A 96,684-nucleotide genomic window follows, 5' to 3' on the forward strand; every position below is an offset into this window, starting at 1 on the left:
ATCTACCCTGTGTATTCCACCAGGTCTCCCATTTTGTTAGTTGCGCATCTCTTTTCTGTATCTCTTCTCTCAAGTTTCTAATTATTCCCCTCAACTGATGATTCTCTTCAGTTAATTCTGTCATAACATCTTTTTTCTGATAAGGAAATCTTCTGTCATAGAATAACATTGTTTACCTCCCTGTTAGAATTTAAAAAAGATTGATTTTCAGTGTGACAAACATACCCAAAAAAGTGTGCCAAAAGTGTGCTGATTTTTAAATTTCTGTCGTTTTATGAGGGTGGTCCACGTAAATAATAAAAACCGTTGAAATCATTGATAATCAAGGGTTTCAGAAAATCTGGAGTGGAAGAGGACTTCCTGAGAAATTTGTATTGAAGGAACTTAGGATCCAGTGGGGTTTCCCATGGGGGTTCAACTCCCCCCCCTCGCAAGTCCTGAATTATATCCTGGGCCAGCGGTAGATCTTACTGCCTATCTTTCGTCCCACTATCTTATTCTTTATCCTTCTTGTAATCTTCTTAGGGTTTCCACTGGCTAATGTTTCAATATCATTTACAGTTCTTGCCAGTTGATAAAGAAATTTTGTCAGTTTACTCATTGTCTTCTCCAGAAGAAAGTTTATCCAGAGATTCTATAAATGTCAAACGCAATATATTGAAGATGGAAAAGTATTGAGGTATTATAATGAAAAAGAGGTGAAAAATGATAAATGCAGGAGAATTAAAAACAGGGGTTATAATAAAAAAAGAAGGGAAATTATATAAGGTAATAGAGGTAGAAACAAAAGCAAGGACAGCACAATTCTCAAGTTACACCCATCTTAAACTACAGGACTTAAAAACAGGTCACATCCATGATATAAGGGTCTCCCCTGATGAAAAAATTGAAGATATTGAGATAGAAGAGATACAGATGGAGTACAGTTATACAGATGGGAGAAATTTTTATTTTATCCATCCAGAAACATTTGAAATAGTAGAACTTCCTTTACACTCTATAGGTGAATTTAAGAGTTTTTTAAAGGAAGGAGTAAAATTGTCTGTCCAGATATACGAAGGAGAACCTATAAGTGTTATTGTACCTGAATATGTGGAGTTAAAGATAGTAAGAACAGGTGAAGGTATAAGAGGTAATACAGATAGTACATGGAAAAGCGCTATCCTTGAAAACGGAATGGAAATTATGGTGCCTCAGTTTATAAAAGAAGGTGATATTGTAAGAGTATCAACAAAGACAAAAGAGTATCTGGAAAGAATCCATAAGTAATTTAAGGTTTATTAACAACCCGAATATTAATGATAAAAATTTTTAAAATTAACCAGTTAAGAAAATGAAAACAGAAATAGTATGCACAATAGGTCCTGTGTCAGATAGCGTGAAAATATTGAAAGAACTTGTAGATGCAGGAATGTCAATGGCGAGAGTGAATTTTTCGCATGGTGACCGTAAAGAAATCATAAGAAAGGTAAGAAATATAATGCAAGTAAGAAGCATAAAAGGGAAGAAATTACCTATTCTTGCTGACCTACAGGGACCTAAAATAAGGATAGGACATTTCAAAAAAACAAAGATTTATTTAAAAACAGGACAGCGGTTTATTATCACAACAAGAAAAATTACAGGAACAATAAAAAGTGTAAGTGTGGATTATGAAAATTTACATAAATATGTCATGAAAGATGACAGCATATTTCTTGATGACGGCAAAATTGAATTAAAAATAGACAGAGTAAAAAATACTGATATTGTATGTGAAGTCATAGTTGGTGGAGAATTATCTTCAAGAAAAGGAATCTCTGTTGTTGGTAAAACGTTACCACTTCCTGGAATAACTGAACAGGACTACAGAGATGCTGAATTTGCTGTGTCTTTAGGTATTACATATTTCGCTCAGTCGTTTGTAAGAAAAGCAGATGATGTAGTTAAACTGAAAGAGTTTCTTATCAGATGTAATCCCGCAAACAGGTATTTTGTTATTGCAAAGATTGAGGACTATAATGGATATAAAAATATAGACAGTATAATAGAAGTAAGTGATGGAATAATGGTAGCGAGGGGAGACCTCGGAGTAAGTGTCCAGAGAGCACTGGTTCCCCTGATACAGAAAGAGATTATTGAGAAATGTAATAAAGCAAACAAACTGGATATTGTAGCAACCCAGATGCTTGATTCAATGACAGAAAATCCTTATCCCACCCGTGCTGAAGTGAACGATGTTGCAGTGGCAGTTATGCAGGGAGCGGATTATCTCTTATTATCTTCTGAAACTGCAGCAGGAAAGTATCCTGTACTCGCTACAAGAGAGATGAAAAAAATTATAAACACAATTGAAAGATATATAAATAAAAACCCTCTCCCCATTTAAAATGAGGAGAGGGTACAGAGAAAATAACTGTTTTATACTTCAACTTCTCTGGTCTCTGTGGTTATTAGAGTCCCATTTCTGTAATACTTAACTGTTACTGTTCTTACATTACCTTTGAGTTCTCCTGGAGTGGCTATAATATCTTCAGTGATTCCATCTTCTGTTACTCTTGAATATTTTACCGTAGAGTTGAGTGTTGCCGCATCTTTTGCTGCTTTGCTTACAACATCTTCATCTGCTTTAGCCGTTGCTTCTTTTTCTTCTAATTTATACCCAACCCATCCACCTGCAGCAGCACCAACAGCAGATCCGATAATAGCCCCTCTCCAGGGATTACTTGAATCAACAATTGCTCCAAGAATTCCACCTGCTACCGCGCCTATTGCAGCACCTTTCTTTGTTCCTGTAGAAAGAGAATCTATGGTCTTACATCCCGTTAATGTTATACCCACCAATAACACTACCACTATCCATTTTCTCATTTCTACCTCTCTGTTTAATCTTTATTCAGCAACTGCAAAACTTACCTTTCTAACAAATGGCCAGGCGGACTTTTCTGCCTCAACTTCTCCGGCTGCTTTAGTAATCAACCTATTTGCATCTACCCCTTCCTTTACCAGAGCGTCTTTTACTGCATTCACCCTGCGCTCTGAAAGTTTAAGATTATACTCAGACGTCCCCTCAGGAGAAGCAGAACCAACAATCGCTATCTTTATACCAGGATTTGCCTTAATAACAGCCGCATTTTCTTTGATTGTCTGTGCAGCAAGTGGAGTGATTTTGGCACTGTCATAGTTGAAATATACATCTTTAAGATTGAGTACTAAAACCTTACCCGGAACTTTTACTATTTTCTCAACCGGTTTTTCTACCACTTTTACTTTCTCGCATACTTTTACGGGTGGTTCTACCTTCTTTTCAACTATTGGTACGACCTTTTCCTTTGCAGTCCCTACAAAAACATAACCTCTATTGCCCCACTGTTGATTTTCCATACCAGCAGGAATCTGGGTCGGCATCCACCAGTATCCACCTTTTTCTGCATCATACACTGGTTGTTTTGTTGCGCCGGACTCTCCGTACCATGAGAATTTCTCAGGCAATGTCTGTGCCATTGTCTTACCTGCTGATAAAACAAAGCAGGCAATCATTAACATCAGCAACAATTTTGTTGCTTTTTCCATCTCCTTCCTCCTTTCCCCTTTATGGGATGAAAATCTCTTTTTCCTGTTTATATAATACCTTTTATTCTTGAATTGTCAAATTTTTCGGCTATTTACCCCAGGAAGGACTGAAAGAATTCTTTTTTCCTGTATTGAGTATCCTTTTTTCACCACTTACAATATCTAATATAACAAGGGAAGATGATTTTGAACGGCTGTTTGTATATATAATATGTCTGCTATCAGGTGCCCATGAAACATCTTCACATCCCAAACCTTCTCCTATTACCTTTGTTTCACCTGTGGATACATCATATATTGCCAGTCCAAAACCATCTCTTTGAAACACATAGGCAATATAATTACCATCAGGTGAGTATACTGGTGAGGTAGAATAACCGGACAGATAACTAATCCTTTTAACCCGTTGACCATCCTTTGTCATTGTATATATCTGGGGTGAGCCATATCTATCAGAAACAAATGCAATTGTATTGCCATCCGGAGAAAAAGATGGAGAGGCATCTGTTGAATTAGCCGCTGTTAACTGCCTTTTTATCCTGCCATTGAAATCAACAACATAAATATCAGGTCTGCCACTTCTGCTCAATACCACCGCAATCTCTCCTGTATTCAGAGATGGAGATGCACAGGCATTTAATCCTGGTTCAGCGAGGAGTGTTTTCTTCTCTCCTGTTTTCAAATCCATCTTTACAAGTTTAGGCCAGCCACCTTCATAGGAGATATGTACAATTTCCTGGTTCGGTATTAACCATCTCGGATAATGTACCATATAATCAGTATTAGTTAGTTGTTTCAGATTTTCTCCATCATAGTCAATACAGTAAATCTCATATTTCCCTGAAGCGTTAGAAACAAACAATATCTTACTTCTTGCAATTCCAGGTTTTCCGGTGAGATGTAACACTAAATCATCATTAACAGTATGAGCAAGATAGGAAGCGTTAACATCTGTTCTATAATATCTTTCAAAAAGTATTTTCTCTTCCAGATTATCTTCTACAACTATTTTTATACCATCAGATGTCTTTATACCCTGAAGTGTAATCTGTGTTGTATATCTTTTTTTTGCTACTTCTGGACTTTCAACGAATATCGCTTCCTCCACATTAAAATAACCGGAATAGTAAAGGTCTCTTTTTAATGTTGATAAAAATATATTCCAGTAGTTATCATTTTCTGTTCCTAAAAGAATAACAATATCTGCTTTTTCCTGCAGATTTTTTGTTATTTGAAGGAAAACAGTGGAACATTGAACTTTTATTATTGTAAGTAATATAAAACAAACGAAAACAAATCTTTTCATATTCTATCCCTCCGTTTTAAACTCAATTACTATATCAAGATAGTTATGTGGTATCTCTGCAGGAAAAGGTGAGACCTGTCTTGTTGACAATACTGCTTCCATAACTGACCGGTCAAAACGTGTATTCCCGGAACTTTTTTCAAGTGCTATATTCTCTATCCTGCCATCTCTATAAACCCTGAAGGAAACAAAAGCATTCCTTTCTCCAATTATATTGTCCGTTCTCCAATTTTCTTTTATCTTTTTATGAATTGTTGATAGATACCAGTCAGGAATACTCATCAAACTTGATATATTTATTTCTGTTGTTGCACTTTCTATCTTTTCTACATTTACAGATTCAGGCATTTTTTGTATTGATGTTTTATCAGGGGTAGAGGGTTGAGAAATACCTGTTTTTGCAATCAGTGATTCTTTAAATTTTTCTGCAGAAAAAACAGGAATTTCTTTTTGAGGTATTTGCTGTTTTTCTATAGTTTTTTCTTCTTTTATAACTGGTTTTTCCTTAGATGTCTTTTGTTCAGTTTTAAGTTGTTGTTTAACTGGTAATTTTTCTAATGATGGGGATGATACAATTTCAGGTACAGGAATATCAATAATATGTACAGTAAAAATTTCTTTTGTAGCAATCTGTTTTTTCATAGGAGAGATAAGCAAAAAAGATATACCTACCATATGGATAAATAAAGAAATTTCTGTACTTCTCTTACCTATCCTTTCTATTCCATTTCTGCCTGAGTAGCCAGTCCTATGGTCTCTATATTGCATTTTTTTGATATATCCAGAACCTTAACAATGTTTTTATACAGAACAGATTCATCGCCTTTTATGACTATCGCAAGATTTTCATTAATCCTTTTCTTTTCCTTGAGTATATTATACATCTCCCTGAGTGTAACCTTTCTGTCATCTATATAATAAACATCTCCTGTTGCTACCGTTATTATAGTACTATTTTCTACCTGAATCTTCCCCGGTGATGATGCTGGAAGTTTTACCTCTATCCCCTGTTCAAGAAAAGGAGAAATAATGAGAAGTATTATAACAAGAGTCAGTGCTACATCCACAAGATTTGTTATATTGACCTGTGCGAATGTAAGATCTCCATTATTTTTTCTGATAGGTCTCATCCTACATCTTCCTTTTTTATCACTTCCTGTCAGAATAGGACTTTATATAATCCAGAATATACGGGAAAATAAATTCCATCTTTTCAAGGATATTGTTAAGCCGTTCCCTGTAATAGTTATACCCAACTGCAGCAGGTATTGCAACGATTAATCCTACAACAGTAGTTATTAAAGCAGTATAAACCCCTCCTGCAACAAACCTTACAGAAGAAGAGCCAGCAGCAGCAATCCCCTGAAAAGATAAAAGAAGTCCCCATACAGTCCCTAAAAGTCCTAAAAAAGGTGATATTGTAGCAATAGTAGCAAGGGATATAAGCTTAACTTCAAGTTTGCCTTCCTCTCTTATAAATGCTTTCTCAAGATGTTCCTTCAGGTCTTCCATATTTTCCCTTTCTCTTATTTCAATACCATAATTAAGGATACTGCTTAATGGACAGTTTAATAACCTTACATTCCCACCCTTTTTTATCTGTTTCTCAAATATCCTGTGTTTTTTCTCTATATTCCTAAAAATAAAAAATTTCTCAAGGATAATCTTCCAGGAATAGAAGGAGAGAAATACAAGAACTACAATAATAAATCTCCCCACTACATCTGATTGTTTCCACGAGGCAATCCAGATATTTTCCATTTTTATCTTACATTTACAGATTCAGACATTTTTTTCATCGTTTCTGTCATATCCATATACTTTACATCCGCAGGTATATCAAGTTTAAAGACAGAATCAGAAAAGGGTTCTGTACTGAGGCCTAAAATATCAATCCACATAGCAGGTGTATCTGTATCTCCATAAAATTCAATTTTCTCAGGAAGTAAAGATGATGGATTTACCCACATAAGCATTTTATTAAACATCTGCTGTGTACTCTGAACACCAAATGTAGAAGAAATGTTTCCTGTATTGCTTATGTCACGTATACTGATAAGGTAAAATGATTTACCATCTTTAATTTTTTCTTCCACAGATATTTTATCTATCATCTGATAAAGTTGGCTTATACTGTCACTGTTCATTATAAATCCCTGGTTATTTTTCATCTGCTGTTTCATATTCTCTGGCAGTTTTTCTAAATCAAAAGTAAATACTGTTTTCAACATCTTTTGATACTGAATCATTTTCTGTCCATCCATTAGCATATATATTTCCATTGGTTGAGGCATACCCGGATTGCTCATTATCATATCCATCCGCATCTTATTGCCTTTCTGCCAGAAATTTACAGGTATTTTCATTATGTTACCCATCATAGACATATTAATTTCATACTTACCACTTATACACTCCACATTGCTGTTCTTCTGTAACATCCGGGCAAAAAACTCTTCTTTATTTACCTCTGCACGTAAAGAAAATACTATCCCTACCAGTACTGCTACTAAAAACATTCTTCTCATCTTTCCTCCTTCCCCTATCTTTCTTATTCCAAAGGAAGTTAAGGGTATAATTTATAATATCCCATTTTTCACTTTAATGCAATAAATATTAGACATTTAAGGTGTGAAATTGTATTATTATAATCAGGAATTTACGCAAAATAATAAATATGAAGCAAAAAACTTTAATTATCTTCTTACTATCTCTAACACCTCTTATATTTTTCCCATATCTCAGCAGTGCTTTTTATTTGGTTAAACTTGTCTGGATTTTTCTGATAACTGTTTTTTTACTTACATATGGTATAAAAGAAAGATTATTTATATATAGGAATATTTTTATCTTGCCAATCTTTTTATTTTTCATATGGACACTTATAACTCTTAACCGTTGTACCAATATTTTTGCAGGGCTCTACAATATTTTAGTACTCCTTCTTTTTGTTACGCTTTATATTTCTTTAGAGAATCTTGTTGTAAGGGACACCATACTAATAGATATTTTTATAAAGTATGTGGTTTTTATATCCATAGTTGTTTCTATCTATGGATTGGTGCAGGTATTTGGTATTGATTTTATTAAGTGGCAGGGTGTAAGGAGTGCATTAAGTACATTAGGCAGACGGAACTTTGCTGGTGAGTATCTTGTTATGGTTATTCCATATGTTTATTATTTATTATATAAGGAGAAGAAGTGGTATTTATATATAATTTTACTACTCTTAATTTCCCACCTTGTTTTTACATTCACCCGTGCCAGTTATATTGCTTTCTTCATTTCCAGTATAGTATTTTTCATACTTGCAGGTAAGGAAATTTCTCTAAAGTGGAGGGTAGTATTTTTAATTTGTATATTGTTTTTCGCAGGCGAATGTTTTCCCGGGATAGCCACATTTGAAAAAGGGACATTAAAAAGCAGGTTTCTTATTTGGAATATAACTCTTAAGATGATAAAGAAAAATCCTTTAATGGGTGTAGGTCCTGGAAACTTTGTTGTTATGTATCCTTACTATGCAATAGGAGAGGAAGAGGCATTAAAAGGGACATCATTGCTTGTTGACAGGGCACATAATGACTATTTAGAAATCTGTGCAGAGTTAGGCATACCCGGCTTTATTCTATTCCTTTATTTTTTATATTGTTTTTTCAAGATATGTTCTGTTTTGTATAAAGAAGGAGGAAAAGAAAGGAGATTATTAACAGCGGGTATTGTTTCTTCCGTAGTTGCAATATGTATAAATGCATTAGCATCCTTCCCTTTTGGTAATCCAACCACCTTACTTCTTTTCTGGGCAAATGTTTCCTTTGCTGGTGGTATGTACAGGAAAGATATAGGAAATGGAAATATAACAGTAAAAAAGGAAATACCATATATACTATTAAAAATATATCTCTTGATTTTTATTGCTGGAGGGTTTGTTTTAAGTGTTATGGGTATTAGAGCAAGCAGATACATATATATAGCAAGAAACACATATGGTATGGTATCACTAAAATCTGCAGAAAAAGCTGTTAAGAATAATCCCTTTTCATTTGAATGTCCATTTATATCTGCTATGATTGCAACACGACAGGGTGAATATGAAAAAGCATACAGATTTATCCTTATGGCAAAACGGCTATATCCTCATAGTGTTAATGTTTACAACAACTTAGGATTGATATGTTTCCAACTGGGAAGATTTAATGAAGCAGAAGAGAGTTATCTTTATGCTTTAAAACTCAATCCTTCCGCACCGCGTATATATAGTAATCTCGGAGTTCTCTATATGAATACAGATAGGTATGACGAGGCAATAACTTGTTTCAAAAAGTCAATTTTTCTTAAACCTGACTTTGACCTTGCATATTTTAATCTGGGACTAACATACTATTTAAAAAATGATTATAAAAATGCAGAGATTTATTTTAAAAAAACACTGGATATAAATCCTGAATTTAACGATGCAAGAGAATTATTGTCAAAATTAGGGAAGTAGATTTTATTGAGTTATGGGAAGTGAAAAAATTATTGGTATAGATGCGCATGCTATAGGATTAAAACAGGGGGGGAATGAAACATACATAATCGGTTTACTTTATGGACTTTCTCAAATAGAACATCCAGATTTTAGTTATGTTGTTTTTCTCTCAAAGGGTATTCCTGTTCCTGATTTTTTACTTAATGATAAACAGTTTTCAATTGAAAGAGTTTCACAACGGGCATCTTTAAGATTTTTGAGAGATATCCCTGTTAGAACCTATACTGAAAAGTTAGATTTATTACACACTCAATATCACACACCATTAATAAGTCATTGTCATAGTGTTATTACCCTGCATGATGTATCTTTTATTAGATATCCTGAATTTTTCCCAGAAGATATATACTTGAGGTTAAAACTTTCACTTTTATATAGCGTAAGAAAAGCAAAGAAAATTATCACTGTTTCTGAATTTTCCAAAAGAGAGATATTGAAATTTTATAAAATAGATGAAGAAAAGATTGAGGTTGTTTACAATGGAGTTTCAGAGAAATTCAGACCTATTGATACGACGAAGTGTGATAAAGTGCTTGAGAATTACAGTGTAAAAAAGCCCTATATCCTTTCCGTATCTAATCTTCAACCGAGAAAAAATCTGTCCCGACTTATAAAGGCATTTATATCCATTATAAAAAATAATCCAGCATTCCCATATAATCTTGTAATAGTGGGTAAAAAATTATGGCTTTACAATGAGATGTTTGATGAAATAAGAAATTCTAATTTTGTAGAAAGGATAGTTCTGACAGATTATGTGCCTGAAGAAGACCTTGTATATCTTTATAATGGTGCAGATGTTTTTATTTATCCTTCCATTTATGAGGGCTTTGGATTACCTGTTCTTGAAGCAATGTCTTGTGGTTGTGCTGTGGTAACTTCTAATACTTCTTCTTTACCAGAAGTTGCCGGTAATGCCTGTGTTCTTGTTGACCCTTATAATGTAGAGGAGATAGCCAGAGCAATACAAAATGTAATTAGAAATCCTGATTTAAAAATGAGATTAAAAATGGAAGGATTAAAACAATCTCAAAAATTTTCATGGAAACGTAGTGGAGAAATGACCTTAAAAATATACGAAAAAGTTCTCTATAATTTATAGATTATAAAGTCAATAGTAAAGATAAATAATCTATTTTCTATAATTTTACAGTCAATAATACCTGCCTCTTTTAACATTTCTTCCAATTCTTTTCTGGAACAAAGTCGCATATATGTTCCTGTAGCCCATTCCTTACCCATTATTCTTAATAAAATATCAAACCATTTTTTAGGAAGGAGGAAATGGAATAGAGGGATTTTAGTATGAACCTCTACAGGGAAGAATTTGTTAGGTGTGGTGATGAAAAATGAACGACAAACACGATTGATTTCTCTTAAAAAATACATCTGTGCATCTCTATCACCCACATGTTCTAAAACAGCATTGGACCATCCAATATCAAATACTTTATTTTCAAAAGGGAAGTTAATACCATTATATCTGACTACTTTTACTTTTGGATATTTTTTTATAAAATTTGTGGGGTCTTCTATCCCGAGAGCAGTTATTTTTTCTGGGTATGGATAATTCTTTTCAATATAATTGTCAGTATCACTGTATTCTGTAGATGCATATCCAATATCAAGTATTTTTATATTTTCATCTATCTTGAAAATATCGGTAAATATTCTCCATTTTCTTTTTCTATTCCATGCCGAAATTCTATAGACAAATTTCATTATTCTATTATAGCAATGTCATATATATTCATCAATAATTCTAAAAAATATAGCAGTTGCGATTTTAAATAGTCAGGGTGTATAATAAAACAATGAAAGTAGCAATAGTGGGAACAAGAGGAATACCTGCGAGATACGGTGGATTTGAGACATGTGCAGAGGAATTGAGTTTAGGACTTATTAAAAAAGGTCATAGGGTTCTTGTTTCATGTAGAAGATACCTCTATCCTGAAAAACCTGCATTATACAAAGAGGTGGAACTTTGTTATCCTTTTAGCATCCCTGGTAAAATAACCGATACTTTCTCCCATACATTTTTCAGTATTTTACGGGTTCTTATATGGTCTCCTGATGTAATCCTTATATTCAATTCAGCCAATAGTCCACTTGCTATCATTCCTGTAATATTCAGGAAAAAGGTTATAATAAATGTAGATGGACTTGAGTGGAAGAGGGCTAAATGGGGAAAAATCGCAAAAATATATTATAAGTTCTCTGAACTTTTTTCATCTTTTATTGCTGATGTGGTGGTCTCTGATGCTAAGGCAATACAGGAATATTATCTTAGAAAATATAGAAGAGAGAGTATTTATATCCCCTATGGTGCACCTGAAATTGAAAGTAGAAATCCTGAAATTCTTGAAAGATATGGGCTGAAACCCTATGGTTATTTTTTTATTGGTAGTCGCCTTGAACCAGAAAACCATCAGGATATTGCAGTGGAGGCATTCCAGCAGGTAAAAACAGAAAAATTTCTTGTTATTGCAGGTGGTGCTAACTGGAACAGTCCTTATGTAAAAAAATTAAAAATGGTAAAAGATAGTAGAATAAAACTTCTTGGACCTATATATATCCAGAACCACATAGAAGAACTCCATGTCAATGCCTATGCTTATATCCACGGGAATGAAGTTGGTGGAACAAACCCTGCACTGCTTAAAGCAATGGGAAGTAGTAACTGTATAATTGCGTTTGATGTACCTTTTAATAGGGAAGTTTTAGGCGATGCAGGACTATATTTTAAAGATGCAGATGAATTGAAGAAATGCATAGTTTTTCTTCTTGAACATAAGGAAGTTGTGAATAATTTCAGACAGAAAGCAAGAGAACGTGCTAAAAAATTTTATAGATGGGAAGATGTGATAGATAGATATGAAAAGGTCTGTACAGAATTGAAATATGGGAAAAAGAAAATTCCTGATATTCATTGATGGGTCTATTATTTTTGCATCTTTTATATTAGGTTATTATTTCAGATTCCACTCAGGACTATTTGTATATAAAGGGATACCATCCATACATTTTTATCTTAATATCACTCTGTTTGCAGTTATCATATATCTTATTGTACTTACATCTTTTGGTGTATACACAGAGAAGATATTTCCTAATTTTATAAAGGAGTTTGCGCTGCTTATTCAATCTACATTCTGGATGTTAATAATCCTTACAGCAGGGACATTTTTCTATAGGGGCTTTGCCTATTCTCGTCTGGCTATTGGTTTTTCAGTTATCTTTGCTTTTCTACTTCTTTGGATTTCTCATTATATATCTGTTAAGATTGGGGGCAATACAAAGAAAAAGATTCTTGTGATAGGGGAGGGCAGACAAATAAATTCTCTGGTTAAAAGAATACTTCTCAGGTATCCTGCAATAAAAATGGATATTTTACCAGAAACAGGTGATATACAAAAAAGATTAATGGAAAACTCTTATTCTTTTATTATCGCCACCACAAAGAATTATTCAGAAAACCTTTATCTCCTTCATATAGCAGAGAAATATAAGATTCATCTATATCTTATACCTGAGATATACCAGTTCCTATATTCAGAAATAATAGAAGATATTGATGGACTACCCCTTTTATCAACAGGTAGGATTCCTGTTGAGAAATTTACTAATAAAGTATTAAAAAGTGTTTTTGACATAATAGCAGGATATATAATTTTCCTCCTGTTCTGTATAGTCCTCCCATTTATTTCTCTTATTATTATTGCTGATTCTAATGGAGGTGTTTTTTTCCGACAGGAACGGATAGGATATAGAGGAAAGTTATTCAAGATCTATAAGTTTAGAACTATGAAAAATATATCAGGAAATACCAGGCCTTTTACAATCCTTTATGATGAAAGAGTTACAAGGGTAGGAAGATTCCTAAGAAGATATAATTTTGATGAAATCCCACAGATATTCAATATCCTCAACGGTGATATGTCTCTTGTGGGACCAAGGCCAATATCAAAGGATGATAGGTTTATGATTGAACAGGACTATTTCAATCTACGGTTGAAGGTAAAACCAGGTCTTACTGGATGGGCACAGATTCATGGTTTAAGAGGAGGACATATTGAACCGGAAGAAAGATTTCAGTATGATATTTATTATATTGAAAACTGGAGTATCTGGCTGGATATAGCAATAATACTACTTTCTCCTGGTGCCATAAGAAATGCATTTTAATCATTACTTGCGAGGAAGCAGAGAAGAGGGGAAGAATGGCTACAAAAAAACAGAATAATAAAAAGATGTGGGATATACATAAACTATATAAATTTCTGGCACTTTTTATTTTTTTATTTATTGGTCCTCTTATACTATTTAAACCTTCCTATGACTATACAACAATCAAAAATCTTACAGGTTGTTTGTTCTGTATTATTCTTTCTGCTGATTTCATTATAAAAAAGCAAGAATTTACTTTAGAATCAACCTCTTTTGTTTCGTTGTTACTATTTTCAATATATCTTCTTATTTCCTCTTTTATTGCACCTTTTGGATATGGCGCAGGAAAATCAATGGAGGACTATCTTTTATATATTTTAATTTTCCTTATTGCGATGAATATAAAATTAGAAAAAGAAGATTTTTATCTATGGACATTATCAGGGTTTATCGCATCTCTGATTGCTTTAGGGAACTTTATAGGACCGAGAAAATATGTGGTCTCAACATTTGGAAACCCTAACTTTTTTGCAGGACATATATTGATGGTTCTTACAATTACATATGCACTTTTTCTTTATAAAAGTAATAAAGAAACTGAACGATATTTTCTACTTTTCTGTACTATTTTATCCTTTGGGACCATACTTGCTACGAAATCAAGGGCAGCAATTATTGCTTCAATATTCGGTCTTTCCACTGTGATGTTTTTAAATTATAAGAAGCATAATATAAAGAAATGGGGGGGCTATATAGTTATTGGGGTATCTTCAATATTCCTCTCATTACATTTCTACAACTGGTTACTAAAAAATATAAGGTGGTATATATGGCGGGGAACTTTGAGAATGATAAAATTAAAACCCATTACTGGCTGGGGATTGGGAAACTACCCCTTTTTCTATCCCTATTACAGAATAAGAGAATATTTTTTACAGGTGGAATCAACACCTGTAACAACACAGGTACATAATGAATATTTACATATCTGGGTAGAAACAGGACTGATAGGACTCCTTCTTTTTTTATGTTTGATTTCTGTCATTATTATTAAAAGCATTCAAAATAAAGAAAACAATCTGGATTTTGATAATATATGCCTTAATGGATGTATAGCAGGGATTTCAGCAGTACTTGTTGATAATATCTTTTCAACAAACTTAAGAAATCCCTCAACAGCAATGTATTTCTGGTTTCTCTTAGGAATATCTACCGGATATATTAAAAGTAAAAAAAGATTTAATTTCAATATCTCCAAATATCTCTGGTATACTACAGCAACAGTATCTTTCATCATGGGTATATTTATTTCCTATTATAGAATTGTACCTGATATTTATTTTAAAAAAGGGGTCTGGGCAAAAGAGGATGGTAACTTTAGAGAAGCAATAGACAACTACTTGGTAGTATGTATAATGAATCCATACCATTATGAAGCATGGTATAAACTGGCTTTTGTATATGGAGAATCAGGTGATTTAGATAAGGCAGAGAAAATATATTTAAAGATAAATAATTATCTTTTCCCTCACTATGCGAAAACGGATTATAATCTTGGGGTGATATATATGAGAAAAGGTGATTATAATAAAGCTTTCTATTATTATAAAAATGCAGAATGGTTAAATCCCTATGATATAGATGTTCTCTGTACACTGGCTTCAATAAACATTATGTTTCTAAATAACATCCCTGAAGCAGTATCTTATCTTAACAGGGTCTTGACAATAGACCCCAAAAACGAGTATGCTAATAGAGTTAAAATTTTATTAAAAAAAGAAGGAAAAATATAAGGAGATACTTATGGGTAGAGTATGTGAGATATGTGGGAAGAAAAGCAGAGCGGGGAACAGTAAAAGCCACTCAAACGTAAAGACACGACGGGTATGGAAACCTAATATCCAGACCGTTCTTGTTGCTTTAGGAAATAAAAGAAAACGGATAAATGTATGTACAAAATGTCTAAAAGCAGGTAAAGTTAAAAAAGCCATCCCTGTTGAAACTCAAAGAGCAGAGGTATCGGGAAATTAAAACATCAAGAATAAATACTTTCCGATTAGAAAACTTTCTTTATTTTTAGTATTATCCGGTACAAATTACTCTGTTTACGTATATAGGGTGTATAAAGAATATTTTGCTTTTCAACTAACAGATAAGAACCACCTTGAAAAACTGCTTCATATATGGCATTATCTTTTTTTACCCAGAACAGTATATTGCTTTCACTATTCCTCATAGATACTTTCTTAAAATAAACATCATCGCAAAGAAATACCGGTTCAGGATTCCCTTTACCAAATGGTTCTAAATAGTTATTTATCTCTTCTATTACAGATGGGCTAATCTCTCTTATATCAAGATAGCAATCATATCTTTCTTTCTTATTATCTGCTTTCCATTTTATACTTTCCCAAAAACTTTTTATTTCAGGAATATGGGTTACAGAGCACTTAAATCCCATTGCTTGTCTATGTCCTCCCATTGAAACCATATATTTCCCTACTGGTTTAAGTTTTTCATAGAGATTACAATTCTCAGGTGCTCTTATAGACCCCTTCAAAAAGTTGTTTGAGAGATGTCCTACAACAAAAGGCCTGTGATACTCTCCTGACAACCGAGAAGCAACAATCCCACATATTCCAGGTGATATATTCTCTGAAATAATGAACCCCTTTTCTATATCATTTTCATTTATCATTCTCCTTGCTTCTACCACCATTTTATACCTTTCCCTATCCATCTGTTTTATTTCTCTCACTATCTCTTTGATACGACTATCTCTGCTTTCCATTAATAGATTTAATGAAACCTCTGGTTTTCCCAATCGACCAGGTGAATTGATACAGGAGATTATTCTCATTGAAATATCCTGAAGACGAAGTGGTATCTTCAAATTCTGGCTTTCTATAAGAAACGCTAACCCTTTTATTTTTGTAAAAGGCATCCTACGAAGACCTTCCTTTACAAATATTCTGTTTTCTCCTGTTAAAGGAAGAGAATCAGCAATAATAGATAATGCCACTATTTCAGTAAAACCACAAACCATTTCTTCTCTTATTCCGGGAAGTAGAATTCCCATACCTTCTATAAATTTATACACAATACCAGTCCCACTAAGATTTTCAGTTCTATCAGACCACTTTTCTTTAAGCCAGGGATTTACATATATATGGTGAGATGGGAGTTTTGATATATCTCCTATGTGATGGTCAAGAACTATGACTTTTATACCATAATTAGTTGCCTGTTTAAGTGCAGCATAAGAAGAAATTCCACAATCCACAGATAGAAGAAGAGAATACCCCTCTTTTGCAATTTCCTGTATAAGATATTCCTCTATTTCATAATCCTCATCTAATCTATGGGTAAGGCGGAATGAAAAATCTGCACCAACTGCTTTAAGTAGATTTAAAAGTAGAAAAGAGGCACATATACCATCAGTATCACCATCTCCATAGACAAATATCTTTTCTTTTTTAGATATGGCTTTTTTAAGGATCAAACACGCCTCTCGTAAATTTGGGATAAGAAATGGTTCAGATAAACTGGAAAATCCGTTGTAAAGAAAATCAGTTATTAATTTTTCTGTTTTATAACCTCTCGCTGTAAGGATTTTTTTTACCAGTGGTGGTATGGCATGTCTTTCCATCAATAAGTTAAAATTAGATATAAATTTATGTCAATTTTACCTTTACTTCCTACTTGTTACCGGGGTTATATATACGGATTTTAACTTCTGCCTCTTTCAAAAGGTCACCTGATATTTTATCAGGATATTCACTTTTTATTATAATCTCTCCTATACCTGCATTTATAATCATTTTTGCACATACACTACAGGGATGGCAGGTAATATATAAAACACTCCCTTTAATAGAGACCCCATGATAAGCCGCCTGTATAATAGCATTCTGCTCTGCATGCAAACCTCTACATAATTCATGTCTTTCACCAGATGGAATTTTTAACTTCTCTCGTATACAACCTATATCTCCACAATGAGATATTTTAGAAGGTGCTCCATTATAACCAGTCGCGAGGATTCTCTTTTCTTTTACCAGAACGGCTCCGACATGTCTTCTCATACAGGTGGAGCGAGTACTTACCAGTTCAGCAATTCTTATAAAATACTCATCCCATTCAGGACGATGGATAGATGGGGAATTCATGTGCAAATCTCCTTATCTTTCTTGCAATATCTTTTAAAATACTCTCATTATCTCTATTTTTCAATGTCTCGTCCATCCACTCAGCAATAAGTTCCATATCATCTTCTTTCATTCCTCTACTTGTAACAAGTGGGGTACCAAGTCGTATTCCACTTGTAATTGATGGTGGTTGAGGGTCATATGGAATAAGATTTTTGTTTGTTATTATTCCAACTCTTTCAAGCAGTTTTTCATATTCATTACCATTTATACCTTTGTTCCGAAGGTCTATGGTAAACAGGTGGTTATCTGTTCCACCACTTACAACTCTATAATTTCTTTTTTTAAACTCCTCACACAATTTTTTACAGTTTTTTACTATTTGCTGCTGATATGTAAAGAAAACAGGACTCATTGCTTCTTTGAAAGAGAGTGCTTTAGCCGCTATTATATGCATAAGCGGACCACCTTGAATACCGGGAATTATGGAACTATCAAGTTTATTACTATATTCCTTCTTGCAAAGTATAAGCCCTCCTCTCGGACCTCGTAATGTCTTATGTGTCGTAGAAGTAACAAAATCAGCGAGATGGATTGGAGAAGGATGGAGATTTGCTACAATAAGTCCTGCAATATGTGCTATATCAGCAAGAAGATATGCCCCTGTTTCCTTTGCTATACTGTGAAATTCATTAAAATCAATAGTTCTTGAATATGAACTTGCACCGCAGACAATCATCTTTGGTTTTTCTTTTAATGCAATCTCTCTTACTTTTTGATAATCTATTGTTTCTGTATCTTTGTCTACATTATAAAAAACAGATTGATAAAATATCCCTGAAAAATTAACTTTAAGTCCATGTGTAAGATGTCCACCTGCAAGAATATCCATAGCAAGGATTTTATCTCCCGGTTTCAGGACAGAAAAATAAGCCGCCATATTTGCCTGACTTCCTGAGTGCGGTTGTACATTTGCATGATCTGCACCAAACAACATACATGCTCTTTTAATGGCTAAACTTTCAATCTCATCAATAAATCTACATCCCCCATAATATCTTCTTCCTGGATATCCTTCTGCATATTTATTTGTAAATATAGAACCCATAAGTTTTAGCACATTTTTGCTAACTATATTTTCTGAAGGAATAAGACATATTGTATTTTTCTGCTTTTCCTGTTCACATATGAGAGCATTATATACCTCTCTATCAATATCTTTAAGCATCTTCAACCTCCACAATCGGTATTAAAGAAAAATCCGCAAAAAGGAGAAATAGATCGTTTATTTTTTTTAATAAAGAAAGACGATTTCTACATTGTCTTTCATCGTCACACATGACAAGAATATCATCAAAAAACTTATCAATGATTTCACGCCACATGCCTAACTGTTTAAGAAAATCATTATAGTTCCTGCTTTGCTCAATAAGTAGTTTTGATATTGATTCATTCTTCTTATAAAAAGAATATAGTTCTTTCTCTGTTTTTTCTGTAAGTAGTGCTTCTTCAAAATTATCAAAAACTATATTTTTCTCCTCCGCCTGTTTCAAAATATTAGCAACACGGATGAATGGGACAAGAACATTTTTGGCAGCCCCTGTTCTGAAAAAATTCTTAATGGCATCTATCTTTTCTCTTAAAACCACTATATCCTCACTATTCACCGCCATAACTGCCTTTCTTATTCCAGGGGAAATTCCTTCTCCTGCAAAAAGGTTATCAACTCTCTGTAAAATAAAATCCATTATTCTATTTTCTGCATTCAAGGAATAAGAACCTAAAATCTCTAATGTTTTCTTGATAACTTCCCTTAATGGGAAAATTATCTTTCTGTCCCATATTATCTCAATTAAACCATTGGCTATTTTTTTAAGTCCATATGGATCTCCACTACCTTTTATACCAAATTCATCTGTAAGGAAAGCACAGAGTGTCTCAATACGCACTATAATAGAAGATATAGCAGATTCTTTCGTCTGGGGAAGCATATCTCCACTATATCTGGGCAAGTAATGTTGTTCAATTCCTGATGCTACTATTCTATTATATCCATTTTTCTCTGCATAAATTCTACCTATAACTCCTTCAAGAGAAGGAAATTCTGAAACCATTAATGTTGGCAGGTCATTTTTACAGAGAGAAATTATAATATAAATATTTTTTTTCTCTTCATCATTTAAGGACAGATATTCAGTTAATATATTATATATCTTTTTAAATCGCTCAACTCTATCATACATGCTTCCCCATTTAGGATGATATGCGATATTTTTAAGGTCATCTGTATAACTGGCAAAGTCCCTCTTTAAATCCTTCCTTATAAAAAATATAGCGTCTTCCATCTTTGCGTATAAGACATCCTGATAATTATTCTTTATCGTATCTCCGCCTACACCATCAAAAACAGATATATAACTGCTACTTAAATATCCGTTCCTATCCAATAATGGGATACCATTGAGTTTCATTATTACTGCTCTTATTATTTCTGGCGGTATTTCTTTATATTCTTCTTTCAATTTACACACCTCAACAACAGGATATTCTACTAAATATACTATTTTTTTAAGATGCTCTTCATCTACAATAAAATTCTTAATGCCGGTTTTTCTTGATATTTCTGCTTTAATAAATTCAAAGCGCACGTCTGGGTCAAACATAACAAATCTTTTAAGAATTTTATCCATATAATCTGACGGGCTTGAAATCTTAAATCTATAAGGAGCAAGGGTTCTGTGCCCATATGAAAACCTTCCACTTTTTACTCCCCCGAGTAATATCTTTATAACTTTTTTGCCATAGAGTGCTGTTATCCATCTGATGGGTCTTAAAAATTTAAAATTTCCACCATCCCACTTCATCCCTCTCGGTATTTCTATCCTCCTGATACTTTCTACTAAAATATCTCCAAATATCTCGGTTATCTGTTTCCCTCTTTCATATTTAACCAGAGCAAGAACTTTCTTGCCTTTTCTTTCTTGGATAAAAAGGTCTTTAAGCCTCACATTGTGAGAGATTGCAAACTTTTCTGCTGCCTGTGTAAAATTTTTATTTTCATCGAGGGCTATTTCAGCGGGAGGACCATATATTTCGGTTGTCATATCCTGTTGCTTTGCACCTACATTTTTAATATACAGGATAATTCTTCTTAAGGTACAAAAAAGTTTTATCTCTCCATGTTCAAGACGATATTCTTTAAATAATTCAACAAGGACAGGTATCCACTCTTCTTTAAAATAATCTCCTGTCCAGGGAGGAAGGTCTTCACATCCAATTTCTACTAACAGGTCTTTTTTCTTCATCGCCATAAAATTATTCTATATTCAATATCAACCTATATGGATTGTTTATTATTTATCTCTTGTAGCTCTTACATTATACATAATTTTGCTCTTCTCCTCAACCAGAAAAAGTATACCACGACTGAAATAACAAGCAGGATATGAACAAGCCAAACTCCAAGAAATGTGGGTATTTTCCCATTTTTAGCAAGGGTAAGTCCGGAAGAATATATACCGTAACATATAAAAGAAAGGAATATAGAAAGTCCTAATACAAATACCCTTGAAATTTTATGTTTTATATAAAAGAAAGGAACCAGTATAAACAGTAAAAACATGTTCAAAAGTGGATAAGCAAATCTTTCCTGATAAGCACCTTTAAGATAAATAGAGATTATATTGAGTTTTTTAAATTCATAAAGCATATTTCGTATATCTTTGTAGGATAGTTCATTTATATCTCTTGAGGTCTCAACAATAATATCTGGTTCAATCAAAATGGACATTATCTTACTGTCAAAACTCTCAGAGTTTTTTAGAAAACCTTTACTATCAAAATACCAGAATTTCCCTTGTTTGAAAAGCCATATATTACTTCCTATATATACAGCACTAGCTGCGTTTATTGTAATAATCTCATTATTTTCAAGTATCTCTGAAAATTGAATTCTTATAAAATCAGAAGGAGGAACAAACCTTTCACTATAGAGAAAATATCTATCCGTTGAAAAACTTAATATCCCTATTTCCTGTTTTTCACCTATTTTACGGAGAAGTTGTGGTGATATAAAGTTTTTAATATAAAAGACAAATGCAGATATGATAAATCCACAGATAAATAACATTTTTAATATGCTTATAGGTCTTATACCGGAAAATTCCAGAACTCTTATCTCTCCATATTTTACCATTTCACCGAGTAAGAACATACTACTTAGAAATGTTATAATTGGTGAGATTTCCACAAAAATAGACGGTAGTTTATAGAGAGAATTTAAAATACTAAATCTACCTCCATGTTTTAAGATAGAATAGAGATTATCAATAATTTCTATAAAAAAGAAAAGGAGAATGAAAGAGATACTAACAAGAAAAAACAATTTTAAGAAGGTAGATATGGTATATCTTGTCTTTATCATTTTAAAAAACCCCATCCAATAATAAAAATAAAAACAGGTAACCATACAAATATTGGTAAATCTGTCTTGTATGACAGGACCTCACCAAAAACAATCATCTGAAGGAAAAGAAGTGCTATACCTCCACCAATCCCTATATGAAGTAACTTACTTTCTTGCTGTAATCTTATACCGAGAGAAGTTCCTATAAGAACAAAAACAATCGGGATAACTGAAAAAACAACTCTTTTCTGAACTTCTATTTTTTCTTTTATATCAGGGGAGGAAAGTAATTCAGATATACGCATCTCTGAAACTTTCGGTTTTATAGAACCTATATTTATAAAATTTTTAGGTAGTGGCAGTGTAAATTTATAACTAAGAAAGTCCAATTTTGATATTGTCTGAACAGAGTCATACACAATAAGGAAACCTTTATGCAAAACAAATATCATTTGATTGGTAACATGATTGTAGGTTACTGTTCCACTCTCTGCTTTCAAGAAATGTGTTTTATCCATTTCTTTATAGGTTATAGAAACATTTTTTATTTTCTTTATTTTATAAGAGGGGGGCATCCTTTCAATATAAATAGTAATTCCAGGTATATCTGTAGTTGTACTTTTCTCCTGTAAAAGAGAAAGTGGATTTTTAAACTGAAGGCGGTATATCATTTCACGTTTTTTATAACTTATTTCAGGGAGAAGATAGAAATTGAAAAATAGAAGGATAAATGTCCCTATAAAAGCAGCAATGATAATAATACCCATCAATCTATACGGGTTTATTCCCGATGAAGAGAATATAAGTATCTCCCTGTCCATAGTAAGACGAGAGAAAAGAGAAGAGGCCGAATAAAGAAAACAGAGAGGAATAATATATAAAAAAGAAGAAAACAGAGTAAGAGAAAAAATATATAAAACAATCAAAGGGTAAAAAGTACCTTTTACAAGAACTTCAATTATCTGGAACAAAGCATCCAGTGAAAAGATAAAAAGGGTTACACCTAATGCAAAAATAAAATTCATAAAAAATTCATGGTTTATATACCGGGTTTTAATTTTCGTTTCCATTACCATTATTGTAAAATATTAACTGAATTATGTCTATCTATAGAATTATTAGTTTTTTTAGGAGAACCTGTTGTATAGGATGTGGAGAAACTTCCCTGCTTAACAGATATGGATTCTGTGAAGAATGTGAAGATAAATTAATCTATATCTCACCATCTACTGAATCAGAAATTTTTCATCTTTTTAGATATGAAGGTCCCTTAAAAGAAGCAATACATAAGTTTAAATACAAAAGAAAAAAACACTATGGTAAAAAGTTTGCTCTAATGCTAAAGGACTTTATAATTGATAACAAAATATATGATTTTGAAATAATCATACCTGTTCCTCTTCACTGGAAAAAAGAGTTTTTTAGAGGATTTAACCAGTGTGCTATTATCGCTTTTAATCTTTCAAAATTACTTGGGAAGCAATATCTTTCAGGAGTGCTGGTTAAATGCAAAAATACACCTTCGCAGATAGCACTGGATAAAACTGATAGGCAGGAAAATGTAAAAGGGAGTTTTACCGTTAAAAGAAAACACTTAATAGAAAACAAAAAGATACTTCTAATTGATGATGTTTATACATCAGGGGCAACAACACAGGAAGCGAAAAAAGTATTACTGAATAATGGTGCAGAAAAAGTGATAATTTTGACTATAGTAAAGGTATAGATTCATATAAAAAATTTGTTTGATTGTTTTTTTTAAATAGGTTATAATAGTTATTCAAACCTTGTTAATATAAACAAAGGAGGAAAGAATGGTTAGAATAGGAGTTAATGGTTTTGGAAGGATAGGGAGATTGGTTTTGAGGGCTGCAATAGAAAAAAATTTCCCCGAGATAGAATTTGTAGCGTTTAACGATATAACGGATGCAAAGACACTTGCTCATCTTTTCAAATATGATTCAAACTATGGTGTGTATCCTGGAAAGGTTGAGGCAAAAGATGGAGCTATTTTAGTAGATGGTAAAGAGTATAAAGTTCTTGCGGAAAAAGACCCGAAAAATCTACCATGGAAAGCACTTGGTGTAGATATTGTAGTGGAATCTACCGGGCTTTTTACTGAAGCAGCAAAAGCATCAGCACATATTGAAGCAGGGGCAAAAAAAGTCATCATCTCTGCACCAGCAAAAGGAGAGGATGTAACCATTGTAATGGGAGTTAATGAGGATATATATGATCCTAAAAAACACAATATACTATCTAATGCTTCATGTACAACAAATTGTCTCGCTCCTATGGCAAAGGTTCTTGACGACAATTTTGGTGTTAAAAGAGGTCTTATGACCACAATACATGCCTATACAAATGACCAGAGAGTTATGGATGCTCCTCATAAGGACCTGCGCAGAGCAAGGGCTGCTGCACTTTCTATGATTCCAACCACAACAGGAGCTGCAAAAGCAATTGGTAAAGTCATCCCTTCTCTTAACGGAAAAATGAATGGTCTCGCAATTAGAGTTCCAACCTCTTCTGTATCTCTCGTTGACCTTGTAGCAGAACTGGAAAAGCCAGTAGATGAAAAAGCAATAAATGATGCCTTTAAATCAGCGAGTGAAGGTAAACTTAAAGGAATCCTTCAGTACTGTGATGAACCACTTGTATCAAAGGATTTCTTCAAAAACGAACACTCCTGTATCTTTGATGCTCTCTGTACTTACATTATTGAAGGAACAATGGTAAAAGTAATGGGCTGGTATGATAATGAGTGGGCTTATAGTTGCAGGGTGGTTGACCTTATAAGATATATGGTACAGAAATAAAAAGGAGGAGGAGCATGGAACTTCAGACAATTGAAGATAAGAATTATAAAAATAAACGAGTATTCTTAAGGGTTGACTTTAATGTTCCTGTAGAGAATGGAAAAATTATAGATGATACAAGAATAAAATCAGCACTACCAACAATAGAATATCTTTTAAAACAGGGGGCTTCTCTTATCATCTCTTCCCATCTCGGTAGACCAAAAGGTAAAGTGGTTCCTGAAATGAGTTTAGGAATAGTAGCAAAAAGATTGAGTGAGTTAACAAACAGGGAAGTAAAATTTGTTCCTGACTGTGTTGGTACTGAAGTTAAAAAGGCAAGTGAATCCCTTAAACCAGGAGACATCCTACTTCTTGAAAATTTGAGGTTCCATAAAGAGGAAGAAGAAGGAAGTGATGATTTTGCTAAAGAACTTGCTTCTCTGGCGGACTCTTATGTAAATGATGCATTTGGAACATGCCATAGAAAACATGCCTCTGTCTATGGAATAACCAAATTTTTTAAAGATATAGCGGCAGGTTATCTTATAGAAAAAGAAACATCATCTCTTTCAAAACTTCTGGAAAAACCAGAGAAACCATTTCTTTTAATTCTCGGAGGGGCTAAGGTTGCAGATAAAATAGGAATAATAAAAAATCTCCTTGATAAAATAGATACTCTTATCACAGGTGGGGTTATGGCTTATACCTTCATAAAAGCCAAAAACTGGGAAATAGGTAACTCAAAAGTAGAAAATGATGCCATTCCTCTCGCAAAAGAAATTATTAAAGAGGTTAATAAGCGGCATCTGGAATTTCATACCCCACTGGACCATATCATTGCTGATAAAATAGCACCGGATGCACACTATTTTGCTACGGAAAGAGGAACAGTACCCCCAAACTGGATAGGAGTAGATATTGGACCTCAGGCAATTGAGGAATATACCGACTGTATCAAAAGAGCAAAGACAATTTTCTGGAATGGTCCTATGGGTATATATGAAATAGAGGAATTTGCAAAAGGGACTGTAGAGATAGCAAAAGCAATAGGTCAGCAGGAAGGTATCTTCTCGGTAATAGGTGGCGGAGATTCTGCTGCTGCTGTAAATAAAGCAGGTGTTGTAGATAAGATATCTCACGTTTGTACAGGAGGCGGAGCTTCTCTTGAATTCCTTGAAAAAGGAACTTTACCAGGTATAGAAGTTTTGAAAAAATAAAAGTAGGAGAATATAATGAAAAAGAATCTGGTAGCAGGAAACTGGAAGATGTATAAAACACCTCAGGAGTCAATCTCTTTTGCAAAAAATTTAAAAGAAGGTATTAAAACATATAATGATAGAGATATTTTAATATGTCCTCCGTTTACATCTCTTTTCCCAGTTTATGATGTATTAAGAGGAACTCCAATAAAATTGGGAGCACAGAATGTATATTTTGAGGAAGAAGGAGCATTTACAGGAGAAATATCCACTCGTATGCTAAAAGAATCAGGAGTATCTTATGTCATATGTGGACATTCAGAAAGAAGGAATATATTTATGGAGACAGATGAAGTGATAAATAAAAAAATTAAAAAAACTATCTCTGATGGTATGACAGCCATTCTATGTATAGGAGAGAAGTTAGAAGAAAGAGAGAATGGAGAGACATTTAATATAATTAAAAAACAGATTTATGGCTGTCTTAATGGAATTAACCACATAGAAAATATTGTAATTGCCTATGAACCTGTCTGGGCTATAGGAACAGGGAAAAATGCAACTCCAGAGCAAGCAGAAGAAGTGCATTTTTTCATAAGGGAATTAATTGAAAAATCTTTTGGAAAAGAATCGGCTGAAAAAATACTTATACTTTATGGAGGAAGTGTTAAACCAGAAAACATAGATTCGTTAATGGCTCAAAAAGATATTGATGGCGTTCTTGTCGGTGGTGCCAGTTTGAAGATAGAATCGTTCTTAAGAATAATTGACTATAATACGTCAAAAATATAGTTTTTAATTTTAAAAAGGGGAAAAAATGTATATGTTTCTACTTATTTTTCACATTATTGTTTCGCTCCTTCTTATAGGAGTGGTTCTTTTACAGTCAGGTAAGGGAGCTTCGCTTTCAAACATATTCGGTGGAGGAGGTATGGAGACCGTTTTTGGTGCAGAAACATCTGCTATATTAAACAGAATTACATCTATTCTTGCAATTATATTCATAATCAACTCAATTCTTCTTGCTACTATTCCCGGAAAGTTAACTACTAAAAGTATTCTAAAGCAAGAACTACAAAAAGAACAAACCCTTCCATTGCCAGTGTCTCCTGATTCTTCTCCAAAGTAAGTCATATTATATGGATAAGATAATAGAACTTCCTCAAGAAGGAAAAGTGGTCTTTTTAGGTGATACTCATGGGGACTACAAAACTACAAAAATGGTAATAAATAGTTTTATTAATAAAAAAAATTATTATATTGTTATGCTCGGTGATTATGTTGACAGGGGAGAGGACTCAAAAACCAATATAGATTTTTTACTTACAATACGTGAAAAATATCCGAATCTTATAATGTTGGCAGGTAATCATGAAATGTTTTTCTTAAGAGAATGTAGTCCTTCAAATTTCTGGGATTCTATTTCAAAAGAGGAATCTGAGTATTACAAAGATATTTTCTTAAAACTACCTCTTGCTATATCAGGAAACGGTTTTCTTGCACTTCATGGAGCCCTTCCTGATATAGAAAAGATAGAAGATATTGAAAATATACAGCCAGGTGATGAAAACTGGATAAAAGTTATATGGGGGGATTTTAGAGATAAACCAGGAGAATATTTAGGAAACTTCTTAGGAAGACCTAAATATGGAAAGGACTATTTTCTAAAAGTAATGGACAGGTTAGGTAAAAATGTTCTTATCCGTGGACATGACCCACTTGTCCCTGAAAGGATATTTGACAATAGATGTTTAACACTTTTTACATCATCTTCTTATGGAAATAGGAAAATAGCTATAGTTGACTTACAACAAGAAGTTAAAAATATAGATGATATTGAGATAATTCCTCTGGACCCTTCTGATATTGAGTTATAAAATCTACTAATTATTAGGGGTAAAAAATGAGAAGACAGGACTTCGGTGGATATAGAATAGAAGAAATTATAGGTGGTGGAATGTACACTAAAGTATACAGGGCACATTCCACTCTCGCCAGGTCTGTTTACGGAGATACAGTAGCAATAAAAATTCTTTACTTGAAAGGTAGTTTTCGTGAACGTGCAAAACTTATAAATCAATTTGAGAGAGAGGCAGAGATAGCAATAGGATTAGACCATCCTAACATTGTTAAGGTCTATAATTTCGGTAAATATCATAATCAATATGCAATAATCATGGAGTATATAAACGGAACAAATCTTAAGGAAATACTGTACCAGAGAAATAAATTTCCTCTGAATATTCTTGTCAGAATACTCTATGAAGCAGGACAGGGACTTGCTCACATACATAAAAACAATATTGTTCATAAAGATGTAAAACCGGATAATATACTTGTTTCAGAAGACCTGTCTGTTGTTAAAATAACTGATTTTGGAATAGCAAAACTTCCTGGGAAGTTATGGCAGAAAGATATATTTCCTAAAGGTGGAACTGTTACAAAATATGGGACTATATCCTATGTTGCTCCTGAACAAGTACAGGGAAATGCCAATTTTTGCTCTGATATATATAGTTTCGGTATTACTATTGATGAAGTAATTACAGCGAAGGTTGAAGTCCCTGATGAAATGGAGAAAAATCAAGAGGACTATTTCAGAAGGATCGATATAAGAAGTTATAGAAAAAACACAGGAAAACAGATGATTTTATGTGAGGACTTAAATATACCTGAGGAATTGAAGGAAATTATAAAAAAGGCAACAAAACAGGAACCATTTTTAAGATACCAATTAATGGATGAGTTACTTGATGAGTTAAAAAAATTTTTATAATAATGAAAAAGTGCATAATATTTCTATTTATCATCTTTCTCACAGGATGTCATACTACTCCTTATATTAGAAAATCAGGTAAGGATACACTTGTACTTTCTACCTCTTCTGACCCTAAGTCATTTAATCCTATTATAGCAAAAGAAACCAGCACAACCACTATAACTCAATTTATTTTTGAAGGACTGATAGCCATTGATGGAATTACTCTTGAGGTTAAGCCAGCACTTGCTAAGAAATGGGAAGTTGATAGCACAGGAAAGATATGGAGATTCTTCCTGCGAGAAGATGTAAAATGGAATGATGGACATCCTTTTACAGCAGATGATGTTGTATTTACATATAATAACCTTATATACAACTCAGAGATTCCCACAAGCAGTAGAGATATTCTGAGTATAGATGGTAAAGCATTTAAGGTAAGAAAAGTTGATAGATATGTTGTAGAATTTATACTTCCTGAAAAATTTGCTCCTTTTCTACAACTTATGACTCAGGAGATACTTCCTGCACATAAAATTGCTCCTTTTATTGAAAAAAAGATATTTACCAGTTGGTGGGGAGTAGATGAAAAAACAGAAAATATCGTAGGTACAGGACCTTTCAAAATTATGGAATATAGACCCGCTGAATGGATAATCCTTGAAAAAAATCCTTATTACTGGAAAAAAGATGCAAAAGGTGAAAAACTACCATATCTCCAGAGAATTGTATTTCTCATCATATCCGATGCGAATATGTCTTTACTTAAATTTAAAACAGGAGAGATAGATATTGTTTCAGTAAGGGGACAGGACTATCCTTTATTGGAACCATTACAGAAAGAACAGAACTTTACTATATATAAAATCGGTCCTTCTCTCGGTTCAGAATTTATTACCTTAAATCAGAATGAAAAATCACCCTTACCCGGTTATAAAAAGGAATGGTTTAGGAATAAAAACTTCCGTCAGGCAATTGCATATGCTATTGATAAAGATAATATAATAAAGAATGTCTATGGTGGATTTGCAACACCACAGGATGGACCTCTTAATATCTCCTGCGGTTTTTTTTATAACCCTTATGTTAATAAGTATCCATATGATATAAAAAAAGCAGAACAGATATTGAAAAGAGAAGGATTTACAAAACATAATGGAGTCCTTTTTGATAAGCATAACCATCCTGTTGAATTTACAATTCTTACAAACAGTAATAATTATGAAAGAATACAGATTGCTAGTATAGTCCAGGATGACCTTAAAAAATTAGGTATGAAGGTAAATCTTCTTCCTGTAGAGTTCAATACACTGGTAACAAAAATCAGTGTTACAAAGGACTGGGAAGCAGTTATAATAGGACTTACAGGAGGGATAGAACCCCATGGAGGTAAAAATGTATGGCATTCAAAGGGACAATTACACCTATGGAATTTAAATGCAGATAGAAATGACCTTACTGAATGGGAGAGGAAAATTGATGTTATTTTTGAAGAAGGAGCAAAAGAGTTAAGATTATTTAAGAGAAAAGCGTTGTATGATAAATGGCAAATTATTGTTTCTGAAGAATTACCATTGATATATACAGTAAATCCAACAGTGATGACTGCAGTAAGAAATAGATTTGAAAATCTTAAACCCAGTGTATATGGTGGTGTATTACATAACATAGAAGAAATAAAGACCATACTGGATAATACACAGTGATATTATTTATTTTAATTATTGAATTATAATTATGTATCGTCTAAGGGTATTTTACCGGAAAGAAGGTATGGGAAGGTTTATTTCTGAAAAAAATCTTCATAGAAATATTGAACGTATATTAAGAAGAATGGAACTGCCATTGAAATTTACGGAAGGATTTAGTCCTCATCCTAAGATAAGTTTTGGCTCTCCTTTACCTGTAGGAATTACAGGAGTTAATGAGCGATTTGATGTCTTCCTCGTAAAATCTATAGACACTGCCTCATTTCTGGAAAATAGTAAAGATTTTTTACCGGAAGGTATAATCTTCACTGCTACAGAATGGATAGATATTACGGCTCCTTCAATAACTTCTATGGAAACATCTGCTATATATACTATTGAAACATCTAAAGACATTGATATTGAATATTTCAATAATACAGGAAAAGTCCTTGAATACACAGATAAAAAGATAGTTGTTTTGTTCAAAATAAATAAATTAAGCCATAAAAAACTAATAGAATTATTAGTCAATGGGAATATAATAAGTATAACAAGAGAGATATTATAGTTATAAAGAATTTTATAAACTTTTATGGAATGACTTGATATTTCAAATATTAAAGGAGGATACTTTAAGTGAAAGGGAATTACAGGTTATTAATAAATAACGAAGGTTTTTTAACCCGTGTAGCATTGATGAGTGATAACCATGTGGAATATCTCTTTATAAACAGACCTGATATATTGTCCGTTGGGAATATATATAAAGGTAAAGTAGAACGGGTTGTAACTGGACTTAATGCAGCATTTGTCAATATCGGAGAGTTTAAGAATGGCTTTCTTCCTTTTGAAAAGGAAGAGATGATATACCAGCCATATGAAGTTGAAGAACAGGCACTCCAGAGTATAAAAAAACCATTCAGGACAGGAGATGATGTTATTGTCCAGGTCACAAGACCAGGCACAGCAGAAAAAGGTGTAAAACTAACAACAAAAATATCTATACCGGGAAGATTTCTTATACTTATACCTGATTCAAATATCAGAACCATTTCCAAAAAGATAACTGATAGGAAAGAAAGGGAACGACTTTTAACTATTTTCAATAGAAGAATTACAGGAAATATGGGATTTATTATAAGAACTGCTTCCGAGGGTATCTCTGAAAGATATATTGTAAGAGAGATAAAAATTTTACTTTTAACCTGGAATAGAATAAAAAGATACGCACGTGTAAAGAGAGCACCTACCTTATTATGGCAGGAACTTCCACTATATATAAATGTTATAAGAGATTATGTCACACCTGAATTTAAAGAGATTATAGTGGATGATGAAAAAACATATAGAGAGGTAAAGAGATATGTAAATCTATTTATTCCTGATATATATAGGAAGATTACATTACATAAAGACGTTTCATATCCGCTTTTTATGAAATATGGTATTGAAAAAAAGATAGAAGGATTTTTATCTGACCGTATATCTCTACCTTCTGGTGGTTCATTAATCATAGAAGAATGTGAAACACTTACTGCTATAGATGTAAATACAGGGAGTAGTGAGAAGAAAACATTTAAAGAGACCGTATTTACCACAAATATGGAAGCAGCAGAAGAAATACCGAGACAGATAAGAGGTAGAAACCTTGCAGGACTTATAGTAGTGGATTTTATAGATATGAAAGATTCAAAAGAAAGAAGTAAGGTTTTCAAAACATTAAATGAAAATCTTGAGATAGACAAAGCAAAGACAAGCATACTATCAATATCAAAATTAGGAGTTGTGGAAATGAGTAGAGAAAAGACCGATTTTAAATTATCTGATATCCTGATGGATGTATGTGATAAATGTAATGGTAAGGGATATATTAAAAATCTTTACTATTCTGCCTTAAAATTCAAAAATGAGGTGATGGCTCAAATAATGAAAAAACCAGATAAAAAGATATCTGTAGATGTCTCTGAAAAACTTTATGATTTTATTTACAACCATAGACCTTTATATGAAATCCTGAGAAGGTACAATATTACCTGTCGTGAAAGTTCTGTGTTACGTAATTACGAATTTAAAATTAATGTATAAGATTTATTGACGGGTATTTCATTAAACTGTATAATCTATAACCATCGGGACATAACTTCCCGGCAAAAAAAATCCTGATATTTTAAAAGGGTATAGTAAGATATGGCAAAGAGATATAAAGTAAACGATTTTCAGGGGTATCAAAAAATAGTAAGCCCTGAAAATTCTGACCTTAAAAACATACATCTTGCTGTGATAAGAAATCCATCTGGTACAAGATTTGATGGTAATACAGGTGATGAAGAAAATGTGTTTATAATAACTGAAGGGAACATAAAATTTTTTCTGGAAGATAAATTACTTGCAGAACTCTCAAGGGAAGATGTATTTCAAGAACCACCTTCTGCTATCTATCTACCACCCCATTCAAATTACTATATTGAATTTATTGAAAAAAGTGAGATATGTATAGCAGGGTGTATAGCTACAGGTAGATTTAAACCACAGGCCGTTTATAAGGGGCATATACGTATTAAAAGAGTAGGGGAGGAGATTTTCTTCCGAAACATTATAGAAATAATTCCCGAAGATTTTCCAGCAGAAAATCTCATTGTAGGTGAGACAATTACAGACCCTGGGAACTGGGCAAGTTATCCTCCACATAAGCATGATACAGATAATCCTCCAGAAGAAACAGCACTTGAAGAGTTATATTTCTTTAAGATCAGACCTGAAACCGGTTTTGGTTCAATACGGATATTTAACAACCCAGAGGATTACATATTTCTTATAAAAAATAATGAGGTTATTACAATTCCTAAGGGATACCATCCTGTGAGTGTTGCGCCAAAACATCAACTTTATTATTTATGGATTATGGCAGGAAATACGAGAAAGGTACTATCTACGGTTCATCCTGCCTATAAGTTCATCAATAAAAATTTCAATAGGGGGTAAAGATGGAATACTTAGTAAAAATGTTTTCCCTTGAGGGCAAAAAAGCAGTGATTACAGGAGGTGGAGGAGTACTTGGTTCAGAGATAGCGAGAGTACTCGGGATGGCAGGTGCTTATATATTCATATGTGACATTAAAAACTATAATGAAACAGCAGAAATGTTAAGGAAGGAAGGGATTAGGGCAGAAGGTTATTTTATGAATGTTCTGGAAAAAAATGTTATAAAAGATACTGCAGACAAAATACTGAAAAATGGAAAGATAAATATACTTGTGAATGCAGCGGGCGGTAATGTAAAAGAAGCAACTACCTCTGACACCATGTCCTTTTTTGACCTACCTCTTGAAGGACTTGAAAAAGTGATTGCCCTCAATCTCTATGGAGGGGCAATATTACCATCTCAGATATTTGGTAAAGCAATGGCAGAAAATTCTGAAGGTGGCTCCATTATTAACATTTCCTCAATGAATGCCTTCAGACCACTTACACGAATCCCTGGATATTCAGCGGCTAAAGCAGCAGTAAGTAATTTTACTCAATGGCTTGCCGTGCATCTCGCTCAGGAATATAACACAAAATTAAGGGTAAATGCTATAGCCCCAGGATTTTTTCTTACACAGCAGAATAGATATTTACTAATGGATGAAAAAGGTACTTTAACAGCACGGGGACAGTCAATCATATCCCACACACCTATGAAAAGATTTGGAGAACCGGACGATTTAGCAGGTATTGTGATATATCTTGCTTCAGATGCTTCTAAATTTGTTACAGGAACAGTAATACCTGTAGATGGGGGATTCAACGCTTTTGCTGGAGTGTAAAAAAATAAAAAAGGAGGAGAGGAAATGAAAGTAAAAGCAGATATTGGTGTAATAGGAATGGAAGTTATGGGAAAAAATCTTGCCCTGAATATGGAGAGTAAGGGCTATACCGTAGCTGTATTTAACAGAACAGAGGCAAAAACAAAGGACTTTGCAGAAGGACCTGCAAAAGGGAAAAATATCATCCCTACTTATGAACTTCAGAACTTTGTAGATGCCCTTAAAAAACCGAGAAAGATTATGTTAATGGTGAAAGAAGGTGCACCTGTAGACGGTTTTATTGAGCAATTGATTCCACTGCTTGATAAGGGAGACCTTATAATAGATGGAGGAAACTCATTCTTTAAAGATACTATAAGAAGGAATACAGAACTTCAAGGGAAAGGTATCCTATTTATAGGAACAGGTGTTTCTGGTGGAGAAGAAGGTGCTCTTAAAGGTCCTGCCATCATGCCTGGAGGACAGTTAGAAGCATATAAACTTGTAGAGAATATTTTTATTGATATTTCAGCGAAAGCAGAAGATGGAGAACCCTGTGTAACCTATATAGGACCGGATGGAGCAGGGCACTTTGTTAAGACGACTCATAATGGTATTGAATATGGAGATATGCAACTGATTGGTGAATGTGCCTGGTTTTTCAAAAAAGGACTCGGTATGAGTTCTGGGGAAATAGCAGATATTATGGCTGAATGGAACGGGAAAAACGACATTCTTCGTTCATATCTCATAGAGATAACGGCTGATAGTATGAAAGAAAAACACAAAGCAGGAGATGGTTATCTTGTAGATATAGTAGCAGATATCACAAGGATGAAAGGTACAGGAACATGGACTGTTCAGAGTGCACTTGAATTACTTGTACCTGTCCCTACTATTGCTTCTGCTGTCTTCTCACGTGAAATGTCCCAGGATAAAGATATCCGTCTGAAAATGTCAAAGATATTAAATATCCCTGCAGGTGAAAAATTCACCGGTAATAAAAAAGATGTTATAGATATAGCCCATGATGCACTCTACATTGCTAAAATATCTTCTTATGCTCAGGGATTGGCATTACTACAGGCAGCATCAAAGGTATATAATTTTAATTTAAATTTAGGAGAAATAGCGAAGATATGGAGAGGAGGATGTATTATAAGAGCACAGTTCCTTGATGAGATTACAAAATCATATAAAGAAAACCCTGAACTGCCCAATCTCCTTTCTGCTCCAAGATTTTCCTCCTTTGTTAATAAAAATCTATGGAAATTAGGGAAATTTATAGAGATTGCTCACAATGCAGGAACTCCTGTTCTCGGTATGGCATCCTCATATGACTATATCCTTCAAATTGCATCACCTGTAATGTTCTCAGCACAGGTAGCAGCACTACAACGTGATTATTTTGGTGCTCATGGTTATTTCAAGATAGGTGGAGAAAACAAACCAGAAATAATCACCACATCTGATGGTAAGATAAGAGAATTCCATACCGAATGGCTTGTGAAAGGAAGGCCAGAAAAAGAAATAACAAAATAACTTTTACTCATTACTTATACCCTCTCCTCAAAAAGGAGAGGGTATAAGTAGTAAAAAAGCAGAGAAAAAATGTACAGAGGCAAAGGGAGTAAAATAGAACCGGTAAGTATAAAAGAGTTATATAAAATTGTAGAAGATGTCCTTTACGGAGTAAAAAACTTTTCAAATAAAAATGTTCTTGTTGTTATTCCTGATACAACCCGTTCAGGACCTACAGATATTATTTTTAAATATATACATATGGTTCTTACTCCTGTAGTGAAAAAAGTTGATTTTCTTATAGCCCTCGGGACCCATCCCCCAATGCCTGAAGAGAAGGTAAATGCATTTTTAAAGATAACAGAAAAAGATAGAAAGACAATTTATAAAGATACATCTATTTTACAGCATGAATGGGATAAACCTGAAGGGTTAGCACATATAGGAACCATATCTGCGGAGGACATGAAAGAAATTTCTGGTGGGCTAATGTCAGAAGATATCCCTGTTACTATAAACAAAAAAGTTCTTGACTATGACGAAGTTATTCTTGCAGGTCCTGTATTCCCTCACGAAGTTGTTGGATTTTCTGGAGGATATAAATATCTTTTCCCTGGTATATCAGGTCCTGATTTTCTCCATAAATTTCACTGGCTCGGGGCACTTATAACCAATCCAAAAATCAATGGAACAAAAGATACACCTGTAAGAAGGGCGTTGAATAAAGCAGCATCGTTATTAAGAGTTCCTATAACACTTTTATGTTATGTGGTTAAAGAAGGAGATATATATGGTTTTTATGGAGGTGATGTTGAAGCATGGTCAGAAGCAGCAGACCTATCTTCTGATTTGAATATAAAGTATGTTGAAAGACCTTACAGAACAGTGCTTTCTATCGCTCCGGATATGTATGAAGATATCTGGACTGCAGGAAAGTGTATGTATAAACTTGAACCGGTAGTGGCTGATGGAGGAACACTTATTATATATGCTCCTCATGTGAAAGATGTTTCTCACACACATGGTAAAGAGATAGAGAAGGTTGGTTATCACACGAGAGATTATTTTTTAAAACAGATGGATAAATTTAAAAATGTTTCTGGCTGTATCCTTGCCCATTCAACCCATGTAAAGGGTATAGGTACATTTATAGATGGAGTTGAAAAACCCAGAATAGAGGTGGTGCTTGCAACAGGTATACCAGAAGATATATGTAAAAAGATTAATCTCGGATATATGGACTACAGAACGATTAATATGGAGAGATATAAACAAGATATAGATACCCTTGTAGTAGAAAAGGCAGGTGAAGTACTTTACAGATTGAAGGATGGTACTGTCCCGGATATAGATAAACTTTATGGAAAATTTTAAAAAATCTTATCCTGACTTTAGAATATATGAAAATTCTATAAATGAAGCAGGTAATAAATATATCTTTCTTGTTTCAAAGGATAATAGTAAATTTATAGTCATTGGAAAAACAGATTTCAAATTTCTTCCTGCGAGTGAGAATGTAGATATTCTTCTTGAAAATTTTCCTTTTTTAAAACCTACTACCTGTGGATTAAAAAGGTCTTTTGGCTTTGGTGACCGACTTGGAATTTCTACACCAGGACATATAAGAGCAGTTAAGGATTATCCCTTTTTTCCTTTATTTGCACAGCAGTCAGTAAGGGAATTAGAAAGAACAGGAAGAACTTTCAAAGATGTAAGGAACTCTGCTGTATTAGGATGTTTCCAGGAGGGATATAAAGATGGATTTGGGGCAGACGCAGACCATATAAAAGAGATTAAATATCTCAAACAGGCAGCAGATGCTGGCTTTACATTCTTCACAATAGACCCATCAGATAAGATACACAACCCTGCTGTTATGTCTGAAGAACAAAAAAAATATATTCTCGGTGGATATATATCTGCTTTTGAACAAAATTATCTTAACAGGAGATATCATATTAAAAAAACTTCATATCTAATAGATAGGGATGCCCTTGAAGAACTTGTTATTACCTATGGAGAGGCAATAGACCATATTGAAGAATGTTATAAGTTTTTGAAAAATCACTGTAAAACATTTGACTTTGAGGTCTCTGTAGATGAGACATCTATACCTACAACTCCTTTAGCACATATCTTTATTGTTGAAGAATTACAGAGAAGAAATATCAATTTCCAGAGTATTGCATTTAGATTTCCCGGACATTTTGAAAAAGGAATCGATTATAATGGAGATATAAATGTCCTGAAAGAAACATTTATAGCACATCAGACAATACGTGAAAAGATGGGAAATTATAAAATTTCATTACATTCAGGTAGTGATAAACTTTCTATATATACACTATTCAAGGATATATTTGGGGATAAAATCCATATAAAAACATCAGGTACAAGCTGGATTGAAGCCGTAAAACTCATTGCTATGAAGGACTTTGGACTTTTTCTTGAGATACTTAAAAATTGTCTTAAAGATTTTAAGGAAAATTCCGCTTCTTATGAGATATCAGCAAAACCAGAAAAAATAGATTTAGAAGAGATAAAAGATATTTCTGTAGAAGATTTATTTAGAGATAATAATATCAGACAGATTATACATATAAGTTATGGAAGCATACTCGGTAAAAGTAATAGTAAAGAAGTCAAAGAAAGGTTTTTAAAGATTTTATATAAATATGAAGAAGAATATCATACATTGCTTAAATCACATCTTGATAATCATTTGAGATTGATATAGTAAAGGTTTTACCTCAGACGGTTAGACCACCTTGGTTTTGTCCATTTGACTACAGTTAATTCTCCTGAACCACCACCTGTATCTCCAGGTACATCTTCATCACTAAGAGCAACATCATAATATACTCGTACATTTCCCGTTAGATTTAAAGTATTAGAAACTATACTTCCACGAAAACGTGTGCTATTTGCAACAGTAACAGTTGCTGTAGGGGCATAAACTACTGCATATACATCAGCATCTCCTGTTCCACTTAAATTCACAGTATTAGTTGATGCCGAGTATATAGCTAAATTGGATGGTTTTCCATTAAGGTTCATTTTAGCACTATTAGCAATTGTAAAATTGGCATTCTGTCCAAGATATATGGTAACTTTAGCTCCACTTGCTAAATTAAATCTACAGTTATTAGTTAAATTTAAGTTACCTGTTATGTATAAACGTACATTCCCATTTAGAGTTAGTTGTGCATCGCTATCTAAAGTAAAATTATTAAATTTAAAATCTCCATTAGAAATAGAAGCAGTTCTTGGCCATTGACTCATAGTAAAGTTATTACTCGTAATTTGATAATTTCCTGAAAGCCCAGGTGCACCATATTGAGTATAAGGACGATTAAGTAGTTCAGATGGTATAGATACAGGATTTAATGTACGGGGTTCAGCGTTATAAGTTATATCTCCTCTAATTGCATCAGTTATAGCTCTCCATGTTGGAATAGATATCTGTCCCCCTGAAGCTACACTGGCATCTCCAAATATAGTACCAGTAGATGTTATTTGAATAAGAAGGTCGCTACCTACTAATGCATCCTGAGTAGTCCCATTTCTGGAGTCATAGCCAAGTATTTGAGAACTGCCATCAATATATACTCTTGTTTTTCCAAATATCCCGTTCCCAAATGTTCTTCTCTGTCCTCCACCTTCTAAATATAGTTCTACCTGTTCAGTTATTCCACGAACATTTCCTGTTGAACGTATTACTCTTTGATTATTTATATTACTAAGATTCACAATAAAAGTTCCATCTCCTAATTGTAATTCTGTGCTCTCTGGTACCCAATTTATATTTTCTTTTAGATGCGCATATGCTCTGTAAGCACCTGCTTCAGCAAGATAAAATGCTTTTTCCCTGTTCAAACGTTTCTTCATACTAATCCGTTCTAACGTACCGAGGTAAAGAATCCCCATACCAACAATGAGTATAATAAATATAAATACTACTCCCATTGGAAGTAGAAAACCTTCTTTATAACGTCTCATATTTCTATCACCTTCCTATCTATTCCTTACTTTTACAGAAAATCTATTAGTAAAGTTTTTCCCGAATTTGGACACTGTTAACTCTACATTTATGGTATTTGTTAACCCTGTATCTTGCAAATTGACATCAGAAAATTTTATATCCTGAAGTGTGTTTATGACAGGGTAACTACTTCCGTTTTTAATATCCTGCATAATAAGTTTATTTTCGCTACGATAAAACTTCTTTTCCCAGATATTCACTCCATTTTGAGTATATCGTGTATAGATTTGTCTTCCCGTTGGAGGAGAACTACCTGTAATTATATCCTGTATTTCATAATAGTTTGCTTCTTCAAGAATTGCTTTTATATTTAGCCCTGCTACATCCATATCTTCTTGAAGTTCTTTTATTCCTTTATTTATATACCAGTCCTTCCATGATACATATAAAAAACTTACAATTGCAACCAATCCTATTGCTACAATAACAACAGCAATAAGTAATTCAATAAGTGTAATACCCTTTTTCATTGTTTTGGTAGATAGGTATAGAAAGATATTTCGTTATTTCCAGTCCATCTTACTCTAACTTGTACTTTCCATACTAAAGCATCATTTTCATCTTCAGATATAGACACTATTCTTTCTGCAGATATATTATATTCTCCCAGTGTTATATTTTCTGTTATCGTCCCTGCCTGTACTGAACTCTTCCCTTTAATTTCCTCAATCTTTTTTATTGCTGACCATGTAGCATATCTTTCAAGGCGAGCACTATAAAGGTTTTTTCTATTGGTATAAAAAAATACAGAACCCGCGATAAATCCAAGTGCAATTATTACAGTTGCTAAAAGAACCTCAAGCAGGGTAAATCCGTTCTTACCTCTCTTCATTCTTTTTTTCTTGTTCCTCCATTCTTTTCTTTTCCTGCTCTGCTATAACTTTTGCTTCTTCACCTGTAATAATCCTTGGAATAAGAAACATTACAAGGTCTGTTTTTCCTTTCTGTTTATCTTTTCTGCTAAAGAGAAATGGAAATATATCGCCGAGGACAGGAACCTTTGATTTCTTTTCAATAGTATCCTGTCTTAAAAGTCCACCTATAACAAGTGTTTCTCCACTTTTTATCATTACCTTTGTTTTTGCTGTTCTTTCATTTGTGTCCACAGCATCTTTAAATACAGATGATTGAGTTGCTGAACTTACTGTTGGTTCAACATCAAGTATAATAACACCCTCTGCATTTACATGGGGGACAACCTTCAAGCTTACACCCACATCTCTATATTCATACTCCGTAGTAATCCTTCCCCCTTCCATACTTTCAGTAATTTTGGGTGCTACAGCCATATTTTTCGTAATTTTTATTGTTGCAGGAGAGTCATTCAATGTTGTAATCCGTGGATTAGCGAGTATATTTGCCTGTCCTTTATCTTCAAGAATCTTCAAATTTGCAGTAAGTTCTGCAAATGAAAGAGTACCTAGTGTAAATTGCGGTGATTGTGTTGCTGTAGTCATAGTACCTCGCCTCGGACTAACAATCTCTCTTGAATAACTTTCCTCCCATGGAAAAGAAGTATCTATTGCTGGACCAAACCAGCTTCCTTCCACATTCCACTTAATCCCGAGATATTTTAAACTATCTGTAGCCATTTCTACAAGAATTGCTTCTATCGCTACCTGTGGTACGGTCTTATCAAGAGATATTATTATTTTTCTAATATCTTCAAAAAGTTCAGGAGTTTCTCTTATAGTTATACTATTGGTTCTTGAGTCAATAACCATCTGTCCATTACTACTTATTAGAGTAGATAGAACCTTTCCGAGGTCCTCCGCTTTTGCATATTGAAGAAAGAACGTCTCACTTTTAAGAGGGGATACTGTCTCTCCTGACACCTTAACCATATAGATATCTGTTCCTGAAATTTTTTCCCTATAAAGTCCATTTGCTTTAAGTATTGAATCAACTGCTTCTTCGCTTGATACATCTTCAAGATAGGCACTTATTGGCTTCTCAGCAAGTTCAGCACTTGTTATCAGTTTTATCCCTGTGAGCTTACTTAAACTCTGCAGGACAAGTCCTAACTTTGCTTGATTATATGTAACGGTGATATTTTTTGCCATTATACTTATAGATATAAGGAAAATTAGTATACTCAGGATTTTAAATACTTTAAGATGCTTGGTCATTTTATCATCTCCTTTTATTGTATATAAAGTGGGACTACATCCTTCCCTTCTTTAAGTAAAACCCTATCACTTAGTATCTTATAAACCTGGATACTCCCTATAAATTCTCCTTCCTTTTTTACATCATCATTTATAATAGCCATTGATATCCTTCCATCGGTAATAATTCCAGACAGTGTCAATTCTAAAAGTTTTTGTTCTTCAAATTTTTTATTAGAAATAGTAAGGGGGATAAAGGGGTCTTTTTTTAAATGGATTGACGTACTAGTTCTATCTTTATCTATTAATTGAATACTCTCTTTTAGTTTTTCTATCCCTTGTTCAATAGTATTTACATCAATCACTACTGATATTGATTTTCTCCCTTCTGCAAATAAAAATGTACTTATTATCAAAAGAAAAATATAAATATATTTATTCATTTTCACCCTTCTTTTCATCTAATGCTTCTTTCTTAATTCCAAAAATTCGCATTTCATAAATGACTAATATATTGTTAGATATAAGTTCTCTTTCTTTTGTTACAGATATTTCTTTCACTATTAAAAATTTATTATTTTGTTCTATGTCATTTATAAAAGAAACGACTTCAGGAAATCTACCTGTAATTTTCACTTTCCATTTATAGTATAATTGGTCTTCTTTTGTCATCCTTCCTGCAGTACTTTCTTCTTTCGTAATCTCTATTATTTCTATGCCTCTATATTTTGTAAGATTATATAGATAGTTATATAATGCAAGACCAGGGTCAATTTCTGTTAGATCAAGCCATAAGAAATCCGTTAATTTCTCATGTCCGACTCTTACTGTGCTTTCTATAGAATTGAGGAATGTTGGAGTTGTGGTTACTTTCATATAAGTATATTCTATCCTTGATTTTTTAGTTTTATATTCCTGTAATATTTTCCCCTGAGGTATGAGAATAAATCCATATATAATAAATCCTATAAAGATATATGACAATATCATCCATATGGAATATTTCTTAATTAGATGTTTCAATGGCATTTTTACCTTTCTTTCCTTTTATTTCACACTCTATTAAAAAAGAGATCACTTCTGTATTTTCAACAATAATTTTTTTAACTTCTTTTAGATAAACATCTTTAAAACCATTGAAGGCAGTCAGATTTTTTACAAATTTATCTATAGATTCCCTTTCATTCATTATCTCTCTAAAGACATACCCTGAAATTAAAATTACTGTAGATTTCTCTCCTCTATCTCCTGTAGATTGAGGTCTATTATCTACTTCTTTACTATAAAACCTTTCCAGCCATATCCCTGAAGGGACATTTTCTCCTACAAAATTTAGAATAGGTGCCCACTCTATTCTCTTTTCTTTTTCATTAATAAAAAAATTAATGCTTTTCAACATCTCCTGAGATTCAACATCTTTTTGTTTAATAAAATCAAACTTTTCTTTATCAGATATAATTTTCTGCTGTATATTTTCTATTTCATTGCTTGTTTTACTGATAATACTCCTATTGGACAAAAAAACTATCAATAAAAATCCTAAAAGGAAGAAAAGTCCTGCAAAATAAATCAGAAAAAGGTTAAATACCATATGTCTATTTTTAAATCTTTCAAGACGTGTCCTAATTATGTTGATTTCAATCATTTTATTTTTCTCAATATAAGCCCAAGAGAAATAGAAAAAATTGTTCCTGTTTCTTTTATATCTATAGGAATTGGTATCTCTGTCTCTATCTCTTCCAGTGGATTCCAAACATTAGTAGGAATATTCATATCCTTCTCTAAAGATTCTTTCAATCCAGGTAGAAAGGCGCCACCGCCAGTTAAGAATAATGATTGAGCTGTCTTTTCAGTAATTTTTTTGAAATAATCTATACTTACTCTTGTTTCTGTAATAAGATCTGAAATAACTACGGGTATCATTTTTTTTATTTCATTTTTGTTCTCTCCCTTCTTTATATATATCTCTGCTTCTTCTGAAGATATATTTTTTTCCAAAGCAATAGTATCTATCACATTTTTACTACCAAAAGGGAGGTCTCTTACAAGAATAAATTTGTCTTTTTCTGCAATAACAAGATTAGTCGTTTTATATCCAACATTAAGAATAAATATTATTCCTTCATATTCAGCATGTAAATAAGTAAAACTATTTAAAATGGCCAATCCATCATAATCCATAACGAGTGGTTTAATACCAGCCATCTGCATTGTTGAAATAATAAAATCACACTTATCTTTATGGTAGCCGATAAAAAGAATTGTTTTTTTATTCCCGTTGGGAAGAAAAACGTAATCATATTCAAGATTTCTTATTCCCCCAGGAACTACCTGCATCATTTCAAGTTGTACAGCAGATTCTATTTCTCCCGGTGGTAAGTCGGGTATATTAAAATAATGTATTACAGTTCCTGTACCACTTATACTCAAAATCCCTGTTTTAGTTGATATGGTATGCTGAGATAAGAAATTTTTTAGTGCTTTAACAAATACATCCTGTTCTCTTTCATTTAAATTGTCTTTAAAATTAGTGAATGGAGAAGGAAAATAACCTATACGTCGTAATATTATACGTCCATTTCTTATACATCCTTCAGATACCTTTACATAATAAGACCCCACATCTATACCTAATAACCATTTCATAATTTTTATAGACAGAGAGGGAAATTTTCCCCCTCTGTCTATTCCTTGAATTAATTATATACCGCTATATGAGATTGTTGAACCTGCTGCATTTGTGTATGTCAGTGTTACAGTAATCCCTGCCGCATCACCGGTCCCTGTTGTCTGAGCAGTAAATCCGTTTGCATCAGCAGCTGTTATAGCATAGGATGTAAAATATCTATTCCCTGTAGCAGAGATATTTAAATTATTAGAATCAGTGGTGTATGTATTGTGTTCTGCATAATATATCTTCTGTGCTGTAAGAACTGAACCGAGTAGTGCTGCGCCTTCTGCTGCCATTGCTTTTCTCACCTGTGCCCTGTATATAGGAATAGATATGGCAGCCAGTACACCAACGATAATAACAACCGCCATTAACTCTATCAGGGTAAACCCCTTCTTCCCTTTTGTTTTCATTTCTCTGCTGTTATTAATTATAACATATTCTCAAAAGTTTATCAAGTTAACAAATTTTATTTTATCTCATTGAACCTGCTAAGTTAAATATAGGAAGATAAATAGCAATTACTATTGTACCTACAATAACAGCAAGTCCAATTATCAAAATTGGCTCGAGAATTGAAGTTAATACATTCAAAGTAGCATCTACTTCATCCTTGAAAAATTTCGCTGTTCTTCTTAACATCTCTTCTATATTACCGGTTTCTTCTCCTACCATAACCATCCTGGTAAGCAAGATAGGAAATATTTTATACTTTTTCATTTCCTCACCCATAAGAGCACCTTGTAATACTCCTTTACGTACTTTAAGTACTGCATTTTCTACTATTTTATTCTCCACAGTTTTAGATACGATATCAAGAGCTGATACGATAGGAACTCCTCCTGCAAGTAATGTTGCAAGTGAATTTGAAAATCGTGAAAGAGATACTTTAAGAATTAAAGGACCAAATATAGGTGTTCTTAATTTCATTCTATCAATCTTTTCTCTACCAGCAGGGGTCCTATTAAATATAAAAAAGGAAATAAAACAAATAAAAAAGAAAGGGAGTATAAAAGGTAAGGCGGAAATAAAAAATTCACTTATACCTAATATTACAAGAGTAAATTTTGGAAGCTGGGCATTAAAACTTTTAAAAATTTCATTGAATTTTGGCAGTAGAAATAAAAACACAAAGAATACTACAGCAATAAAAAATATAAGAACAACTATAGGATAACTTAATGCTTGTTTAACTTTGCTCTTTAAAATAAGCTGTTCTTCAAAATCAGAAGCAATTTCTTTCATTACTTCAGCGGTATTACCGCTTTCTTCTCCGGATTTAATTAAAGCAATATAAAGGGGAGAAAACACTTTAGGATGTTTTGAAAGTGCAGATGAAAAACTATCTCCCTCTTGAATGTTGGACTTAATATTTTGTAGAACATTAGAAAAGTATTTATTAGACGTTTGTGTACTTAAATCGTCAAGAGTATCTGTTATAGAAACACCTGCAGCAAGCATTGTAGACGCCTGTCTGGTAAACAGAGCAAGCTCTTTAAGATTTACCCGTCCTTTCTTTAGCTTTTGCTGTTTTTGTTTAGATAATAAAAGTCCTTTTTCTTCAGCGATCTGTATATTTACAGGAAAAAGATTTTGATTTCTCAGTCGGGTTACAACTGCAATATTTGAAGGTGCTTCTAAAAGACCTTCTATGCGATTTCCTTTTGTATCTCTCGCTACATAATAATATCTCGCCATTTTACATTTATGTAAGTGTCTTACTTAAAAGTTCTTCTACAGTAGTTATTCCCGCAAAAACTTTTTTTAACGCTGCTTGCTTAAGAGTTGTAAATCCATATTTAATACACAGTTCTCGTAGTGCTTCCTCATCAGTATCCTTAAGTATCTGTTTTTTTATATCTCCTTTATTGAGGTTTAGAACTTCAAAAATGGCAATCATTCCTTTATAACCGGTAGAATTACATTCTCCACAACCTCTACCTTTATATATTTTATTCTCTACTTTAATTCCCATATTTTTTAGAATTTCAGTGCCTTCTATATCCTCCTGTAAACAATTTTGACATATTCTTCTTACAAGACGTTGTGCCATAATAAGATGGACTGCATCAACTATAAGATAGTTAGGAATACCCATATAATTTAAACGGGCTACTGTTGAAATAGTATCATTTGTATGCAAAGTACTTATTACAAGATGGCCTGTAAGTGCTGATTGAATAGATATCTGTGCTGTCTCAAGGTCCCTTATTTCTCCCACCATTATTACATCAGGGTCCTGTCTCAATATACTTCTTAAAACCTCTGCAAATGTAAGTCCTATTTTTGGTTTTACCTGAACCTGGTTAATTCCTGCAAGTTCATATTCTACTGGATCTTCAATAGTTATAATATTCTTCTCAGGAGTATTTATAAAATTAAGTCCTGAATATAAAGTAGTTGTTTTTCCTGACCCAGTTGGTCCTGTCACGATAATCATTCCATATGGTTTTTTTAAAGAAGAACGGTAAATATTTGCCTCTTCTTCTTCCATTCCAAGTGTATCGAGTGTCTTTACAAGTGATTGTTTATGTAAAAGCCGTAAAACAATTTTTTCTCCATATATAGTAGGTAAAGTTGAAACCCTTACATCTATTTCTCTTGGACCTATCCTGAATTTTGTCCTTCCATCCTGTGGTAAACGCCTTTCTCCTATATCAAGGTTTGAAAGTATTTTCAATCTCGTAACAATACCAGAATAAGCCCCTCTTGGAGGTGGAGGCATATGGTATAGTGCCCCATCTATCCTGAAACGTAAAGAGATTTTATCTTCTTGTGGTTCAAGATGTATATCAGTAGCCCTTTTCTCAGTCGCTTCTAAAAAGAGAGAATTAACAAATTTAACTATGGGTGGGTCTTCAGCAGCTACTTTTAATTGTTGAACATTTACAACTTCTGTATCAGTTCCTGTCTCTTCTAATTCAGATGTTGTTCGGGATAGGTCTGTATTAACTCCATAGTATTTTTCAACAAACTCTTCTATCTGACTTTTTTCTGCTCTTACTATCCTTAACTGCTTATTGGTATTTCGTCTTACTGTGTCTATAGCCACTATATCCGTAGGATCAGCCATAGCAATAGTTAATTTATCCTTTTCAAGAGCTATTGCAATAAGATTATATCTCCTTGCAATATTTTCAGGAATCAGATTTACAACTTCTGCTTTTATACCTCTAATTTTTGAAAGGTCAACAAAACTAGATTTCTTTTGGTCTGTTAGACACTCAATAATCTGCTCTTTTGTAACAATTCTTTGTTCAATCAGAATCTCCCCTAGGAATTTTTTTTCTAAGGTCTGCTTGAGGAGTGCATCTTCAAGTTGTTCCTGAGTAATAAGCCCTTTTTCTAACAATATCTGACCCAGCTCTTTCCTTTCCATTGGTAAATTAGTTAATCATACATAACCTTTTTTGTCAATTTTCCCAATGAAAGGGTATAATTTTAATATATGGAAAAACCAAAGGTAAAAAAAAGGATTGATGAACTGGTAGAGAAAATTAATTATTATAATCATATGTATTATGTAGAAAATAACCCTGTTATCACTGACTATGAATATGATCTTCTTTATCGGGAACTTCTAGAATTAGAAAATAAATATCCTCAGTATAAAAGAAGTGATTCTCCTACACTCAAGGTTGGGGGTAAACCACTGAAGGAATTTGCTACGGTCTCTCATAAGATCCCTATGTTAAGTATGGACAATACATACTCAGAGGGAGAACTTATTGATTTTGACAGAAGGATTAAAAAGGCAGTAGGTACGTCAGATGTGGACTATGTTGTTGAACTGAAGTATGATGGTGTTGCTGTTTCTCTTACTTACGAAAATGGAAAATTTATAAGAGGGGCAAGTAGAGGAGATGGATGGACAGGAGATGATATCACAGAAAATCTAAAGACAATAAAAACACTGCCACTCATTATTCCTTATAAAAACCCGATAGAGGTTCGTGGAGAGGTATATATGAGAAAAGATACCTTCCATAAGATAAATGAAGAAAGAAAAAAAACAGGGGAAGTATTATTTGCCAATCCGAGAAATGCTACTGCTGGTTCGTTAAAACTTCTTGCCCCTGAAACAGTTGCAAAAAGGAATCTACAGTTATTTATATATCAGGGTATTCTTGAAGGATTTGAGACACACTGGGAAATTCTTGAATTCCTTAAAACACTTCATTTTCCTGTCAGTCCTCACAGAAAACTTGCAGTGGATATAAATGAGGTAATTACATACTGTAATGAATGGGAGAAAAAAAGGAATGGACTTCCATATAATATAGATGGGATGGTAATAAAGGTAAATTCTATCTCTCTACAGAAAATTTTAGGGACAACTTCAAAATCTCCGAGATGGGCTGTTGCATATAAATTTCCTGCACAACAGGGTGAGACAACACTTAAAGACGTAATAGTACAGGTAGGTAGAACAGGAATTCTTACACCTGTTGCTATACTGGAACCAGTGCAGTTAAGCGGAACAACTGTTTCAAGGGCAACTCTCCATAACTTTGATGAGGTGAAACGGCTGGGTATTAAAATAATGGACAGGGTATTTGTAGAAAAAAGCGGTGAGATTATACCTCAGATAGTTAAAGCGATACCTGAAAAAAGAACAGGGAATGAAGAAGAGATAGTAATTCCTGAAGAATGTCCTGTATGCCATAGTAAAGTTGTGAAGGATGAAGAAGAGGTGGCTATAAGATGTCCCAACGTCAGATGTCCTGCACAGGTAAAAGAGAGAATAATACATTTTGCTTCAAGGGATGCAATGGACATAGAAGGACTTGGGGAGAAATGGGTAAATATCTTTGTGGATACAGGCATTATTTCTGACTATGGAGATATATACGAAAAAATCACCTATGAGAAACTTATTAATCTTGAAAGGACAGGAGAGAAATCAATCAAGAACCTACTCTCCGCTATTGAAAGAAGTAAAGATAGACCACTGGCAAACCTTATATTTGCACTCGGTATAAGACATGTAGGGATACATACAGCGGAGGTTATTGCTGAAAATTTCAGTTCTATTGATGAACTTGCACAGGCAGACATTGAAACTCTATCATCTATAAGAGAAATAGGTCCTGTAGTAGCAAAAAGTATAGTTGATTTTTTCAGTAATAAAGAAAATCTAAACGTTATTGAGAAACTTAAAAAAGCAGGGGTTAAAACAAAACAGGAAGTTTCATCAGGAAAGAGTGATAAATTAGCAGGTCTTACATTTGTTATCACAGGGACACTTAAAAGCTACACGAGAGATGAGATAACAGGTTTAATTAAAAAACATGGTGGTAAAGTAACAGAATCGGTATCTGGAAAAACAAACTATCTTATATGCGGGGACGAACCAGGTTCAAAACTTGATAAGGCAAAATCTCTCAAGATAAAAATTATTGGAGAGGATGAATTCAAACAACTTATCGGGGAATAAATGACATATAAAGAAATCCTGAATGATTTTCTTAACCATATAGAGATTGAAAGAAACCTTTCAAAGAATACTGTTGCTGCATACAGAGTAGACCTTGAAAAATTCGGAGAATTTTTAAATATAAACAACTATAAACTTCAAGAAATTGACAGTGAAAAAATCACAATATATATTCTCTTTCTCAAGAAAAAAGGGCTTTCTTCATCTTCCATAGTAAGGACACTCTCTGCTGTAAGAAGTTTTTACAGGTTTATAGCAGGGCAGGGGATAGTGAAAAGTTCTAATGCTTCTGGCTTTGAATCTATGAAGTTTCAGAGGACACTACCTGAGGTGTTAAGTAGAGAAGAGATAGATATCCTGATAAAGAACATATCAGAACATGATAAATTGAGAAATCTTGCTATTATTGAACTTATATATGGAGCAGGTCTACGTGTTTCTGAAGTAACAGACATAAAGTTAGAGGATATAAACTTTGAAAAAAAATATATAAAGATAAGAGGAAAAGGCAATAGAGAACGGATTGTGCTTATCAACCAATGCGCTCTTTCCTCTATAAAGAATTATCTTGAAAAACGGACTAACGGTAAGATATCCACATCCATCTGGTTATTTCCTAATAGGAGTGGTAAAAAAATATCCAGGCAGAGTATATGGAAGTTAATTAAAAAAATTTCTGTATATCTTCCATCAGAAAAAAGAATAACCCCGCATACATTCCGCCACTCATTTGCAACACATCTTCTTGAAGGGGGATTGGATTTAAGAATTGTTCAGGAACTACTCGGACATAAAACACTTGCTACCACAGAGATATATACACATCTTAATAGAAAACATATACACTCTATTTATAAGAAGTTCCATCCAAGAGCATAAAAAGATTACCGTAAAAGAAAATCAACAGATTTTAAAATCAGAAATTTATAAATGGTTTTCTATAGCAGCACCTATATATTCCATTAACTGAATAAAATTTGGAAAGGTTACACTTACTGCCTCTGCAGTGGTTATTCTGGTAGTACCTTTAGCAACAAGTCCTGCGAGTGTTAAAGACATTACCACTCTATGGTCATAGTGTCCATTCACTTCTGCACCTTTCAAATTACTATGGTGAATTATTAAACCATCGGGGATTTCTTCTATTCTTGCTCCCATCTTTGAAAGTTCCTCTGCCATAACTTTTATCCTGTCTGTCTCTTTGATCCTCGCATGGGCCACATTATATATCTTCGTAGTTCCCTCAGCAATACAACCGGCTACTGCCATTGCAGGTAAAGCATCAGGAGTACTATTCAAATCAATCTCTACCCCTTTTAATTCACTTCCTTTAACTCTAATACCTCCCTCTTCTATTTTTATATCTGCTCCCATACTTTTAAGATACTCAACTACCATCTTATCTCCCTGAACATCATCTACATCCAGCCCTTTCAATAGAATATCTGCACCCTTTACAATAGCGCCTGCAACGAGAAAGAATGTTGCAGAACTCCAGTCCGCAGGAACTACTTTCTCAAAGGCATTATATTTTTGTTCTCCCTTTATCCTAAAACTTGTATAGTCATTATTTCTCTCATAAACAATCCCTCTTTCATCAAGCCATTTAAGAGTCATTTCTATATAAGGAACTTCTCGAATATTTATAACCTCTATCTCTGTATCTCCTTCTGTTAGAGGCGTAGATATGAGTAAAGATGATACGAATTGCGAACTTATACCATTAACCTGAGTTTTACCTCCCTTTATCCGCCCTTTTATCTTTACAGGAGGTTTTCCATTATTCATCAAAGAAATAGCAGAAGCACCTAATTGATTTAAAGCATCTAACAGTGGTTGTACAGGCCTTGTTCTTAAAGATGCATCCCCATCCAAAACAACCTCAAAATTGCCGAGTGAAGCCACCCCTGTTAGAAGATTTAAAGATGTACCAGAATTTGCAAGATAAAGAGGTCCTTCTGGTCTGCTTATTTTCCCTGCAACTCCTTTTACAATCCAGTCCTTACCAGAAGTATCTATCTCTGCACCGAGTTTTATACATCCACGGACAGAAGCGAGTGTATCTTCTGATACCAGAGGGTTTATAAGTTTTGTTATACCTTCCGATAGGGTGCCTATAACTACACCTCTTATAGTATGTGACTTTGACCCTGGAATAACCACTTCTCCTTTTAATCTTTCCGTTGTTCTAACAATTATATCCATATTTTGAAATTATAACATTTACTGTATTTCTTGTTAACAGACCGTTTTTGAGATATAATTGAATTTATGAAAAAAATCAGGATAAACCTTAAAGAGAATAGTTATTTTATTTATGCCGGGTACCCTTTGAACGATATAAAAAAGATATTAATTCCTGAAAAGTATGGAAGAAAAGTGCTTCTATTAAGTGATAATAAAGTATTCCCTTTATATGGACAGCCATTACTGTCCTCTATTGCAAAAGAGAGAGAAGTTATTAAACATATTGTAACATCAGGAGAAAAAGTAAAAACATTAAAAAACGCATTTAACCTTATCAGGAAATGTGCTGAAAACAATATGGAGAGACGTGATACTATCTTAACTTTCGGTGGTGGAGTAATAAGTGATTTAGGTGGTTTTGTTGCCTCAATATATATGAGGGGTATAAATTTTGTTGCAGTACCAACAACACTTCTTGCTCAGGTAGATGCTGCTATCGGTGGAAAAACAGGTGTAAATCTACCTTTAGGAAAAAATCTTGTAGGTACTTTCTATCAACCATCTTTTGTATATATGGACTATAATACACTGTCAACCTTACCGGAGAGAGAAATAAAACAGGGACTTGCAGAAATAATAAAATATGGAGTGATAAAGAGCAAAAAAATCCTTAATCTTTTACAAGAGAAAAACATAGATAAAATAGAAAGATACCTGCCTTCTTTGATTGAGGAGAGCGTAAGAATAAAAAAAGATGTAGTGGAGAAGGACGAGAAAGAAAAAACAGGACTGCGAGAGATTTTGAACTTTGGACATACACTTGGACATGCTATAGAAATTTCTCATCTTTCAAAATTTTCTCATGGAGAGTGTGTATCTCTGGGGATAGCGGGCGAGACATATATATCATGGAAGTTAAATTTCTGTAAAAAAGACACATATTACACAATAAAGGATATATTAAAAAGATACCATCTCCCTTATGATTTTTCTTCCATTAAGACAGATGAAATTTTTGACTATCTTAAATATGATAAAAAAGTTAGAGATGGCAACTTAAGATTTGTTCTTGTTAAGGATATCGGGAAGGTAAAAAGTGGTGTGGTTGTAAAAATGGAAGATGTGAATAAAATTTTGAAGGAGATGATAGAAAATGAAAAATATAGATGAGATACGGAAAAAGATAGATGAGATAGATAGAAATATCCTGGAGATGCTTAACTTGCGGGCTGAAATTGTAAAAGAGATATCTGCTCTTAAAAAAGAAAACAACCTTCCTCCTTTTGACCCATCAAGAGAAAGAAGAATAATAGAAGAACTTTCTCGCAGAAATAAAGGACCACTGACAGATAAAGATATTGAAATAATTATGGGAACTATATTCAAAATATACAGAGGAATGTTCAGACCTCTTCGTATTTCCTATCTCGGTCCTGAAGGAACATTCACCCATCAGGCAGCACTTAAAAAATTTGGAGAAAAAAGTGAATTTATTCCCTGTAAAACCATAGATAACATATTTAGAGAGGTTGAAAAGGACAGGGCTGACTATGGTGTTGTGCCTATAGAAAATTCTATAGAGGGTGTTGTAACCCATACACTTGATATGTTTGTAGAAAGTAATTTAAATATCACGGCAGAGGTATTGCTTGATGTACATCATTTTCTCCTTTCAAAAGAGAAGTCAATCAAAGACATAAAAAAGGTCTATTCACACCCTCAGGCAATAAGTCAGTGCTGGAACTGGATTGTAGAAAATATACCTGATACTGCATTGATAGAGACCGAAAGTACAGCCACAGCGGTAAAAATGGCAAAAAAAGAAAGAAATGCTGCTGCTATTGGTTCAATTACTGCTGCAGATATTTACAATATAGAGGTTCTCGCTGAAAAGATAGAGGACTATAGCGAGAATATTACGAGATTCTTAGTAATAGGGAAAAATTTTTCCGGCAAAACAGGCAAGGATAAAACATCTATACTTGTTTCCATTAAGGATAGAGTGGGAGCACTTCATGATATTTTATTACACTTTAAGAAAAACTGCATAAATCTTACAAGAATTGAATCAAGACCCAGTAAAAAGAGGGCGTGGGACTATATCTTCTTCTTTGATTTTATCGGTCATAAAGATGATATTAATGTTAAGAATGCATTGAAAAAAATAGAGAAAGAGAGTGTTTTCCTCAAAATATTAGGTTCTTATCCAATAGGTGGGAAAAATGTTTAATGATATGAAATTTGGAGGTTGATATGGCTGACATAATTATAATGAGTTCTTCGGCAACAAAGAAGCAGATAGATAATGTGGTAAAAAGAATAAAGAGTTTGGGTTTTAATGTAAATATCAGCAAAGGAGCAGAGAAAACCATAATTGGAATTATAGGTGATACAAGAGGTATATCTGATGAGGTATTCAAAATCCTGCCAGGGGTAGGGGAAGTAATAAGTATATTAAAGGACTATAAATTAGCAAGTAGAGAGTTTCATCCTGCTGACAGTGTCATAAAAATAGGTGATATTGAAATAGGAAGTAAAACGATGGTTGTAATTGCCGGTCCCTGTTCTGTGGAAAATGAAAAGCAACTTTTAAGAACGGCTGAGTTTATTAAAAAATGTGGGGGGAAAATACTCAGAGGTGGGGCTTTTAAACCGAGAACTTCCCCATATTCTTTCTCTGGCCTTGGATTGGAAGGTTTAAAGATATTAAAAAATGTAAAGAAAGCAACAGGACTACCTATCATAACAGAAGTTCTTTCTCCTGAAGATGTTGAGAGTACTATGGAAGTCGCAGATATACTTCAAATAGGAGCAAGAAATATGTTTAATTACCGTCTTTTACAGAAAGTAGGGCGGATAGATAAACCCGTCCTTCTTAAAAGAGCTTTTTCTGCAACAATCACTGAGTTTCTTAACTGTGCCGAATATATTCTTAAAGAAGGAAATAAAAAAGTTATATTATGTGAAAGAGGTATAAGGTCTTTTGATTCTACTTTCACAAGAAATACCCTTGACCTTTCTGCTGTTGCTGTTTTAAAAAAAGAGACCCATCTACCTGTATTTGTTGACCCCAGTCATGGAACAGGGAGAAGAGACCTTGTAATTCCAATGAGTAAGGCATCCATTGCAACAGGGGCAGATGGACTGATGATAGAAGTCCATCCTAAACCGGAAGAAGCACTATCAGATGGATTTCAATCATTAACACTTGAAATGTTCTCTCATCTTATGGAAGAGATAATACCAATATCTAAAGTAATGGGAAGAAGAATATAGGGAAGGAGTGTAATATGGGCAAAGTAAGAGTAGGACTTATCGGAGCAGGTGGAATAATACAGCGCCTGCATATCCCTTCTCTAAAAAAAATTGAAGGAGTGGAGATTGCAGGTATATCAGATGTGAATAAAGAAAAAATTAAATATGTGGCAGAAAAATTTGAAATTAGAAATACCTTCACTGAATGGGAAAAGTTAATTGAAACAGATATAGATGCTGTGGTTATCGCTTCTCCAAATGTTTTTCACGCCAAACAATCCATCAAAGCAATGGAAGCAGGTAAGGACGTCCTCTGTGAAAAACCAGTATGTCTTACCTCAAAAGAAGCGGAGGATATTTTCAACGTAGCAGCGAAGACAAAAAGGATATTTATGGCTGCTTTCCCCAGAAGATTTTCTGGAGAGGTAAAGGTATTAAAACCAATGATAGATAGAGGAGAATTTGGAGAGATATATTATGTAAAAACAGCATGGTTGAGAAGACGTGGTATTCCTGGACTTGGGACATGGTTTACAGATAAAAAACTTGCAGGTGGCGGTCCAATGATGGATATAGGTGTCCATATGCTTGACCTTGTTATGTATCTTATAGGAGCACCCGAACCAAAAATAGTTATGGGTTCTACCTATGAGAAATTCAAAGACAGGGCAACTGATGGTGGATGGCCACCTCTGGAAACGAGGGTAGGAGATAAGGCAGAAGGGAAAATGGAGGTAGAAGACCTTGCCTGTGGTTTTGTGAAACTATCTACAGGGGCTACATTATTTGTTGAAGCAAGCTGGGCAGGTAATTCTGACACTGGATTGAAAACAGAACTTTTGGGTACACTCGCAGGCGTCTGTATGCCAGACCCGAATGACCCCAAAAATCCCATAAGAATATTTTCTGAAAACAAGGGGATTATTACAGATATAATACCACAACTTCCACATTCTGAAATGGACTATGAAGAAGTAAAACACTTTATTGAATGTGTAAGGGAACGAAAAGAACCCATAACAACAAAACAGGAGATTCTCTCGGTGGTAAAAATAGTAGAGGGTATCTATAAATCAGCAGAAACAGGGAAACCAGTTATTTTTTAATGGCAGTTAACATCCATAATCAATAAGTGAAAAAAGAAAAATACAACTTACTGAAAACTAATAAATCAGGACTGGAAAAGGGTCTTGTTCAGATATATACAGGAGAAGGTAAAGGAAAGACAACAGCAGCAGTAGGACTGGCTTTAAGAGCAGCAGGGGCAGGACTGAAGGTAGGTTTTTTCCAGTTTTTCAAAAAACCGATTTCTGGTGAAATTACATCCCTTCGGAATATAAAAAATATAGCTATCTATCATCCTGTACCTTATCATCCTGCGTTCAAGTATATTTCATCAACGGAGTTGGATAGACAGAAGAGAAATTTCCGTAGGATATGGAAAGAAAAAGTTATTGACACTATAAAGAAAAAAAATTACGATGTGATAGTTCTCGATGAAATCCTCATTGCTATCCGTGATGGTTTTTTAGATGAAAAAGAACTTATCCTTTTTATTGATGAAAGAAGGAGCAATACTGAGATTGTTCTAACAGGAAGATATATAACAGATGGACTTATAGATAAAGCAGATATTATTACAGAGATGAAAAAGATAAAACATCCTTTCCCCGAAATTAAAGCAAGAAAAGGGATAGAATATTGAAAAATGAAAAGGATAGATAATAGACAGAGTATATATTTTCTTCTAAAAGGAAGGAGAAAAACATATGGAAAAAATAACCGCAGAAGTATTAAAAATTTTGAAAGAGCGAAGAAGTATAAGGAAATACCAGAAAAAAGAAATTCCTGAAGAAATAATTAAGGATATTATTGACTGCGCGAGGTTTGCACCCACAGCCAGAAACATACAGCCATGGAAATTCGTGGTAGTTAAAAATGCCCCTTTAAGGAATAAAATAGCAGAGATATGCGATTATGGGAAATTTATAGCGGAAGCACCTGTCTGTATAGGAGTTTTCTGTGAAGATACAAAATATTATCTTGAGGATGGTTCTGCTGCAACTACATATATACTTCTTGCAGCAAAGGCATATGGACTGGGAAGTTGCTGGGTAGCAGGAGATAAAAAAGCATATGCAGACACAATAAGAGAATTATTAAATATACCTGCTAGTTATAAATTAGTAAGTTTAATCTCCATTGGCTATCCTGAAGGTTCTATATCATCCCCTACTAAAAAATCACTAAAAGAAGTTCTGTATAATACATTATAAAATTTATTGTTTTTTCTCCAGATTGTACCAGTCAATCTTCCTCGTTAGATACATAAATACCGCTAAGATGATAAACATTCCAATACTGCCTATAAGGAGAGCATAATCCTGCAACTGGAGAAGGATAAAGAAAAACGTATAAAATATAGTCAGTATAAGAGCAATCAGAAGTGTAAACCATTTATTTCTTAATATACTTCTTGTATACGCAGTAATCAGGAAGATTGTACTTACACTTGCGATTAGATATGCCCTGTTAAATGATAAATGCTCTGCAATAGAAAGAAGGAGAGTGTAAAATATAACCAGTGCAATACCTATAAGAAGATACTGGATAGGGTGGAGCATCTTATTGTTTAATAGTTCTATGATGAAAAAAGAAAGAAATGTTAGTATAATAAACATACTTGCATACTTAGTAGTTCTTTCAGATTTTTGATATTCATCAACCGGTAATAAAAGAGATACACCGAAAGAAGATGACTGTAACTGGGTTCTATATGTATCACCTATCCATTTCTGTGGATAATCCCTGTTGAAATTAAGTACTTTCCATTCTGCAGTAAATCCGCTCTTATTAACTTCTCTTTTCTCCGGTAAAAACACTCCTGTAAAACTCGGATTATTCCAGGAAGAAGCCATTTTTACAGTTGTCTTTTTGCCAACAGGTACAAAATTGATGGACTTTCCACCGTTTAGTATTATATCCATTGAGAACTTAAATTCAGGAGAAGTTCCCTTTACTTCTGGCTGTACACTAATACCTCCTGCAAGTATCTCATTGTTTCCAACACCTGGCTCAGCAACCAATTTCTCTTCATTCCATCTAATTGTTATCGCTTCCTTAACACCTTTCAGATTACTCAGTCCCAGTATAAGGCGAGCATCTCGCCATAAAACATTTTCCTGAGGAATAGAAAAACTATCAAAAGATGGTTTTAAAAAATAACCATCCAGATGTAGTTTTGCATTATATACTACAACCTTATAAATCCCTCTATACCTTATCTCAGGAATAATCTCACTACTGACAGATAATTCTTCAGGAAGAAAATAGATATTCTGGGTAATGGTTGTTATCGCTCCTTTTTCATCTTTAACCTTCTTGTTAAAAGGGACAATCAGAATAGGCCCTGTAATTACCTGTTCTCCACCCCAGGTATTAATTATCTCTCCAACAACTTCCGTATGTCTGTTTTTCCGTTCCAATATAAGAGCCCTTATCGCAGTGGAGGGAATTAAAAGAATAAAGGTTAAAACCGCTATTCCAATCAACTTTAGTCCTGCTGAATTTTTAGGTCTGTTTTCATTTTCCATTTTTCCCCCTTTTCTATTTCACCCTATTTTAATCATCTGCCCCATTCGGATAGAGACAGGATATATCTTAAAACCTCAACTGCCTTTTCATCATCATTAGAAGAAAAAACCAGTGTGGTATTGTCTCCTTTCCCTGACATAGTTCCATAAAGATATTTAACATCTATATTTTCTTCTTTCAGTTTCTCTGAAACCTTTTGTAAAGCACCTGGACGATTCTCCAGAGCCATTACTACAACTTCTCTTTCTTCTACCTTATATCCCTTATCAACAAATATCTTCGCAATTTTCCCATTATCTGATGTAACAAGATAGAATATGGCATCTCCACCTATTGTATAAACACATATATTCTCTATATTTACTCCTTTTTCAGATATCAATTTTGAAATATCTGCAATAGCTCCAACTCTATCTTTTGTTATAACCTTTAACTCACTCCTTTTTTCTACTTTCTCCATAATTCCCCCTTTCAATTGTTTTTATTTTACCCTTTCTGCTATATACTATACAATAGACATAGAAAACACTGCTCACTTTATAAAAATAGTGAGAGGAGGATATATGTACTGCAGAAATTGTGGTAAGGAAGTGGATAACAAAGCATCTGTCTGTATTGGTTGTGGAGTGGTACCGAAAAGTGGAAATAGATATTGCCAGAACTGCGGTGCACCTACTGATGTGAATGCAGAGATATGTATAAAATGTGGGGCGAGATTAACATCATCTGAAGGGAAGGACTGGACAATTACACTTATACTCTCAATACTTGTAGGACAGTTTGGGATAGATAGATTTTATACTGGATACACCGGACTTGGTGTTCTAAAACTGCTTACAGCAGGTGGCTGTGGTATCTGGTGGCTCATAGATGTTATTCTTATTGCCACAGGGAAATATAGGGATAGTGATGGTAACCTGCTTGTAAAGAAATAAAGGATGAAAAAAGAAGTAAAGATGTTTATTAAAATGGTTGTTTTATATATTCTTCTTCCTTTTTTATTATTTCTTATTCACCCATCTTACCTTAATAATCTTCCTTCTATCTGCATTTACAAAAACTTTTTTGGTATAGAATGCCCTGGATGTGGAATAACCAGAGCAGTTTTATATCTTCTCCATTTCCGTTTCACCGAAGCCCTTGCCTGCAACAAACTTATAATTCTAGTTTTCCCTCTTCTTATCTTTATATTCATTAGAAATCTTATTGCAGACACAAAGCATTATCGCAGTAATAGATGACTTGCAAATAAGAACAAATTGCCTTACAATGTTATATTGTGAGGAGGGTTGCAATGGAAAGAAAAATAGCATGGGAAACATGGGATGAAAAAACGAAAAAACAGGCAATAGATTTCTGTGAGGGATATAAAGAATTTCTTTCTGAAAACAAGACAGAAAGGAAATTTGTAAAGGGTTCTCTTGATAAGGGAAGACAATATGATGTCAAATTGCTTGATAGATATAAAAAGATTAAAACAGGAGATGTTTTTTATAAAATTAATAAAGAAAAAGTGTTAGTGATGGGAAGATTGGGCAAGAGACCTCTTACAGATGGTTGCAGGTTTATTGTTTCTCATATAGATACTCCACGTCTTGACCTAAAAACAACCCCTCTATACGAGGATGAAAATATATGCCTCCTTAAAACATACTATTATGGAGGAATTAAAAAGTACCAGTGGCTTACTATACCTCTTGCAATGCATGGTACAGTTGTATTAAAAGATGGGACAAAAAAAGAGATCGTAATAGGAGAAAAAGATACTGACCCTGTATTTAATATAACGGACCTGCTACCACATCTGGGGAAGGACCAGGCAAAAAAGACCATAGAAGACGGTTTTCCTGGTGAAAATCTCAATGTATTTGTAGGCAGTATTCCATTGAAAGAGAAGGATAAAGAAAAGGTCAAAGGTAATATCCTTAAAATTTTGAAAGACACCTACGGGATAGATGAAGATGACTTTATCAGTAGCGAGTTCCAGTTTGTTCCCGCTGGTAGAATGAGAGATGCAGGGCTTGATAAAAGTATGCTTTTAGGATACGGACAGGATGACAGGGTATGCGCCTATACAAGTATGTTGGCGTTTCTTGATGTTGAAAAACCGGATTACTCAATCTTCTGTGTTATGGTGGACCAGGAAGAAATTGGAAGTAGAGGTGCTACTTCTGCACAGTCGGAATTTTTAAAGTATGTCTTAGAGGATATTATTGAAAAAACAGGAGGTAGTACTTCTGATTTCCGTAAAGTTATTCAAAACTCAAAAGCAATATCTGCAGATGTGGATACAGCTCTTGACCCCAACTATAAAGAGGTCTATGACCCTCGTAATACAGCAAGGTTAGGATGTGGAGTTGTGCTCACCCGAATTACAGGAGGTAGAGGGAAAGGACACAGTATAGAACCATCTGCTGAATATCTTGCCTATATTAGAGATGTTTTTGATAGAAACAGTGTTTTATGGCAGCCAGGAGAGATAGGGAAGATAGAACAAGGAGGAGGCGGAACAATAGCAACATATATAGCAAGATATAATATTGACACAGTAGATTGTGGAACAGGTGTTCTTTCCATGCATGCCCCTTATGAATTAACCAGTAAGGCAGATGTGTATTCCACCTATCTTGCATATAAAAGTTTTTATTCATCTGAGAAATAATGGAAGAGAAATATAAAAATCCTATCCCTACGGTTGATATTATCATAGAATTAGATGGTGGTATTGTATTGATAAAAAGGAAGAACTATCCTTATGGATGGGCATTACCGGGTGGTTTTGTGGAGTATGGAGAGACACTTGAAAATGCAGTGTTAAGAGAAGCGAAGGAAGAGACAGGACTGAATATAGTTGATTTGAAACAGTTTCATACTTATTCGGCACCGGATAGAGACCCGAGACACCATACAATCTCCACAGTTTTTATCGGAAAGGGGAGGGGAATTTTGAAAGGGGATGATGATGCAGAAGATGCAAAAATTTTTACAGAGGAAAATCTTCCTGAAGAGATTGTTTTTGACCATAGAAAGATACTTAATGACTATTTTGAATATAAAAAGAAGTTATGAACTTATGGAGTTAAGAACTTATGAATAAAAATATATTAAGCGGAATGAGACCTACAGGACCTTTACACATAGGACATCTTTTTGGCGCACTGAAAAATTGGAAAAAATTTCAGAATGATGGGTATAACTGTTTTTATATGATAGCGGACTATCACGCATTGAGTACTGAATATGCTTCAACCAGTGAGATAAAGCAGTTTGTAGAAGAAGTGGCTATGGACTTTATAGCATGTGGACTTGACCCTCATAAATCCACTATATTTGTTCAGTCAATGGTCCCAGAACATACAGAACTACATCTTATATTTTCAATGATAGTCCCTACATCATGGCTGGAAAGAAACCCTGTATACAAGGAACAAAAGAAACAACTTATATCAAAAGACCTTAATACATATGGTTTTCTGGGTTATCCTGTTTTGCAGGCAGCAGATATATTGATATACAAAGCAAGGTATGTTCCCATCGGTATGGACCAACTGCCACATCTTGAATTAACAAGGGAAATTGCACAGAGATTTAATTATCTTTATGGTGAAACTTTTCCTCTCCCTGAGGCACTTTTAACAGAAACCCCAAAGATACCGGGAACTGATAATAGAAAGATGAGTAAGTCATATAATAATTGCATATATCTTAAAGATACCTCTGAGGTGATAAAAGACAAAATCAGTAAGATGTTCACTGACCCTAAACGGATATACAGGAAAGACCCGGGGCATCCCAGAACCTGTCCTGCCTTTACTTATCATAAACTTTTTAATACTGATGTTAGAGTAGGGGAGATAGAGAAGGAATGTAAAGGTGCTATTATTGGATGTATTGATTGTAAAAAAGAACTTGGGATAGCAACAGTTGAATATCTTAAAGAGATTCAGGATAGAAGAAGAACTTTAGAAAAAGACAGAAAAAAGTTGTGGAATATACTGAAAAAAGGTGCTGAAGAAGCTCATAAAGTCGCTAATGAAACTATGGATGAAGTAAGAACAAGAACAGGACTAAAATATGAATAAAATAGAAAAATTAGTAAGAGATGATATAAAGAAAATTGCTCCTTATGTTCCGGGAAAACCAATAGAAGAACTACAGAGGGCATACGGACTTGATATAGAAAAGATTGTTAAACTTGCTTCAAACGAAAATCCTCTGGGCCCTTCTCCTAAAGCGGTTGAAGCACTAAAAAATTGTGCTGAAAAGATTTCAAGGTATCCTGAAAGTTCAGGATATTATTTGAAAAACAAGATCTCAGAGGTATTTAATCAACCACAGGAAAACATCATTCTCGGAAGTGGTTCCAGTGAAATAATCTCTATGGGAATGGAACTTTTCTTAAATCCGGATGATGAAGTAATATTTCCTACTCCATCTTTTCTTATATATAAGATTCTTGCCTATAAAATTGGAGCCATACCTGTAGAAATACCTCTTAAAGAGGACTTTTCATATAACCTGAATATGTTCCTTGAGAGAATTACACCAAAAACAAAAGTTATAATACTCTGTAATCCTAATAATCCTACAGGAACTATTATATACAGAGAACAGATAGATGAATTTATAGAGCAAGTTCCCGACGATATTCTTATCATCTCTGATGAAGCATATATAGAATATGTAGATATAGACGATTTTGGTACTGCTTATCCTTATCTTTATAAAAAGAATATTATTATAACCAGAACCCTTTCAAAAATATACGGGCTTGCAGGTCTCAGGATAGGATTTGGAATAGCCAGTAAAGATATCATAGAATTTATGGAAAGAATACGGCCTCCTTTTAATACTACAATCCCTGCACAGGAAGCAGGAATTGCAGCACTTGATGACCAGGATTATGTTAAAAAGTCCTTTGAAAATAATGTTACGGGTAAATCCTATCTGTATGACGCTTTTAATTATCTTAAAATAGATTACATTCCTACCTATGCAAATTTTATCCTCTGCAGGATTCCCAACGCTTCCAGAGTAGTAAACGAACTTGAAAAGAAAGGTATAATTATACGTGGGATGTTTGGAATGGGACCTGAGTATGTAAGAATTACCATAGGAACACCGGAAGAAAACAAACTGCTAATAAAGAACCTTCGGGAAATACTGGGAGATAAATTATGAAATTAGGCGTAAATATAGACCATATTGCAACCTTAAGACAGGCAAGACGAGGAGAGAAACCAGAACCTGTATGGGCAGCTGTAATATGTGAACTTGCAGGATGTGATTCTATTGTGTGTCATTTAAGAGAGGATAGAAGACACATACAGGAACGGGATGTATATCTACTAAAAAAAGTTGTAAAGACCAGGCTGAATCTTGAAATGGCACTTTCTGAAGAAATAATAAATATAGCTCTTGATGTAAAACCACATCAGGTTACACTTGTTCCTGAAAAAAGGGAAGAATTGACTACCGAAGGTGGATTGGATGTTATAAAAAACTTTGAAAAAATAAAAAGTAGCATAAAAGAATTCCGAAAGGCAGGTATAAAAGTAAGTTTATTTATTGAGCCAGAAAAAAAACAGATACTTGCAAGTAAAGATACAGGTGCAGATTTTATAGAAATACACACAGGAAGATATGCAGAAGCAACGAGAGAAGAAGAAATACAGATGGAATTAGAAAAAATAATCAGTGCCACAGAATATGCAATCTCTACGGGAATAAGGGTAAATGCAGGACATGGTCTGGATTACCACAATACTGCTGCCATATGTAAAATTAAAGGGATTGAAGAACTCAATATTGGATACAGTATTATTGGTAGAGCCGTATTTGTAGGACTTGAAAGGGCTGTAAAAGAAATGTTAGAGATTATAAGGAGAAATTAAAATGAAAAAAAAGGTAATGGATGCATTAAAAGACCCTTTTAATAGCAGGGAGAATATTATAAACCTTATGATAGGGGGGATTATCACCTTCTTCCCTGTCTTTAATCTTATACCATTGGGATATCTGGGGAAAAAACTTAAAAGAAGTATACAACAGGATAAAACACCTGTTAAATGGGACGAAAATATAAAGGAACTTTTTATAACCGGCATATTTTTGTTTGCTATATTAATATCTTACCTTATAATCCCATTTTTATTGATGTTTTTGGGTGGTAGTTTAATGTTGACCCTTTCAGGAGGAAAAATCTTCTCTTTATTTTATTTCAGGGGCCAGATTCTAAACCTTTTAGGTACAATAACCCTATTAATCGCTATTTATTTCCTTCCTTTTGCAATATGTGTATATCTTGAAGATAATGATATAAAAATGGCTTTTAAACTACAAAAGATTATAGAAAAGATATTTCTTGTTGTCAGAGAATATACTATTACATATTTGATTATAATAGGTCTTATTTTTATCTCTTTTACTATTATTTTTTTACTTATGAACTGGATTGCAGGACTTCTTTTTAGTGGTTTTTTATTTTTTTATGACGGTATTGTTATAGCCGGTATCATAAGCAAAATTTTTCCCAGAAAAGCAGTAACCATATCTCTTCTGGAAATATCTGAATCGTAAATAAAAATTTAAACCGTAAGTTCTTTTATATAAAAACTTTATATAAAAAACGTCGGATAAGAAATATTATGTTAACTTCAGGGGTGAAAGAAAAACAAAAATTCCATTGTTTAGACCACTTCTTATGAATTAATAAAAATTGTTAAATAAATTATATTAAGTCATTTATTTATATAAACTTAATAATAAAAAATATGTGCTGATAGACCATATTATAGATGTTTAAAAAATATACTGGTTATCTTTAAATTGTCTAACTAAGTATCGGAAAAATATAAACTTATAACATATTGCCCCTTTAAAGACGTAAAGGAATTATATAATTCTAAACATATATAAATAAAGAACTTAAAACATACCATTTGATGTATTTTATAAAATTATCTTACAGTATGTTTCCTGGACAGAGTCCTTCTTTCCGGAAAGAACTATACTTATACACTAAAAATTTTTAATCAATGAATCAGATTTTTATCTCTCATAATATAAAGTTATCTTTTCCCCTGGTATGTACAAACAGACCAATATATTTAAACAATAAACCTCATTCTTGTTTGCTTATAGGGATAAACCCTTTTATCTTTTAAAAATCTTTTTATTTTGCTTTTAAAAAGGGTTAAAGAAGTTTAGTAAAATAGCAGATATCGGAATAAAACAGATAAGATTAAAATAACAGATATTATGCTTAACTTGAGGATATGAAGAGAAAAAATTTCATTTAAAATAACCCTTATATTTCTTCTTTCTCTAATTCATACAAAAACAGAGAGGGTAGAGCCCCCTACCCTATTATCTTTGCCAGAGAAAATATAAGACAAAAAAAAGGAGGAAGGATAAAATTATTATATATAATTAAATATCATAAAAATAATTCTATATTCCCTACAGCTGTTCTCATCAATAATAACTAAACACATAACTTAATAACTTCTTAACTTCAGAAGTTATATACTTATACAGTTCAGGACTTCTTACCTTCCTCTACTACTGCCTGCGCAGCAGCAAGGATTGCAATGGGAATTCTGAATGGAGAACAACTCACATAGTTCATACCGGCTCTATGACAGAACTTTACTGATTCTGCTTCACCTCCATGCTCTCCACAGATACCTACCTTCAGATTTGGTCTGGTTGCCCTACCCCTCTGAATACCGATATTAACCAGTTCCCCTATACCTTCCTGGTCAAGTACCTGGAATGGGTCTTCTTTAAGAATTTTATTATCCAGATAGGCAGGAACAAAACCGCCTATATCATCCCTTGAGAAGCCAAACCCCATCTGTGTAAGGTCATTAGTTCCAAAAGAGAAGAATTCTGCTTCCTGAGCAATTTTATTAGCAGTAAGTGCAGCCCTCGGTATCTCTATCATTGTTCCATAAAGATATTCTATTTTATCCAGTCCATATTTCTCACAAACCTCTTTATATACCTTTTCAACTATTTTTTTCTGATGTTTGAGTTCTTCCACAGTACATACCACAGGAACCATAATCTCAGGCAGTGCCTTTTTACCCTCTTTTATAAGTTCAGCAGTTGCTTCAAATATAGCCCTTATCTGCATCTCTGTTACTTCAGGATAGGTAATTCCCAGCCGAACTCCCCTGTGTCCCATCATAGGATTGGTCTCGTGAAGTACATCCGCTCTTTTCTTAAATTCTTCCATTGAAATACCCAAACTATTTGCCAGTTTTGTCTGTTCATCTTCTCTCTTTGGAACAAATTCATGTAATGGTGGGTCAAGCAATCTTATAGTTACAGGAAAGCCATTCATAACCTCTAAAGTTGCCTTAATATCCTTTTTTACATACGGCATCAATTCATCCAGTGCTGCTTTCCTCTCCTCTTCTGTTCTGGATATAATCATCTTTCTTAAACGGAAAAGAGGTTCTTCAGAACCCTTTCCATAAAACATATGTTCTGTTCTGAAAAGCCCTATTCCTTCTGCCCCAAAAGCAATAGCATTTTTAGCATCTTCAGGCGTATCTGCATTTGCTCTTATACCTAATTTTTTTATAGAACGCGCTATATTCATAAACTCTTTAAATCTCGGGTTCTCTGTTGCATCAATCATAGGGAGTTCCCCTGAATAGACATAACCCTTTGTTCCATTGAGTGTAAATATATCACCTTCCTTAAATTCTTTGCCTTCAACTGTAAGTTTTTTGTTATGTACATCTATTTTCAAAGCACCACAGCCCACTATACAACACTTACCCCAGCCCCTCGCTACAAGTGCTGCATGGCTGGTCATTCCTCCTCTACCCGTAAGTATACCCTGTGCTGCTCTCATTCCTTCTACGTCTTCAGGGTTTGTTTCTTCTCTTACAAGGATGACTTTTTTACCATTCTTTGCCCATTTCACTGCGTCATCTGCTGTAAATACAATATGTCCAGAAGCACCGCCAGGACCTGCAGGTAATCCTTTTGCAAGTGGTTTTGTCTTTGCTTCCACTGAAGGGTCAACGAGAGGATGAAGCAGTTCATCTATCTGAGAAGGAGACAATCGCATAATAGCAGTTTTTTCATCTATAAGCCCTTCCGCAAGCATATCCATTGCCATATTCAATGCCGCTGTTCCTGTCCTTTTACCTACACGACACTGCAACATCCATAAACGTCCTTCCTGTATCGTAAACTCTATATCCTGCATATCTTTAAAGTGTCTTTCAAGAGTTGTCCTTATATTGCATAGTTCTTTATAAACATTCGGCATTGCTTCTTCAAGAGATTTCAGGTGTCTGTTCTGTTCATTCTTTGTCTCATTATTTAGCGGATTAGGAGTTCTTATACCTGCTACAACATCTTCTCCCTGTGCATTCACAAGCCATTCTCCATAAAACTTATTTTCTCCTGTTGCTGGGTTTCTTGTAAATGCAACACCAGTAGCAGATGTCTCACCCATATTACCAAAGACCATTGCCTGAACATTAACAGCAGTCCCCCAGTCATCAGGAATACCTTCAATCCTTCTATAGGCAACTGCTCTTTTACCATTCCATGACTGAAATACCGCTTTGATTCCACCCATAAGTTGTTCCCATGCATCATCAGGAAATTCCTCTCCAATAACCTCTTTTACCCTCTTTTTAAACTTCTCACACAGGTCTTTCAGGTCTTCTGCTGTAAGGTCTGTATCTGCCTTATATCCCTTACTTTCTTTTAATTCTTCCATCATTTTATCTAATTGAACTCTTATGCCCTTACCTTCTTCTGGTTCTCTTCCTGCTGCTTTCTCCATAACGACATCTGAATACATCATAATTAACCGTCTATAGGCATCATACACAAATCTCGGATTATTTGTTTTTTTAATGAGCCCTGGAATTGTGGCAGAACAGAGCCCTATATTGAGTACTGTTTCCATCATTCCTGGCATTGATTTTCTTGCACCAGAACGGACAGAAACAAGTAAAGGATTTTTGGGGTCTCCGAATTTAGAACCCATAATATTCTCTATTTCTGATAAGTTTTTCTTTACTTCATCTATCAATCCCTCTGGAAGTTGTTTATTATGCTTATAATAATATGTACAAACTTCTGTTGTAATAGTAAAACCAGCAGGAACAGGTATATTTAGTTTTACCATCTCTGCAAGTCCTGCTCCTTTCCCACCTAAAAGCTCCTTCATACTTCCATCGCCATCTGCCTTACCCCCTCCAAAAAAATATACATATTTCCCCATTTTCTTCCTCCTGTATTGTTTTGACACGAAAACTTTTTTATTTTACTCTTTTTTATAACTTTTTCAAGTATAAAAAAATTTATGGAACTTCTATTAGAAGATTTTGAATTGATAAAACTTCCGATTTCTATATGAATCTGGTTATAATCAGATTTTTACTGTTGCATAGGAATAAAGAAAATATCTATGGGATTTATCAATTGGAAAGAAGGCGAAAAAAAAGCCCCTTTTTAAAGGGGCTCTTTTTTATAAAACATTATTTAATTCAAAATCTATAGATCAATCCCACTGTTATTACAGGATACCACACAAAATCTTCTACATTATCTTCTATTTCTTTTTCTTCCTTTTTCAGATTAGCTAAAAATGTTGGGTCATCAGAAAGAGTACCACCTTTAGAAGAGAGTTTTATATTCGGTGAGCCGTGATATAAAATACCAACATCACCGATAAATCCCCACTGTCTTTCTCCTCCAAAAGAGGTATCCCAACCAATACCTATATACGGTGAAAGAGTATCAAAATCCGCTTTTGCTTTTAGTTTTCCAACATCAGTAGAGGTATATGTTGTACCTCCGATATTTACTCCTCCTGGACCAATCTCTCCTTTACCTGTAATTTCATTTCCATTGTAAAAAACACCTCCAGTTAATCTGAAACCTCTACCTGTTGGATACCAGTCAATAGTTGCTCCTATAGTCATAAGATTCAGTTCTGCTTCATACTTAATACCTTCCTGGGTTGTGTCATAGTCATATGTAAAGTAGTTTAAATTTATCCGCCCACCGAACTTATCAGTAAAAGGTATCGCTACTTCTATACCTGGTCCTGGAGTCCCTAATTTGATTCCAGCACCAAACCCTACAGAACCTTCTTCCTGAGCAAATCCTGCGATACACAGTCCTGCTATGAGCAACATAGATATTTTAACTACCATTTTTTTCATTTTCTTTCACCTCCTTTTTCTTTCTATAGTTATTATAATCACTGTGACTATCAGTGTCAACACCACAGAATATCTCTCTCCTCTTTTTTTCAACAAAAGGTAAGGTTCCCCTTTTCTTCTGAACATTCAAACCTTCGGATATAAAAATAAAAAAGGCACCCTTTTCTAATAATAATAGAAAGAGTGCCTCTTTACTTTGTAAAAAATTAGAGTTTAAATCCCAATCCAAATAGAATCTTAAAGATGTTTAACTCTTCATCCATCATCTCTGTCATAAGATATGATGCTTCCATCTGGATGAATACATTATCTCTTATAAACTGTTTCAGACCTACCTGACCTCCCCAGATGAAGTTTGTATCGCTTTCATCTTCAATATCGTAGAAGAAGAAACCAGCTGCTGCCCCTATATAGGGAACGGTTGCTCCTTCAGTGGCAAAATGAAAGTTAGGTCTGATAAGAACAGCTCCGTATGTATATTCAAGCGATTCATACATTTCACCTTTGGTAGCATTTAAAATCCCTTCCAGCTGGAAGTTGTTAGTCAGGAATTTTCCTAAAGCAATCCTTCCTGTAATATCCCAGCTACTGGTTGCTCCATCAGCGATATCTAAATAACTATATCCTGCATTGAATGTTAGGGTTGTATCTCCCTGTTGAACCGCTGCTGATGCAAATGTAGCCATTCCTATTATCAACCCTGCAACCGCTAAACAGAATAATATCTTTTTCATTCTCTTTCACCTCCTTTCATATATTCTTATATTCTTAATATATTATATGGCTATTTTTACATCTGTCAAGTGTTTCAAATGTCCCTCTTTGTTTTTAGAAAGTGGAACTTTTTAATTATCTCTGTGTCTAAATAACAACAAAGGAGGAGAATGGATATAAGAAAAAATCTTTTAAAGGTAGTAACAGGAATGGTTATTTTCTTTATGGTTGTGTGCTACAGCGCAGAGAGTAAACCAGTTATACAGGTTGCAATTTTACTTGATACAAGTAGTAGTATGGAAGGACTCATTAATCAGGCAAGGGCATATATCTGGAAAATGGTTAATGAATTTGCTAAGGCATCAAAGAATGGAGAAACGCCAGAACTGCAGGTGGCTCTTTTTGAATATGGTAATAACAATCTATCTGCAGAAGAGGGATGGGTACGACTTATTGTCCCATTTACTACAGACATTGATAGAATTGCAGAAGAACTATTTGCATTAACAACCAATGGGGGAACTGAATGTTGTGGATATGTAATAAAAGAAGCAGTAGAAAAACTGCAGTGGAACAAAACAAATGATGATTACAAAGTTATATTTATAGCGGGAAATGAACCATTTACTCAGGGATATATTGACTACAAAGAGTCCTGTAAGAATGCTATAAAGAAAGGAATTATAGTAAATACCATTTACTGTGATGATTATCATACAGGTGTTACCTCTGGTTGGAAAGATGGTGCAGATATTGCAGATGGTGTATATTCCTGTATAGACCAGAATAAATCTATTGTTTCTATTAAAACACCTTATGATGAAAGGATAGCAAAATTCGGACAGGAATTGAATAGTACATATATCGCTTATGGAAAACAGGGAAGTTCAGGAAAGAAAAGGCAGGAAAAACTTGAAATAATAGCAGAGAAAAATTCCAAGGAAGGTTTTTTATCAAGGCAGGTTGCCAAAACATCAGTACATTACAATAATACCGATTGGGACCTTGTAGATGCATACAATCAGCATAATGTGGAGATTGAAAAACTAAATAAGGAAGAACTGCCTGTAGAAATGAGAAATATGAGTATTAAAGAACAGAGAACATATATAGAATCTATAAGCAAACAAAGAGAAGAAATCAAAAAGAAAATAAATGAGATGGGTATACAAAGGGAGAAATACATCGCAGAGGAAATGGCAAGGATATCTGGAGATACTGATACATTTGATAAAGTGCTTATAAAAACAATAAAGACACAGGCAGAGAAAAAACATTTCACGTTTAACTAAAATAAGAGAGGAGGACAACAAGATGAAAAGTAAAATATATGTGTTTGTGATGCTGTTACTTACAGGGATATTAAAAGCAGATGGATTTATAGTTGTTCCTCATCCTAATGAAAAGCAGACCCCCTACCCTCTTGAAGTAAGATACCATAGGGTAATTGTGGATATAAAAAATAACATTGCAAAAACAAGTATTGACCAGGAATTTTATAATCCTACGGGGTCTCGGCTGGAAGGCACATATATATTTCCTGTTCCAGAAGGTGCAATAATCAGTGGTTTTTCAATGGATATTAATGGACAGTAAGTCCCTGCCGAACTTCTACCTGCTGAAAAAGCGAGAGGAATTTATGAAGATATTGTCAGAAAGATGAAAGACCCTGCACTTCTTGAATATGTTAACAGAGATGCTTTTAAGGTAAGGATATTTCCTATAGAACCTTATTCTACCAAGAGAATAAAAATACAGTATGGATAGATGTTAAAAGCAGATGCCAATGTTTTAAGGTATATATATCCACTAAATACAGAAAAATTTTCATCAAAGCCCATAAAGGATGTAAGTATAGAGGTTAATATAGAAACAGAGGAACCAATAAAGATGTTATTCTGTTCTACACATAATGTTGAAATAAAAAGGAAGAGTGATACAAAGGCAGTAGTGCGATTTGAGGACAAGGATGTAATTCCTGATATTGACTTTGTTGTCTATTATTCAACCAATAAAGAAGAGATAGATGCGAGTGTTCTCACGTATAGAGAAGCAGGAGAAGATGGATTTTTTATACTGAATATAACCCCTTCTTTCAGTTTGAAAGAGGAAGAGATACAAAAGAAAGATATTGTGTTTGTTATAGATACATCCGGCAGTATGGCGGGCAAGAAGATAGAACAGGCAAAAAGAGCACTGGATTTTTGTATTACTAACTTAAATAAACAAGACAGATTTGAAGTTATACGGTTCTCAACAGAGGCAGAATCACTTTTCAAAGAATTAAAAACGGCTTATAAGAACAATATAGAATCGGCAAGAAGATTTGTAGCAAGAATACAACCTGCAGGTGATACTAATATAGAAGAAGCACTTTCTCTTGCTTTTTCTGTTTTTGATAGGAAGGAACAAAAGTATGGCAGTATCATATTCATAACAGACGGTAAACCAACTATTGGAATAACAGATGAAAATGAACTGATAAGAACGATTGAAAAGAGAAATAAAAATAATATAAGGATATTTGTTTTTGGTATTGATTACGAATTAAATACTCATCTTCTTGACCGTGTAGCAGAAGTTTCTTATGGATACAGGGACTATGTCACACCTGAAGAAGATATAGAGCTAAAAATAACCTCTTTTTATGAAAAGATAAAGTATCCTGTACTTTCAGATATTCACATTGATTTTAAGGGATTGAGTGCATATAACATCTATCCCAAAAAAGTTCCTGATTTGTTTAAAGGGTCTCAGATAACCATAACCGGTAGATATAAAAAAAGTGGCAGATTAAAAGTCAATCTTGAGGGATACATAGAAGGAAAGAAAAAAAGATTTGAGTATGTATTGAACTTCCCACTCCATTCTCCTTCTGATGTTGCTTCAACTACAGATGGTTTTATACCCCAGATATGGGCTGCACAACACATAGGTTATCTATTAGATGAGATACGGCTGAAAGGAGAGAACGAGGAACTGAAAGATGAAATAATTGCTGTTGCCAATAAGTATGGAATTATTACTCCTTATACGAGTTATTTAATTATAGAGGAAGAACAACATCGTCAATCTACAGGAAAAAATAATATCTCGATTTCTCCTTCTTTGAGAGAGGTGTTAACCACTCCTGTAATGGAAGCTAAAATGAAAGCAGAGATTAAGGGTATGCAGGATAAATCCGGTAAAAAAAGTGTAGTTGCCAGTAAAGAACTTTATGCTTTGAGAAATGCACAGAATTATCAACAGGTCTATCAGGGAAGAGAACGTATGGAGTATAAAGACAGTTCAGGGAAGGTACAGAACCTTACCGGGCAGGTGAAAAATATACAGGGAAGGGCTGTCTATCAGGATGGTAATAGATGGACTGACTCTGCAGTTTATAGTATGAAAAACTTCAAGAAAGTAAGGATACAATTTGGAAGCAAGGATTATTTTGAACTGGTAAAAAATAAACCAGCATCTACTCAATTTCTTGCTCTGGGGAAAAATGTTCAGTTTGTAATAAATGATACAATCTATGATATATATGAATAGTTTTATTTAAAATCCGGAGGTATGACTTTTTCTAAAAGATTATTTATCTTTTCAATATCTTTCCTTATCTGTCTCTGAAGTTGTAATTCATCTTCAAATTTTCTTTGTGCCCTTAGTTTTTTATATAAAAACACACGTAATTTTTGATTGTATATCTTCTTGGTGAAAGGAAAATCTATAAGAAACACTTCAAACTTCTCTGTATTATCATTAAAAGTAGGAGAAATACCTGTTACTATTGCAGATTTATAAATTTTCCTGTTATATAACGTCCAGCCAGCATATACACCATTAGCAATACAAACACTATTCTGAAGAAAGAGATTTGCTGTAGGGAAACCCAGTTTTCTTCCAATACCTTTTCCTTTAATAACTTTACCTGAAATAGAAAAATATCTTCCTAAAAGTTTATTTGCCTTTTCAATTCTACCATCTTTTATCATCTCTCTTATCTTTGAAGCGCTTACTATCTCACCATCTTTCTTAAAAGAAGGTACTACTATAAGAGAAAAATCTTTTTCTTTTGACTTCTTCATTAAAAACTTTACATCTCCTCTTCTCTCTTTACCAAACCGAAAGTTATAACCGATAACTATCGTTTTAACTCCTGCTTCAAGTAATATATCCAGAAAATTTTCAGGCGAGAGATGAGATATCTCATCAAAATTACACCAGATACATACCTTTATCCCCCAGTATCTTAGTAAAGCGAGTTTTTCCTCCCAACTACATAGAAGAAATTCTACTGGAAAATTTTTAAAAGTAATAACTGCGGGTACCCTTCCCTCTTTTTTTGCCTCTTTTACTATCATAGATAAAAGCTTCTGGTGTCCAAGGTGAACACCATCAAACTTCCCTATCCCTAAAACAATCTCTTTATTTATTTCGGTTATTTTTGAGAAGTGAATAAGTTGTTGCATCATATCAGTATGGAAATGTTTCGGTTATTTTAGCATCAGATATCTCTTTTATTATTTCAGCAATTCTGTCAGTTGTCTCATCAAATATTACTTTTCCTTTTTCCGGTGTTGCCTTTTTGGGATTTCCATAACCTGAATTAACAGTAAGTAGATGCCACGGCCTCGGCATCCATACCTCCTGATTTTTTAATGAATTAAGTACGGGTTCTTTTACCTTTCCTTCATCTGCCCATTCAAGATGTACCAACTCTGGACAGAGATACATAAACCACGATGTTTCTGATTCATTCCCATGTTCTCCTGACTTATCATCACAGACCTTTTCTACAATATCCTGTGTTAGTTCCCACCAATTCAGTACAAATATAACAACCCTTGTCTTTCCATATAATTCCCTCGCCATCCATTTAAAATCATTACCCCCATGGCCATTCATAATGATAAGTTTATAGATATTATGTTTTTCAAGACAGTCTATGATATCCTTCAACATAGTCAATTGAGTGGTAGGATTGAAATTTAATACAAGCGGGAATTCCATACCGCTGGTGTTAACACCGATAGGAATGGCAGGCAAAACAACCACTTTTGCTCCTTTTTTTCTTGCCTTCTCTGCGCCTATAAGCCCGATTTTCTCTACTGAAATTGTGTCACACCCATATGGAAGATGTAGATTATGTGGCTCACAAGAACCCCAGGGTAATACAACTACCTCAAAAGGCTGCATCTCTTTTATCTCCTTCAATGTCATCTCAAACAGTTTAACTTTCATTTTTCATCCCTCCTTTACCATGCAATTTCAAATATCTTTTTAAACTCATCTTTACCTATAACCATTTTCATATTCTTCATAGACCTCTGTGTCCCTAAAACAGCAAGGTCTGCAAGTTTTCCTATCTCCTCTTTTTTTATTCCTATATCTCTCAAACGCCATGGAAGTCCAATATCTCTCACAAAATTCTTCAGTTGTTCTGTTTTTCCCCATATACCTTCAAGTTCTTCTATCTCTTTTTCATATCCATTATACTTCAGATATTCAAATACATAGGGTAGAAGAATTGCATTAGCAGTTCCATGGTGAGTGTTATGTGTTATAGTGAGAGTATAGCCCATACCGTGCACAATAATAGTTCCTGTTTTGTTTAAACCAAATCCTGCAATAAGAGAAGCCAGAAAAAGTTTTTCTCTCGCTTCCATAGAGATATTCTTTACTCTCGGGAGATATTCCATAAGTATTTCCAAACTTTCCTTTGCAAACATCTTTGATAAACAATCCGCCTTATTTGAAAGATAACTTTCAGCGGCATGAGAGAAAGCATCCATTCCTGTGGCAACTACGAGATGTTGAGACAATGTTTTTAATACATCCGCATCCAGAATTGATAATTTAGGTATAATTTTTTCACTACTCACTGTCTTTTTTGTATTATGGCTCCTGTCAACTATAACTGCAAATCTTGTAACCTCACTTCCTGTTCCACAGGTTGTAGGTATGGCAATAACAGGAAGTGGTTCATTCTTATATTCCATCTCCCCGAAGTAATCTCTTACAGAACCACCATTGGTAGCAACAACTGCTATGGCTTTCCCTACATCCATAGCACTTCCACCACCAACTGCTAATATACAATCACAACCTTCTTTTATACATAACGCCGCACCATTATCAACATCATCTGTATCTGGTTCTGGATTTGCTCCTGCATAGGAGACGAAACCTATTCCCTCTTTTGAAAGAATTGCTGTAATATTTTCAAAAAGTCCTGACCTGAATATAAAACTTTTCCCACTTACTATAAAAACCTTCCTGCCATATTTTTTTACCTGCTGGAGGTGTTTTTCTATACCTCCCTTTTCAAAATAAACCTTTGCTCCCATATAAAAGTAGATATTCTCCATATAATATCTCCGTATAAAAAGTATTATAACACCCTACTTTAAAAACCTCAATGTATCAGAAAAATAAGGGCGAGACAGAAAAACATACCTGCAACTGGAGTGAAGAACCAGCCAGAGATTACCTTCAGGAGATTTTTTTTATTTACGGTCCGCATCCCCTTAATAATCCCTATACCGAATACCGCTCCTACAATTGCCTGAGAAGAAGAAACAGGAACACCTATGTGGGCATATATATGAAGTGTTATAGAATGTGCTAAAACCGCAATAAAAGCAGAGAAAGCATCAACAGTAATAATCCTCTTACCCACTGTCCACATAACCCCTCTGCTATAAGTAATAGCACCAAGTCCGATGCTTAATCCTCCTATCAATAATGACTGATTTAAGCTAAATGTTCCTGTTTTATAAAACACTCCTGTGACATTTGCTACATTATTAGCACCGAGGGAATAAGCACCATAAATACCACTCAATATTAAAAGATTTCTCATCAATCTATCATATGTTAAGAAATGTAATGATTTTCTACTAATAATTCTGGAACAGATAACATAAAGAATAACTGATATTAAAGATGCTCCTAATGGAGTGGTAATCCAGCATATAACTATTTTAATCAGTGATTCTGTCTCTATATGTTTATTTATAATACCTATACCCATTATAGCACCAACAACTGCCTGTGATGTAGAGACAGGTAAACTCAATAGAGTCATAAGTGTTACAGTTATTGCAGCAGCAAAAGAGATAATCAGCGCTGTCTCATATGTCTGACATGTAAGATTTGAAAGGGTCTCCATACCTTTACTACCGCTAAATAAAGCTCCGAGGAGAACAAATATAGCGGTAAGAAAAACAGCCGTCTTATATCTCACCATATATGAAGAAACCGCTGTCCCAAAGATATTGGCAGTATCATTTGCTCCGAGTGACCATCCCATATATAAAGGTCCAATCAACCTGAAATCCATTTTTTATACCATCCTTTTAGCCACCACTATATTTAACCGGTCTGTTACCTCTTCTGACATATCTGAGATATGCCCTATTTCAATCACAAGGTCCTTAAGAAGTATCTTTTCCCCTGTATCATAAATACCAGAAAATATCTTCCTTATAAGGTCCCGCTCCATCCTGTCAGATGAACTTTCTCTTTTATCCACTTCCTGAACTCTCTCTCTTACATCTTTAAGATTATGAAAGAGTATTCTAAAACCATCTATTGCCATCTCAAATGCAGATATATTATTATGGATTAATTTCAAAAAGTCCTCCTGCAGTTCTTTAGGTATCTTAAGGTTTTCTGTTTCAATCTGATACAATACCGACTGTGCCTTATTCATAACCTCATCAGTTGCTTCAAGAAGTCCTAATATATCTCCTCTGGATTCTGGAATAAGTGACTTTTCATACATCTCTACCTCTATCTCCCGTCTTATGTCATCAGCCATTGATTCAGAAAGATGGGTTGTCTCTATCATCTCTTTAAACTCACAGGATAATCCTGTTTCAAAATACTTTTCTATTGCCTTTTTAAAAAGTTCTGCGGTTTCAAGCATCTTATTGAGATATTTTTCTACCATTTCATATATTCTATTTTTCCTACTGAAAAAAAATTCCATTTATACCTCCCTGTCTACCATATCTCATTCCTATTTTTTTTCACTTTCACCATTCAACTTGCTACATTTTACAACAATTGGAATAAAATTGAAAAAAAGAGAAATTTATAATAGAATAAGTCATTAAATTAATAAAACAGAATTCTAAAAAATGGAAAAATATAACTTTAACGAGATAGAAAAAAAGTGGCAGGAAAAGTGGGAAAAGGAAGGAATATACAGGGCAAAGTTTGTGCCTGATAATAAAAAGTTTTATGTGCTTGAAATGTTTCCTTACACATCTGCTCAGATACATATGGGACATGTAAGGAACTATACTATTGGAGATGTTATTGCCCGCTTTCTTATAATGAACGGATTTAATATCCTCCATCCTATTGGGTATGACGCCTTTGGTATGCCTGCTGAAAATGCTGCAATAAAACAAAAAATTCATCCAAAGGACTGGACATACAAAAATATAGAAACCATCAGAAGACAGTTGAAAAAATTAGGGATATCTTACTGCTGGGAAAGAGAAGTTATAACCTGTGACCCTGATTATTACAGATGGAACCAGTATTTTTTCCTTCAGTTTTATAAGAAAGGGCTCGTCTATAAAAAACTTTCACCTGCAAACTGGTGTCCTTCCTGCAGTACAGTACTTGCAAATGAACAGGTAATAAATGGTGAATGCTGGAGGTGTGGTTCAGCAGTTGAACAGAAAGAACTCTCTCAGTGGTTTGTAAAAATTACTGAATATGCAGATAAACTACTTGATTTTTCAGGAGTTAAAAACTGGCCTGAACGTGTCATAACAATGCAGAAAAACTGGATAGGTAAAAGTTATGGTGCAGAAGTACATTTTGTCATTCCTGACTTGAATAAAGAACTTGTTGTTTTTACTACCAGACCCGATACACTTTTTGGTGCAACATACGTGGTTTTATCACCACGACATCCTCTGATTCAGAATATACTTAAAAAAAGTTCTTTGAAGAATGAAATAGAAAAATTTCTGTCAAAGGTTAAAAGTCAGGGACTCACTGTAGAATCAACCGTTAAAACAGAAAAGGAAGGTGTTTATACAGGGATTGATGCAATAAATCCTGTAAATGGTGAAAAGATACCTGTATGGATAGGCAACTACGTTCTTATGGAATATGGTACAGGTGCTATTATGTCAGTTCCTGCACATGACCAGAGGGACTTTGAATTTGCACAGAAGTATAAACTGCCTATAAAAATTGTTATAAAAAATCCTGAATGGACTGAAGTTCCTGAGACAATTGAATCTGCATATGAAGGAGAAGGAACAATGGTAAATTCAGGACAGTTTAATGGACTTTCAAATAAAGAGTTTATGGATATAATAACAGAATCCCTTGCGAAAGAAGGAAAAGGGAGAAAAGCGGTCTGTTATAGTTTAAGGGACTGGTGTATATCAAGACAGAGATACTGGGGAACACCTATACCTATTATATACTGCAAGAAATGTGGAACTGTTCCAGTTCCAGAAGAGAATCTGCCTGTAACTCTTCCCTATAATGTTAATATTACAGGTCAGGGAGAGTCCCCTCTTAAATATGTTCCTGAATTTTTCAATTGTATATGTCCTCTCTGTGGAAGTGCTGCTGAAAGAGAGACAGATACAATGGATACCTTTATGGACTCCTCATGGTATTTTTTAAGATATGCTTCAGAAGATATAAAAGATAAACCATTTGATAAAAAAGAGGTTAACTACTGGATGCCTGTGGACCAGTATATCGGAGGAATAGAACATGCCATACTCCATCTTTTGTACAGCAGATTTTTTGTAAAGGTTCTTAATGACCTCGGTTATATTGACTTTAAAGAACCATTTGAAAACCTTCTCTGTCAGGGAATGGTTATAAAAGATGGTGCAAAGATGTCAAAATCAAAGGGAAATGTTGTTGACCCTGAAGATATGATAAACAAATATGGAGTAGATACTTTACGACTTTTTATACTTTTTGCTGCTCCTCCTGAACTGGACCTTGAATGGTCAGAGAAAGGAATAGAAGGAGCATGGAGATTTATAAACAGGGTCTGGAACTTAAATAATTATATACTTTCCTACGATGCCAAAGGAATAAATACAGAAGATATTGTTGCAGAGCGGGCTATAAACAAAACAATAAAGGCGATTACTGACGATATAACAAAGGACTTTCATTTTAATACCGCAATAGCAAAAATGATGGAATTTATAAATGACCTTTATAGAATTGTAGAAAAAAAGGAGTGCTCTAAAGAAAAACTTTTAAGTGTATGGCAACGATTTATAAAAATTATGTCTCCTTTTACCCCGCATATCTGTGAAGAGATGTGGAAACTTATTGGAAACAATACCTCTGTATTTATGGAAAGATGGCCTGAAATAGATAAAAATTATCTGATGGATGAAATTATCTCTATTGCAGTTCAGGTAAACGGAAAACTCCGTGGAAGGATAAACATCTCTACAGGTTCTTCTGAAGAAGAAGTTATTAAGTATGCCTTAAAAGAACCACATATATCTCGTTGGCTGGAAAATAAAACAATTATCAAACACATCTATATAAAGGATAAAATTCTCAATATTATAATAAAATAAAAAGGGGAAGTGTAATTTGTTTACCTTCCCCTTTCTACTTATATTATTACTGTGTTGTTTTTTCCTCTTTCTTCTCTTCTTTCTTTTCTTTCTTCTCTTCTATTTTATCTTTTATATCACTTATACCTGCAGCAATTGCTATTACACCGCCTATAAGAAGTAGAAATGGAACTGATGCCATCAATGCCTTTACAAAATAACCCCACCATGCAGCAAGTCCTAATATCCCTAAAACAACCGCTATAATTCCTCCTATCAATGCTCCCATTTTCCCTCCTTGTTTCTTCCAGTGATTTTACAATAACATAGTATCTATCTAACTGTCAAGTATTATATTGCTCTACTGACTTTTTCATAACATCCACAGGCGCTTTAATTCCTGTCCATAATTCAAAAGATACAGCCCCCTGATATATAAGCATTGATAGTCCATTAATAGTAATAATACCTGCTTCTTCTGCTGCCTTTATAAGTTCTGTCTTCCTGTTATATATAAGGTCATATACAAGTTGAAGCGATTTAATAAATCTTTCATCAATAATCAGAGGGTCTGTTTCTCTCATTCCTACAGATGTAGTATTTATAAGTATATCAACCCCTTTCCAGTATCTTTCTTCATTCCTCTTTTCAAAAGGAACGATATAAACATTTTTGAAACTAAATTTTCCTGAAAGATGCTCTTTAAGTACAACAGCCCTCTCTTCTGTCCTGTTGCATATATATATACTTTCTATCTGCTCTTTTATCAGAGCACCTGCTATCGCATAAGTAGAACCACCTGCCCCAAGCAAGAAGATATTTTTTCCGGTTAGAGAGATATTTCTTTCTTTTATGGAGAGTATGAAACCCTGACCATCAGTATTATATCCTCTCAAAACACCATTGTTATTCACAATTGTATTAACCGCTCCAATCATCTCTGCTTCTCCATCAATCTCATCAATATAAGGAATAACAATTTTCTTATGTGGTATGGTAAGATTAATACCTGCAAAATTCATTACCCTTATTCCTTCTATTGCTTTACCAAGATTTTCAGGTGCAATCTCTACGGGGATATAAACATAATCAAGTTCCAGATACTGAAAGGCAGCATTTTGAAATACAGGAGACAGGGAATGTCTTACAGGATAACCAAATACTCCAGTAATTCTTGTTTTACCTGTTATCTTCATAAGAGAGATATTAACATTTTAAAAAATTATTGACAAACCAAGGAAAATGTTTTACATTATTATGAAGTTCATAACTTCATATAATAGGGAGGCAGAATGAGAAAGATAGCGGTAATAAATCAAAAGGGTGGTTCAGGTAAAACAACCACTGTAGTCAATGCAGGTGCTTTTCTTGCAAAACAGAATAAAAAAGTTTTATTAATAGACCTTGACCCTCAATCCCATACAACTATACATCTGGGTTTTGAACCACCGCAGATACAGAGGTCTGTATATGATGTTCTCATTAAAAAAATATCTATAAAAGATGCTATTGTTGAGACATATGAAAAAAATCTTTTTCTTATTCCTGCAAGTATAGAACTTGCAAGTGCAGAGATAGAACTTGTTAATGAAATAGGCAGAGAAATTGTTTTGAGAGATGCTCTTAAAAAGCATAAAAACGGCTTTGACTATATATTAATAGATTGTCCACCATCACTTGGTCTCCTAACAGTCAATGCACTTACTACTGCTAATGAAATTTTTATTCCTATTCAGGCAGAATTTTTTGCTCTTGAAGGACTTACAAAGTTAATACAGACAATAGATATAGTAAAGGACCGATTAAACCCTAATATTGAAATAACAGGAATAATAATTACAATGTTTGATAGTAGAAAAAATATATGCAAAGAAGTGGCAGATAAAGTTCACAAACACTTTAAAGGAAAGGTATTCAGAACAAAAATAAGAGAAAATGTACGGCTTGCAGAAGCGCCTGGTTTTGGGAAAAGTATAAAGGACTTCGCCCCTGGCAGTCATGGATGGGAGGACTACAGGAAACTTTCGGAAGAGATATTAAAACAGGAGAAGAAAAAATGAAAAAAACAGGACTTGGTAGAGACCCATTAAAATGGATACAACCTACCACAGCGGAAAAGAAAGCCATAGAGAAAGAAGTTGAACTCAAAATCTCCCATGAAAAGAAGGAGCGACAGAAAACATCTATTCCAAAATTTCAGACATTTGAAGTACGTCTCACCTCTCTCTTAAGAGAAGACCAGCTTGACTTTCTTGAGAAACTTACGAGAGAAATACAGAAAAACAGAAAACCTGAATTCAGAAAGGAAAGGATAACAAAAAACACTCTGATGAGAGTATTTATAGACGCCTTTATGGAAACAAAGATAAATACGGTAGATATCCCTGATGAAGAGACACTACTTAAAAGAGTAAAAGAAAGAATAAAATAATCCCTTCTATAAAATGAAACCTCATCACTTCCTTTTGCATCTAAAATGACGAGAAAAAAAGAAAAGGAGGTGATGAGTTATGGCAAAATTAGCAAGATGGAATCCCTGGAGGGAGATGGTAGATATAAGGGATGAGTTTGAAAAAATGTTTGATATCTTCAGACCTGACATCCATCTATGGGAAGGGTATCACAAATTTCCGGCAGTGGATGTATATGAAGATGAAGACAATGTATTTGTAAAGGCAGAACTGCCGGGACTTACAAAGGAAGATATAACCCTTACCATAGAGGGAGATACGCTTGTACTGTCAGGCAAGAAGAGTCAAACAAAGGAAGAGAAAAAAGAGAACTATTACAGAAAAGAGATTCGGGAGGGTGCTTTCTCCAGAAGTATTGAGATACCTTATCCTGTGGATAAGGAGAAGGTATCCGCAACCTACAAGGATGGTATTCTGGAGATTGTCCTTCCCAAAACACCTGAAGTTAAGAGAAAAACTATCAAGGTGGACATTAAGTAAAAAAATGGGAGGGGGAAATACCCCTCTCCCTTTATTTTATGAAAAAATATCTACTTATTTTGTTTATTTTTTTATTTGGATGTATCAACCATAAAAGTATATCTGTTCCCTATATCTCAAGAGAAGAACCCGCACTGGGGACATTTATCTCCATTACAACAGAAAAAACTCCGAACTGTGAAATAATACTTGATAACGCCTTTTCTCTTATAAAAGATATTGAAAAAAAATTCAGTAGATTTATCTCTGATAGTGAAATCAGCCGATTGAATAGAAACAAGAAGATAGATGCATCTGAAGACCTTATCTATGTAATTAAAAAAAGTATAGAAATAAGTAGAATAACTGGAGGTGCTTTTGATATAACTGTACTTCCTCTTATTAAACTTTATAAAGAATCTGAGAAAAAAGGGATACCACCCTCTGCTGAGGAAATAAAGCATATATTAAAATACATTGGGTATAAAAAAATAAAAATTAAAGATAAATATATACTCATCCCTGAAGGTACAGAGTTAGATACTGGTGGTATAGCAAAAGGATATATAGTGGATAAGGTAGCCCTGTTCCTTAAACAACAGGGACTTAAAAACGGGCTTATCAATGCAGGAGGGGATATATACTGTTTTGGAAAAAATCCTGATGGAGAAAAATGGAAGATTGGTATAAGAGACCCCTTTAATAAAGAAAAGACCTTAAAGATACTATACTTAAGCAATTGCGGAATTGCTACATCAGGTGATTATGAAAGATACCTTTCCATAAAAGGGAAAAAGTACGGACATATTATCAATCCTTTAACAGGAAAAACAGTCCAGAACTTTCCTGTGTCTGTTACCGTTATTGCTAAAGATACAACCACAGCAGATGGATTTGCTACAGCATTTTTTGTTTTAGGAGTTGAAAAAAGTATAAGATTAGCAAATAATCTTGAAGGGGTGGACACCTTCATAATAGATGGTAATGGCAGATATTATGAGAGTAAAAATTTTTCAAAGTTCACCCTTCCATAAATCTTTGTAGTCCTCTCTTTCTCTTATAATAAAATCTTTATTCCCTTTTATCATTATCTCACATGGTCTTGGTCTGCTGTTGTAGTTTGATGACATACTAAAACAGTATGCTCCTGCACTTCCTATTATAAGAATATCACCCTTTTTTATTCCAGCCGGAACATCCACATCTTTTCCGAGATAATCCCCTGTTTCACATATAGGTCCTACAACATCTGCCTTTATGTATCTTTCTTTTTTCTCCCGCTTATAGGGAAGTATGCTGTGATAACTACCATAAAAAGCAGGTCTTATAAGGTCATTCATTCCTGCATCAGTTATAACGAAGTTTTTATCCTGCCTTTTCTTTACATATAGAACACTGCATAATAAGACAGATGTATTGGCAACAATATATCTGCCGGGTTCAAGAATTAGTAGTTTGACACCTGTATCTTTTATCTTTTCTTTTATTGCTGTTCCAAAATCTTTTATATCCCTTACAACATCTTTTGAAGAATAAGGAACACCAAAACCACCACCTAAATCAATTATTTCTGGTTTAAATGAAATTTCCTCACAGAAATGCTTAACACCTTCAAGTGCCTTAATATAAGGGTGGACATCCTTTAATTGAGAACCGAGATGGAGATGGAATCCTTTTATTTCAACATATCTATTATTTCTGTTTTTCTTTAAAATTCTACTGGCAGATTGTATATCAAGGCCAAACTTCGTTTCTTTCTTTGATGTTTTTATATAATGATGTGTATCAACATCTATATCAAGATTAATCCGTAAATTGCATATTACTTTCTTTCTATATTTTTTTGCATATTTTTCTATATATTCTATCTCCTCTTCATTTTCCACATTAAAACAAAAAATTTTTTTCTTTATTCCCAGTTCTATTTCCTCCTCTTTTTTTCCTACACCCGCAAAAACAATTTTTCCCGGTGGGAAATGTGCAATTATGGCTCTTTGAAGTTCTCCTCCTGATACAACATCTGCACCCAGTCCCTGTTCTTTCATTATTTTCAGGATAGAAAGATTTGAATTTGCTTTAACAGAATAACAAATAAGGTTATTTATACCACTGAATGCATCCTTGAACTTTTCTATTCTTGAAACAAGTGAATTATAACTGTATACATAGCAGGGCGTTCCATATCTTTTTACAATATCCATTACTGCCTTTTCCTCTGCATAGAACCTTCCATCATTCTTATATCCGAAAAATCCATTAAATATCACATCAATATTTTCTTCCATCTATCCAACTCCTTTCTAACAAGTTGAGGAGAAGTCCCACCAGATGATATCTTGCTTTTTACAGAGTTTTCAAAACTCAATATATTTTGAATATCACCTGATATCTTTTGGGAAAACTTCTGCCACTCCTTTATTGTAAGGTCTGAAAAACTTTTATTTTCTTCAAGACAGTACCGCACAATAGCACCACAGATTTTATGTGCCTCTCTGAAAGGAATACCTTTCTTTACAAGATATTCAGCAATATCGGTTGCAAGTGTATACTCAGAAATTTTGACTCTCATTACATCTTTATTAAAAATAACACCTGAAATAAACTTTGTAAGGATATCCACAGAAGAAATAGTATCTTCAAATATACTGAATGCAAGTCGTTTATCCTCCTGCATATCTCTGTTATAAGAAAGTGGTAATCCTTTCATCAGAGCCATAAGACCTGTAAGCATCCCTGTTACTGCTGCTGATTTTCCCCTGATAAGTTCTAATACATCCGGATTTTTTTTCTGTGGCATTATACTTGAGCCCGTACAAAATTTTTCAGGTAATTCAACAAACCCAAACTCATATGTACTCCATAAAATAAGGTCTTCTGAAAAACGAGACATATTTAACATAAGAAGCACACATACAAATGCGCTTTCAATTAAAAAATCCCTGCTGGATACTGTATCTAAACTATTCTTTGATACCTCTGAAAATCCTAAGGTTTCTGCAAGATATTTTCTGTCCACAGGTAAAGATGTCCCACAGCAAGCACATACCCCGGCAGGCAGTATATCCACCCTTCTGTATACGTCTTTCATCCGTAGTTTATCTCTTTCAAACATTTCCACATAGGAAAGGAGGTAATGAGGGAGAAGAACTGGTTGACTCTGCTGGAGATGTGTATAAGCAGGCATTATGGTATGAAAATTCTGCTCTGCTTTTTTTACCAGTTCTTTTTGAAGAGCCATAGTAGAGGATAATAAACTTTTAAGTAAATCTTTTAGATAAAGCATCTCATCAAGAACTATCTGGTCATTTCTTGACCGAGCAGTATGAAGTTTCTCTCCTGTCTTTCCTGTTAGTTCTGTCAGTCGCCTTTCTATCGCTGTATGTATATCTTCGTCAGATGACTTAAATCTAAACTTCCCTTCTTCTATCTCTGTTTTTATCTTTTTTAGTCCAGAGAGAATCTTATCTCCTTCCTCACTTTTTATAATTTTACATTTCACAAGCATCTGTGTATGCCCCATACTTCCTTTAATATCATAAAGTGCAAGTTTTTTATCTATTAAAAGTGAAGAAGTAAAGTTTATTACATCCTCTTCTGTTTTTTCTTTAAACCTTCCTTCCCACATATATTTCATTGTTTTTTCTCCTATATTGTTAACAGATTTTAAAGTTTTTAATCTGTTAATCTCTTGCTCTTTTATAGTTTACAGCATTAAACAAGTATATGCAACATAATTAACAGATATGATATGTTATAATTAAGTATGGTAGGGAATATAGAGAGAGAAAGATTCTACAGAGAATTTTCAAATAGCACAGGACTTAAAAAATTTCAGGTACGGGTGGAAGAAACAGACCTCCTTGTTCTGGCAGAAAAAAATCTCAAAAAAGAGATTGAAACAGAAGTTATAAGACAACGGGAGATTATAAAAAACTATATAAAGTATCACCCTGATTTTTATACCTCTTTTTCTCCTCTTCCATCTGAAAGCGAAGAAACTATTATAAAACTGATGTGTGAATCTTCAATTATGACGGCAACAGGACCTATGGCTTCTGTTGCAGGAGCAATAGCAGAAATCGTCGGAACAAAAATGCTTCAATTCAGTAGCCGGCTCTTTATTGAAAACGGAGGTGATATATTTGTAAAGATGGATAGAGAATTTACTGTAGGAATTTATGCAGGAAATTCTCCTTTATCCTTTAAAATTGGTCTTGTATTTCCTGGGAATTCCAGACCTCTCGGTATTGCAACTTCAAGTGGAACAGTAGGACATTCTTTCAGTTACGGCAAGGCAGATGCTGTTACTGTGGTCTCTGGTTCTGCAGCATTTTCTGACGGTGCTGCCACATATTTTGGAAACCTTATTACAGAAGACACCATTGAAAAATACAAGATAGAATCCGAACTTAAAAAATTCCCATTTATTGAAGGACTACTTATAATAAAAGGTAAAGAGATATTTATATGGGGACAGATAGAATTAAAAACACTTTCTTAAAACTGGCAGACAGAAGAACAACATTTAATATGATTTTTTTCATTGCTGTGGTAATGTTAGGTAAGATGTCTTTTTTATCATTACTTATTGGACTTCCTCTTGTTCTTACAGGTATATTGATAAGGATACTTGCTGCCGGAACTATTAAAAAAAATTTTTATCTTACTACTACCGGACCGTACCATATATGCAGAAACCCTCTCTACTTCGGAAGTTTCTTAATATCATCAGGACTATCCATCATCTCTCAGAACCTTTTTATTTTTTTATTTTTTCTTATTTTCTTTCCACTCACCTATATACCTGCAATTCTGAAAGAAGAAAATTTTCTTACTGAAAAATTTGGAGATGAGTATATAATCTATAAGAAAAATACTCCCTGTTTCATACCGTTTTTTAAAAAAATAGATAGATGGGATTTTTCATGGAAAAATCTTAAAGACAACAGGGAATATATCAACTGGATAATAATATCATTATTAATAGTGGTCCTTTTAATAAAATCCTATTATATATTTTAGTATCAGTCCTAATATACATACCGAAAGAGCGGTAAAATTTGGTAAAATAGTAAGTTTAATCCATCTACCCCACCCTATCTTCCCATGATGATTCTCCATAAATGTATAACCAACAACATTAGCACTTGCACCCACTGGTGTAAAATTACCACCTATATCAAGTCCTAAACTTGCAGACCATATAAGAAGTGTGAAAGAATAGGTAAGTACAGGTGCAAGATTTTTTATCAGATATCCCAAACTTATGGCTTCAGGCACATTATCTATAACTCCACTTGTAAACGCCCCGCCCCAGAATATAATCCCTGCCATTCCCAGTGGATGGTTAGCAAATCCCTTTATTGAAAGTGCAAGTGTACGCATAACACCTGTCTTTTCAAGTGCTCCTACTATAACAAACAGCCCTGTTAGAAAAAGCAATGTTTCTATATCTATCTCTTTGATAACTCCTTTCAGTTTTTCATACTGTCCTTTTATAGCAAGAAGAGTGAAGGGAGGTATTAAACTTGCAAGTGCTATATTAACAGGAAGCAATTTTTTCAGAAAATCTCTTCCGATGAGAAGAATAACGGTTGCAAATAGAGAAATTAATCCTGCCTTCATTAAAAATCTATCCTCTATTGCTTCCTCAGGAACAATCCTTTTGAGTTCTTCTTTTTTTATCCTGTCATTAAGTTTTAAGAGTATCTTTCTATAGAATAGATAAAAAACACCTATGGTAGCCCATGCAGATATAATACTTAAAATCCAGTTATGCTTTAAAAAGTCAGTAAATCCCAGATTAAACATAGAGGCAAGCACTACATTAGGAGGGTCTCCCATAACTGTTCCAGCACCTCCTATATTGGCTAAACAAACTTCTGCTATAATGAAAACCACAGGGTCAAAATATAGAATTTTACTTAAAGCATAAGTAAGTGGGGCAAGAAATGAAATGACTGTGATAGAACCCATAACACTTGAAAGCAAACAGCTTAAAAATGGAAAGAAGATAAAGACCTTCACAGGATTGAAACTAAGTTTTCTGGCAAGAAGTAGTGAAAAATAGTTAAAAAAGCCGGACTTTTCAATAATTTTTACAGTCACAAAAATTCCAAAGAGAAATCCGATGGTCTCCCAGTCCACATACAGGGCAACCTCTTTTGGGGTATATATTTTCAAAAACACAAGTAGGAATGACCCCGCAAGGGCAATATATACCCTCGGTGAATGTTCCACCGCTATTAAAAAATAACATATTATAAAAACCGCTATACTTATAATCGCCTTAGTATCCATTGTACTTAAGATTATATACAGATTTGAAGATTATAATCTTTAAATCTGCAACTATTTTCTATATACTAATCTTTCAGGAATGCGCTGCAAACCTCATTCCTTGAAATATAGCCCAACGGTATATTTTCATTATTAACTACTATAAGACGATGCACATTCTTCCTTTTCATAAGAATTGCTGCCTTAAGCATTGAATCTTCTTCTTTAACAGTTATAACACCTGTCAGCATAATATCCTTAGCAAGCACAAGCGGTGATATATATTCAACCTTTTCAACAACATCTGTAAGGAAATCAGCAAGAAATGAGACCTTTTCAATAACAGATACATCCTCCCTTGAAAAAAGAAGTTCATTTAAAAGTTCTTCTAAACTGACCAGTCCTATAATCTTTCCTGCACTATCTACTACAGGCAGGATATTATGATGTGAACCAGCAAATATATCTATAATTTCTTTTATTGATGACTGTTCTTTTATCACAGGTAAATCTCTTCTTATAAAATCCTTCACCTTTTTCATAAATTTTCCTTTTTTGCATTTTACAACTTTTTAGTTTAAAATACAACAATATGAATTTTTAAAAGAAGTTGACTTTATTTTTTCAGGATGTAAAATATAAATGTTTTTATAAACCTGTAATTTAATTTTTTTTAATCTACAGAAAGGAAAAAGATGGAAATTAATGTAAAGGAACTTTTAGAAAACGGTATATACTTTGGACATCCCACAAGACAGTTTGACCCTCGTATGAAGCCATTTCTGTATGGCAAGAGGCAGGGAATATATATCATAGATATTGAAAAAAGTGCAGAAAAGATAAAAGAAGCCGGTGAATTTTTAAAAAAAGCAGCAGAAAACAATAAGGTAATACTTTTTGTGGGGACTAAAAAACAGGCAGAAGAGCCAGTAAAAGAAGCGGCAGAAAAGTGTGGTATGCCATATGTAAACTATAAATGGGTAGGTGGAACTCTTACCAATTTTAATGAGATAAGGAAGAGGATTATCCGTCTGGAAGAAATAGAAGAAATGGAAAAAACAGGAAAACTCTCTGCCTACACTAAAAAAGAAGTAGCCCTTCTGATAAAAGAAAAAGAGAAACTGTTAAAAAGATTTGAAGGGATGAGAACACTCACAAGCCATCCAGATATTATTATAGTAGTTGATGTAAAAAAAGAGATAAATGCTATAAGAGAGGCGCATAAGGAAGGTGTTAAAATTGTAGGAATAGTGGATACAAACAGTAATCCAGACCTTGTAGATTATCCCATCCCTGCGAATGACGATGGGCTTAAATCTATCAGGTTAATACTATTAAAACTTGCTGAATGCATACTGGAAGGGAAGAAATCCATACCTTATCCAGATTTAACAATACAGCAAAAGGAAGAGGGAGGAGAAGTTGAAGAGATAGAAACAAAAGAGGATACTGCAGAAGGTGAAGTTAAAAGTAAAAAGCAAAAAAAATCAGTAAAGAAAAAAGAGGAGAAAGAGAATGAAAGTTGATGTAGAACTTGTAAAACAGATAAGAGAAAAAACATCTGCCAGTGTTATTGAGTGTAAAAAGGCACTGGAAGAAGCAGGAGGAGATCCCGAAAAGGCAATTGAAATTCTTAAAAAGCAAGGGCTTCTTATATCACAGAAAAAGGCACACAGAGAAACAAAAGAAGGGCTTATCGGTGCCTATATACATACAAATGGGAAAGTAGGTGTTCTTATAGAGGTCAATACTGAAAGTGATTTCGTAGCCAGAAATGATGAATTTAAAGAACTTGTAAAAAACCTAACACTTCAAATAGCCGCGTCAGACCCAAAATGGATTGATAGAGAATCAATACCTCTGGATGTTCTTGAAAAAGAAAAACAGATATATAGAGAACAGTTCAAAGATAAACCCCCAGCGGTTATAGAAAAGATAGTTGAGGGAAAGATGGAGGATTTTTATAAAGCAAATGTTCTCCTAGACCAGCAGTTTATTAAAGATGAAGATATTACAGTTAAGGACTATGTAAATTCCAAGATAGCGAAACTGGGAGAAAATATCCGTATAAGAAGATTTGTAAAATATGAACTCGGGGAGTAAAATAAATATGAAACTTTTTGACAGAAGGAGGAAAAATGGAATTTGAAATGGGCTATATGACAGCACTTGTAATAATAGGAATTAGTTTTCTCGGTTTCTTCTTGAGTATGATGATTTCAGAGATTAATAAAAAGAAAGGTATTGTATTTTTTATAATGTCTTTAATTCTATTTGCTTTCGGTGTATATTCATACTATGTTGTTGGGCAGTGGCAAAAAGCAGAGGGAGGACCCAGTTATAATAAACTGAATGAGTATCTGTATCTCTATAGGCCAAACAATATACCTTCTTCTACAATTACTCCACCATCTAACAATTTACCACCATTTGAAGAAACAGAATAATCAAGAAATATTAAAAGAAGGGAAGTTCAGAAAAGGCTTTCCTTCTTCTTTTTATATAATTTTGATATCTTAAATACAACTTTATTTCTATCAGGAATAACAACTGTCTCCCCTGTTTTTGGATTCCTTCCTTTTCTTCCTTTAACCTTCTTTACTTCAAATACTCCAAAACCTCTTAACTCTACTCTTTTACCTTCCTCCAGTGCGTTATAAAGCACCATCAAAAATTTATCAGTTATTTCTCTAACAATTGACTTATTAAGTCCTGTTTTATGTGCTACCTCTTCTACTATATCTTTTTTAATCATTTTTCTTTCACCTTCTTTTCTCTTTCTTATTACTTCTATTTTCTCATCCCCCTGAAAAGAGGGATAAATAATCTTATCAATGCCGGAGGAGGGAGTTGAACCCTCACGAGGTTGCCCTCACCGGATTTTGAGTCCGGCGCGTCTGCCATTCCACCACTCCGGCTATAACACTTAAACCCTTATCTACCAATGGATTATAACCTGCATCCCCTTCTCTGTCAATCTATCGTACGGATAGTGGTATATAGATAACACTTTGAATCGTCCTCCTCTCCCCTAAAGGGCGAGGAAAAAAAGAAATCCTCCTGCTCATACGGGGAGGAAACTCTATATTCTCCACAATGGATGTATTACCTATATTTGTTTCAAATTCTGTATCTATACACTCCTAAAAATAACCTTTTTGAAGAATTTCAAATGGAAGTAAAATACAGATAAAAGACCTGACCTTTGCTATAGATTTATCGTTTTAGAGATGATATTCATCTGACTTCGGTTCTAAAATCTTTTTCAATATCTCTTCCGCTATTCTGGGTTGACGTATATTCAAAAAACCATCCATATCTACATTTTTACTTTTTACTAAATCCTGACCGAATATAATATCTCCAGTCCCATCTTTCCTTTCAACCCGTTGGATGTTTTGTAATTGCCCGGAGAAATAACTGTTGATTACTGTAGTCCGTCCGTCAATGAAAACAATGGCTCTTTTATTAGTAATGACATATAGAGTTTTTAATGCTTTTCTGTATGTCCATAGAGGAGATGTTAATATCCCAATCCCAACCACAAGAAATGGTAATCCAAATAGTGGAAAAAAGTTTGGCAAAATGCCTCTACTCAAATCAGGTTTTTTAAAACCTATTCCCCTGTAAGCAGCAAATATCCAGAATATAATAAAGGCAGTCCAGGGAATGCCAAAGAGAAATGTAAAAATTGATGACCCCGTGAAGAATTTCGGGATGGGTTGTTCCATCCACAGTATACGCTCGTCTGGAGATAATTCTTTTCTGACTTTATTTTCCAGTTCTAATGAAACCTGTCCTGTATAATTCATATTATACAAGATGTGATATTATCAAAAGTATATAAAAATGTCAAAAATCCTTACTTCTTCACAACACCAAAGCGATAGCCCTTTCCTTCAAGAATTAACTCATAACCACTGGATGTATCAATAGAACAGAGTTGTCGCTCAGGGTTTTCATTTACCCAGACAGCAACAATTTCTCCTGCAAATATGGTATGGTCTCCTGTCTCCAGTCGCCCTCTCACTTTACACTCAAGATTTGCTATGCATTCTTTAATTAAAGGTGCTTTTACATAATCTCCTTTAAGCGGTGTCAGTCCTGTTTCTTTAAACTTATCTATATTCCTTCCGCTTGTAGTCCCACAAAAAAGTGTTGCTTCTGCAAGGTCCTCACCAGGCCAGGCAAGGACAAATTCACCTGACTTAACAATAAGTTGATGGGTAAATCTTGTATGTGCGACACTTATAGCCATCATCGGAGGTGAAAAAGAGGTATTCATCTTCCAGCCGAGTGGACAGATACTCCTTCTTCCCTCATATTCAGCCACAGCCCACACAATCCTTTCTGGCCTTCCACATAGACCTTTGAATGTTTGAACATCTGCTTTTTGCATAAGCCACCTCCCCTGACTATTTCCATAAAACCTGCAGTGGTTCATATTCCTCTTCAATTATTTCTCTTGTGTTATTATTTGCTCCGGATAGTTTACTTTTGGAACACCTCCCATTGAATGTAAGAAAGTTTGAAGCAAGTTTTTTATTTATCCTTATTCCTTTAATGTCATCTGGGGAACCTATCTTTCTTTCCCTCCTTCTTAATATAATCTTCTGTGCACCTGTAATCCCTATACCGGGCACTCGGATAAGTTCTTCAAATGAAGCAGTATTAATCTCAACTGGGAAAAATTCTGGATGGTTTTCTGCCCATACAAGTTTCGGGTCTTTGTCCGTTATTAGATTGCCCGTTCTGTCAAATACAATTTCAGAAGGAGAAAACCCATATTTACGGACCAGAATATCTGCCTGATATAAACGGAGTTCTCTTACGGGGCTGCACGGCTTTTTATTCTCTAAAGGAGTGTTTTCTACTGGTTCAAACCTGCTGTAGTATACCCTTTTAAGATTGAAATTCCTGTAAAGATGGAATATAAATCCAGTAATATCCTTATCTGTCTCACCCCCTGCTCCTACAATAATCTGAGATGTAATACCTGCAGGTAAAGGATATTCTTTGTTTAATAGACAAATCTTCTTCAGGTTTTTAAGGAGTAATCTGGAAAAATTCTTATCAGGAGAAAGTTCTTTAAGAAATTTTGTTCCTGGTGCTTCCATATTTAGTGAAAGCCGTGAAGCAAAACCAGATGCCTTTTTTATAAGTATCTCATCCACACCAGGAAGGACTTTAAGATGGATATAGCCATAGTATCCGTACTTTTCCCTTAAAAGTTCAGCTACCCTGTTCATCCTTTCCTGCGTCTCATCAGGACTTCTATCTATACCTGAAGAAAGAAAAAGTCCATCCACATATTTTTTCTTCCAGAGGGAATAAAAAATATCTGCAAGTTCTCCTGTCTCAAACCTGTATCTCTGACAGTCCCTGTCTTTTCTGTTGACGCAGTAAAGACAGTTGGCCGTACAATAATTAGAAAGTAAAACCTTAAAAAGCCGGTATGTCTTTCCTCCTCCAACCGCAGGGTATATAAATGAATTCAGATGATGTGCCTCTGTGATAATTCCTGTATACCCGCATACATCAAACCTTGCTGTCTCTCCCAGAATCTTCAGTTTCTTGTCTATCATCTTTCAGAGAACTGCTCATAACATACAAGTTCCTGTAATGGTTTCCTGTATTTTGTCCTGATGCTATAACTTTCAGCAGGATAGCCGAGGGTGAGCAGTTCAACCACCTTATACTGTGGGGGGATTTTAAGGATTCTGCAGACCTCATCCTGATGGAATGCACCTATCCAGCAGGTCCCCAGCCCCTCCTCAACCGCTGCAAGTGTGATATGATCAAGTGCGATGGCAACATCCACAGAGTCAGCAGGAATACCA

98 protein-coding genes, 1 tRNA gene and 2 pseudogenes are annotated in these 96,684 nt (G+C 34.1%); 51 read left to right on the forward strand and 50 right to left on the reverse strand.

Annotation, left to right across the window (positions count from 1 at the left end; all coding sequences use genetic code 11):
• Positions 1–442: 442 nt before the first annotated feature.
• On the reverse strand, positions 443–601 hold the full coding sequence (locus tag N3D17_02145; protein ID MCX8082187.1) for a hypothetical protein: 159 nt from the start codon (positions 599–601) through the stop codon (positions 443–445).
• A 104-nt stretch (positions 602–705) separates the two neighbouring features.
• Between N3D17_02145 and N3D17_02150 the strand changes: the two genes are divergently transcribed.
• Together N3D17_02150 and pyk are read left to right on the forward strand one after the other, a co-directional pair.
• Positions 706–1,269 carry an elongation factor P gene (locus N3D17_02150; protein ID MCX8082188.1) on the forward strand — a complete coding sequence of 188 codons (564 nt, stop codon included), beginning with the start codon at positions 706–708 and terminating at the stop codon, positions 1,267–1,269.
• Positions 1,270–1,333: 64 nt separating this feature from the next.
• Positions 1,334–2,368: a pyruvate kinase gene (gene pyk / locus N3D17_02155; GenBank protein MCX8082189.1), complete on the forward strand. Its 1,035-nt coding sequence runs from the start codon at positions 1,334–1,336 to the stop codon at positions 2,366–2,368.
• A gap of 32 nt (positions 2,369–2,400) precedes the next feature.
• Here pyk and N3D17_02160 read toward each other — a convergent pair whose 3' ends face one another.
• The 7 genes from N3D17_02160 to N3D17_02190 all read right to left on the reverse strand — a co-directional run bounded on the left by N3D17_02160 (position 2,401) and on the right by N3D17_02190 (position 7,386).
• Positions 2,401–2,850 (reverse strand): glycine zipper domain-containing protein, encoded by a 450-nt coding sequence (locus tag N3D17_02160; GenBank protein MCX8082190.1) that lies wholly within the window; start codon positions 2,848–2,850, stop codon positions 2,401–2,403.
• 21 nt (positions 2,851–2,871) lie between these two features.
• Entirely contained in the window at positions 2,872–3,363 is a 492-nt protein-coding gene (locus tag N3D17_02165; GenBank protein MCX8082191.1) for an OmpA family protein, read from the reverse strand.
• A 277-nt stretch (positions 3,364–3,640) separates the two neighbouring features.
• Entirely contained in the window at positions 3,641–4,858 is a 1,218-nt protein-coding gene (locus tag N3D17_02170; GenBank protein MCX8082192.1) for a hypothetical protein, read from the reverse strand.
• Positions 4,859–4,861: 3 nt separating this feature from the next.
• A complete protein-coding gene (locus N3D17_02175; protein ID MCX8082193.1) occupies positions 4,862–5,626 on the reverse strand; it encodes a TonB family protein in 765 nt (254 codons plus the stop codon).
• The gene (locus N3D17_02180; protein MCX8082194.1) at positions 5,578–5,988 is read right to left on the reverse strand and encodes a biopolymer transporter ExbD; all 411 of its coding nucleotides are present in this window, start codon (positions 5,986–5,988) and stop codon (positions 5,578–5,580) included. Before N3D17_02180 ends, N3D17_02175 begins: the two co-directional genes overlap by 49 nt.
• Positions 5,989–6,007: 19 nt before the next feature.
• Entirely contained in the window at positions 6,008–6,619 is a 612-nt protein-coding gene (locus tag N3D17_02185; GenBank protein ID MCX8082195.1) for a MotA/TolQ/ExbB proton channel family protein, read from the reverse strand.
• A 2-nt stretch (positions 6,620–6,621) separates the two neighbouring features.
• Positions 6,622–7,386, reverse strand: a complete 765-nt coding sequence (locus tag N3D17_02190) for a hypothetical protein (protein ID MCX8082196.1) — start codon at positions 7,384–7,386, stop codon at positions 6,622–6,624.
• A 230-nt stretch (positions 7,387–7,616) separates the two neighbouring features.
• Here N3D17_02190 and N3D17_02195 point away from each other — a divergent pair, with 230 nt between their 5' ends.
• Together N3D17_02195 and N3D17_02200 are read left to right on the forward strand one after the other, a co-directional pair.
• A complete protein-coding gene (locus N3D17_02195; protein ID MCX8082197.1) occupies positions 7,617–9,344 on the forward strand; it encodes a tetratricopeptide repeat protein in 1,728 nt (575 codons plus the stop codon).
• Positions 9,345–9,357: 13 nt separating this feature from the next.
• Positions 9,358–10,488, forward strand: coding sequence for a glycosyltransferase family 4 protein (locus N3D17_02200; GenBank protein MCX8082198.1), 1,131 nt, complete (start codon positions 9,358–9,360; stop codon positions 10,486–10,488).
• Here N3D17_02200 and N3D17_02205 read toward each other — a convergent pair.
• Positions 10,476–11,108 (reverse strand): class I SAM-dependent methyltransferase, encoded by a 633-nt coding sequence (locus N3D17_02205; protein ID MCX8082199.1) that lies wholly within the window; start codon positions 11,106–11,108, stop codon positions 10,476–10,478. The two genes, N3D17_02200 and N3D17_02205, sit on opposite strands and share 13 nt — an antisense overlap.
• A 92-nt stretch (positions 11,109–11,200) precedes the next feature.
• Here N3D17_02205 and N3D17_02210 point away from each other — a divergent pair, with 92 nt between their 5' ends.
• From N3D17_02210 to rpmB, 4 genes are read left to right on the forward strand one after another with little or no spacing between them, the layout of a single operon-like run.
• On the forward strand, positions 11,201–12,319 hold the full coding sequence (locus tag N3D17_02210) for a DUF1972 domain-containing protein (protein MCX8082200.1): 1,119 nt from the start codon (positions 11,201–11,203) through the stop codon (positions 12,317–12,319).
• Complete coding sequence (locus N3D17_02215) at positions 12,288–13,571, forward strand: exopolysaccharide biosynthesis polyprenyl glycosylphosphotransferase (protein ID MCX8082201.1); 1,284 nt, start codon at positions 12,288–12,290, stop codon at positions 13,569–13,571. Before N3D17_02210 ends, N3D17_02215 begins: the two co-directional genes overlap by 32 nt.
• 35 nt (positions 13,572–13,606) lie before the next feature.
• The gene (locus tag N3D17_02220; protein MCX8082202.1) at positions 13,607–15,346 is read left to right on the forward strand and encodes an O-antigen ligase family protein; all 1,740 of its coding nucleotides are present in this window, start codon (positions 13,607–13,609) and stop codon (positions 15,344–15,346) included.
• A 10-nt stretch (positions 15,347–15,356) separates the two neighbouring features.
• Positions 15,357–15,584: a 50S ribosomal protein L28 gene (gene rpmB, locus N3D17_02225; GenBank protein ID MCX8082203.1), complete on the forward strand. Its 228-nt coding sequence runs from the start codon at positions 15,357–15,359 to the stop codon at positions 15,582–15,584.
• A gap of 25 nt (positions 15,585–15,609) precedes the next feature.
• Here the strand turns inward: rpmB and N3D17_02230 are convergent, their stop codons facing one another.
• From N3D17_02230 to N3D17_02255, 6 genes are all read right to left on the reverse strand, one after another.
• The gene (locus N3D17_02230; protein MCX8082204.1) at positions 15,610–17,202 is read right to left on the reverse strand and encodes a DHH family phosphoesterase; all 1,593 of its coding nucleotides are present in this window, start codon (positions 17,200–17,202) and stop codon (positions 15,610–15,612) included.
• Between the two features lie 49 nt (positions 17,203–17,251).
• Positions 17,252–17,722: a cytidine/deoxycytidylate deaminase family protein gene (locus N3D17_02235; GenBank protein MCX8082205.1), complete on the reverse strand. Its 471-nt coding sequence runs from the start codon at positions 17,720–17,722 to the stop codon at positions 17,252–17,254.
• On the reverse strand, positions 17,694–18,935 hold the full coding sequence (locus N3D17_02240) for a serine hydroxymethyltransferase (GenBank protein MCX8082206.1): 1,242 nt from the start codon (positions 18,933–18,935) through the stop codon (positions 17,694–17,696). The genes N3D17_02235 and N3D17_02240 overlap by 29 nt, the downstream gene beginning before the upstream one ends.
• Complete coding sequence (gene glyS / locus N3D17_02245; protein MCX8082207.1) at positions 18,922–21,012, reverse strand: glycine--tRNA ligase subunit beta; 2,091 nt, start codon at positions 21,010–21,012, stop codon at positions 18,922–18,924. The genes N3D17_02240 and glyS overlap by 14 nt, the downstream gene beginning before the upstream one ends.
• A gap of 62 nt (positions 21,013–21,074) precedes the next feature.
• The gene (locus tag N3D17_02250; GenBank protein MCX8082208.1) at positions 21,075–22,124 is read right to left on the reverse strand and encodes an LptF/LptG family permease; all 1,050 of its coding nucleotides are present in this window, start codon (positions 22,122–22,124) and stop codon (positions 21,075–21,077) included.
• Positions 22,121–23,176, reverse strand: a complete 1,056-nt coding sequence (locus tag N3D17_02255) for an LptF/LptG family permease (protein ID MCX8082209.1) — start codon at positions 23,174–23,176, stop codon at positions 22,121–22,123. Before N3D17_02255 ends, N3D17_02250 begins: the two co-directional genes overlap by 4 nt.
• A 29-nt stretch (positions 23,177–23,205) precedes the next feature.
• Here N3D17_02255 and N3D17_02260 point away from each other — a divergent pair, with 29 nt between their 5' ends.
• The 15 genes from N3D17_02260 to N3D17_02330 all read left to right on the forward strand — a co-directional run bounded on the left by N3D17_02260 (position 23,206) and on the right by N3D17_02330 (position 38,598).
• On the forward strand, positions 23,206–23,832 hold the full coding sequence (locus N3D17_02260) for a ComF family protein (protein ID MCX8082210.1): 627 nt from the start codon (positions 23,206–23,208) through the stop codon (positions 23,830–23,832).
• 88 nt (positions 23,833–23,920) lie between these two features.
• Positions 23,921–24,925 carry a type I glyceraldehyde-3-phosphate dehydrogenase gene (gene gap, locus N3D17_02265; GenBank protein MCX8082211.1) on the forward strand — a complete coding sequence of 335 codons (1,005 nt, stop codon included), beginning with the start codon at positions 23,921–23,923 and terminating at the stop codon, positions 24,923–24,925.
• Between the two features lie 14 nt (positions 24,926–24,939).
• Entirely contained in the window at positions 24,940–26,124 is a 1,185-nt protein-coding gene (locus N3D17_02270; protein ID MCX8082212.1) for a phosphoglycerate kinase, read from the forward strand.
• Positions 26,125–26,139: 15 nt separating this feature from the next.
• Entirely contained in the window at positions 26,140–26,898 is a 759-nt protein-coding gene (gene tpiA, locus N3D17_02275) for a triose-phosphate isomerase (protein MCX8082213.1), read from the forward strand.
• A gap of 25 nt (positions 26,899–26,923) precedes the next feature.
• Positions 26,924–27,235: a preprotein translocase subunit SecG gene (secG, locus tag N3D17_02280; GenBank protein MCX8082214.1), complete on the forward strand. Its 312-nt coding sequence runs from the start codon at positions 26,924–26,926 to the stop codon at positions 27,233–27,235.
• A 10-nt stretch (positions 27,236–27,245) separates the two neighbouring features.
• Entirely contained in the window at positions 27,246–27,983 is a 738-nt protein-coding gene (locus N3D17_02285) for a serine/threonine protein phosphatase (GenBank protein MCX8082215.1), read from the forward strand.
• A gap of 26 nt (positions 27,984–28,009) precedes the next feature.
• A complete protein-coding gene (locus N3D17_02290) occupies positions 28,010–28,882 on the forward strand; it encodes a serine/threonine protein kinase (GenBank protein ID MCX8082216.1) in 873 nt (290 codons plus the stop codon).
• 2 nt (positions 28,883–28,884) lie between these two features.
• A complete protein-coding gene (locus N3D17_02295; GenBank protein MCX8082217.1) occupies positions 28,885–30,570 on the forward strand; it encodes an ABC transporter substrate-binding protein in 1,686 nt (561 codons plus the stop codon).
• A 31-nt stretch (positions 30,571–30,601) separates the two neighbouring features.
• Positions 30,602–31,123: a TIGR03936 family radical SAM-associated protein gene (locus N3D17_02300; protein ID MCX8082218.1), complete on the forward strand. Its 522-nt coding sequence runs from the start codon at positions 30,602–30,604 to the stop codon at positions 31,121–31,123.
• A gap of 68 nt (positions 31,124–31,191) precedes the next feature.
• A complete protein-coding gene (locus N3D17_02305; protein ID MCX8082219.1) occupies positions 31,192–32,640 on the forward strand; it encodes an Rne/Rng family ribonuclease in 1,449 nt (482 codons plus the stop codon).
• 102 nt (positions 32,641–32,742) lie between these two features.
• On the forward strand, positions 32,743–33,537 hold the full coding sequence (locus tag N3D17_02310; GenBank protein MCX8082220.1) for a 5-deoxy-glucuronate isomerase: 795 nt from the start codon (positions 32,743–32,745) through the stop codon (positions 33,535–33,537).
• A gap of 2 nt (positions 33,538–33,539) precedes the next feature.
• Entirely contained in the window at positions 33,540–34,361 is an 822-nt protein-coding gene (locus tag N3D17_02315; protein MCX8082221.1) for an SDR family oxidoreductase, read from the forward strand.
• Positions 34,362–34,385: 24 nt separating this feature from the next.
• Entirely contained in the window at positions 34,386–35,882 is a 1,497-nt protein-coding gene (gene gndA / locus N3D17_02320) for an NADP-dependent phosphogluconate dehydrogenase (GenBank protein MCX8082222.1), read from the forward strand.
• A 69-nt stretch (positions 35,883–35,951) separates the two neighbouring features.
• Positions 35,952–37,235: a lactate racemase domain-containing protein gene (locus tag N3D17_02325; protein MCX8082223.1), complete on the forward strand. Its 1,284-nt coding sequence runs from the start codon at positions 35,952–35,954 to the stop codon at positions 37,233–37,235.
• The gene (locus tag N3D17_02330) at positions 37,222–38,598 is read left to right on the forward strand and encodes a tagaturonate epimerase family protein (GenBank protein ID MCX8082224.1); all 1,377 of its coding nucleotides are present in this window, start codon (positions 37,222–37,224) and stop codon (positions 38,596–38,598) included. The genes N3D17_02325 and N3D17_02330 overlap by 14 nt, the downstream gene beginning before the upstream one ends.
• Before the next feature lie 8 nt (positions 38,599–38,606).
• Here the strand turns inward: N3D17_02330 and N3D17_02335 are convergent, their stop codons facing one another.
• The 12 genes and pseudogenes from N3D17_02335 to N3D17_02390 all read right to left on the reverse strand — a co-directional run bounded on the left by N3D17_02335 (position 38,607) and on the right by N3D17_02390 (position 48,061).
• Positions 38,607–39,860, reverse strand: coding sequence for a hypothetical protein (locus N3D17_02335; GenBank protein ID MCX8082225.1), 1,254 nt, complete (start codon positions 39,858–39,860; stop codon positions 38,607–38,609).
• 15 nt (positions 39,861–39,875) lie between these two features.
• The gene (locus tag N3D17_02340) at positions 39,876–40,373 is read right to left on the reverse strand and encodes a prepilin-type N-terminal cleavage/methylation domain-containing protein (protein ID MCX8082226.1); all 498 of its coding nucleotides are present in this window, start codon (positions 40,371–40,373) and stop codon (positions 39,876–39,878) included.
• Positions 40,370–40,735 carry a prepilin-type N-terminal cleavage/methylation domain-containing protein gene (locus N3D17_02345; protein ID MCX8082227.1) on the reverse strand — a complete coding sequence of 122 codons (366 nt, stop codon included), beginning with the start codon at positions 40,733–40,735 and terminating at the stop codon, positions 40,370–40,372. Before N3D17_02345 ends, N3D17_02340 begins: the two co-directional genes overlap by 4 nt.
• Complete coding sequence (locus N3D17_02350) at positions 40,722–42,032, reverse strand: hypothetical protein (protein MCX8082228.1); 1,311 nt, start codon at positions 42,030–42,032, stop codon at positions 40,722–40,724. Before N3D17_02350 ends, N3D17_02345 begins: the two co-directional genes overlap by 14 nt.
• 14 nt (positions 42,033–42,046) lie before the next feature.
• A complete protein-coding gene (locus N3D17_02355; protein ID MCX8082229.1) occupies positions 42,047–42,454 on the reverse strand; it encodes a hypothetical protein in 408 nt (135 codons plus the stop codon).
• The gene (locus N3D17_02360; protein ID MCX8082230.1) at positions 42,447–43,040 is read right to left on the reverse strand and encodes a hypothetical protein; all 594 of its coding nucleotides are present in this window, start codon (positions 43,038–43,040) and stop codon (positions 42,447–42,449) included. The genes N3D17_02355 and N3D17_02360 overlap by 8 nt, the downstream gene beginning before the upstream one ends.
• Positions 43,018–43,656: a hypothetical protein gene (locus N3D17_02365; protein MCX8082231.1), complete on the reverse strand. Its 639-nt coding sequence runs from the start codon at positions 43,654–43,656 to the stop codon at positions 43,018–43,020. Before N3D17_02365 ends, N3D17_02360 begins: the two co-directional genes overlap by 23 nt.
• Positions 43,653–44,657: a pilus assembly protein PilM gene (pilM, locus tag N3D17_02370; protein MCX8082232.1), complete on the reverse strand. Its 1,005-nt coding sequence runs from the start codon at positions 44,655–44,657 to the stop codon at positions 43,653–43,655. The genes N3D17_02365 and pilM overlap by 4 nt, the downstream gene beginning before the upstream one ends.
• Positions 44,658–44,711: 54 nt before the next feature.
• Positions 44,712–45,017: a hypothetical protein gene (locus N3D17_02375; GenBank protein ID MCX8082233.1), complete on the reverse strand. Its 306-nt coding sequence runs from the start codon at positions 45,015–45,017 to the stop codon at positions 44,712–44,714.
• A pseudogene (locus tag N3D17_02380) lies at positions 44,997–45,095 on the reverse strand (prepilin-type N-terminal cleavage/methylation domain-containing protein). The gene N3D17_02375 and the pseudogene N3D17_02380 overlap by 21 nt, the downstream one beginning before the upstream one ends.
• A 61-nt stretch (positions 45,096–45,156) precedes the next feature.
• On the reverse strand, positions 45,157–46,380 hold the full coding sequence (locus N3D17_02385; protein MCX8082234.1) for a type II secretion system F family protein: 1,224 nt from the start codon (positions 46,378–46,380) through the stop codon (positions 45,157–45,159).
• A 7-nt stretch (positions 46,381–46,387) separates the two neighbouring features.
• Positions 46,388–48,061, reverse strand: a complete 1,674-nt coding sequence (locus N3D17_02390; protein MCX8082235.1) for an ATPase, T2SS/T4P/T4SS family — start codon at positions 48,059–48,061, stop codon at positions 46,388–46,390.
• 69 nt (positions 48,062–48,130) lie between these two features.
• Here N3D17_02390 and ligA point away from each other — a divergent pair, with 69 nt between their 5' ends.
• Both ligA and N3D17_02400 read left to right on the forward strand, forming a co-directional pair.
• Positions 48,131–50,119, forward strand: coding sequence for an NAD-dependent DNA ligase LigA (gene ligA / locus N3D17_02395; protein ID MCX8082236.1), 1,989 nt, complete (start codon positions 48,131–48,133; stop codon positions 50,117–50,119).
• The gene (locus tag N3D17_02400) at positions 50,120–50,998 is read left to right on the forward strand and encodes a tyrosine recombinase (GenBank protein ID MCX8082237.1); all 879 of its coding nucleotides are present in this window, start codon (positions 50,120–50,122) and stop codon (positions 50,996–50,998) included.
• 45 nt (positions 50,999–51,043) lie between these two features.
• Here the strand turns inward: N3D17_02400 and aroA are convergent, their stop codons facing one another.
• Positions 51,044–52,324 carry a 3-phosphoshikimate 1-carboxyvinyltransferase gene (aroA, locus tag N3D17_02405; GenBank protein MCX8082238.1) on the reverse strand — a complete coding sequence of 427 codons (1,281 nt, stop codon included), beginning with the start codon at positions 52,322–52,324 and terminating at the stop codon, positions 51,044–51,046.
• Positions 52,325–52,390: 66 nt separating this feature from the next.
• Between aroA and aroB the strand changes: the two genes are divergently transcribed.
• The 6 genes from aroB (at position 52,391) to N3D17_02435 (ending at position 57,837) form a co-directional block, all read left to right on the forward strand.
• Positions 52,391–53,476 (forward strand): 3-dehydroquinate synthase, encoded by a 1,086-nt coding sequence (aroB, locus tag N3D17_02410; GenBank protein ID MCX8082239.1) that lies wholly within the window; start codon positions 52,391–52,393, stop codon positions 53,474–53,476.
• On the forward strand, positions 53,460–54,536 hold the full coding sequence (gene pheA / locus N3D17_02415) for a prephenate dehydratase (GenBank protein MCX8082240.1): 1,077 nt from the start codon (positions 53,460–53,462) through the stop codon (positions 54,534–54,536). The genes aroB and pheA overlap by 17 nt, the downstream gene beginning before the upstream one ends.
• A gap of 23 nt (positions 54,537–54,559) precedes the next feature.
• Entirely contained in the window at positions 54,560–55,582 is a 1,023-nt protein-coding gene (gene aroF, locus N3D17_02420) for a 3-deoxy-7-phosphoheptulonate synthase (GenBank protein MCX8082241.1), read from the forward strand.
• A gap of 14 nt (positions 55,583–55,596) precedes the next feature.
• A complete protein-coding gene (locus N3D17_02425) occupies positions 55,597–56,667 on the forward strand; it encodes a Gfo/Idh/MocA family oxidoreductase (protein MCX8082242.1) in 1,071 nt (356 codons plus the stop codon).
• Positions 56,668–56,693: 26 nt separating this feature from the next.
• Entirely contained in the window at positions 56,694–57,266 is a 573-nt protein-coding gene (locus tag N3D17_02430) for a cob(I)yrinic acid a,c-diamide adenosyltransferase (GenBank protein ID MCX8082243.1), read from the forward strand.
• A 64-nt stretch (positions 57,267–57,330) separates the two neighbouring features.
• Positions 57,331–57,837 carry a nitroreductase family protein gene (locus tag N3D17_02435; protein MCX8082244.1) on the forward strand — a complete coding sequence of 169 codons (507 nt, stop codon included), beginning with the start codon at positions 57,331–57,333 and terminating at the stop codon, positions 57,835–57,837.
• Positions 57,838–57,840: 3 nt separating this feature from the next.
• Here N3D17_02435 and creD read toward each other — a convergent pair whose 3' ends face one another.
• Positions 57,841–59,154: a cell envelope integrity protein CreD gene (gene creD / locus N3D17_02440; protein ID MCX8082245.1), complete on the reverse strand. Its 1,314-nt coding sequence runs from the start codon at positions 59,152–59,154 to the stop codon at positions 57,841–57,843.
• Between the two features lie 32 nt (positions 59,155–59,186).
• Positions 59,187–59,615, reverse strand: coding sequence for a hypothetical protein (locus N3D17_02445; protein ID MCX8082246.1), 429 nt, complete (start codon positions 59,613–59,615; stop codon positions 59,187–59,189).
• A 103-nt stretch (positions 59,616–59,718) separates the two neighbouring features.
• Between N3D17_02445 and N3D17_02450 the strand changes: the two genes are divergently transcribed.
• The 7 genes from N3D17_02450 to N3D17_02480 all read left to right on the forward strand — a co-directional run bounded on the left by N3D17_02450 (position 59,719) and on the right by N3D17_02480 (position 65,734).
• On the forward strand, positions 59,719–60,090 hold the full coding sequence (locus tag N3D17_02450) for a TM2 domain-containing protein (GenBank protein ID MCX8082247.1): 372 nt from the start codon (positions 59,719–59,721) through the stop codon (positions 60,088–60,090).
• A 359-nt stretch (positions 60,091–60,449) separates the two neighbouring features.
• Complete coding sequence (locus tag N3D17_02455) at positions 60,450–61,817, forward strand: aminopeptidase (protein ID MCX8082248.1); 1,368 nt, start codon at positions 60,450–60,452, stop codon at positions 61,815–61,817.
• Complete coding sequence (locus N3D17_02460; GenBank protein MCX8082249.1) at positions 61,817–62,224, forward strand: NUDIX hydrolase; 408 nt, start codon at positions 61,817–61,819, stop codon at positions 62,222–62,224. The genes N3D17_02455 and N3D17_02460 overlap by 1 nt, the downstream gene beginning before the upstream one ends.
• Positions 62,225–62,244: 20 nt before the next feature.
• Positions 62,245–63,237, forward strand: coding sequence for a tryptophan--tRNA ligase (gene trpS, locus N3D17_02465; GenBank protein ID MCX8082250.1), 993 nt, complete (start codon positions 62,245–62,247; stop codon positions 63,235–63,237).
• A complete protein-coding gene (hisC, locus tag N3D17_02470) occupies positions 63,230–64,336 on the forward strand; it encodes a histidinol-phosphate transaminase (protein ID MCX8082251.1) in 1,107 nt (368 codons plus the stop codon). Before trpS ends, hisC begins: the two co-directional genes overlap by 8 nt.
• Positions 64,333–65,049, forward strand: a complete 717-nt coding sequence (locus tag N3D17_02475) for a pyridoxine 5'-phosphate synthase (GenBank protein MCX8082252.1) — start codon at positions 64,333–64,335, stop codon at positions 65,047–65,049. The genes hisC and N3D17_02475 overlap by 4 nt, the downstream gene beginning before the upstream one ends.
• Before the next feature lies 1 nt (position 65,050).
• Complete coding sequence (locus N3D17_02480) at positions 65,051–65,734, forward strand: DUF4013 domain-containing protein (GenBank protein ID MCX8082253.1); 684 nt, start codon at positions 65,051–65,053, stop codon at positions 65,732–65,734.
• Between the two features lie 961 nt (positions 65,735–66,695).
• On the opposite strand, the gene ppdK is transcribed toward N3D17_02480, so the two are convergent.
• From ppdK to N3D17_02495, 3 genes are all read right to left on the reverse strand, one after another.
• On the reverse strand, positions 66,696–69,416 hold the full coding sequence (gene ppdK / locus N3D17_02485) for a pyruvate, phosphate dikinase (protein MCX8082254.1): 2,721 nt from the start codon (positions 69,414–69,416) through the stop codon (positions 66,696–66,698).
• A gap of 265 nt (positions 69,417–69,681) precedes the next feature.
• On the reverse strand, positions 69,682–70,362 hold the full coding sequence (locus N3D17_02490; GenBank protein ID MCX8082255.1) for a hypothetical protein: 681 nt from the start codon (positions 70,360–70,362) through the stop codon (positions 69,682–69,684).
• Between the two features lie 206 nt (positions 70,363–70,568).
• Complete coding sequence (locus N3D17_02495; GenBank protein MCX8082256.1) at positions 70,569–71,096, reverse strand: porin family protein; 528 nt, start codon at positions 71,094–71,096, stop codon at positions 70,569–70,571.
• 150 nt (positions 71,097–71,246) lie between these two features.
• Here N3D17_02495 and N3D17_02500 point away from each other — a divergent pair, with 150 nt between their 5' ends.
• From N3D17_02500 to N3D17_02510, 3 genes and pseudogenes are all read left to right on the forward strand, one after another.
• A complete protein-coding gene (locus N3D17_02500) occupies positions 71,247–72,368 on the forward strand; it encodes a VWA domain-containing protein (protein ID MCX8082257.1) in 1,122 nt (373 codons plus the stop codon).
• A gap of 49 nt (positions 72,369–72,417) precedes the next feature.
• Positions 72,418–72,843, forward strand: a pseudogene (locus tag N3D17_02505) (VIT domain-containing protein).
• Positions 72,844–74,613 carry a VWA domain-containing protein gene (locus N3D17_02510; GenBank protein ID MCX8082258.1) on the forward strand — a complete coding sequence of 590 codons (1,770 nt, stop codon included), beginning with the start codon at positions 72,844–72,846 and terminating at the stop codon, positions 74,611–74,613.
• Positions 74,614–74,615: 2 nt separating this feature from the next.
• Here N3D17_02510 and N3D17_02515 read toward each other — a convergent pair whose 3' ends face one another.
• Genes N3D17_02515 through N3D17_02535 form a run of 5 tightly spaced genes read right to left on the reverse strand, consistent with a single transcriptional unit; the run spans position 74,616 to position 79,057 of the window.
• Positions 74,616–75,536 (reverse strand): bifunctional riboflavin kinase/FAD synthetase, encoded by a 921-nt coding sequence (locus N3D17_02515; protein MCX8082259.1) that lies wholly within the window; start codon positions 75,534–75,536, stop codon positions 74,616–74,618.
• 1 nt (position 75,537) lies between these two features.
• A complete protein-coding gene (locus N3D17_02520) occupies positions 75,538–76,305 on the reverse strand; it encodes a creatininase family protein (GenBank protein ID MCX8082260.1) in 768 nt (255 codons plus the stop codon).
• A gap of 14 nt (positions 76,306–76,319) precedes the next feature.
• Entirely contained in the window at positions 76,320–77,432 is a 1,113-nt protein-coding gene (locus N3D17_02525) for an iron-containing alcohol dehydrogenase (protein MCX8082261.1), read from the reverse strand.
• A gap of 47 nt (positions 77,433–77,479) precedes the next feature.
• Positions 77,480–78,406, reverse strand: a complete 927-nt coding sequence (locus N3D17_02530) for an anion permease (GenBank protein MCX8082262.1) — start codon at positions 78,404–78,406, stop codon at positions 77,480–77,482.
• Positions 78,407–78,409: 3 nt separating this feature from the next.
• Positions 78,410–79,057 carry a DUF47 family protein gene (locus N3D17_02535; protein ID MCX8082263.1) on the reverse strand — a complete coding sequence of 216 codons (648 nt, stop codon included), beginning with the start codon at positions 79,055–79,057 and terminating at the stop codon, positions 78,410–78,412.
• 151 nt (positions 79,058–79,208) lie between these two features.
• Between N3D17_02535 and leuS the strand changes: the two genes are divergently transcribed.
• Positions 79,209–81,656 carry a leucine--tRNA ligase gene (gene leuS / locus N3D17_02540; GenBank protein MCX8082264.1) on the forward strand — a complete coding sequence of 816 codons (2,448 nt, stop codon included), beginning with the start codon at positions 79,209–79,211 and terminating at the stop codon, positions 81,654–81,656.
• Positions 81,657–81,702: 46 nt separating this feature from the next.
• On the opposite strand, the gene N3D17_02545 is transcribed toward leuS, so the two are convergent.
• Together N3D17_02545 and N3D17_02550 are read right to left on the reverse strand one after the other, a co-directional pair.
• Positions 81,703–81,924, reverse strand: coding sequence for a hypothetical protein (locus N3D17_02545; protein ID MCX8082265.1), 222 nt, complete (start codon positions 81,922–81,924; stop codon positions 81,703–81,705).
• A gap of 55 nt (positions 81,925–81,979) precedes the next feature.
• The gene (locus N3D17_02550) at positions 81,980–82,831 is read right to left on the reverse strand and encodes a shikimate dehydrogenase (protein MCX8082266.1); all 852 of its coding nucleotides are present in this window, start codon (positions 82,829–82,831) and stop codon (positions 81,980–81,982) included.
• A gap of 96 nt (positions 82,832–82,927) precedes the next feature.
• On the opposite strand from N3D17_02550, the gene N3D17_02555 reads away from it, so the two are divergent.
• The 4 genes from N3D17_02555 to N3D17_02570 all read left to right on the forward strand — a co-directional run bounded on the left by N3D17_02555 (position 82,928) and on the right by N3D17_02570 (position 85,599).
• Positions 82,928–83,695, forward strand: a complete 768-nt coding sequence (locus N3D17_02555) for an AAA family ATPase (protein ID MCX8082267.1) — start codon at positions 82,928–82,930, stop codon at positions 83,693–83,695.
• Positions 83,692–84,066 carry a hypothetical protein gene (locus tag N3D17_02560; GenBank protein MCX8082268.1) on the forward strand — a complete coding sequence of 125 codons (375 nt, stop codon included), beginning with the start codon at positions 83,692–83,694 and terminating at the stop codon, positions 84,064–84,066. Before N3D17_02555 ends, N3D17_02560 begins: the two co-directional genes overlap by 4 nt.
• A 79-nt stretch (positions 84,067–84,145) precedes the next feature.
• Complete coding sequence (locus N3D17_02565; protein ID MCX8082269.1) at positions 84,146–84,586, forward strand: Hsp20/alpha crystallin family protein; 441 nt, start codon at positions 84,146–84,148, stop codon at positions 84,584–84,586.
• 59 nt (positions 84,587–84,645) lie between these two features.
• Positions 84,646–85,599, forward strand: coding sequence for an FAD:protein FMN transferase (locus N3D17_02570; GenBank protein MCX8082270.1), 954 nt, complete (start codon positions 84,646–84,648; stop codon positions 85,597–85,599).
• On the opposite strand, the gene lysA is transcribed toward N3D17_02570, so the two are convergent.
• Together lysA and argH are read right to left on the reverse strand one after the other, a co-directional pair.
• The gene (lysA, locus tag N3D17_02575) at positions 85,579–86,850 is read right to left on the reverse strand and encodes a diaminopimelate decarboxylase (GenBank protein MCX8082271.1); all 1,272 of its coding nucleotides are present in this window, start codon (positions 86,848–86,850) and stop codon (positions 85,579–85,581) included. The two genes, N3D17_02570 and lysA, sit on opposite strands and share 21 nt — an antisense overlap.
• Positions 86,829–88,199 (reverse strand): argininosuccinate lyase, encoded by a 1,371-nt coding sequence (gene argH, locus N3D17_02580; protein ID MCX8082272.1) that lies wholly within the window; start codon positions 88,197–88,199, stop codon positions 86,829–86,831. Before argH ends, lysA begins: the two co-directional genes overlap by 22 nt.
• Positions 88,200–88,328: 129 nt before the next feature.
• On the opposite strand from argH, the gene N3D17_02585 reads away from it, so the two are divergent.
• Both N3D17_02585 and N3D17_02590 read left to right on the forward strand, forming a co-directional pair.
• Positions 88,329–89,066: a UPF0280 family protein gene (locus N3D17_02585; GenBank protein ID MCX8082273.1), complete on the forward strand. Its 738-nt coding sequence runs from the start codon at positions 88,329–88,331 to the stop codon at positions 89,064–89,066.
• Entirely contained in the window at positions 89,033–89,587 is a 555-nt protein-coding gene (locus N3D17_02590; GenBank protein MCX8082274.1) for an isoprenylcysteine carboxylmethyltransferase family protein, read from the forward strand. Before N3D17_02585 ends, N3D17_02590 begins: the two co-directional genes overlap by 34 nt.
• Here the strand turns inward: N3D17_02590 and N3D17_02595 are convergent.
• Both N3D17_02595 and N3D17_02600 read right to left on the reverse strand, forming a co-directional pair.
• Positions 89,561–90,865: an SLC13 family permease gene (locus N3D17_02595; GenBank protein ID MCX8082275.1), complete on the reverse strand. Its 1,305-nt coding sequence runs from the start codon at positions 90,863–90,865 to the stop codon at positions 89,561–89,563. The genes N3D17_02590 and N3D17_02595 overlap by 27 nt on opposite strands.
• A 65-nt stretch (positions 90,866–90,930) precedes the next feature.
• Positions 90,931–91,386 carry a CBS domain-containing protein gene (locus tag N3D17_02600; protein MCX8082276.1) on the reverse strand — a complete coding sequence of 152 codons (456 nt, stop codon included), beginning with the start codon at positions 91,384–91,386 and terminating at the stop codon, positions 90,931–90,933.
• Between the two features lie 153 nt (positions 91,387–91,539).
• On the opposite strand from N3D17_02600, the gene rpsB reads away from it, so the two are divergent.
• The 3 genes from rpsB to N3D17_02615 are packed head-to-tail and all read left to right on the forward strand — an operon-like array spanning position 91,540 to position 93,291.
• Complete coding sequence (gene rpsB, locus N3D17_02605) at positions 91,540–92,370, forward strand: 30S ribosomal protein S2 (protein ID MCX8082277.1); 831 nt, start codon at positions 91,540–91,542, stop codon at positions 92,368–92,370.
• Complete coding sequence (locus N3D17_02610) at positions 92,360–92,947, forward strand: elongation factor Ts (GenBank protein MCX8082278.1); 588 nt, start codon at positions 92,360–92,362, stop codon at positions 92,945–92,947. Before rpsB ends, N3D17_02610 begins: the two co-directional genes overlap by 11 nt.
• A gap of 35 nt (positions 92,948–92,982) precedes the next feature.
• Complete coding sequence (locus tag N3D17_02615; protein ID MCX8082279.1) at positions 92,983–93,291, forward strand: hypothetical protein; 309 nt, start codon at positions 92,983–92,985, stop codon at positions 93,289–93,291.
• Positions 93,292–93,317: 26 nt separating this feature from the next.
• On the opposite strand, the gene N3D17_02620 is transcribed toward N3D17_02615, so the two are convergent.
• From N3D17_02620 to N3D17_02645, 6 genes are all read right to left on the reverse strand, one after another.
• Positions 93,318–93,599: an integration host factor subunit beta gene (locus N3D17_02620; protein MCX8082280.1), complete on the reverse strand. Its 282-nt coding sequence runs from the start codon at positions 93,597–93,599 to the stop codon at positions 93,318–93,320.
• Between the two features lie 80 nt (positions 93,600–93,679).
• Positions 93,680–93,762: transfer RNA gene (locus N3D17_02625), tRNA-Leu, on the reverse strand.
• A gap of 306 nt (positions 93,763–94,068) precedes the next feature.
• Positions 94,069–94,656: a hypothetical protein gene (locus tag N3D17_02630; protein ID MCX8082281.1), complete on the reverse strand. Its 588-nt coding sequence runs from the start codon at positions 94,654–94,656 to the stop codon at positions 94,069–94,071.
• A gap of 50 nt (positions 94,657–94,706) precedes the next feature.
• Positions 94,707–95,243, reverse strand: a complete 537-nt coding sequence (locus N3D17_02635; protein MCX8082282.1) for a flavin reductase family protein — start codon at positions 95,241–95,243, stop codon at positions 94,707–94,709.
• A gap of 16 nt (positions 95,244–95,259) precedes the next feature.
• On the reverse strand, positions 95,260–96,429 hold the full coding sequence (locus N3D17_02640; GenBank protein MCX8082283.1) for a helix-hairpin-helix domain-containing protein: 1,170 nt from the start codon (positions 96,427–96,429) through the stop codon (positions 95,260–95,262).
• Positions 96,426–96,684: nitroreductase family protein (locus N3D17_02645; protein ID MCX8082284.1), on the reverse strand; the 259-nt coding region annotated here is incomplete at its 5' end. The genes N3D17_02645 and N3D17_02640, both read right to left, overlap by 4 nt.

It is taken from the genome of bacterium (genome assembly GCA_026414725.1).
Classification (GTDB): Bacteria; Ratteibacteria; UBA8468; order B48-G9; family JAFGKM01; genus JAAYXZ01.

Excerpts from the sequence above, each read along its gene's own strand:
- N3D17_02345 (MCX8082227.1), bottom strand. The coding sequence starts at position 40,735 with ATGAAGAGAGGTAAGAACGGATTTACCCTGCTTGAGGTTCTTTTAGCA.
- N3D17_02235 (MCX8082205.1), bottom strand. The coding sequence starts at position 17,722 with ATGAATTCCCCATCTATCCATCGTCCTGAATGGGATGAGTATTTTATA.
- N3D17_02555 (MCX8082267.1), top strand. The coding sequence starts at position 82,928 with ATGAGAAAGATAGCGGTAATAAATCAAAAGGGTGGTTCAGGTAAAACA.
- pyk (MCX8082189.1), top strand. The coding sequence starts at position 1,334 with ATGAAAACAGAAATAGTATGCACAATAGGTCCTGTGTCAGATAGCGTG.
- N3D17_02350 (MCX8082228.1), bottom strand. The coding sequence starts at position 42,032 with ATGACCAAGCATCTTAAAGTATTTAAAATCCTGAGTATACTAATTTTC.
- N3D17_02200 (MCX8082198.1), top strand. The coding sequence starts at position 9,358 with ATGGGAAGTGAAAAAATTATTGGTATAGATGCGCATGCTATAGGATTA.
- N3D17_02360 (MCX8082230.1), bottom strand. The coding sequence starts at position 43,040 with ATGCCATTGAAACATCTAATTAAGAAATATTCCATATGGATGATATTG.
- N3D17_02510 (MCX8082258.1), top strand. The coding sequence starts at position 72,844 with ATGTTAAAAGCAGATGCCAATGTTTTAAGGTATATATATCCACTAAAT.
- N3D17_02255 (MCX8082209.1), bottom strand. The coding sequence starts at position 23,176 with ATGGAAACGAAAATTAAAACCCGGTATATAAACCATGAATTTTTTATG.
- aroF (MCX8082241.1), top strand. The coding sequence starts at position 54,560 with ATGGCTGACATAATTATAATGAGTTCTTCGGCAACAAAGAAGCAGATA.
- N3D17_02170 (MCX8082192.1), bottom strand. The coding sequence starts at position 4,858 with ATGAAAAGATTTGTTTTCGTTTGTTTTATATTACTTACAATAATAAAA.
- N3D17_02400 (MCX8082237.1), top strand. The coding sequence starts at position 50,120 with ATGACATATAAAGAAATCCTGAATGATTTTCTTAACCATATAGAGATT.
- pilM (MCX8082232.1), bottom strand. The coding sequence starts at position 44,657 with ATGAAATGGTTATTAGGTATAGATGTGGGGTCTTATTATGTAAAGGTA.
- N3D17_02450 (MCX8082247.1), top strand. The coding sequence starts at position 59,719 with ATGTACTGCAGAAATTGTGGTAAGGAAGTGGATAACAAAGCATCTGTC.
- N3D17_02325 (MCX8082223.1), top strand. The coding sequence starts at position 35,952 with ATGTACAGAGGCAAAGGGAGTAAAATAGAACCGGTAAGTATAAAAGAG.
- aroA (MCX8082238.1), bottom strand. The coding sequence starts at position 52,324 with ATGGATATAATTGTTAGAACAACGGAAAGATTAAAAGGAGAAGTGGTT.
- N3D17_02250 (MCX8082208.1), bottom strand. The coding sequence starts at position 22,124 with ATGATAAAGACAAGATATACCATATCTACCTTCTTAAAATTGTTTTTT.
- N3D17_02270 (MCX8082212.1), top strand. The coding sequence starts at position 24,940 with ATGGAACTTCAGACAATTGAAGATAAGAATTATAAAAATAAACGAGTA.
- N3D17_02285 (MCX8082215.1), top strand. The coding sequence starts at position 27,246 with ATGGATAAGATAATAGAACTTCCTCAAGAAGGAAAAGTGGTCTTTTTA.
- N3D17_02565 (MCX8082269.1), top strand. The coding sequence starts at position 84,146 with ATGGCAAAATTAGCAAGATGGAATCCCTGGAGGGAGATGGTAGATATA.
- N3D17_02500 (MCX8082257.1), top strand. The coding sequence starts at position 71,247 with ATGGATATAAGAAAAAATCTTTTAAAGGTAGTAACAGGAATGGTTATT.
- N3D17_02215 (MCX8082201.1), top strand. The coding sequence starts at position 12,288 with ATGGGAAAAAGAAAATTCCTGATATTCATTGATGGGTCTATTATTTTT.
- N3D17_02635 (MCX8082282.1), bottom strand. The coding sequence starts at position 95,243 with ATGCAAAAAGCAGATGTTCAAACATTCAAAGGTCTATGTGGAAGGCCA.
- N3D17_02300 (MCX8082218.1), top strand. The coding sequence starts at position 30,602 with ATGTATCGTCTAAGGGTATTTTACCGGAAAGAAGGTATGGGAAGGTTT.
- N3D17_02310 (MCX8082220.1), top strand. The coding sequence starts at position 32,743 with ATGGCAAAGAGATATAAAGTAAACGATTTTCAGGGGTATCAAAAAATA.
- N3D17_02205 (MCX8082199.1), bottom strand. The coding sequence starts at position 11,108 with ATGAAATTTGTCTATAGAATTTCGGCATGGAATAGAAAAAGAAAATGG.
- N3D17_02600 (MCX8082276.1), bottom strand. The coding sequence starts at position 91,386 with ATGAAAAAGGTGAAGGATTTTATAAGAAGAGATTTACCTGTGATAAAA.
- N3D17_02515 (MCX8082259.1), bottom strand. The coding sequence starts at position 75,536 with ATGATGCAACAACTTATTCACTTCTCAAAAATAACCGAAATAAATAAA.
- N3D17_02460 (MCX8082249.1), top strand. The coding sequence starts at position 61,817 with ATGGAAGAGAAATATAAAAATCCTATCCCTACGGTTGATATTATCATA.
- N3D17_02385 (MCX8082234.1), bottom strand. The coding sequence starts at position 46,380 with ATGGCGAGATATTATTATGTAGCGAGAGATACAAAAGGAAATCGCATA.
- N3D17_02550 (MCX8082266.1), bottom strand. The coding sequence starts at position 82,831 with ATGAAGATAACAGGTAAAACAAGAATTACTGGAGTATTTGGTTATCCT.
- hisC (MCX8082251.1), top strand. The coding sequence starts at position 63,230 with ATGAATAAAATAGAAAAATTAGTAAGAGATGATATAAAGAAAATTGCT.
- N3D17_02525 (MCX8082261.1), bottom strand. The coding sequence starts at position 77,432 with ATGGAGAATATCTACTTTTATATGGGAGCAAAGGTTTATTTTGAAAAG.
- N3D17_02530 (MCX8082262.1), bottom strand. The coding sequence starts at position 78,406 with ATGGATTTCAGGTTGATTGGACCTTTATATATGGGATGGTCACTCGGA.
- N3D17_02165 (MCX8082191.1), bottom strand. The coding sequence starts at position 3,363 with ATGGAAAATCAACAGTGGGGCAATAGAGGTTATGTTTTTGTAGGGACT.
- N3D17_02390 (MCX8082235.1), bottom strand. The coding sequence starts at position 48,061 with ATGGAAAGGAAAGAGCTGGGTCAGATATTGTTAGAAAAAGGGCTTATT.
- creD (MCX8082245.1), bottom strand. The coding sequence starts at position 59,154 with ATGGAAAATGAAAACAGACCTAAAAATTCAGCAGGACTAAAGTTGATT.
- N3D17_02610 (MCX8082278.1), top strand. The coding sequence starts at position 92,360 with ATGAAAGTTGATGTAGAACTTGTAAAACAGATAAGAGAAAAAACATCT.
- rpmB (MCX8082203.1), top strand. The coding sequence starts at position 15,357 with ATGGGTAGAGTATGTGAGATATGTGGGAAGAAAAGCAGAGCGGGGAAC.
- N3D17_02455 (MCX8082248.1), top strand. The coding sequence starts at position 60,450 with ATGGAAAGAAAAATAGCATGGGAAACATGGGATGAAAAAACGAAAAAA.
- N3D17_02210 (MCX8082200.1), top strand. The coding sequence starts at position 11,201 with ATGAAAGTAGCAATAGTGGGAACAAGAGGAATACCTGCGAGATACGGT.
- N3D17_02260 (MCX8082210.1), top strand. The coding sequence starts at position 23,206 with ATGTCTATCTATAGAATTATTAGTTTTTTTAGGAGAACCTGTTGTATA.
- ligA (MCX8082236.1), top strand. The coding sequence starts at position 48,131 with ATGGAAAAACCAAAGGTAAAAAAAAGGATTGATGAACTGGTAGAGAAA.
- N3D17_02435 (MCX8082244.1), top strand. The coding sequence starts at position 57,331 with ATGGAAAAAATAACCGCAGAAGTATTAAAAATTTTGAAAGAGCGAAGA.
- N3D17_02640 (MCX8082283.1), bottom strand. The coding sequence starts at position 96,429 with ATGATAGACAAGAAACTGAAGATTCTGGGAGAGACAGCAAGGTTTGAT.
- N3D17_02185 (MCX8082195.1), bottom strand. The coding sequence starts at position 6,619 with ATGGAAAATATCTGGATTGCCTCGTGGAAACAATCAGATGTAGTGGGG.
- N3D17_02480 (MCX8082253.1), top strand. The coding sequence starts at position 65,051 with ATGAAAAAAAAGGTAATGGATGCATTAAAAGACCCTTTTAATAGCAGG.
- lysA (MCX8082271.1), bottom strand. The coding sequence starts at position 86,850 with ATGGAAGAAAATATTGATGTGATATTTAATGGATTTTTCGGATATAAG.
- N3D17_02545 (MCX8082265.1), bottom strand. The coding sequence starts at position 81,924 with ATGGGAGCATTGATAGGAGGAATTATAGCGGTTGTTTTAGGGATATTA.
- N3D17_02190 (MCX8082196.1), bottom strand. The coding sequence starts at position 7,386 with ATGAGAAGAATGTTTTTAGTAGCAGTACTGGTAGGGATAGTATTTTCT.
- N3D17_02590 (MCX8082274.1), top strand. The coding sequence starts at position 89,033 with ATGGGGACAGATAGAATTAAAAACACTTTCTTAAAACTGGCAGACAGA.
- aroB (MCX8082239.1), top strand. The coding sequence starts at position 52,391 with ATGAAAAAAATCAGGATAAACCTTAAAGAGAATAGTTATTTTATTTAT.
- N3D17_02630 (MCX8082281.1), bottom strand. The coding sequence starts at position 94,656 with ATGAATTATACAGGACAGGTTTCATTAGAACTGGAAAATAAAGTCAGA.
- N3D17_02535 (MCX8082263.1), bottom strand. The coding sequence starts at position 79,057 with ATGGAATTTTTTTTCAGTAGGAAAAATAGAATATATGAAATGGTAGAA.
- N3D17_02150 (MCX8082188.1), top strand. The coding sequence starts at position 706 with ATGATAAATGCAGGAGAATTAAAAACAGGGGTTATAATAAAAAAAGAA.
- N3D17_02175 (MCX8082193.1), bottom strand. The coding sequence starts at position 5,626 with ATGCAATATAGAGACCATAGGACTGGCTACTCAGGCAGAAATGGAATA.
- secG (MCX8082214.1), top strand. The coding sequence starts at position 26,924 with ATGTATATGTTTCTACTTATTTTTCACATTATTGTTTCGCTCCTTCTT.
- gndA (MCX8082222.1), top strand. The coding sequence starts at position 34,386 with ATGAAAGTAAAAGCAGATATTGGTGTAATAGGAATGGAAGTTATGGGA.
- N3D17_02425 (MCX8082242.1), top strand. The coding sequence starts at position 55,597 with ATGGGCAAAGTAAGAGTAGGACTTATCGGAGCAGGTGGAATAATACAG.
- pheA (MCX8082240.1), top strand. The coding sequence starts at position 53,460 with ATGAAAAATATAGATGAGATACGGAAAAAGATAGATGAGATAGATAGA.
- N3D17_02595 (MCX8082275.1), bottom strand. The coding sequence starts at position 90,865 with ATGGATACTAAGGCGATTATAAGTATAGCGGTTTTTATAATATGTTAT.
- N3D17_02230 (MCX8082204.1), bottom strand. The coding sequence starts at position 17,202 with ATGGAAAGACATGCCATACCACCACTGGTAAAAAAAATCCTTACAGCG.
- N3D17_02340 (MCX8082226.1), bottom strand. The coding sequence starts at position 40,373 with ATGAAAAAGGGTATTACACTTATTGAATTACTTATTGCTGTTGTTATT.
- N3D17_02220 (MCX8082202.1), top strand. The coding sequence starts at position 13,607 with ATGGCTACAAAAAAACAGAATAATAAAAAGATGTGGGATATACATAAA.
- N3D17_02145 (MCX8082187.1), bottom strand. The coding sequence starts at position 601 with ATGAGTAAACTGACAAAATTTCTTTATCAACTGGCAAGAACTGTAAAT.
- leuS (MCX8082264.1), top strand. The coding sequence starts at position 79,209 with ATGGAAAAATATAACTTTAACGAGATAGAAAAAAAGTGGCAGGAAAAG.
- N3D17_02475 (MCX8082252.1), top strand. The coding sequence starts at position 64,333 with ATGAAATTAGGCGTAAATATAGACCATATTGCAACCTTAAGACAGGCA.
- argH (MCX8082272.1), bottom strand. The coding sequence starts at position 88,199 with ATGAAATATATGTGGGAAGGAAGGTTTAAAGAAAAAACAGAAGAGGAT.
- N3D17_02355 (MCX8082229.1), bottom strand. The coding sequence starts at position 42,454 with ATGAATAAATATATTTATATTTTTCTTTTGATAATAAGTACATTTTTA.
- N3D17_02365 (MCX8082231.1), bottom strand. The coding sequence starts at position 43,656 with ATGATTGAAATCAACATAATTAGGACACGTCTTGAAAGATTTAAAAAT.
- N3D17_02560 (MCX8082268.1), top strand. The coding sequence starts at position 83,692 with ATGAAAAAAACAGGACTTGGTAGAGACCCATTAAAATGGATACAACCT.
- glyS (MCX8082207.1), bottom strand. The coding sequence starts at position 21,012 with ATGGCGATGAAGAAAAAAGACCTGTTAGTAGAAATTGGATGTGAAGAC.
- N3D17_02315 (MCX8082221.1), top strand. The coding sequence starts at position 33,540 with ATGGAATACTTAGTAAAAATGTTTTCCCTTGAGGGCAAAAAAGCAGTG.
- gap (MCX8082211.1), top strand. The coding sequence starts at position 23,921 with ATGGTTAGAATAGGAGTTAATGGTTTTGGAAGGATAGGGAGATTGGTT.
- tpiA (MCX8082213.1), top strand. The coding sequence starts at position 26,140 with ATGAAAAAGAATCTGGTAGCAGGAAACTGGAAGATGTATAAAACACCT.
- N3D17_02330 (MCX8082224.1), top strand. The coding sequence starts at position 37,222 with ATGGAAAATTTTAAAAAATCTTATCCTGACTTTAGAATATATGAAAAT.
- N3D17_02295 (MCX8082217.1), top strand. The coding sequence starts at position 28,885 with ATGAAAAAGTGCATAATATTTCTATTTATCATCTTTCTCACAGGATGT.
- ppdK (MCX8082254.1), bottom strand. The coding sequence starts at position 69,416 with ATGGGGAAATATGTATATTTTTTTGGAGGGGGTAAGGCAGATGGCGAT.
- N3D17_02290 (MCX8082216.1), top strand. The coding sequence starts at position 28,010 with ATGAGAAGACAGGACTTCGGTGGATATAGAATAGAAGAAATTATAGGT.
- trpS (MCX8082250.1), top strand. The coding sequence starts at position 62,245 with ATGAATAAAAATATATTAAGCGGAATGAGACCTACAGGACCTTTACAC.
- N3D17_02180 (MCX8082194.1), bottom strand. The coding sequence starts at position 5,988 with ATGAGACCTATCAGAAAAAATAATGGAGATCTTACATTCGCACAGGTC.
- N3D17_02160 (MCX8082190.1), bottom strand. The coding sequence starts at position 2,850 with ATGAGAAAATGGATAGTGGTAGTGTTATTGGTGGGTATAACATTAACG.
- N3D17_02335 (MCX8082225.1), bottom strand. The coding sequence starts at position 39,860 with ATGAGACGTTATAAAGAAGGTTTTCTACTTCCAATGGGAGTAGTATTT.
- rpsB (MCX8082277.1), top strand. The coding sequence starts at position 91,540 with ATGGAAATTAATGTAAAGGAACTTTTAGAAAACGGTATATACTTTGGA.
- N3D17_02490 (MCX8082255.1), bottom strand. The coding sequence starts at position 70,362 with ATGAAAAAAATGGTAGTTAAAATATCTATGTTGCTCATAGCAGGACTG.
- N3D17_02620 (MCX8082280.1), bottom strand. The coding sequence starts at position 93,599 with ATGATTAAAAAAGATATAGTAGAAGAGGTAGCACATAAAACAGGACTT.
- N3D17_02585 (MCX8082273.1), top strand. The coding sequence starts at position 88,329 with ATGGTAGGGAATATAGAGAGAGAAAGATTCTACAGAGAATTTTCAAAT.
- N3D17_02495 (MCX8082256.1), bottom strand. The coding sequence starts at position 71,096 with ATGAAAAAGATATTATTCTGTTTAGCGGTTGCAGGGTTGATAATAGGA.
- N3D17_02615 (MCX8082279.1), top strand. The coding sequence starts at position 92,983 with ATGGAATTTGAAATGGGCTATATGACAGCACTTGTAATAATAGGAATT.
- N3D17_02445 (MCX8082246.1), bottom strand. The coding sequence starts at position 59,615 with ATGGAGAAAGTAGAAAAAAGGAGTGAGTTAAAGGTTATAACAAAAGAT.
- N3D17_02520 (MCX8082260.1), bottom strand. The coding sequence starts at position 76,305 with ATGAAAGTTAAACTGTTTGAGATGACATTGAAGGAGATAAAAGAGATG.